Here is a 110465-nt window from a genome sequence, read left to right on the forward strand (position 1 = left end):
TTGGCGCGCGCGCGAGCAACGCGCGCGAGGGAAGCCCGCCCGCGGCCGGAGCAACGCGAAGGCCGCGGGCGGCTGAGGCTGGGGAGGTGTGAGGCCACGCGTGCCTCGACAGCCAATGTGGAGACTCACCGAGCAGCCAGTCGCGACGACCGAACGGACGAACCACGTCCTGGCGTCTCCGGCGCGCTACTGCACGCCGGAGGCTCGCGAGACGCGGTTTGTCTCGCGGCGGACTGAAAGGGCGAGGCCGGTCGCGCCGGAGGGGAGTCGCTGAGCAACCTCTATCGGCGCGGTCTGTGTCTCCGGCGTCGCCGTGAGCGCGGTGCGGAGCGAACGGCGGCTCGAAAATCTCCGATTTTCGGCGCGCCACTGCACGCCGGAGGGCAGCGAGACGCGGGTTGTCTCGCCGGTCGGAGAGCGCCGATATGTTGCTCAGCGGCCGCGAGCGGCCGAGGGCTTTCTGGGTTGGCAGCAAGCGCAGCAAGACGTTTGACCACACAAACACCAGCGTATCGCGGGCTGTCTGAGGTCTCCTACGCGTTCACGCCACACACGGAGAACCGCTTTTTCACACAAAGATCAACGTATCGCCAGTCGTCAGACGAACGAGCCGAGACCGGTCTGCTCCTGGCCGGTCTTGACCTCTTCCCACGAAGTGCCCAGCGCCTCGATGACGCGCTCGATGGGACCTTTCAGGGTCTTGTCGAGCATCTTCTCCCAGTCGACCGCGAACTCCTCGGGGATCTGGTCGGCGTACTCGAAGCAGATGACGTCCGGATCGCGCTTGAACTCGCCGTACAGCGGGTCCGTCTGGGGGTCGAGCCCGCGCTCGTTCTCCATCCGCTGCCAGAAGTCGGGGTGGACCTTCTCCAGGTAGAGCCGTTTCGGCTTCGAGCCGCGGTCGAAGTTCGTGCCGAGCAGGAGGTTGGCGTACTTCGCGCCGCGGACCTGCGCGGTGTCGGTGTCGTAGGCGTCGAGCCGCTTGCCGATGCCGCCGGGGATGCCCACCTTCTCCAAGTCCATGTTCCCGGTCAGGAAGTCGTCGATGACGTCCGAGAGGTAGGTCGTCACCTCCTCCAGATCGGCGTCGATGTCGTCGCCGGTGACGATGAGCTCGATGACGTGCTTTTGCACCTCCTTGGTGATCGGCGCGATGTCCGACCGCTTGTACTCGAAGCCCGTGATGTCGATGTCGTCGACGTCTTTCCCCTCCTTCCAGACGATGTGGCCCGCGTAGCGCTTCTTCTTGCCCGCCTGGAAGAAGCGGCGGTAGAGCTTCTCGAACTCGATCTGGAAGCGGTGGAACTCCGCGTTCAGCTCCTCGCGTGCGAACTCGTCGTACGACTCGTTGATGTGGTCCTCGATGGCGAACGACTGCTCGATGGCGTCCTCTTTGGACACGTCGGACCCGAGCTCCAGCATGATACTGTCAGTATCCCCATATGTAACTTCTTTGTCAATTTCTGCGGCCGCGTCCTCGGTGAAGTCGATCACCTCGCGGCCGGTCGCCGTGACGGCCGCCGCGCCCTCCTTGTCGTACAGCCGGAACCGGTCCCACCCCGTGACGCCGTACAGTGACTGCCCGACGAACTGGAACTTGCCGTCCCGGCCGGCAAGCAGGGTGTGATTGTCCTCGACGGTCACGCAGTATGCGCCGTCCTCAGCCGTGCTCGTCCCGCCTGAACGGTGCATCCGGAAGCTGTTTTTCGATTTTTCGGTGCAGTAGATGCGCCACGAACCACTGTCGTGGTTGACGCTCGCGGTCAGTCCCAGGTGCGCGCAGAGGCGCAGGACGTCGTCGCGAAGGCGTTCGCTGGACGTCGTGTACCGCCAGCTGTTCGGTTGTCGGTCACCGTCGCCAGCGATGAGCGTGTCGAGGAACAGCTGTTTCTGGTCCCGGCTCAGGCCGAACACCAGGTTCGGAACCCGTTTCTGAAAGCTGTCGCTCCCGCACGCGTCCACGAGCCAGTCACCAAGGAGCTTCGACGTGAACTGATAGCCTCGTTCGTCGACGTACGCGTCGAAGCCTATCCTGTCGAGGAGGTCACCGATGGCCGAGTGGTCGTCCCGCTCGCCACCATCGGCGACCGCGTCACCCGGAATCGCGTCCTGCGCGATGTTCACCTTCGTGGCGCTTCCCCGGAAGTTCTCGCCGAACTGCTTGTCCTCAGAGGTGTACACGGAACCTTCGGTGACGTACCACGCGAGTAGTTCGAGAAAGTCGTCCCCGTCGTAGAACCGAGGGATCCACTTCCGGCCGCGCTCGGCATGGACGTAGAAGTTCGAACAGTTGGTGTCCAGGTATTCCCGGTGTTCCTCGAATTCGTCGGCACTGAACACGTAGCCGGTGCCCTGTTCGCCCTGCTTCTGCATCTTGTCGGGGTAGTACCCGATCTCGGCGGCGAGCGTGTGGCCGTGGATGTCGTTATCGCACCAAACCTCGTAGTCACCGTCCATCAGTTCAGTGAGGTCGACGCGGTCGAGCGGGTCGCCGTCCGGACCGTCCCAGTCGTGCGGGAGTTCGTAGTGCGAGGCGTCGTTGAGATCACCGGCTTCCACGAACTGGAAGTCCTCCCAGGATGCACCGTTCTTGTCGTCCTTCCGGACGAGCATGCGATGGTTCGGGGTGACGCTGAAGTCGACTTTGCTCGTCTCGATGTCGACCATCTCACCGCGATACTCCGGGTACTCGTGGGTCTCGGTGACCGGTTTCACCTCCATCTCCATCGAGTCCGGATCCAGCGAGTACACGTCATCGCCGACCTCGAGATCGCGGATGTTCCTGACGCCCTCCGGCGTCAGCACGTCGGTGTCCGACGAGAAGCAGTTCATGATGACCTTCACGGCCGCCTGCTGGCGGTCGTACTGCTCGTACGCCTGACTGTCGGGGTCGTGCTCGTTGCGGAGCGCCTTCTTGTCCTCGCGCTCGCTGAGCAGTTCGTCGACCATCTCGCGCATGATGCCGTCCGGCTGCTTGCGGAAGTGGGTCCCGTTGGGGGCGACGTACGTCTCGCCGTCGAACGCCTCGGGGTCGACCTTCGTCTCCGGGCCGGCGTTGATCGTCACCATGCACATCGGGTAGAGGCTCTTCAAGTCCAGCACGGTGACGTTCTCCTTGACGCCGGTGATGGGGTCGAAGACGGCGCCCCCCTCGAACTCCTCGGACTCCTGTTGGCCCTTCGTGGGGAGCGCGAACTTGCCGAACGCCTTGTGGAGGACGTACACGTCGACGGTGTCGCCAGGGGTCGGCGCGTCCTCGATCTTGCAGCCGACGAACTTCCGCACCTCGTCCCAGAAGGCGATCACGTCCTGCTTGCGGTCGATCTCGACGCACAGCTCCACGTCGCGGAGGTTGTACTCCAGCAGGCGCTCGGGGTCCTGCTCCCAGAGGTCGCCGATGTCGCCGGCGTAGCGCTCCTTGCCCGCGCCGAGTTCCATCTCCGCGACCGCGTCGAGCCGGTACGACTCCAGCTCCGTGAACTGCGTGCGCTTGTAGGCGTACAGCAGGTCGAAGACGACGCGGCCCTTGATGTCGGGGCCGCCCCACCCGGAGCGCCACACCTCGCCGATACGGGAGAGGCGGTCGAGCGAGAGGTCGCGGTCGTGGTCCGGGCGTTTCGCGACCTCCTCCATCCGGTCGAGGAGGTAGGGGGCGTCGAAGTCCTCGAAGTTCCACCCCGTCAGGATGTCCGGGTCCGTCTCAACGAGGTAGTCGACGTAGTCGTCGAGCATCGCCGGTTCGTCGTCGAAGGTTCGGACCTCGAAGGTCACGTCGCTCACGAGCCCCTCGTAGCCCGGGAGTTCGTCGGGGGGTTCGACCGCGGCGTCGTCCGACTCGAACAGCCAGACGACGTACTCGTCGCGGTAGGAGTCGTGGCTGGTGAGACAGATGATCGGCTCCTCGCCGTCCTCGGGGAAGCCGTTGCGGTCGTCGACCTCGATGTCGAGGTTGTGGACGCGCATCTCCGCGTCGACCGCGGCCGGTTCGAGGTGGCCCTCGTGGACCTGCAGGCGGCCGTCGTCGAGGCGACGCTCCTCGATGCGGATCCCGCCGTTGATCCCGTTGTCGATCAGGAAGCGGTTCGGGAAGAGGATGTCCGCTTCGAAGGAGGTCTCGAAGTCGTCGCGGATGGTCCCCACGTCGCGGGGCGTCCGCGTCACGATCTTCGTGAGCGGTTCGCCGCGGATGCTCTCGTAGGGGTCGCCGTCGGGGTCCGCCTCGCGGGTACCGATCACCACGTCGTACGCCTCCTCGGGGTCACGGTCGAGGTCCTCCGTCGGGACGTAGAAGTACGGCTCTACGCCGAGGACGCGGATGTGCTCGGTCACGTCGTCGCCGTCCTCGACCGGCCGGCGGCCGAAGACGTGGACGACGGGGTACTCGCCGGCGCCGTGGCCCTCCACGGCGTAGTCGACCTGCGTGATCATCAGTTCGACCGTCCCGGTCGAGTCCGGGAACTTCGCCTCGTCGACGTCGACCACGTCGCTGACGCGCCCGCGGCCGTTGCCGGCGACGACGCGCGCCTCCTCGGTCACGTCGTCCGGGCGGTCGTCGGGGCCCTCCCCGCCGTCCGCGCCGTCCGAACCGAAGTCCGAGAGCCCGCTCTGAGTCATGGGCGCCCTTTGGCGCACCCGGCTAAAAAGGTCGGCCTTTCGCCCCCCGCGGCCGTCCCGAGGAGCGCCTGCGTGCTCCGTAGCGAATCGCCCGGGGGCGGTCGGCTCGCCCGATGGGAACTGGCCCGCTCGCGGCGACGGAAAGGCATTTACCTTGTGACACCATACCACGCGGCGTGACCTCGAACTCACACGCCGACGACGGGACGGTGGAGCGTGCGGACGACCGTGCGGCCGCGGGTGACGCGGAGGCCGTGGTGGAGGCGTACGAGGACGACGGGAGCGTGGTCCTCTTCGAGGCGGAGAACCCGCTCGCGTGGGTCGAGGCGACGCGAACGGTGGCGCTGCGCGACGCCGCCTGACCGGGGCAGCGCCGCGTCGGAATCTCAACGGGGTGGCTGTGACTGACACACCGGAACCCCTTTCCTGCCAGTTCCCCAACCGTGAGCCGTGTTTCCGGGAGACGACGGCGACGGGTCGGGCGACGCCTTCGAGGACGCGCTGGGCGGCTTCGACGAGGCGTCGCCCGAGGAGTCCGAGCTCGGCCCCGAGACGCCGAGCGTCACCGACTACGGGAACCGCTTTCCCGAGGCGAGCGACGAGGACCTCGCCGGGAGCCTCTCGGACCTCCACCCCGACACGGCCCGGACGTTCATCATCTGTGCCGTCCTCGCCAACGCGGCCGTCCTGCTCGTCAGCCTCGGCGCGATGCTCGCGTACTTCCGCGGGATGACGCAGCTCGGCGGCGGCATGATCGTGTTGGGACTGTTCGCGGCCCTCCGAACGTACATGCAGTACGCCAACTGGCGGGAGCGGTACGAGGAGCGGGAGGCCGCGGCCGACGCGGAGGCCGATGCCGCAAGGGCGGAGGCGAAGGGCGTGGAAGTGACGGCGGACGCGGACGCCGAGGAGACGGCGGACGCGGACGCCGCCGACGCGGCCCCCGCGAGCGATGACGAGAGCCCGGAACGCTAATCCGCCCCGACCGCCTTTTCGGACCTGATGCGAACCGTCCGCGACGCCGACGGCCGGCGCTACCTCCTCGTCAAGCGCTCGGACCAGTCGAGCCTCGTCCGCGACCCCGAGTCCGGTGCGGAGCGCTACCTCGAGAACGACCGGATCGAGCCGGTCGAGGGGGAGTCTCCGCTGGAGACGGCAGCGAGCGGCGTTCCCGACCCGGTCCGGCGCGTCGTGACCGCCGCCCACGACGACCGGTCCCTCGGCCTGCTGGTGGCCCTTTCCGACGACGGCCCGCGCCCGGTCGTAGGCCTACTCGACGCCTTCGACCTCTGCGAGTCGGACCTCCACGGCCTGCTCGCGGAGTTCCGCGCCGCCGGACTGGTCGAAGAAGCCGAGACGCCCGGCGGCCGCGGCTACGCCGCGACGGAGACGACCGAGCGCGCGGTCGCGCTGCTGCGTGACGACGGCGACCCGTAGGACTGCGTGACCTCACGCCGACTGCGGCCGCGGCCTCACTCCGACTGCAGCCGGCGTTTTACCTCGTCCGCGTACGCGTCCGCGAGCCGCGTCGGCTCGGGGAGCTTGTAGCCCGCACAGAGCCGTCCGACGAGGTCCCGCGTCGTCCCGGCGCTCACGCGGTGGCCCGGGCTGACGTAGAGGGGGTTCACGCGCCGGCTGTTGGGGTACTGTCTGGACTGATAGGCGTGCCCGATGACGGTGCCGTCGGGCGCCTCCACCGAGTCGTCGGCACGGATCGGCGTGGACCAGCCCTCCGGGCGCTCCTCGGTCGCGTCGTCCGGGTCGCCGCACAGTAGGCTCTTGGCGACGCCGACGCTGGGCAGGTCGAGCGCGACGCCGACGTGCGTGGCGATGCCGGCCTGTCGGAAGTGGATCCGTCCGGAGCCGTCGAACACCGCGAGGTCGGGGGACACGGAGAGCGTCCCGAGCGCGTCGAGGATCGGTCCGCCCTCGCGGAACGCCAACAGCCCGGGAACGTACGGGATCGACAGCGGCGAGACGGCGTGGGTTCGCTCGATCACCGCGCCGCCCTGTAGCGCCACCGCGGCGGAGACGACGGCGTCGTCCAGAAACGCCTGGTCGACGCCGACGACGACCGGCGCCTCGGGGTCGACGCCCGGCGCGTGCTCGGGGTCGACGGCCGCCGGGACGCCGGTCGTCAGGTCCGCGGCCGCCTCGACGCGGACCGCCTCGGGGTCGAACGGGAACTCGTCCGCGAACGTCGCCGCCTCGGCGATCTCGCGCTGGAGTGCCTCCATCTCCGCGCGGGACAGGTCCGGGTCGGGGACGAACTCGGGGCGCGCCAGATCGAGCGTCGACCGCGGTCGGGCGTCGGCGTCCGGGGCCCCGGTCATCGCCGCCTCCCCGGTCCGGTCGTCATCGCCGCCTCCCCGGACCGCCGGGGCCGCCGGGGCCGCCCGGACCGCGCGAGACGCGAGCCGTTCGCCCGCCGCCGCCCCGAACGGGCCCGGTCCCCTCGACGCGGTACCCGTACGCGAGGCCGACGACGAACCCGAGCAGGTGCGCGAGGTGGCCGATCCGGCCCATCCCGACCGCGGCGGCGATGTCCGGTTGGATCACGAACAGCAGCGACAGCGCCGCCAGCCCGTAGGTGAGCACCTTGATCTTCATCGGGATCACGAAGAACAGGAGCACCTCGAGGTTCGGCCGCAGAACGGTGACGACGCCGAGGATCGCGAACACGGCCCCGGAGGCGCCGAGCGCAGCCTGCGCATTGCCCATCGCGAGCGCGTAGGCGGTGCTGCCGACGCCCGCGATCACGCCGGCGACGAGGAAGAACGCCGCGAACCGCTTCGACCCGACGTACCGCTCCACGAGCGGGCCGAAGAAGAACAGCCCGATGCTGTTGGCGACGATGTGGAACAGCCAGCCGGGGTCGTGAGCGAACACCGACGTGACCCACGTCCAGACGTAGAGGGGGTTGGCCGTGGAGAGCATGAAGACGTCGCGGAAGGCGGCCTCGCCGAACAGTCCGAGCACCACCCACTCCAGCACGAACACGACCCACATGACCGCGAGGAAGAGGTAGGTGACGTTCCCGCGGAACGCCCGGAGGAGCCCGCCGGTCGAGGAGATCCCTCGAACGCCGCGTTTCACTCGGTCGGCGAAGCCGCGGACGCCGCCCGCCGGGCCGACACCGCGTCGGCCGCCGGCCCCGCTGGTTCCGGTGCCGCCGAGCCCGCCGAGAATACCGTCACCGCTCGACTCGCCCGACGAGCCGCCGGAGCGTCGCGCGGCGTCGGTGTCGCTCTCGAACACGCCCGAGGGGTCGTCCCAGTTCGCCAAGCCCGGGCAGTCGTGGTTCTCCGGGAGGCGGTGTTCGGAACAGAAGGACTGCCCGCACCGGTGACACTGGTACGGGAGGTTCTCGTACTCCCCGCACTCGTCGCACGTTGCCATCGCTCCCTCTTGTCGACCCCCGCCTAAAGCGGTTTGGCTCGCGAGGGGACACACCGTGCGGTCGGCGCTCGCGAACGGCTCGGTATCCGTCGGCGCCACGAACCGCCCGACAGACGGCCACCGGCGACCGCGGGTGCAGATAACCGCCGCCGTTGTGCGCCATCGAAGCGATTAAGCGCCGGACCGCCGAACCTCGGGATATGCAACACCTCATCATCCGTGGGGACCCCGGGATCCGCCGGGACGCGGTGATCGACTACGAGGGTGAGGAGCTGGTGTGTTTCTCCGTCACTCGGCAGGGCGACTGGCACGGCCCCGACGAGCCCCAGCTCTGGTGTACCGTCGGCACCGAGGACGAGCGCGAAACCTACGCCAAACGCGAGTACGTCTCCCACTGGCTCGACGTGGAGACGATCGACGCCGAGGCGGTCGACGTGATCAAGGCGTCGGGCGACCTCGCGGTCTGACCGGCCAGCCGCCGTCGCGGCCCCGCGGATTTCTGTGACCCGCCGCTCGCCGAGCGACGGAACCGTGTCGACGAGAGCGATCCCCGGTCACAGCAGCCCGTCGAGCTCGTCGTTGTCGAACGCGGCGCTCGGATCCTCCCGAGCGCGTTCTTCCTCGTCCGTCTCCTCCGCGGCCTGCCTGGCGCGCTCGAGGAACCGCTGGACGCGGTCCGACCGCTCGACGCCCGCCAGCAACACGATCGACGCGAGCCGGTCGGAGTCGAGCGGGAAGTCGCCGCCGCGGACCTCCATGCTCCCCGTCTCGTCTTCCAGCCAGCGGCGGGACTTCTCGACGCCCTTCCGCGGGATCCGGTCGGGGCCCCCCGCGACGGCCAGCAGCGCGGCGTCCGCGGTCGTCGCCTCGGGCAGGCTCAGACCGGTCATCACGGATTTCCTCGTCGTGCTGATGACGATGTTGAGGTTCTCCTCCGGGTCCTCGGCGGCCGGGGCGTCGGCGTAGCCCACGGCCGCGACGCCGCCCGCACGCAGGGTGTTTATCACTTCGCTGGCGTCGACCACGGACTCCCCGACGCCCTGCGTCGCCTCGCCCGCCGCGAGCAGGAGCCCCACGCGCTTCGCGAGCTTGCGGTTGAGCGCGTCGTACCCCTCGGTGACGCTCTCGCCGCTCGCGCGCCACGCGTCGTTGGCGAGCAGTATCGTCGCGTCGGCCTCCCGGAGCGTCGTCTTCAGCGAGCGCCCGGCGTTCACCTGATACAGCGCCCCCTCGTCGCGGCCGGGGAGGACGCCGAGCGCATAGATCGGCACGTCGTACACGCGCTGCAGCTCCCGGATCAGGACGGGCGCGCCGCCCGAACCCGTCCCGCCGCCGAGTCCGGCGACGACGAAGACGGCTTCCGCCTCGGAGGTGATGAGCGACGAGAGCGTGCCCAGCACCTCCCCGGCGTCGGCCTGCATCACCTCGGCGCCGAGCTCGTTGTCGCCGCCGACGCCGTGGCCGCTCACGCGGTCCTGTCCGATCAGCACCGTTTCCAGTGGGAGGGGGTCGAGGTCCGCCGCGGCGGTGTTGACGGCGACCGCGTCCACCACCGCGCCGAACCCCATCTCGGCGTCGAACTCGGCGAGGGCGGTCGCGATCTTCCCCCCGGCCTGGCCGACGCCGACGAGGACGGTCTTCATGAGGAGCACTGTCGCCGCGCCGACCATCAACGTTTCCCCGCCCCGGCCGGCGCCCCTACCGTCGACCATATCCCACCTCCATCCCCGACGCTTAAACCGGATACCGAGCCATCCGGCGCATGCACGACGGAGACGCCGACGCGGAGTCGACTCGCCCCGAGAGCATGTCGGAGCCGGCCGTCTCGTCCGAGGGCCCGGAACGGGATGCTCGCAGCGACACCACGGCTGCGGCGGCGCTCGCGGAGCGTGTCGCCGCCCTCGAACGCGCGGTCGCCGAACGGGAGTCGCCGCGGGCCCGAGGTACGGATTCGCCGGCCGAGACGGGCGATCCTCTCTCCGACGAGACCGTTACCCGACTCGAAGAGCTCGACGACCGCTTCGCAGCACTTCACGAACGCCTCGACGAACTGGATGCTGCGGTACAGGCGCTTCGAGGATACGCAGGCGGGGTTCGGGCAGTCAACGAGGAGGTGGAGCGACGGGCCGACCTCGCACTCGCGACCGCTCGGTCGGGAGTGTCCGGAGAGCCGGGAGAGGAGACACGCGGCGAACCCGCGGTCGATCCCCCCGAGGAGGAGGCAACCCGTGGACCGCGACCGACCGAGGACCGCCCCATCGACGCGGCGCTCCCGGACCAGCCGGCGGTCGCGGCCGCGGTCCCGGACACGGCTGAGGCGGACGCCGCCGACGGTCCGAGCGACGGCGGCGACCGGACCGACGGGCTCGCTCCGGGGGTCGTCGACCGACTGCGCGACGCCCTGTGATCCGCGCGGTCCTCGCGGCGGCGACGGCGGTCGCGCTGCTGGCCGCGGCGGGGCCGGCGCTGGCGGACGCGCGTGCCGAGACCACCGCGGACCGGATCGCGACCGCCGGCGAGCGGCTGGACCGGGCCGCGGCCGACCTCGCGGCGGACTCGGCCGCTGCCCGACCCGGCGAACCGGCGGCACGGCGGACGGTCCGCGTTAGTGTCCCGGCCGGGTTCGACGCCGCCCCGGTCGCGTTCGCCGGAATCGGCCCGCGGTCCGCGTTCCGTGGTTCGTCCGGCGGTTCGGCGGGATCCGGGGCGGACGCAGGGACGGGCTCCAGCCCGGGCTCCGACCCAGGCATCGCGACGCGGGCCGGCTCCGAGCGCGGCGTGCGACAGGACGACGCCGAGGGCGATCCGACGGCGCTCGGATACCGAATCCGCGAGCGGCCGACCCGGACGATTCCGATCCCGAGCGTGACGACGGCCGGCGGGAGTGTGGTCGAACTCGACCGGGGGACGACCCGGATTCGGCTTCGATACGTTCGCCTCGAAGGGAGACCCTCGGTCGTCCTGTCGCGACCTCATTCTTAAATCGGAAGCGGAGACCAACCGGCGCATGGATCTGATCGACCGCGTCCGAACCGGTGCTCTCGCCGTGCGCGACCGCGTTCGGGACGGTGACGCGGCCGCGTCCCGCTGCGAGTGCGAAGCGTCGTTCACGGAGCCGTCCGGAACCGCGGTCGCCGATCGGACGGTACTGACCGTCGACGCCGACGGCTGTCACGGCGCCGGTCGGCTGGCCGAGCGGCCTGCGTGCCGCCGTACGGTGATCGCGGCGCTGACGAACCGCGACGCGAACGCAGTCAGCGTGAGGTGTCGTGGCCTCGAGCGTCGATACGCCGGACGCGCCGCGGCCTTCCTGGTCGCGGCTGGCCGGTTCCGGGAACGCGTTCGGTTCCACGAGGACCGGCTGGCCGATCGCGCCGCGACCGACCCGCTGGGAGCGGCCACCGAGGCAGTCGGCCGCGCCGGCGCCCCCGCACGCGCGGTCGCCGAAACCGGTCTCGCTGCGATCGCCGAGGAAGCGGCCGGGTACGACGACCTTCTGCGCCCCTTCGTCGGGCCGACCGTCGGGACCGCGCGCGTCGCCGCGCGACTCCCGACCGGAGCGATGCTCCGCGACCGATGGGAGACCGGAACCGGCGCAACCGTCCGGATCTACGACGGCGACGGGCCCTTGCGAACGTATCATCTGACCCCGCCGTCGGCCGAGCTCGAAGACGACGCTCTCGCAACGCTCGCTGACGCGCGGGAGCGCTTGCTCGGGAACGGACACGCCGGGGAACGCGCGCCGGGTCGGGCCGTACGTGCCGTCGCGGACGCCGACGATCCGGTCGAGGAGATCGCGGACGTGCTGTGCAAGCACGCGCGCGGCTTCGGAGTCCTCTCCGACGTGTTCGCGGACGACCACGTCAGCGACGCCTTCCTCGCGCCCCCCGTCTCCGAGACGCCCCTCCGCGTGGTCGTCGACGGCGAGCGGCTGACCACGAACGTACGCGTGCCGCCTGCCGGCGCCGCGACGCTCGCCTCGCGGCTCCGACGCGCGAGCGGCGACGGCTTCTCGCGGGCGGCGCCGACCCTCGACGCGACGCTCGACACCGAGGGCGGCCCCGTCCGCGTGGCGGCGACGACCGACCCCGCGAGCGACGGGCTCGGGTTCGCGTTCCGGCGCGGCGGCGAGGACGCGTGGACGCTCCCCGGGCTGGTCGACGCCGGTACGTTGACGGCGCGAGCCGCCGGCCTGCTCTCGGTCGCGACGGAGCGCGGCGTGGCGGCGCTCGTGGCGGGGGGCCGCGGTGCCGGAAAAACGACGACGCTCGGCGCGCTGCTCTGGGAGCTCCCGTCGACCGAGCGCGTCGTGCTCGTCGAGGACACGCCGGAGCTCCCGGCCGCCTCGCTTCGCGGGGCCGACCGCGACGTCCAGCGACTCAACACCGACCCCGGAGCGGGCGCGGCGCCGACGCCGTCCGAAGCGGTCCGAACGGCACTCAGGCTCGGTGACGGAGCGCTCGTCGTCGGCGAAGTCCGGGGGGAGGAGGCGGCGGCGCTGTACGAGGCGATGCGGGTCGGCGCCGGCGGCGACGCCGTTCTCGGAACGATCCACGGCTCGTCGGGTCCCGAGGTGCGCGAGCGCGTCGTCGAGGATCTCGGCGTGGCGCCTTCCGCCTTCGCCAGCACGGACCTCCTGGTCACGCTCGCCGACCACGAAGTCACCGAGATAAGCGAGGTGTGCGGCGGTCGCGACGACACGGGGGCGGAAGGGGCCGGCTGCGTACGGTTCGAGCCGCTGTTCGAGCGGGGAACGGACGGGCTCGCGCCGACCGGCCGGATCGACCGCGGAGAGAGCCGCCTCGTCGCGGGGCTCGCGGCGTCGACGGAGCGCTACGCCGACGTGCTTCGTCGCGTCGACGCCAGGACGACCGCCCTGCGAACGCTCGTCGACGAGGACCGGACGCGCCCCCGCGACGTGGCCGCGGCCGTGGCCGACCGTGAGCGGGCGTGCGGGACCGGATCGTCAGTCGACACGGGGGCGACCGAATGAGCGACGGCGCGGACCGTCCCTGGACGGACGAGCCAAGCGAGGAACTCCGGCGAGCGCTCGCGTTCCGCGACCGGGACGAGGACGCGGAGGCGGTGCTGACCCGCGGCTACCGGCGCGGCGCCGTCGTCGGAGCGCTGTGCGGAGCGGCCGGCGTCGCGTTGTCGTCCCTCGGCGTGCTTCCCGGCGGGAGCGTCCGATCCGTCGCCGTCCCGGCGCTGCTCTCCGTCGCGGGCGCGCTCGCGGTCGTCCACGTCTCCCACCGTCTTCCCGTCTGGCTGGCGGGCGTGGCGCGGACCCGCGCCCTCGGTGCGGCGCCCGGACTGGTGGGACGTGCGGTGCTCCGAATGCGGATCGAACCGTCGCTGGAGCGGGCGGTCGCGTTCGCCGGCGGAGCGGACGGGGGACCGCTCGCCGCGAGCCTCCGCGGTCACGCCCGGCGAGCGCGGGGGCGCCCCGACGCCGGACTGTGTGCGTTCGCGAACGAGTGGACCCCGTGGTTCCCCGCGCTGGAGCGCGCCACGACGCTGTTGCGGGCGGCGGCGACCGCCCCGTCGGAGCGTCGCGACCGCTGTCTGGACCGCGCGCTCGACGCCGTGGTGGCCGGCGCGGACGACCGCATGGCGGCGTTCGTCGGCGACGTTCGTGGCCCGGTCTCGGGGATCTACGCGTTCGGCGTCCTGCTCCCCCTCGCACTCGTCGCGCTGCTGCCCGCTGCGAGCGCCGCCGGCGTCCCGGTCGGCGCCGCGACCATGGCAACCGTCTACGTCGTCCTGCTGCCGTCGGCCCTCTGTGCCGCCGGCGGCTGGCTCCTGCTTCGGCGTCCGGTGGCATTCCCGCCCCCGCGCGTTACCACAGACCATCCCGACGTCTCGGATCGGGATTTCGCCTCCCTCGGAGCGGGTGTGGTCGCCGGAATCGTGGGGGGCGTCGTCGCCGGGGCCGTCGTCGCCGAGTGGGCCGTTCCGGTCGCCGTGGTCGGCGCGGGGGTGGGGACGGCGCTGTTCGTCGCCGCGCGCCCCCGTCGGCGCGTACTGGAACGCGTTCGTGATCTGGAGGCCGGCCTCGCGGACGCGATGACCGTGGTCGGCGGACACGTCGCGGAGGGGGTCGCGGTCGAACGCGCGGTCGCTCGGGCGGGAGAGTCGGTCGCCGGACCGACGGGCGAGGCGTTCGCCGACGCGGCGGCGCGTGGGCGGACGCTCCGTATCGGGGTCCGGGAGTCATTCCTCGGCGAGGGCGGCCCGCTGGCCGCGGTCCCGAGCGCGCGAGCCCGCGGGGTCGCGGCGCTGCTCGCGCTCGCCGCCCGGGAGGGACGACCGGCCGGTGACGTGCTGCTCGAACTCGCCGATCAGCTCGATGACCTTCGCGGGCTCGAACGCGAGGCGACGAGGCGGCTCGCGACCGTCACGCGCACGCTCTCGAACACCGCGGCGCTGTTCGGACCGCTGGTCGGCGGCGCGACCGTCGCCCTCGCGGCCGGACTGGTCGGGGACACCGGCACGACCGTTCCGACACTTGGTGCCGAAACGGGCGGGCTCGAGGCTTCGGGTGTTCCCGGTTCGTCCGGAGCCACGGGAGCGAAAGCCGGGGAGGGGGGCGTACCGGGGGCCGAAAACGCGCTGTCCGTCGCCGTTCTCGGCCGCATCGTCGGCGCGTACGTCCTCCTGCTCTCGGTCGTTCTGACGACGATCGCCACCGTCCTGGAACGCGGTGCGAGCGCGACGCTCGTCGCGTACCGGGTCGGGATCGCGCTTCCGACCGCGACCGCGACGTATCTGGCTGCGTTCGTCGGGGCCGGGTTGCTGCTGTGACCGCCCGCACGTTTAAGCCACAGACCGAGCCCAACCCGGGCCATGTTCGAGGTCCCACTCGACGGACTGTACGCGTGGGTCGGCGTCGCCGCGCTCAGCGTCGCGGTACTGGGCGTGGCGTCCGCGCTTCCCAGCGCCCCGGCGCCCGACGCCGCCGGCGCCGCGGCGACGGTCGACGCCGTCGCGGGCGGCGACTACCCGGCCACCGGCGAGCACGGAATCGCGGCGGAGCGCATCCGGATCACTCCCGAGCGCATCGTCCTCGACGGCGAGGGTGGCACGGCGAGCGCCGGGTTTCGTCGGGGGGCGGTGACGCCGGTCCGGGGGAACGGCCGACTGGCGCGCGTCCTTCGCGGCGCCCCGCCCTCGGCCGTCTTCGATTCCTCGGGGGCGTTCGCGGCCGCGGCGCGGAACGCGCGCGAGACCGAACCGGAATGGCGCACGGCGTCCGATCGGCTCCGAATCCGGCGGGTTCACTGGGGGGACGTGCATGTCACGCTTGTCGGATAGGGGGTGGGCCGACCCCGTCGCGGCGCTCGTCGCGCTGGCGGCCGTCGGCGCCGGAATGGCGGTGTACGTTGGCGTTCTGCATGGAGTCGACGACGCGGGGAGCGGTGGTCGCCCCGCCGACATCCTCGACCGTGTTCACGACGCGACGGCCGACGGCGGAGTCGCGAGGCCCGCGAACCTGACGGTCCCCGACGGTGTGGTCGGGGAACACCGGGCGGTTCGTGCGCGTCTGTCGGCAGGGGAACGGCGATGGACCGCCGGCGATCCGCGACCACCGGAAGGAGGCGCACCGACGCACACCGCTCAGCGGTCGGTTCCGGTCCGGACCGCTCCGGGAGAGAACAGCCCCGGAACGCTCCGCGTGGTGGTGTGGACGTGACGAGCACCGTCCTCGACGTGACGGTCTTTCTGCTGTGTCTGTCGGCCGGCGTCGGCGTGCTCGCGAGCGGGGGAGCGGTCGACGGCGGGAACCGCGCCGCGTCCCCGGGCGCCGTGGCGGTCGCGGACGTGGTCGCCGGGACGACCGCGTCCGTCGAGTATCGGACCGCACCGCGTGGCGAGGCCACGTCCGACGCCGACGCGAGCGGCGAGAAGCGGTCCGCCACGCACCACGCAACGCTGGCCGAACTGATCGCCCGCGGTGCGATGATCGAGGCGGACGGGACGCGTGTGGGGGCGGGCGACTACCCGGAAGCGGTCCGGGAGGTCGTTCGAGAGGTCCTCCGCGACCTGCGTGGTGGCCGGATCCGGTTGAGTGCGTTCCGCTCCCCCGAGGGAACCGTCCGGTCCCCGTTCGTCGTCGGTGAGAAGCCGCCGCCGAACGTCGACGTTGACGTGGCCGTCGTCACCGCTCCGGGGGATCGGAGATCGAGAGAGCGTGACGCGAGCACCGACCGGACGGCGGTCGCCGCCGCGAGTCATGGGCGCGACGGTGACACAGCGGCTCGTGGCGGCATCGAGGCCCCCGGACGCGTCCGGATCGTCGTGGAGGTGTGGTGAGTTGCGCCGTCCGTCGACGGTCAGGATCGCCGCCGACGACCGGGGGCGCGTCCCGTTCGCGCTGATCGGCGTTCTGCTGCTCGTATCGAGCGTCGCGTACGCCGGCGCCCTCCAGCAGCAGGGGCGGGTCTCGGTCGACGACGGCGTGGAGCGCGCGGTGGAACGCGCGGCGACGGACGCGACGCCCGCGGTGCGCGCCGGCGTCGCCGACGCGGCCCGCGACGCCGCGGCGGAGCCGGTCACCGCGGTACCGGCCGCCGACGGAGCGAACGGGAGCGCCGTCCCGGCGGTCAGGCCGGGTTCCCCGTTCACCGACGCGTTGCGGATCCGGATCGCTATCGAGGTCTCTCGGTCCCTTCCCGCGACCGAACGGCGCGTCGGCGACGTCCGAGCCGTCAGCGAGGTTCCGGCCGTTCGGGACGAGGACGACCTCGTCGCGGCCCGCGAGCGCGTGTCGGTCTCGCCGGTCGCGAACGGGACCGCTCTCCGAGCGACGGTGCGGAACGTCACGACGACCGCGACCCGGAACGGCCGGACCGTCACGCGGCGGACGCGGAACGTGACCGTGGTCGTCCCCGTGCCAGTGTTCGCGGCCCACGAACGGACGGAACGGTTCGAGGAACGGCTGAACCGCGGAGCGCTCGAGGGGCCCGGACTCGGGCGGCAGCTCACGGCTCGGCTGTACCCCGTCACCTGGGCGCGCGGCTACGCACAGCACGGCGGCGCCCCGGTTCAGAACGTGCTCGCGAACCGGCACGTCGAGCTCTCGACGAACGCCGGCATCGTCCGCGTTCAGCGCAACGTCTTCGGAGGAACGGACCCCCGGGCGGAGGCCGGCGTTCGCCGCGCAACGGCGCGCACCGGGGTCGCGGACCTGCTCGCGCCGACGGAACTCGACGAGGAGGAGTGGAGCCGGACGGTCGTCGGTGAGTCGACGACCGGTTCGGAACGCGAGGTCGGGGACGGGACCGACGGCGACCGGGTCTCCGACAGGTTGGAGGGAGCGAACAGGACGCGCACCGTCGAAGTGGGCGCGGTCGCGGACGCGGCGCTCCTGTCGACCGTCTCGGAACGCGACGCGATCGCTCGGGACGCATATCGTGCGCGCGCGGTGCTCCGTGCCGACGCCACACTCCGGGCGGACACGACGACGAGCAACGGTCCGACGGCGGGCGAACCGCCCGCCGGAAACTGGACGCTGACGGACGTCGAGCGGGAGCGGACGGTCACTGTCGTCGAGGCGGGCGACGGCGCGGGGGCATCGATCGCCTCGAGCGACTTCGGCACCGCGCGCCGTGTCGTCAGAACGGTCGACGAGACGACACGGACGTGGACGAACGGGACGGCAACCCGGACCGGCCGGGAGGTCCGGACGCGGGAACACCGGGTCGATATCCGCGTCGAGGGAACGTACGCTCCGACTGCCGGAGCGCCGGAGCGTCCCACGGCCCCGACGTTCGAGCGGGGCGGGGCGCTCGACGGACCGAACCTGGCGGACGTACCCGCAACCGCGAGGGCGGACCTGTCGGCCGCGACCGACGACGAGCTCTCGCGGATCGCTCGCCGGGCCGTCGTCGACGGCGGGGTCGACCGCGAGACGGTGGTCGTCGGAGAGCGACCGGACCGGCTCGCGACGCACGTCGAGGCTGACCTCGCGGAGCTCCACCGCGAGGTCAGCAAGCTGTCGACGACCGTCTCGATGCGGGAGGTCGCCGCCGGCGAGGCCGACCCGTACGGGGGGCTGGCGGCGACCCTCCGGGAGCGGCGGGCGGAGCTCGTCGACGCTCCGGCGACGTACGACGGCGCCGCGGACCGCGCCCGCGTCGCTGCCCGCGCGGCGTACGTGGATGGGGTCATCGCCGCACTCGAGCGGCGTTCGACCGCGGACGACGAGGTGTCGGCTGCCGTCGCGGACGCCGCGGGCGACGGCGCGACCCTCGACACCGGTGCGCTCGGCGCGTACCTCGACGCGCGGGCCGCGGCCGAGCGCGGTGTCCGCCGGTCGATCGGCGACGGCGGACCCGGCGGAGGCGTCGGACTCGCTCCGCGCGGATCGCCCGGGTATCTCCCCCGGACCGCGGTCGACGGCGCCGCCGTCGAGGGCGTCGCCGCGGGCGCGCGGACGAGGCCGCTCGCGACGCGGAACCGGAACCTCGTCACGCTGCCGTACGCGGGCGCCGCGTCCGGTATCGTGGACCGTCTCCTCGGAGCGGACGAGACCGTTCCGCTGTCCTCCGCCGGCCGAGCGCTCGTCGGGACCGACCGGGCGCTCGCGGGCACCGAGAACGAAACGCTTCGCAACGAGCGGGACGGCCTCGCGGACTCGGTCGACAGGTCGACCGACGCCGTGGAAGCCGCGGCCGATCGCGTGCTGCGTCGGCAGACGGAGCTCTCGCGGTCCGAACGCGCGGAGAGCCTGCGGAGCGCTCGGCGGCAGTGGGGCTCGACCGGCGAGCTCGCCGTCGCGATGGGGACCGGCGACTACGCCGAGACGGTCGCCGCCGAGGCGGCGGCGCGGGGAAGTTTCGGCCCGGCGGATCAGGAAGTCCTGGCCGCGCGTCTGGGAAGGACCATCGTGGCGACTGCGAACGAGGGGCCAGCGACGGTGTCCGCCGCGGAGGTGAACCGGTCCGCGCCGGTGCTCCGAGCGGTCGCTCGGGACGAACTGGAGTCGAGGGTCGAGGCGGAGCTCCGACGCGGCGCGGACGCGGCCGCGGACCACTGGGCGCCGGAGGCGATCAGGGCGGTTCCCGCGGGCGCTCCGGTGCTCCCGACGCCGACGCACTGGTACGCCACGGTCAACGTCTGGACGGTGGAGGTCTCCGGCGCGTATCCGCGGTTCGCCGTGGCGGCGCCGCGGACCGGTCCGCCCGACGGGGAGTTCGAGTACGTCCGGGAGGCCGGGACCGCAACGGTCGAACTCGCGGGCGGGCCCGTGACGCTCGGTCGGACGGAGCAGGTGCGGTTCGAGACCGGGACGGTCGTCGTGGTCGCGGTCCCGCCCGGACCGCCGGGGGTCGGCGACGTGGACGGCACGCGCGACGAGACTTCCGCCGGGTGGCCGTGTCCCGAAACGACGCCGGATTCATTCGGCGGAACCGCACGCGAAGCGTCCTGTGTCCGGTGACCGCAGTCGTTTTCCCGGCCGCGCGCCGAGGGCGGGTATGTTCACCGACGTGCCCGCGGAGACCGACTCGGAGCCGGGACCGCTACTCGAGGGGTACGAGACGCTGGTGCTCGAGGCGGCCGCTGAGGCCGGGGTCGACGCGATCGTGGATGCGACGTCGCTCGACCGGTCGAGCGCCGAGATGCTGGTCGACGGCGAGGTCCCCGAAATCGCGGTCGAGGACGCCGCCGCCGTGATCGCGCTCGTCGACGACCGCGACGCGAACGCGCTGGTGTTCGAGCTCAGAGACGACCTGCTGATGGGGATGACGACGGCGGTGCTCGACGTCGACACCATCGCGGGCGCCATCGACGCCGACCTCACCGGACAGGAGGTCCAGCAGGCGCTGGAGGGACGCACGCGGATGACGCTGACGCAGTTGGCACAGATACAGAGCGTGATCGAGGGGCGGAAACCCTGATGCGCGTCGTCGTCGTCGGCTGCGGCTACGTCGGGATCGAGCTCGGTCGCCAGCTCCGCGATCCCGACGCCGTCGGCGATCCGGGGGGGACAGAACACCGGGTCTGTGGCGTCCGCCGGTCCGACGAGGGGCTGACGGCCGTCGAGGCGGCCGGGCTGGAACCGGTTCGGGCGGACGTCGCGGACCCGGCGTCGCTATCGGCGCTCCCGGACGCGGACGCGGTCGTGTTCGCGGCGAGTTCGGGCGGCCGCGGCGCGGACGCCGCGCGACGCGTGTACGTCGACGGGCTCGCCAACGTGATCGACGAGTACGCCGAGCGCGAGCGTCCGCCGGACCGGCTTATCTACACCTCGTCGACGGGCGTCTACGGCGATCACGACGGCGGCTGGGTCGACGAGACGACGCCGCTGGATCCGACGACCGAGAAGACCCGGGTGCTGACGGAGGCCGAGCGCGTGGCGCGCGGGCGGGCCGCCGACGCGGGCATCGACGGGACGGTCGTCCGCTTCGCCGGACTCTACGGCCCGGGCCGGTACCGGCTGGAGCGCTACCTCGACGGCCCCGTGACCGCGGGGTATCTGAACATGATCCACCGCGACGACGCCGCCGGAGCGGTCCGGTTTCTGCTCGAGAACGACCTCGCGCGCGACGACGCGGTGCTGGCCGTCGACGACGAACCGGTCGACAAGCACGCGTTCGCGGACTGGCTCGCGGACGCCTGCGGCGTCGAGCGCCCGGCGAAGCGATCGAAGTCGGAGCGGCTGTCCGCGGGGAACCTATCCGAGGCGGCGAAGCGGCGGATCCGCACGAGCAAGCGGTGCTCGAACGACCGGCTCCGCGAGCTCGGGTACGACTACCGATACCCGACGTTTCGTGAGGGATACCGCGACGCGGTCGACGCGTGCCGTGCCGAGCGTGGCGGTCCGTAGCCGGGGGGCGGCCGACGCGGCCGTGGCGGACATGTCCCGCGTGTGATGAGTGCCGGGAACTACTTGTGTCGGCGGTGGGTGCGAACGGACGATGTGGGTGCAAGGACGGACGGACGCCCTGCGAGCGGCCGAGGGGTTCGTCCGGGAGAACCCGGAGCTGGCGCTCGCGACAGCGCTCGCGGCGTTCGTCGTCGCGGCCAGCACGTACGCGTTCCTGCGACTGCGTCGCCCCGCGGGCGTCACGTTCCGGCGGCTGATCGAAGGTCGCGAGGAGGTCGCGGTCCTGATGCACCCGAACCCGGACCCCGACGCCATGGCGGCCGCGGTCGGCGTCGCCTCGCTGGCGGACCAGCTCGGCGTGGACGCGACCGTCCAGTACCCGGGCCAGATCCGCCATCAGGAGAACCGCGCGTTCCGGACCGTCCTCGACCTGGAGCTCGACCGGATCGACCACGTCAGCGACCTCGCGGCGGAGTCCGTCGTCCTCGTCGACCACAACGAGCCGCGCGGGTTCGCGGGCGCGGACGGCGTCCTCCCGCTCGCGGTCGTCGACCACCACCCCGGTGACGGCGCGGGCGAGGAGTTCACCGACGTGCGGACGGACTACGGTGCGACCGCCTCCATCGTCGCCGAGTACTTCGACGACATCGACGCCGAACCGGTACCGCCGGACATGCACGCCTCCGAGCGCGGCGGCGAGTACGTCCTCTCGACCGACGCCGCGACGGGCCTTCTGTACGGCATCCTCGCCGACACCAAACACCTCACCGTCGGCGCGAGCGAGGCCGACTTCGCGGCCGCCGGCTACGTCTACCCGGGCGTCGACCAGGACCGGCTCGACCGGATCGCCAACCCCGCGGTCGACGCCGAGGTGCTGGAGGTGAAAGCGCGCGCCATCGCCGGCCGGCAGGTACAGGGCTCGTTCGCCGTCGCGGACGTGGGCAGCGTCAACAACGTCGACGCCGTTCCGCAGGCGGCCGACGAGCTGATCCAGCTGGAGGGGGTCACCGCGGTGGTGGTGATCGGCGAGCGCGACGGGACGCTCCACCTCTCGGGACGGTCCCGTGACGACCGCGTCCACATGGGCAAGGCCATCGAGTCGGCGCTCGAGGAGGTCCCCAACGGCGACGGCGGCGGCCACGCCCGTATGGGGGGCGGCACGGTCACGCCGACGGTGGACCCGACCGGGGAGGAAGAGGAGCTTTCGATCGACCGTGACGAGCTGTGTGAGGCCCTGTTCCGGGCGATGACGGGCGACGTCTGACCGCGGAGACGCGCGGCGGGCTCGCCCAGCACCGGGGCTTCCCGCTCGCCGCTTTCCGGCGCGGCCTCACAGGAGTGCCAGCGCGGGGAAGGCCTGCGTCGCGGCGTCGTAGAGGAAGTAGACGCCGAAGCCGGCGAGCACGGCCGCCGAGCCGACCGCGACGAGGGGCGCGAGCCGCTCCATGCGACGCTCCGCGGCGACGAGCGCGGCCGGGAACCCCGTGACCCAGAGCCCGATCCCGGCGAAGAAACCGACGATCAGCGCCGGGGAGCCGGTCGTCACCACGAACGCGCCCGCGAGGTCGGCGCCGACGACCGGGAGCGGTTCAAGCACGTCCAGCGTCCCCGGCCGGAGCAGTCCGACGCCGACCGTGAGCCAGAACAGCACCTGATAGGGGTTCGTCAGCGCGAGGACGAACGCCTTGCGGAACCCCTTCCCCTCGGCCAGCATCGGGTCGTCGCCGGCCGTGGGTCTGAAGGAGGCGCGCGCCCCCCGGGCGGCGCCGTACGCGAAGTAGATCATCAGGACGCCGCCGACCGCGACCATCGCGGCCCGCAGCGTCGGCAGGCGCTCGACGAACGCGACGACGCCGAGGTACGCCAGCACGAAGAAGACGCCGTCGGCCGTCGCGGCGCCGAGGCCGGCGCGCGCGCCCGCGGTCCAGCCCCGCAACACGGCCTCCTCGGCGATGACGGCGTTCATCGGTCCGGGCGGCGCCGCGAGCGCGAGCCCGAAGACGACGCCGGCGGTCAGCGTGACCAACTCGTTCACGCTCCGGGGAACCCCTGCGACGGTGAAAAAGGCGACGGACGGGGCCAGCGACGCCGTTTTCGGATGTTCCGATCCGGCGCGTGATCACCGGATCGGCGCATCGATGAGGGAAGGTGGCCGCCGGTCCGGAGCGGCGGTGCGGCCGCGGCCGCACCGCCCTGGATGCCGCATCGCAGTCACGCGGTCGCCTCGACCGGCCGCACGCGGATGGACCGCGCGACGGACTCCGGGAGACTCTGATCGCCCGCGGGCGAGCGGACGGTCACCATCCCGAAGGGGGCGACATCGACGACCTCAAGCTCGTTGCCCGGCACGATGCCGGCGTCCGCGAGGTAGTCGAGCTCGTCCTCGTCGCGGTCGGAGACGCGGGCGACGACGACCGTTTCGCCCTCCTCGCAGGCGTGGAGCCGGACGGCGTCGTCCTCCTCGACCGGCTCCAGGTCGGCGCCCGGGATGGGGTCGCCGTGGGGGTCGACCTCCGGGTCGCCGAGCGTCTCCGCGACGCGACGCTCGAACTCCTCGGAGATGTGGTGTTCGAGTCGGTCGGCCTCCGCGTGGACCTCGCTCCAGTCGTAGTCGAGTCGCTCCGCGAGGAACGCCTCGATGAGCCGGTGGTGGCGGACCACCTCGAGCGCCACCGCCTCACCCTCGGGCGTCAGCTCGACGCCGGTGTACGGCTCGCGGTCGACCAGTTCCCGGTCCTCCAGCTTCCCGAGCATGTCGGTGACCGTCGGCGGGGTCTTCCCGAGGTAGTCGGCGACCGCGGAGGTGGAGACGGGCGGCCCCTCCTCGGTCTGGAGGACGTAGATGGCCTTCAGGTAGTCCTCCATCACGTCGCTCAGCATCGTCCGAGAGTAGCGGACTCCCGCGGAAATAGCTACCGGAGACGAGGGTGGGGAAGCCGAACCGGCAACGGCGTGTGGGTGGCCAATCCTTACGGCGTCGGCGCGGGAGGGTCGGCCATGAGCGATCCCGACGGCGGCTTCGGCGACAGCGACGATTCCGACGACGACGGCCCGAGCTATCCGGTTGCGCGCTACCTCGGCATCGACGCGGTCGAGTCCCCGACGTTCACCGCGGACGGGGACCTGCTGTATCTGGCCGATACGACCGGCTCGCCGGACGTGTGGCGGGCGAGCGACCCCGCGAGGCTCGGGGCGGACGGCGACGCGGCGACCACCGAGCGCCTGACCGGCACCGACGAGCGCGTCTCCTTCGTGGACGCGTCGCCGACGCGCCCGGAGGCGGTGTTCGGCATGGACCGCGGGAGCGACGAGCGCGACCAGCTGTTCCTGTACGACCTCGCGGCCGGAGAGATAACCGACCTCACCGACGACCCCGACTCGATCCACGCCTGGGGCGGCTGGGCGCCCGACGGCGACCGGTTCGCGTACGCCGCCAACCGCCGCCAGTCGGACACCTTCGACGTCCACGTCCAGCGCCGCGACGAGACCGCCGCCGACAGCGAGGTCGTTCACGAGGGGGAGGGTGGCTTCCTCTCGGTGGCCGCGTGGGGGCCGGAGGGGGACCGCCTGGCGCTGATCGACGCCCGCGCGTCCTTCGCGCAGGACCTGTTCGTCCTCGACCTGCCGAGCGGCGAGACGACGCAGGTGAACGCGGACGACGACGCCCGCTACGAGTCCCCGGCCTTCGGCGCCGACGGGGGGCTCTACGCCCTGACGAACCAGCCCGGCGACCACCTCGTCCTCGGGCGCTTCTCCGCCGCGGCGGTCGCGGGCGATGCGGACCGCGACGACCGCGCGGCCGCGCTATCCGAGGAGGGGTCGGGGGACCCGGCGTTCGACACGGTCGCCGCCCGCGAGGGCTGGAACGTCGACGGCTACGCCCTCGACCGCGACTCCGGCCGGGTCGCGTACACGGCCAACGTCGACGGCTACTCCGAGCTCGTGATCGGCGAACTGGAGGGGCCGACCGCCTTTTCGCCCCTCGCGACGCCCGACGTCGCCGCCGACTGCGCGGACCCGGGGGTCGTCTCCGCGCTCGCGTGGGACGGCGACGGCGAGCGGCTCGCCGCGGTCCACGCCGCCAGCGACCGGCCGTACCGCGCGGTCGTCGTTGACGCCGCTGCCGACCTGCTCGTGGACCTAGACGGCGAACCGGCCCCCGAGGTGGCCGCGCCCGCGGACCACGGGACGCTCGGCATCCCCCCAGAGGCCTTCCTCGCGCCCGAGATCGTGCGCTACGAGACCTTCGACGGTCGGGAGATCCCGGCCTACTGGACGCTCCCGCCGGGCGTCGAGAGGGGCGAGGCGGCCGAGGTGCCCGTCATCGTCGACATCCACGGCGGGCCGGAACACCAGCGCCGGCCGTGGTTCTACCCGACGAAGCAGTTCTTCCTCCGGCAGGGGTACGCGGTGCTGGAGCCGAACGTCCGGGGCTCCTCCGGCTACGGGAAGGCGTACACGCACCTCGACGACCGCGAGAGGCGCCTCGACTCGGTGGAGGACGTGAAGGAGGCCGTCGCGTGGCTCGCCGAGCGACCGGAGGTCGACGACGACCGGGTCGTGGCGTACGGGCGCTCCTACGGCGGCTTCATGGTGCTGTCGGCGATCACCGAGTACCCGGACCTGTGGGCGGCCGCGGTCGACTTCGTCGGCATCGCCGACTTCGAGACGTTCCTCGAGAACACCGGCGAGTGGCGGCGCTCGCACCGCGAGCAGGAGTACGGCGCGTTGGAGAACACGGAGCTGCTGGAGCGGATCAGCCCCATCCACCGCGTCGACCGCATCGACTGCCCGCTGTTCGTGCAACACGGCGCGAACGACCCGCGGGTCCCCGTCGGCGAGGCCGAACAGATCGCGGAGGCGGTCGCGGACCGCGGGATCCCCGTCGAGACGTGCGTCTTCGAGGACGAGGGCCACCACACCACCAGCCGCGAGAACCGGATCGAACAGTTCGAGCGCATCGCGGCGTTCCTCGACGAGCACGTCGGGAACGCCCGATAGCGTTCCACGGCCACATGTAGAGTCCCCTCGGCGTCGTGCCACCGTCACACGGACGCTTAAGTAGGATGCCGGCAACAACCGCCGTATGGACAGACCCACACCGCAACTCGGCACGCAGAACGACACGCTCGTCCCGCGGATCCTCGCGTTTCTGGTGGACAGCCTTATCGTCGGGATCGCGGCCACGGTGCTGGTCGTCGTCGTCGGCCTCGTGAGCGAGAGCCTCGCGGGCGTCGTCGGCGGGCTCGCCGGACTCGGCGCGCTCGCGTACTTCATCTACCTCGAGGGGACCTACGGGCAGACCCTCGGCAAGCGCGTCCTCGGGATCGTCGTCGTCACCGAGGACGGCGGGGACTGCGACCTGAAGGCGGCCGCGATCCGCAACCTGCTGCGGATCGTGGACGCGCTGCCGTTCCTGTACCTGATCGGCATCGTCCTGATCTTCGTCACCGACGACGGCCAGCGGCTCGGCGACATCTTGGGGAACACCGTCGTCGTGCGGACGCAGTAGGCCGTCGCCGTCCGCGCTCGGGGACGCGCCCGACTCAGCGCTCGGGGACGCGCCCGACCGTCACGTCGAACGGGACCACCTCGACGCGCTCGTACTCGCCCGCCTGCATCTCGCCGACCACGTCGCGGCCCATCGCCCGCCAGCGACGGCGGAGGTCGGCGTACTCCTCGGTCGACAGCGACGCCTCCAGTTCGCGGCGGTGGTCCGCCAGCCCCGCCCCGCTGGCCTTCCGCGCGGCCGCCTCCATCGCCACCGGGGAGTAGGGCGGTTCGACGCGCTTCTCGTGGTGATAGCGCCGGACCGACACGTCCTCGAGTCCCGCGGCCGCGAACTGTCGGCGGACGCGGTCGCCCAGCGCGACGTCGGTATCCACGCCGGCGAGGTACGCCTCGCGGGCCTCCCGCTCCAGTCGCTCCTCGGCGTCGACCGTCGAGGAGACCCCCACTTCGGCGTTGTTCGGCTCGACTGCGGCGACCAGTTCCGAGGAGACGCGGGCGAACTCCCGCACCGCCGCGCGCGGCTCCGGGAGGTTGATCAACAGCGCCTGACAGACCACGAGGTCGAAAGCGTCGTCCGGGAACGGGAGCCGGGCCGCGTCGCCCGCGAGGTAGGGGATCGAGTCCGACTCCCCCTCGGGGTCGGCCGCGCGCGCGGCCTCGAGGAGGTCCGTGTCGGCGTCGACGCCCATTACGGTCGCGTCCGCGGGCGCCTCGGCGGCGAGGACGCGCGTTAGCTCTCCGGTGCCGCACCCGACGTCGAGGACGCGCCGTCGGTCCGCAAGGTCGAGATCGGCGAGCGCCGCGCGCCCGTCCGCCCACATCCCCTCGCGGGTGCGTTCGAGGTAGTCGGCGCTGAACCGTCGCACGGTCGCGGCTTGTGCGGCGGGGCGAATAAGGGTCGCGGCTCGGTCAGGCGTCCGACTCCCGGTCGGGCTCCATCGCGGTTCGCCGCGCGTCGACGAGCAGCGCGACGGTGACGCCGGCACAGTAGCCCAGGAACGCGCGCAGAAGGCCAATGTACGCGACCGATCCCGCGAACGCGAACCCGAGCGTCACGCCGGGAGTACCGCCTGCGAGAACGTCGAGCACGCCCACGGCGGCGGTCAGAACCGCGACGGAGGCGCCCGGAACGACCCCGACCGAGAGACAGGCCGGGGCGCCGAATCGGGCGTAGCCGCCGCCGAGCGCGATCAGGCCGGGGGCGGCGAACAGCACCACCGACAGGAGGTCCTGTCGCAACAGCGTCGTGACCGGTGCGCCGGGCGAGACGGTCCCCGCGAACGCCGCGCCCACGAGCGCCGTCATCGTGATCGCCGCGTAGGTGGCGACGAGCGAGACGCTCTTGGAGGGTCTGTCGCCGAACAGTAGCGCCTCGGTGGTGACCACACGTGTCCCCACGGGCCGGGGGGACAAAAAGGAACGCCGCGGCGACGGGACTGCTTCGCCTCAGCGCCACTCGTACTTCGCGACGGCTCGGTCCGCCCGCGTGGAAATGCCGTGCGGGTTCCGCGCCGGACTTCGGTCTCGGCGTCGCGCCACGGCGCCGTCGGAGGCGCCGGTCGCGATCCCGGCCAACACGTCGCGACCGTTGCCGATCCAGCCGGACGGGGTCGCCCTGCCGCCGAACACGTCCCGAGCGACCGAGAGGGAGTCGCTCGCGGCGTGGCTGAGGGTGCGGCGCAGCACCGTCGGGCGGACGCCGTAGTTCTTCACGAGTCGGTAGGCGAGCGCGCGGTACTTCCATCCCCAGTCGCGGCCGTCGCGGCCGCCATCGACCGCGGTCGGGGCGGCGGGCTCGTGGGTGACGGCCAGGTCGGGGTCGAACGCGACCTCGTGGTCCATTCCTGCGAGGCGGTGGGCTGCGTCCCGCGAGCCGCCGGTTTCGAGGTACTCGTCGAACCCGTCGAGGTCGTCGAGGACGCCGCGACGGAAGGCGACGTTTCCGCCCTCGACGTACGTCACCTCGCGACCGGCGATGGTGCGGCGTTCGGGCCCCACGTCCGCGGTCTCGGAAGGCGCGTCCTCGCCGTCGCCGGCTTCGCGAACCGGTCCCGTCACCACGGCAGCGCGGTCGAGCCCCTCCCGGAGCGCGTCCAGCCACCCCGTCTCGACCCGGTGGTCGAAGTCGACGAGCGCGACCGCGTCGCCCCCGGCCACTTCGATGCCGGCGTTGCGGGCGACGTTGACCGACCGGTCCGAGAGTTCGACGAGCACGTCCACGTCCTCTCGGTCCCGGACCATCCCGGTGGTTCCGTCCGCGGAGGGGCCGTTGACGACGACCACCTCCGCGTCGGGGGCGACCCTCGAGAGCGCGTCGAGACAGTCGCCGAGCCGATCCCGACCGTTCAGAGTCGGGACCACCACCGAGAGCTTCATACCCGGGTCTCTTGCGCCGGACGGTTAAAAGGCCCCCGTGACAGCCGGGAAGCGGCCGTCGATCGGGCGAGGAGAACAGCGTTCGCTTCCGGTGTCGTCTGGGCGGGGGGATAGCGTCCCCTCCGGGCCTGGTCAGGACGGGGAGCAGTCGCCGGGGACAGCTACTTGGTCAGGTAGTAGACCTGCTTGCGAGCGTCCTTGAAGCTGTAGCGCGAGGCGACGAGCTCGGACTCCTCGAGGCGGTTCAGGGCGTAGCGGACCGTCCGGTCGGGCAGCAGCGATTCGTCGGCGAGTTGCCCCTGCGAGAGCGGCGAGTCGCTCTCAAGCACCTTCGCGACGAGTTTGGCGCTCGGGGGGAGTTCGCGAAGGCGCTCGCGGAACTCGCTCTCCGAAAGGGTCTCCTGGCTGTGAGCCTCTGCGGGACTAGTGCTCATACCCGCAGAAAGCGGATCGTGCGTGGTAAAGGTTAGCTACATATGGGGGATACCGATACGGACAATATAAGGTGATTATATCATACTTTACGATCCTGAACGATCGGGCGCGGCGCGACCGTCGACCGCCCCCGATCCGTCGGTCCCGGTCGGAGCCGGGACGGACGGCCGCGCCCGCAGTCGGTCGGCATCCAGTACGGTTTTGTCGTTCGGGCGTGGAACGATGTGAACGTGAAAGGACAGGAATGGTACCAGGCCGACGACGTCGCCAAGGAGTACGACGACGTCCGGTTCGGCGACGGCGGGCGGGTCATCGACCGCCGCGAGAAGGAGGCGGTGCTCTCCGCGGTCGGTCCCGTCGAGGGCAAGCGCGTACTCGAAGTAGCGTGCGGGACGGGACGATTCACGACGATGCTGGCGGACCAGGGCGCCGACATCGTCGGACTCGACATCTCGCGCGAGATGCTCGAACAGGGACGCCGCAAGGTGCAGGAGTCCGGCCTCTCCGACCGCGTGGAGTTCATGCGCGGCGACGCCTCACGGCTCCCGTTCCCGGACGACCACTTCGACTCGGTGGTCGCGATGCGCTTTTTCCACCTGATGGACGAGCCGGCGCCGTTTCTCCGCGAACTCCGGCGCGTCTCGAAGGATCAGGTCTTCTTCGACACGTTCAATCGGCGTAGTGCGAGGGTGCTGTACACGTGGCTGCTGCCGATGGGGTCGCGGCTCTACTCCGAGGACGACGTGGTCTCGATGCTGTCGGCCGCGGATCTCCGACTCGCCGGCGAGGCGCACGACTTCGTGCTCCCGTACGGCTTCTACCGCAACCTCCCCGGGTGGGTAGCGCGGGCGTTCCGCGCGGTCGACGAGACGGTCGGTCGCACGGTCCCCGGCGACTACGTCGCGTCGGTCTCCTACTGGGACGCGCGGGTTCCCGAGAAGCCGACCGACGCGGACGGCGATACGGCGACCGATGCGGACGACGACCGCGCGGACGCCGCCCCCGACACCGAGTAGCTCAGACTCCCTCCTCGACGATCTCGCCCACGGCGAAGTTCGACTTCACCTCCGTCACTTCGACCTTGACGCGCTCGCCGACCTCGCCGCCGGGGACGATGATCACGTAGCCCCGCTCGACGCGGGCGATACCGTCGCCCTGCTTGCCGATGTCCTCGATCTCGACGTAGCGCATCTCGCCGGGTTCGACCGGGGGCTGTGGGCCGCCGGCGTCGCCGGTCGCTGCACCCTCGTCGGCGCCGGAGCCGCCGGCGCCTCCCTCGCCGGTCCGGGAAATGAGCGCGACGCGGTAGGTCTCGCCGGGTTCGACCGACCCGGTCTCGACCTCGCGGCGGGGGACGTCGAGCACGTAGTCGTCCCCGTTCTCCCGCACTTCGGCGCTGAACAGACAGAGGAGTTCGTCCGAAATTTCCATATGTAGACTCCACCCGGAGGCTTGCGATGGACACTAATAGTTGTACCGCCGACGGGTTCGGCTACGCGTCCGGGTCGATCGGCGTCCCGTCGGCTCGTTTCTGGCCCTCCGAGTCGTGGACCACGACCGCGGCGTCGGCACCGGTGTCGGCATCGGCCTCGGCGCCGACCGCGACCGTCGGGTCGTAGTTGTCCCGCACCGCGATCGCCTCCTCGATCTCCCGGACGGCGCGCTCCTTCAGCGCCGTCGCCAACTCCTCGGCCTCTCCCCGGGAGATGTCGCGCCCGAGCCCCTCGCACTCGTGGGCGCGCACCATCCCCTCCGCGTCGACCGCCTCGCCCATCGGCTGGCTCGTCCCGCCGAGCGCGACGCTGAAGGGATAGGTCCGACAGATGAGGGGCCGGTCCTCGTGGACCGCGCACGCGCCGCCCCCGTCCGGGCCGCCCGCCTCGCGGTAGAAGGTGCAGTCCCCACAGGCGTCCGTCTGGATGGCCCACTCGAAGGTCTCGCCGGTCCGCTCGCCGTCCTCGTCCTCGGTCAGCCCGTACGGCATGGGGCGGGCCACGTCGCGCCAGTCGTAGGCCTCGGCGTCCGATTCGCTCGGGTCCGCGTCCCCGCGTTCCCCCGCCGCGGGCGTCTCGTTCGCGGCGTCGACCAGCGTCCGCACTTCGTCCGGGAACACCGTCGCGGTGTGGGGCTCGCGGTCGGCGTCGCTCGCGTCCGCGCGCTCGTCCGCCCCCGCAGTCTCGTCCGGGGCGTATCCCTTACAGCAGGCACCACAGCGCGTGCACTCGAAGCCGATGGCCTCGATGGCGTCCGCCAGCGCGTCGGGATCGAGCTCGCGCGCCCGGTCGAGTTCGTCCTCAAGCCGCTCCATGGACCCGTTTCGGGCGCCGGGCGGTTAACCGCGTCCATCGGCGGGCCGGCGGGGAGGGAACTCCGCGCCGTCCCCGTCCGCGGCCGGCCGACGAAGGAGCGAAGTGGGTCCGCCGCCTACCCGCGGGCGTGAAGGAGTACCAGCGGAAACAGCTCCTCGAACGGGTCAACCGGGAGGCGGCGACGGTCGGGGCGTCGATCCCCGACCGGATCGAGGTGCAGGGCGAGGAGGTCCCGCTCCAGGAGTTCGTCTTCGAGATCAAGCGCCGGGAGGCGGTGCCGGCGGGCGAGCGCGACCGCGTGGAGCGGGCCAAGCGGAACCTCCGCCGGGAGCGCATCGAGCGACTGGAGCGCATCGAGGAGAACGAGGTCTCCTTCGCAGAGGGCGAGCGGCTCGCCGACTCGATCATCGGCATCGACCGCGCGCTCGACGCGCTGGAGTCGCTCGGCCCCGCGGACCTCCAGAGCGAGGAGCAGCGACAGGAGGCCGCGGACAGGAAGCGCTGGATGCGGTTCCTGAGGAAGGCGCTCGGCCGCGACGACGGCGGTTCCGGCGGCGGGTCGCGGACGCGGTTCTGAGGCGGGGGCCGGCGCGCCCGCCGCCGGCCTCGACGTCGCCGCGAACGGCGGACTTTTGCCGGCGGCGCCCGCCCGCCCGGTATGGACGTCTACGGCCTGATCGGCAATCCGGTGGGGCACTCGCTGTCGCCGCCGCTCCACGAGGCGGGCTACGAGGAGCGCGGGCTGGACGCGCGCTACGTCACCTTCGAGCCGGCGCCCGCGGACCTGGAGACCGCGCTCACGGGCGCGGCCGCGCTCGGCGTTTCGGGATTGAACGTCACGATCCCCTTCAAGCAGGACGCGCTCGAGTTCGTCGAGGCGGACGCGCTCGCCGCGCGGATCGGCGCGGTGAACACCGTCGACTTCGCGCCGACCCACGAGTCGGGGTTCGACTCCGTGACGGACCCGGACGCGCCGGCGCCGCGGGGGTACAACACCGACGCCGCGGGCGTCACGCGGGCGCTTGCGTACCACGACGTGCCGCTCGCCGACGCGGACGCCGTGGTCGTCGGCGCCGGCGGCGCGGGACGGGCGGCCGCGTTCGCGCTCGCGGACGCGGGCGCAGAGGTGCACGTCGCCAACCGGACCGTCGAACGGGCCGAGGAACTCGCGGCCGACGTGCCGGCCGCCACCGGCGGCGGCCTCGACACGCTCGCGACAGAGGTGCCCGCCGCGGACGTGCTGGTCAACGCGACGAGCGTCGGGATGGAGGCCGACGAGACGCCCGTCCCCGCGGACTTACTCCACCCCGACCTCGCGGTGCTGGACGCGGTGTACGCGCCGATCGAGACGCGCCTGCTCCGGGACGCGGCCGACGCCGGCGCGACGACGGTCGACGGAGCGTGGATGCTCCTCTTTCAGGGAGTCGAGGCCTTCGAGATCTGGACCGGCGAGGAGGCGCCGGTCGAGGCGATGAACGAGGCGCTGCGAAACCGGCTCTGAGCCCGGACGTCGGGAACGGGCGCCGGACCCGCGGTCTCAGTCCGCCGCCTCGGCCGGGTCGACGACCTCGCCGTCGAGTTCGTCGACCCCCACGCGGTCACAGCGGTCGTAGAGCGGGCAGGCCTCCGGCCCGTCCAGACACGCCGGCTTGCGGGCCGAGCAGTACTCGCGGCCGAACTGGATCATCACGGTGTGGCCGAAGCCGCATTTCTCGGGCGGGATGGCGGCCTCGATGGCCTCCCGCACGCCCTCGTGGTCGGCGTCGGCGGGCGCGAGCCCCATCCGACGCGCGATGCGGTGGACGTGCGTGTCGACGGGAAAGACGCCGCCGCGGCCGCCCGCGAACAGGAGGACGCAGTCGGCGGTCTTCGGGCCGACGCCGTCGACCGACAGCAGGGTCTCGCGCACCTCGCCCGGGTCCTCCTCGCGGACGAACGCGTCGAAGGCGTCCTCCGAGCCGTAGGCGTCGAGGACCCACTCCGCGGCGCCCTGAATGGAGGCGGACTTCTGGTTGTAGAGCCCCGCCGAGGAGATGGTCTCCGCGAGTTCGTCGCGGTCGGCGTCCGCGAGCGCCCGCGCGAGGTCGCCGCCTGGCGCGGCCGCGGGTCCGCCCTCGCCGTAGCGGGCCATCAGCGAATCGTGGGCCGGCTGGCTCGCCACGTCGGAGGTGTTCTGCGAGAGGATGGTCCGTACCAGACACTCGAAGGCGTCCTGCCCGCCGTACGCCTTCTGCCAGTAGATCTCCCCGAGTTCGTCGACGACCGCCTCGGCGCGCGTCTCGGCCGCGCCGGGCGCGAACGTCGGGTCCTCGGCCGCGGCGTCGGTCCCGCCGCCGTCCGGGCCGCCGCTGATGTTCACGTCGGGTTCCTCGGGCATGGACGCGGGTAGGGACCGGACGCAAAAAGGTCGGTCGGCTCGGCGTCTGGCCCGGCGTCCGGCCCGGCGTCCGGATCGGTAGTCAGCGGTCGGCTCAGCGGTCGGCGTCCGGCTCGACCTCGAGTCGGAGCCGGCAGTCCGCGCCCGCGGCCAGCGCCGCCACGAGGTCGCGGTCGAGGTCCGCGGCCGCCTTCTCGGCCTCCACGAGGATCGTCCGCTCGTCGTCGGTGTAGTCGCTGGTGCGGCCGACCATCGAGCGGTCGTCGACGAGCGCGAGGCCGGGGTCGCCCCGGCCCGTAACCGTCGCCTCGTGGGTCCGGTCGTCGCCCTCGACGGTCAGCGTGGCGGTGACGGTGGCCTCGGGGCTCCGGCAGGCCTCCCTGAACGCCTGCGAGAAGTCGCGGGGGGCGCGGTCGGCGTCGACCGCGAGGATGCAGTCGCCCGCGGGCGTGAGCCAGTCGTCGGTGGTCACCTCGAAGGTGCTCGCGTGCTCGGCGGTGACGTTCTCGTGCCCGCGCGCGTGAACGGTCTCCACGAGGGGGGCGTCCGCGCCGTCCGCATCGTTCGCGTCGGCGTCGTCGGCTGCATCGTCCGCGCCGTCCGCACCGTTCGCGTCGTCGTCGCTCATGGTCGCCGGTGGGAACCGGCCGCCGATAGGGGTTGCCGTTCGCGGCCGCGTTTAAGTACCCCGGCGGCCGGGGGCGTGTGAACGGTTACCAGCCGAGACGCCGGAATTCGGGCGGTTCGGCGGTTTGGTAGCGCCTTTCACGCACGGATTCACCGAAGTATTTATATGTGGCAAGGAGGTATGTGCAGGTACCAGAACGCCTCCGGCGCTGGTGGAACCGCACGACGAATGATCGGGAGTTCTTATCCACGGTCCAACGCTCTGCGCCAGCGTCCGCCATATCCGGAGCGGAATGGAGAGATAGAAAAATGGTAACGAAAGAAGAAGTCATCGAGAAGTACGACGTGGAACCGCTCGAGGAATCGGACAACATCGACCTTTCTGACGACGAGCTGGAGAACGGCTCGAAGGGTCAGCTCATCAAGCGAGCCGGGCAGCTCCGCGACCGACGCAACGAGCTCAACCAGATGGCCTCCGAGCGCGCCTCCGAGCGCGACGACCTGAACGCGAAGACGCGCGAGAAGGTCGACGAGGCCCAGGAGCACCGCGAGAAGCGCGACGAGCTCAACGAGCAGGTCCAGGAGCACAAGGAGAGCCGCAACGAGCTCAACGCGGAGGCCAACGAGCTGTTCGATGAGGTCGAGGAGATGAAGTCGGACATGGAGCTCGGCTCCGGCAAGTCAATCGAGGAGCTCAAAGAGGAGATCGAGGAGCTGGAGTTCCGCCAGCAGACCGAGGTCCTCTCGGCCGAGGACGAGCGCGAGCTCATCGAGAAGATCGAAGACAAGCGCGAGAAGCTCGCCGAGAAGAAGGAGAAGGTCGAGGACACCGGCGAGCTGGAGGAGCTCGTCGAGGAGGCCGAGGAGGTCCGCTCCGAGGCGTCCCAGCACCACCAGAAGGTGACTGAGCTCGCGGACAAGGCCCAGGAGCACCACAACCAGATGATCGAGGCCTACCGCGAGGCCGACGACATCCGCGACGAGGCCGACGAAATGCACGAGCTCTTCGTGGAGGCGCAGGAAGCCGCCGACCGCCACCACGAGGACTTCGTCCGCGTCCAGAAGCGCCTCCGCGAACTCGACAAGAAGGAGGAGGAGGAGCGCAAGGACGAGCGCGCCGAGAAGCGCGAAGAGGAGAAGGAAGAGGCCGAGGAGATCTACCAGAAGTTCAAGGAAGGCGAGACCCTCGACACCGAGGACCTGATGAAGCTCCAGAAGACGGGGCTTCTCTAACCCGGCACGCGCCGGTCGCGTTCCCCCGGTTTTTCTCCCCGTTTCGTCGCGCCCCTGAGCGGCCGCGCCGCCGGTGACGTTTCGCGGACGTTCCCCGGCGGTGCGACCGCCGGTGGCTTTTAACCCGCCGACGCGCGTACGCCGAGACATGCAAGGATCCTCGGACGACGGCGGACGCAACGCGGTCGCCCTCCTCGGAACGCTCGTCGCGGCCGTGATCGCGGTCGCGATCGGCTGGGTGGCGTTCGTCGTCCTCCCGGACACGACCGCGGAGCTCGCCGGCGTCCTGTTGACGCTCGCGCTCGCGCTCGCTGCGGCGCGCGTCGGCGGCTCCCTCGTGGCGTCGTACCTCGACGGCTACAACGTGGCGAAGGTGGCCGTCGAGGGGCCGATCTCCCGCGACGGCGGCCGTCCCTCGCCGCTTTCGGCACCGATCGGGCCGTCCGCCGACGAGCTCGTCGAGCAGATCGAACGGGCGGACGCGGACCCGAACGCGGAGGCCCTGCTCGTCGAGCTCAACACGCCCGGCGGCGAGGTGCTGCCGAGCGACGACATCCGGCGCGCCGCCGCCGACTTCGACGGCCCGACGCTCGCGTACGCCACCGACGTCTGCGCCTCGGGCGGCTACTGGATCGCCGCGGGCTGCGACGAGCTGTGGGCCCACGAGACGAGCCTCGTCGGCTCCATCGGCGTGGTCGGCTCCCGGCCGAACGTTGCGGAGCTGGCCGACAAGCTCGGCGTCAGCTACGAGCAGTTCACCGCCGGGGAGTACAAGGACGCCGGCGTTCCGCTCAGGGAGATAGAGGAGGACGAACGCGCCTACCTGCAGGGGATCGTCGACGACCTCTACGAGAACTTCGTGGAGACGGTCGCCGAGGGCCGCGGGATGGACCCCGAGGCGGTCCGCGAGACGGAGGCCCGCGTCTTCCTCGGCGGCGAGGCCAGCGATCGCGGCCTCGTCGACGGCGTCGGCACCGAGACGGACGTGGAGGACCGGCTCGCCGAGGAGCTGGACGCCGAGCCCGCCGTCCGCGAGTTCGAGCCCCAGCGCGGGCTGACCGACCGCGTCAGCCTCGGCGCGCGCCGCGTCGCGTACGCGGCCGGCGCGGGCGTCGCGAGCGTCCTCGGCGACGAGGGGGGCGACGTGGACCTCCGGCTCAGGTAGGCGTCCCGGCGGCGGAGACCGCTCGGCGGGCCGAGCGGCGGAAACGCACGGCTCAGCGCAGGCCGTCGGCCCGCACGAGCGCGCCGCCCGACGCCCGCTCCTCGCAGTCGACGCCGATCCCGAACCGCTCCACGAGCGCCGCGCACGAGGCCAGATGGTCGGTCACGGTCGGCGCTGCGACGACGCCGCCCGCGAGCGCGACCGGCAGGACGAGCTGGTCCGCCAGGTGGCGGTCGACCGCTCCCGGCCCGTCGCGGAACCGCCGGAACCGGTCGACCGCCTCGCGGGCGGTCGCCTCGGCCGGCGTGCCCGGCTCGCCGAGCGCCGAGACGCCGGCCGTCGGTCGGGCCGCGGGCGTCGCCGCGTCCGGTGCCGCTTCCGCCTCGGCGCCGCCGTTCTCGGGCGCGTCGACACGGATCGTCACGACCGCGCCCGTGCTCGACGCCGGGCCGTAGCTCGCGACGCGCGCCGCGATCTCGTGACCGTCGTTTCTCAGCTCCTCGGCGGCCGTCGCCGCCAGCCGCTCGGCGGCGTCCGTCTCCGCGAGGTCCGCGCTCGCGGCGGCGAACACGCGGACGCCCCCGATCCGCTCCGGCCCGACCGGCTCACGGAGGTCGATCCGGTCGAGCGAGGAGGGGGCCAGCGTCAGCCGGGCGGCGCCGTCCCCGGCGGGGTAGAAGCCGCGACGCTCGGCCTCGACGCGCGCGAGGAGGCCGTGCCGAGCGAGCAGGGGGAGCTTCACGCGGCGCAGGTAATCGAGCGGCGGCGACCACGCGACGTCCGTCCCGCCGGTGGCGCGCAGGGTGATCGGGGTCTCCGCGGCGACCGCGAGCGGCAGGACCGTCTCGAACACCAGCGTCAGGCTCCCGGCGGTGTCGACGGCGACCGCGTACCCCCCGCCCGTCACCGCATCCGGCTCGAAGGTCACCGCGTCGTCGCCGACGGCGCCCCCCTCGACCTCGGCGTCCGCGACCGCGGCCGCGGCGCGCACGCACGCGGCGTGTTGGGCCTTGAGCCCCGGCGTCGGGCGATCGCCGCGAACGTCGGTCATCCGGAACGGCGTGTCCGTCAGCGCCGACAGCGCGAGGGCGGTCCGGAGCAGCTGACCGCCGCCGGCGCTGCCGTCGATCTCCAGCATGCCCTCCGCTGGCGGCCCGGCGGGCTTGTGTCTGTCGACGGCGTGTGGGTGGCTGACGCGCCTTCGCGACGTCTCGACGACCGGGAGCGTTTTCACGAGGGGTAGCGTGGTGTGTGACGTGACGACGCTGGTCATCTGCGTGGACCGGTCCGGCGCGATCGGTCGGAAGACGAGCGTGCCGATGCCCGTCGCCGGCTGGGAGGCGGTCCGCTCGCTGGTGACGGACGTGGGCCTCGCGGACCCGGAGGACGCCAGCGTCAACTGCATTCTCGAGGCGCTGCGGGTCGCTCGGGAACTCCGCGACGAGCGCGAGGAGTCGGCGGTCGCGGTCGTCTCCGCGGCCGGCGACTCCCGGGTGGGCGCGGACCGCTCGGTGGCCGCACAGATCGACGCGCTCGTGGAGCGGTACGAGCCGAGCTCCGCCATCGTGGTCGTGGACTCGGCGGACGACGAGCGCGTGATGCCCATCGTGGAGTCGCGGCTCCCGGTCGACGGCGTGGACCGCGTCGTCGTCCGGCAGGCCCGCGACCTGGAGTCGACCTACTACCTGCTGAAGCAGTTCCTCGGCGACGAGGAGCTTCGCTCGACGGTGCTGGTGCCGCTCGGCATCGCGCTCCTGCTTCTGCCCGCGCTCCTGCTCCGCTTCTCGGCGGCGGTGGCGCTGGCGGGCGTGGCCGGCCTGCTCGGCGCCGCGCTGCTGTACAAGGGGCTGGCGATCGACGAGTACGTCGCGGACGTGCCCGAGCGCGTCCGCGAGGCGCTGTACGCCGGGCAGGTCTCGGTCGTGACCTACGTCGTGGCGGCGGGGCTCTCGCTGGTCGGCGGCTTCTTCGGCGTGCTCGCCGCGGCGGAGGTCTCGGGCCAGCCGGAGCTGGTCGAGGCGATGCGGTTCGTCTACGCCGCGGTCCCGTGGCTCGCGGGCGCGGCGCTGACCGCGGCGCTCGGTCGCCTCCTCGACGAGGTGATCCGCGACGAGGGGATCCGCAGCCACGTGCTCAACCTGCCGTTCGTCGCGGTCGCGGTCGGGCTGGTCGTCCGCGGCTTCGCCGGTTACTTCCTCGAACAGGAGCAGGTGCTCGACCACTTCACGTTCGCGGGCGTGACGGTCGGCCCGGGCCAGCGGCTCGCCGCCTTCATCGTCGCCGGGATCGTCGTCTCGATCGTCGGCGTGAAGGTCGCCTCCGACGTGGGCGCCGACGCGCTGGAGGACGTGATCGAGCGCGACGGGGCGGACGGCCGGCGCGGCGAGGGACGATAAGGCGGTGGCCGACGAGGCGGCGCGGCGAGGGAGGGTACGCGGGTTGGACCGTCCTGATCCGTGTTCTGTCCTGAAAATGCGGCCGGCGGCTTTCTGTTCCAAGAATGTGACCGGCGGCTTTCTGTTCCAAGAATGTGACCGGCGGCTTTCTGTCCCAAAAATGCGGCCGGTAGCTCTCCAAACGCCCGCTCGCGCCCGCTACGCCTCGATGATCCCGTCCTCGTCCGCGGGCGGGACGACCAACTCGCCCTCGAGCGTCGTGGTCGCCTCGCCGCCGACGCGGACCTCGGTCCCGTCGACGCGGACGCGGACGTAGCCGGGTCGGTCGACGAAGTGGCCCTGCTCGAAGCGCATCTCCTCGGGGAACTCGTCGAAGGCGCCCGACTCGCGGAGGTACGCCCCGCAGGCGCCGCTGGCGGTCCCCGTCACCGGGTCCTCCGGGACGCCGGCCGCGGGCGCCCACATCCGGCCGTGAAGCGTCGAGTCGGACTCGAGCGCGTCGAAGGTGAACGCGTAGATCCCGGCCACGTCGTACTCCTCGGAGAGCTCCTCGACCGCGGCCATGTCGGGGTCGGCGTCGCCGAGGTGTTCGAGGAAGTTCACCGGGACGACGAGGAATGGAAGTCCCGTCGAGGCGTAGGCGGTGTCCAGATCCGCGCCCACGTCCGTCAGTGTGGCCGAGTCGATCCCCAGTGCGTCGCCGAGGCGGTCGTAGTCGACCTCGACCGGCCGGACCGTCGGCGCGTCCTGGGTCATCCAGACGACGCCCTCGTCGGTCACCTCGATGTCGAGCACGCCGACGTTCGTCTCCAGCGTGTGCGTGCCGGCGCCGACGACCCCGTCCGCGAACAGCTGCGCGTGGCTGGCGACCGTCGCGTGGCCGCAGAGGTCGACCTCCTGGGTCGGCGTGAAGTAGCGGATCCGGCGGTCGGCCTCGGCCGAGTCGGTGAGAAACGCCGTCTCGCTGGCGCCGAGCTCGGCGGCGATGGCCCCCATCCGGTCGTCGTCGAGTCCGGCTGCGTCGGGGACGACTCCGGCCGCGTTGCCCGCACACGACTCCGTCGTAAACGCGTCGACAAGTAGCGTCCGTCGCGTCTCCATACCGGCCGATAGCGGGCCGGCGACAAAAGGGTACGCAAGCAACGGGCGCGGACGGCGGCGGAAGCGGCGCGAAGAGGAGGGAACGGCGGAAGCGGCGCGAAGGGGGGAGAGCGGCGGAAGTGGCGCGGAGGGGGCACGGAGGGGACCGAGGAGAACCGGACGACCCGCGGCCGCCCTACGAGCGGACCCAGTTCACGTCACGGATCTCGAACCGCGCGCCCGTCTCGTCGCTGTGGCCGTCGACGAGTTCGACCGTCCAGCCGTGCGCTCCCGCGATCTGGTCGACGATGGCGAGCCCGAACCCCGTCCCGGTCTCGGAGGTGGTGTATCCGCGCTCGAAGACGTGCTCGCGGACGTCGTCGGGGATCCCCGGTCCGTCGTCGGCGACGTAGAAGCCGCTCTCGAGGCGCCCGACCGTGACGTGGACGTCCGGCCCGACGTGCTCGACCGCGTTGCGGAACAGGTTCTCGAACAGCGAGCGCACGCGGGAGGCGTCACACGCCGCGACGCCCAGATCCTCGACGGTCAGGCTCGCGCCGTCGGTGTCGACGGTCTCCCACGCCTCGCGGGCGACGGCGCCGATGTCGGTCGGCTCCGTCTCGACCACGCGCGTCCCGAGCCGGGCGAACGAGAGCGCGTCGTCGATCAGCTCGTTCATGCGCGTCAACGCGGTCGCGGCGGCGTCGAGGTCCGCGGCCTCGTCGCCCTCCCGCGCGAGGTCGACGTGCCCCTCGGCGACGTTGAGGGGGTTGCGCAGGTCGTGGGAGACGACGCTGGCGAACTCCTCCAGCCGGTCGCGCTCGCGTTCGAGCTCCGCCTGCGTCCGGCGGCGTTCCAGCTCGTAACTCACCCATCGGGCCATCAGGTCGACCAGCGTCACCTCCCAGCGGTCGAACGGCTCCTCGCGGGCGCCGCGGTCGTAGAAGCAGAAGGTGCCGAACACCTCGCCGTCGACGACCACCGGCGCGCCGACGTAACAGGAGATGCCGATCTGCGTGTAGCCCTCGCGCTCCGCGAGATCGGGTACTTCCCCCACGTCTTTCACCTGCAGCGATTGCTTGGTTGCGACCACGCGCTCGCAGTTGGTCGTCCCCACGTCCACGACGACGCCCTCCTCGAAGGCACCGGTATCGTCCTCGACGATGAGGCCGACGTAGTCCTCGCCGTCGACCCGTGAGAGCAGCCCCGACTCGGTGCCGATCACCTCCTTACCCAGCGTCAACAGGCTGCGGACCTTCGTCTCGAAGTCGGTGTCCTTCTCGGCGATCGTCTCGTAGAGCCGGCGCATCACCCCCTCGCGGTACTCCAGCTCCCGGCGCTCGGCGTGGCGCTCGGTCACGTCGCGGACGACCGCGGCGACCCCCCAGAACTCGCCGTCGTGGTACATCGGCGTCTTCCGAACCTCGACCGGGAGCGGACCGTCGGCGGCGTCGACGGTCAACTCGACGGTCGAGCCGTCGTGCGTCTCGCCCGCGGCGAGGCGGTCGATCGCCTCCCGGATCCGGCCGCGGTCGACGGGGCGAAGCAGCGTGGAGACGTCGCTGCCGACGATCGCGTCGCGGTCGCGGTCGAGTCGGTCGGCGACGTACTGGTTGACGAAGCGGATCTCCCCCGACGCGTCCACGACGAGGACGCCGTCGTGAACCGACTCGACGATGTGCTCGAACTGCTCGAGCCGTCGGCGGTCGCGGACCCGGTCCGACACGTCCCGGAAGTAGATGCTCGCGCCGGTCTCGTCGGGGTAGATCCGTGACTCGTACCACGCGTCCGCGGGCGGGTAGTACGTCTCCACCGTCTCCGCCTCCTTCCGCTCGATGGCCCGGTCGTAGGCGGCGAGGAACGCGTCGCTGGTCCTCTCGAACGCCTCACGCAGGTCGACGCCGACGATCTCCGCGGGCTCGAAGCCGGCCATCTCCGCGCCGTGGTCGTTGATGTAGGTGATCGTGTCGTCCGTGTCGACGGCCATGAACCCGTCCGTCATCCGGTCGAGGAGGGTTGCGCGCTCGTCGGCCGCGCGCCGCTGAGCGGTGATGTCGGTCGCGATGCCGTAGACCGCGTACGGCACCCCCTCGACGTCGAACAGCGGGACGCGGACGGTGACGAAGGTCCGCTGCTCCCCGTCGACGGTCACGTGCTCCTCGAACCGTGTCGGCTCGCCGGCCGCCACCGCCTCCCGGTCGTGGGCGGTCACCCACTCCGCGATCGGGTCGGAGTGGACCGTCTCGACCGTCTCGCCGACGATGGCGTCCTTTTCACGGCCGACGAACTCCGCGAAGGCGTCGTTGACCAGCAGGTAGCGGCCGTCGAGGTCCTTCATGAACACGAGGTTCGTCGTGTGCTCGAGGATCGTCTCCAGTCGGTCGGTCGACGCGCGGAGCCGGTCGATGCTCCGCTCGCGCCCGACGTGGGCGGCGACGACCGCGGTGACGGAGTCGAGCAGACGCTCCTCCTCGGGGAGAAACGGTTCGTCGCCCTCGTGCACGTCGCCGACGTACGCGACCGCGATCTCCACGCGCGGGGGGCCGGCGCTTCCTTCGTCGTCTTCCGAGCCGACCTCGCCCCCGCCGTCGTCCGAGCCGACCTCGCCCCCGCCGTCGTCCGAGCCGCCCTCTCCCCCGCCGCTCCCCAGGTCGACCCCACCCTCCACGGTCGCCGTGGCGGTGATCTCGTGGGGGGTCTCCGCGAAGTTCGGCGTCGCGAACGTCCGACCGTCGACGCGGATCCGCGCGGCCGTGTGCTCCGGATGGCGCCACCCCGCGGGAAGCGCGGTCGCCAGCTCCGAGAGGCGGTCGTCGAGCGGCCGGTCGGCGGCGAGGAGGGCGTTGGCGGCGTGGAGCGTGGCCAGTTCCTTCGAGCGCTCGCGGCGGGCCAGCTCGGCCCGGTAGCCGGCGACGGCGGTCCGGAGCCGCGCCGCGAGCGTCCCGAAGAGCTCCGCCTCGCCCTTCCGGAGGTAGTCGGTCGCCCCCTCGCGGACGGCCTCCGCGGCGACCGCCTCGCTCCCCGCCCCCGTCACCAGCAGGAACGGCAGTTCCGGATCGTCTTCTCGGACGGTCGCGAGCAGGTCGATACCGCCCCGGTCGGGGAGCTCGCCGGCCGCGACGACGGCGTCGTACGTACCGACGGCCAGCCGGCTGGTCGCGTCGTCCGCGGTGGCGACACGGTCGAGAGCCACCTCCGGCGCGAAGCGCTCGAGCGCCTCGCGGGCGTCCGCGGCGAAGTCGTCGTCCGGCTCGACGTGCAACACGCGAACCGGAAGGTCGGTCATACCCCACCATAGCAGGGGCCGGTATTTGGGCGTGCCGGCGGCTCCGGACTCCGCCCGCGTGAATCTCTACCTTTTTACCCCTTACCGCGGAATGGCCACCATGGGTCTGTTCGATCGGCTACGCGGGACAGACGATCCCCGAGTCGCGTTCCTCGGCATCGACGGGGTCCCCTACGACCTCGTCGCGGAGAACCCGGAGACGTTCCCGAACCTCACCGAGATCGCGGCGGCGGGCTCCGCCGGGGCCATCGACAGCATCGTCCCCCCCGAGTCGAGCGCGTGCTGGCCCGCGCTCACCACCGGCGCGAACCCGGGGGAGACCGGCGTCTACGGGTTTCAGGACCGGGAGACGGGGTCGTACGACACGTACGTTCCGATGGGCCGTGACGTACAGCGGGAGCGCGTCTGGGACCGAGTCACCGACGAGGGCCGGAACGCCTCCGTCTTCAACGTTCCCGTCACCTTCCCGCCACAGCGCAACGTCCAGCGCATGGTCTCGGGGTTCCTCTCCCCGGGCGTCGACAAGGCGGCCCACCCCGAGGAGCTGCGGGAGCGGCTCTCCGAGTCCGGCTACCGGATCGACGTGAACGCCAAGCTCGGCCACAGGGACGACAAGGCCGACTTCCTCGAGCACGCGCACACGACGCTCGACCGCCGACAGGAGGCGTTCCGCCACTACATCGAGGAGGACGACTGGGACCTCTTTTTCGGCGTCTACATGACGACGGACCGCGTCAATCACTTCCTCTGGGAGGACTACGCGACCGGCGGCCGCTACCGCGAGGAGTTCCTCGCCTTCTACAGCCGGCTCGACGAGTGCATCGGCGAGATCCGGGAGGAGCTCCCCTCGGACACGACGCTCGTCGTCGCGGCCGACCACGGCTTCACCACGCTCGACTACGAGGTCCACTGTAACGAGTGGCTCGAACGCGAGGGGTGGCTCTCCTACGCGGACGACGACCACGCCGAGTTGAGCGACATCGACGACGACACGCGGGCGTACGCGTTCGTCCCCGGCCGGTTCTACGTGAACCTGGAGGGCCGCGAGCCCCGCGGGTCGGTCCCCGAGTCGGAGTACGAGGACGTGCGCGCCGAGTTGCGCGCCGACCTGGAGGCGCTGGAGGGACCGAACGGGCGGCCGGTCGTCGACCGCGTCGTCGAGAAGGAGACCGCGTTCCGCGGCGACCACGACGCCATCGCACCGGATCTGGTCGCGATCCCCAACGACGGCTTCGACCTCAAGGCCGGCTTCAAGGGCTCCCACGACGCGGTGTTCGACGACACCGGTCCCAGAAACGGGATGCACACCTTCGACGACCCGGCGCTGTTCGTCGACGAACCGGGGATCCCGATCGACGACGCGGACCTGCTCGACGTGGCGCCCACCATCCTCGAACTGATGGACATCGACTTCGAGCGGACCGCCTTCGACGGCGCCAGCCTGCTCCCCTGACGGGGCGGCGACCTCCCGACCGTTTTAAGACCGCCGGCGCGGAGGTCCGGACATGGACCTCGACGCGCTCGACGGCGACGCGTTCCGCGCGGTCGCGGGCGTCGGCGCCGGCTACGGCCTGATCCTCGCCGCGATACTGGTGGTTCTGTTCCTCGTGCCGTACCTACTGTTCCTGACGCTGTAGGCGTCGAACGCGGGCGAGAAACGGAGCCGCACCGGTCGCCATCGGGGACGCGACCGTCAGGCCTCGTCCGGCCCGACCGTCAGCACGGGCACGTCCGCGCCGCGCTGGATCCGCGAGGGGAGCGTCTCCGGGTGAAGCAGGCGGTCGACACCCGTCCGGCGCGCGGAGCCGAGCACGATCAGGTCGCTGTCGTGGGCGGCCGCGAAGTCGAGCACCTCCTCGTGGGCGTGGCCGTAGCGGAACCGCGGCTCGACGTCGACGCCGACCGCGGCGCCGCGGTCCGCGGCCTCCTCGACGGCCGCCTCGCCGGCCGCCTCGCGCCGCTCGACCTCCACGTCCCAGCCGTGGACCATGTCCACGACGTAGAGCGCGTCGACCGCCGCGCCGTGGGTCGCCGCCAGCCGGACCGCCGTCTCCGCGGCCGCCCGGCCCGCCGCGCCCTCGTCCACGACGACCAGCACGCGGTCGAAGAGGCCTCCGACCGCGGGCGTCTCCGCCGCGGCGCCCGGGGCTCCGTCGGCGGCGTCGGCCCTCTCGCTCCCGGCGCCCGGCCCCGACCGGCCGCCGCGCTCGCTCGCCATCCCGTCCGTCCTCGCCTGCTGTGCGTTCGCCATCCTTTCTGTCTCCCCGCGCCCGTGACCGGGGCGCGTCTTGACTCATCGTCGGTCCTCCGGACTCATAAGTCTCTCCGACACGTACGACAATTATCATTATCTGTCCGGCGATACGCGTGACGTTCCCGATCGATCACGCACAGATGCGTGACGGACGGTGGGTTCTCGCCCGCCTCGGTGGACGTTTCGAAAGTCGCCATCCCGCGGTCGGTCGGGCCATCGTGCTCCGCGAACGCTTTCGGGGCTTCTGACTGGGCGGTGACGAGTTCGGTCCGATCGCGTGGGTGTCGTGTCCGTTACAAATCCTGCTGCTCGGACCGGCAACACTCAGAAATCCCCGCCCCGCACAGCGCCGCAACCGCACCGCCCCGCACAGCGCCGCAACCGCACCGCCCCGAACAGCACCGCAACCGCACCGCCCCGAACAGCACCGCAACCGCACCGCCCCGAACAGCACCGCCCCGCACAGCGCCGCAACCGCACCGCCCCGAACAGCACCGCAACCGCACCGCCCCGAACAGCACCGCCCCGCACAGCGCCGCAACCGCACCGCCCCGCACAGCCCCGCGACCGCTCAGCAGCCTCGCACCTCCCCAGCCTCGGCGGCGGCGCGGCCGCGAAACCACACCGCAGGCGGCCGCGCCGCCGCCTCCCTCGCACGCGTGCCTCGCGCGCGCCGACTGCACAGCACCGCATCGTATCCCCAAGAACCGCCACAGCACCGTCACGGCCCTCCGGTCTGACGGCGTCGGGCGGCGCGGGCGTTTCCGCTGCGGGGATATTCTGCCCGAACTTCCGTTAGAGTCAAACCGCCCCTGCGCGAATCCGGGTGTATGAGCGCGGAACAGGAAGGGCGGACGATCCGGTGTCTCGTCGCGAAGGTCGGCCTCGACGGCCACGACCGCGGCGCGCACGTCATCGCGCGGGCGTTCCGGGACGCCGGCTTCGAGGTCATCTACTCGGGGCTCCACCGGGCGCCGGACGAGATCGTGCAGGCGGCCGTGCAAGAGGACGTGGACGTGCTCGGGATCTCCATCCTCTCGGGCGCGCACAACACCCTCGTCCCGAAGGTCATCGAGGGGCTCAAGGAGTACGGCGCCTTCGAGGACACCCTCATCCTCGTCGGCGGGATCATCCCGGACGACGACGAGACGGAGCTGAAAGAGCTCGGCGTCGCGGAGGTGTTCGGCCCCGGGACGCCGATGGAGGAGACCATCGAGTTCGTCCGGGCGAACGTCCCGGAGCGGGACTGAGCATGGAGCGGGGAGACTCGGAGGTGGCGCGGTGAGTGCCGCGGAGGAGCGCGACCTCGTCGCGGAGCTGCTCGAGGGGCGCCACCGGGCGCTCGCGCGCGTCATCTCGAAGATCGAGGACCGCTCGCCCGGCTACCGGGAGATCGTCTCGGACCTCCACGCGCACACCGGCGACGCCGAGGTGATCGGCGTCACGGGTTCGCCCGGCGCCGGCAAGTCGACGCTCGTGGACAAGCTCGCGCGTCGCTACCGCGACGCCGGGCTGACGGTAGGGATCATCGCGGTGGACCCCTCCTCACCGTACACCGGCGGCGCGGTGCTGGGCGACCGCATCCGGATGGCCTCGAACGTCGGCGACATGGACGTGTTCTTCCGGTCGATGAGCGCCCGCGGCCAGCTCGGCGGCCTCTCGACGGCGACCGCGGACGCGGTGAAGGCCCTCGACGCGTTCGGCAAGGACCGGATCATCGTCGAGACGGTCGGCGCCGGCCAGAACGAGGTCGACGTGGTCAAGACCGCCGACACCGTCGCGGTGCTGGTCCAGCCCGGCTCCGGCGACGACGTGCAGATGCTGAAGGCGGGCATCCTCGAGATCGGCGACGTGTTCGTCGTTAACAAGGCCGACATGGACGGCGCGACGCGCACCGTCGCGGAACTGGAGGAGATGCTCCACATGCGCGAGAGCCCGACGAAGGGGCTGGACACGGGTCACCACGGCTTCGACGTCCCCGAACACCCGGACGCGGAGGACGGTGACGAGAGCGGCGAGTCCCCCGACGAGGAGGCGTGGGAGCCGACCGTGATCGAGACGGTGGCGACCGAGGGCGAGGGGGTCGACGACCTCATCGACGCGCTGGACGCTCACAGGGCGTACCTGGAGGAGTCGGGGCGGCTGGAAGCGAAAGCCCGCCAGCGCTACGCCACCGAGATCCGGGCGCTCGTCCGCAACGACGTCGGCGAACTCGCGGAGGCGGCCATCGCCGACCGCGGCGGGATCGACGCGCTCGCCGACCGCGTGCTGGCCCGCGAGACGGACCCCTACACCGTCGCCGACGAACTCGTCGCACCGATCGCGGAGTGCGTTCGCGAGCGGCGCGAGGACTGAGTCGGAGGGCGGACGCCGGAGGGTGACGCCCGCACTCGCCGCGGGGCGTGGACCGCGGGTATAAGTCGTCCGCGACACAACAGGTTTGCATGAAGCTCAGGACTCTCGCGAGCGCCGCCGCGGTCGGCGCGGGTGCCGTCGTCGGGCTGAACGGCCGCCTCCGCGCGGACGAGCCCCCCGAGCCGCCGTTGCCGGGCGACCGGGAGACGTTCCGATGGCGCGGGATGGATGTGGCCTACACCGAGGCGGGCGACCCCGACGACCCGACGCTGGTGCTGTTCCACGGCGTCAACGCCGCCGGCAGCGCGGGCGAGTGGCGCGAGGTGTTCGGCGACCTCACCGCCGACCACCACGTGGTCGCGCCCGACCTACCGGGATACGGCCGCTCGGACCGGCCGGCGCTGCGCTACTCCGCGGCGCTGTACGAGGACTTCGTTCGCGACTTCCTCGCCCGCTACGACGCGCCGCGCGTCGTCGCCTCCTCGCTGTCGGCCGCCTACGTCGTGGCGGGCGCGACGCCCGCGGGCGGGACCGACGACGCGGCCGCCGGCGTCCCGGTCTCCGGACTCCTGTTGGTCTGTCCCACGACGACCGCCGGTCCCTCGCCGCCGAAGCCGTGGCTCCGCGAACTGATCCGGTCGCCCGTCGCCGGCGAGGCGCTGTTCAACCTGATCACCTCCAAGCCCGCGATCCGGTACTTCAACGCCGACCACGCCTACGCGGACCCCGCAAACGCGACCGCGGAGTGGACCGACTTCGAGTGGCGGACGAGCCACGTCCCGGGCGCGCGCTACGCGGCCGCGTCGTTCGTCTCCGGCTACCTCAACTCCGAGGTCGACCTCGGCGCGGAGCTCGCCGAACTCGCGGCCGCCGGCGTTCCGACGACGATCGTCTGGGGGCGCGAGGCGGACGTGTCGCCGCTCTCGGATGGCCGCGACCTGGCGGAGGACTCGGACGCCCGGCTCGTCGTGTTCGACCGGGCGAAGCTCCTCCCGCACGTCGAGTTCCCGAACCAGTTCCTCGACGCGGCGCGCGAGGCGTTCGCGGAGGCGTAGTCCCCTCCCGTCGGCTCGGCCTCGGCCCCGTTCTCGATCAGTGCTCCGTGTCGCCCGCTTCGAGTGGCGACACCGCCGCCCGTTCGTCGGTCGTCACGCCGTAAGCCGCGTCGCCGACGGAGTCGGGGATCGAGGCGTCGGTTTCGGGCCCGTACCGCGACCGGAGCGACGCCAGCACCGCGTCGCGGACGCAGGCGCGCGCGGCGGCCCCCACGGCGGTCGCCGCGCCGGAGAAGGCGGCCGGGTCGCCGGCGGGGTCGCTGGCGACGACGACGGCGTCGGAGGTCGTGTCCGGAACGCCCGCCGCGGAAAGCAGCGTGGCGGCCTTGGCCGCGGCGGCGACCGCAACCAGGTTCGCGAGCGCGCCCGGTTCGAGGTCACGCGTCGTCCCGACGACGAGGTTCACCGTCCCGTCGTGGCGAGGGGCGGTGTCGGGGTCGCCCACGGAAGGGGGCGCTCGGGCGGAGACAGCGCCGTCGACCGGGAGCGCGGCGGGGTTCGAGAGCCCGGCGGTCGCGACGACCTCGACGGGTCCGATCCGGGCGCTACGGGCGTGCGTCTGGTCGACGCCGGTCAACAGCGCGGGCGCGTCGGGGCGCTCGGGAAAGCCGGCCGCGGCGACGCGCTCGTCGACGTACGCGGCGAGGTCCCGGCGCCCCCCGTCGTCCCAGCCCTCGGGAACGGTGACGTTGTGGACCGCGTCGGCGTCGCGGACGCCGCCGTCGAACCCCGTGGAGAGGACGCGGAAGCCGGGGCAGGCGAGCCGACAGACGCCGTCGCGGACGGTCGCGTCGAAGACGCCCGCGTCGTCCGCGCCCGTCGGGGAGTCGGCGCCCGCCACCTCACACCCCGAGCGCGTCGAGCAGGCGGTCGTTCTCGGCCGGGCGGCGGACGGCGGTCCTGACGTGGTTGTCGAGCGTCCGGAAGCTCCGGGCGTCCCGCAGCGCGATCCCCGCCTCGCGGGCCTCGTCGAGGACGTCGTCCACGCGGTCGTCCCCCACGTCGAACAGGAGGAACGGCGCGTCCGAGGGGAAGACCGAAAAGCGCGACTCGAGCCGCTCGCGCATGCGTTCGCGCTCCCGCTCGACGCGCTCGCGGGTCTCGAGGACGAACGCCTCGTCGTCGAGGCAGTGGACCGCGACGGCCGCGGCCGGCACCGACAGGCCCCAGGAGACGCGGGCGGTCTCCAGTCGGTCGCGGCAGTCGCCGGTCGCCACGAGGAACCCGGCCCGGAGCCCGGGGAGTCCGAAGACCTTCGTCAGCGAGCGGGCGACCACGACGCCCGGCTCCCCGGCGAGGCTCGCGCGGTCGGTGAAATCGAGGAACGCCTCGTCGAGCAAAAGCGTCGTGTTCGCCTCCCGGCACCGCTGCGCGAACGCCTGGAGCCGTCCCGTGGAGTGGGCCTCGCCGGTCGGGTTGTTCGGGTTGCAGACGACCGCGACCGCGTGGTCGCTCGGGTCGGCGTCGAGGACCGCGTCGTGGTCGACGAAACGCGGCGTCGCGCCCTGCAGCCGGACCTCGTGGGCGTACTCCGAGAACGAGGGGCGCGGGAGGAGGACACTGTCGCCGGGCGAGAGCATCACGGAGAACAGCAGCCGCATGCCGTCGAGCGCGCCGGCCGCGGGGATCACCTGCGGCCCCTCGCAGCCGACGTAGTCGGCCGCCGCCCCGCGGAACTCCCAGTAGTCGTCGGCCGGGTAGCGTCGGGAGGCGGAGAAGGCGGCGTCGTAGACGGGCGCGGTCCCTCGCGGCGACTCGGGGTTCGTGTTGGCGCTGAAGTCCAGCACGTGCGGGTCGTTCACCCCCCCGTGCGGGACCCGCCCGAGCGTGTCGAGGGCGTCGATGTCCATGCCCCCAGGCAGTCCGTCCGTGCGTACAAACCTTCCGCCCCGACAGAGACGTGCCGGTTCCGACCGAGATCCCGGAGCCGCGTCCAGCGATCGAGAGACGGGACCGCGATCCGCACCGGACGGAGGAACCGGGCTGCACTCACGGCGGGAGTCGCGCCGCATCCGCGAAAAGCGTTCGTCCGGCGTGCGGTTGCGGTGCTGTGCGGTGCAGTCGGCGCGCGCCGCGGCGACCGCGACGCGTGTCGCCGCGACCGCGCGAGGGAGGCCGCGGGCCCGGCGCGCTGCGGTGTGGTCCGCGCCGGGCCCGCGGCCGAGGCTGGGGAGGTGTGAGGCTGCTGTGCGGTTGCGGTCGCGGGGCGGTGGGTAGGACTGAAAGGGGCAGTCGGCTCGATCCGGCCCCGACGACGTAAGCACCGCAGCGGGCTGTGTCTCCAGCGCGCCACTGCACGCTGGAGGCTCGCGAGACGCGGTTTGTCTCGCCAAGCTGAGAGCGAGGAGCGCAGCGCGTGTCGCGGCCGGTCGAGCCGGCTGGGGCGTTCTGGGTGGTGCTGTCCAGAGCAGCAGGATCGACAACAGATACAGAAAAACCGTATGAGGGAGAGCCGGCTGGGGCTTTCTAGACGGGGCTGTCCAGTACAGCAGGATCAGCAACAGACACAGAAAACGCGCCGTATCAGTACACGCTCACGTCGTCGAACCGGCCCTCGTAGAAGACGCTGTCCGGGTGGGTCGGCTCGTCGCCCGAGAGGAACAGGCGGTCGACCTTCTCCCAGGTGTTCTCGTACCCGAGGTGGGCGAACTCCGCGAGCCCGCGCAGTCGGTGGGCCGCCCCCTCCCGGTGGACTGCCCGCCGGGGCGCGTCGGTGCGGAACGCGGCGACCACGTCCGCGGGCGTCGCGAGGTCGTCCTCGAAGGCGGTCCACGCCTCCCCGACGGTCCCGCGGAGGTGCGCGTACGAGGACGCGAAGCCGGGGAGCCCCACGTCCCGCGTGAGGTCCCGGGACCGGGCGTTCTGGTGCGGCAGCAGCTTCGCGTTGTACGTCTCCGCGGCGTCGATCCGGTCGGCGTGAGCCGCGATCTCCGGCCGGGTGAGCGAGACGTTCGCGAACTCGGGGTGGGGGACGAGCGTCGCGGCGTCCTGTCGGTCGAACTCCGCGAGCGCCGCCTCGAAGGTGATGAAGTCCGGCACCGGCTCCTCGAGCCCGATCGCGAGCAGGTGGCGGCGGGTCCGCCAGTCGCCGGTGAACACCTCGCGCCCCGGCACCACCAGCAGCTCGTCGTCCGTGAACCGCTCCGCGCGGGCACGGACCTCCGGGAGGCGGACGAAGTGGGGCGCGTACACGAGCGCGTCGATCCCGCGGGCCTTCGCGCGGGCGACGACGTGCTCGTCGAGCACCTTCACGTGGGCGTCGACGCGGGTCCCGGTGTGTGACACGGGCGGGTGTTCGGCGGATCCCCGGAAAGGCGTATCGCTCTCGGCCGAGTCGCGGCCGCCGGGACCCGGTTGCCCGCGGCCGATGGCGTGCGCGTCGGGTCGGCGGGGGCCCGCCGCGGCGCGACCGTGGGAAAACGGTTATACCCGTGTCGGGAGACCGGTTCATCATGCCCCGCTGGACGTGTGGGATCGGCGACTGTGACGCCGCCTTCGAGGACGTCGAGTCGGCGATCGTCCACCAGACGACCGAGCACCAGCGCCACGAGTGCAAGGTGTGCGGGACCATCGTGCCGGACGGCTACTTCGCGATCCGGCACGCGTTCGACGAGCACACCCGCGCGGAGTACGTTCGCGCGTACGACGCGGACGCCGCCGCCGTCCGCGAGCGCGAGCAGGTGAAAGAGGAGGTCGAGGCGGCCGCGGACCTACAGGCGGTCGTCGACCGCCTCAACGACGACGCGCTGTGACGGCGCCTACCGCTCGTCGCTGTCGAGTACCCGGATCTGGTCGCCGCGGACCGTGACCGGGATGGGGACGGTCGCCTCGTACAGCTCGACGGTGACCTGGTCTTTCCCCTCGTCGATGCGCTGGACGCGCGCCTTCTCGCCCTTGAACGGGCCGGCGATGAGCTCGACGATGTCGCCCTCGGCGATCCCCTCCACGTCCGGGGTCGGCGAGAGGAAGTGCTCGACCTCGGAGAACCCGCTCTCCGCGGGGCCGTCGGGGCCCTGAATGACGCCGCGGGCGTGGGGGATCTCGTCGAGGACGCGCGCGAACACGCTGCCGTCGGAGGCCTCGACCATCACGTAGCTGGTGAGCTGGTCGGGCGCCAGCACGGCGTGGATCTCCGGCATCTCCTTTTCCGCCAGCATGTCGGCGACGGTGCGCTCCTGGCTGGCGGTGGTCTTCACTGAGTAGATCGGCATCTCAGACGCCGACCCCCGGCAGGAGACTCATGATCGCGTAGATCAGAAACCCGAGGAAGCCGACCAGGAGGATGCCGGCGCCGGCGATCTTCGAGACCTGCAGGAACTCGTCGGAGCTCGGCGTGCTGGCCAGCTTCAGCACCCGAATGTAGCTGTTGAGGTCGTACGGAACGTCCATGTTGGTTCTCGGTTGGCGGTCGCCCTTTTTCTATATTGTGGTGTGCGGCCGCCCGGCGTCGCCAGTCTCGCGCGCCGTCTACAGCACGAACGGGCCGCGCTGCCGGATCGGCTCGCCGTGGGGACGCCCCGCGACCGCGACGAGGCGGAGCCCGTCCGCGCTCTCGACCGCGACCGGACCGCCCTCCGCGGGGCGCACGCGCACATCGCCGACCCCGAACGCCCGCCCGTCGACGGTTCCCTCACCCGCGACGCCGAACAGGAAGCCCGCCCAGTCGGCGGGCGGCTCCCAGGTCCACGCGTCGTCGACCCGCGCGTCGAGGTACTCCATCGGCGTGCGGAGCTCCAGCGGCGACCCCTCCCCGACGACCGTCGTGACGGTCGCCCCGTCGGTCTCCGCGGTCGGGAGCTCCGCGGCAGTCGCGTCCGCGTAGTCCGGTTCGGCCTCCTTCGCCTCGCGGGGGAGGTTCACCCACAGCTGGAGCCCGTTACAGCCCCCCTCGCCCGCGGGGAACTCCGAGTGCTCGATGCCGCGACCGGTCGTGATCCGCATCGCCTCGCCCGCCTGCGCGGTGTTTCTCACGCCGAGCGAGTCCTCGTGGTCCATCCCGCCCTCGATCATGTAGGAGACGATCTCGAACCCCTTGTGGGGGTGAGTGGGGAACCCCTCGTCCGGTTCGATGTAGAAGCGCTCGAACAGCACGAACGGGTCGAGGTTCGCGGGATAGCCGTCGCTCGGGAACGCGCGCGTGGAGGTGACGCCGGTCCCGTGCCGCACCGTGCCGCCCGGGAAGGGCCCCGCAGACCCCTCCGAACCGGAGCCGCTCTCGGACCCCGCCCCGCCGCTCGCCGTCGCCTCGCCGCTCGCCGCCGAGTCGTCGCTGGTCATGTTCCAGAGGAGGTCGCGGCCGCGGTTAACCGTCACGACCGCGGAACCAAATACCGTACTCCCTTCTGTCACGAATCGAGCGAAACCCGCGTATTCTCTCACATGAGTCGTTCGAGAGGCGCTTCCGAACGGCCAGAATTGCTACAAAAAAGCGCTTCCGGGAACGTTCATACTCGCGGCACCCGTTCCTCGAAACGCATCCAATGAGCGACTACGAACTCGATCCGCTGCCGTACGAGTACGACGCGCTGGAACCCCACATCTCCGAGCAGGTGCTCACGTGGCACCACGACACCCACCATCAGGGCTACGTCAACGGCTGGAACGCGGCCGAGGAGACGCTGGCGGAGAACCGCGCGGACGGCGACTTCTCCGACTCCGCGGGCGCGCTGCGGAACGTCACGCACAACGGCTCCGGCCACGTCCTCCACGACCTGTTCTGGCAGAACATGTCCCCCGAGGGCGGCGACGAGCCCGAGGGCGAACTCGCCGACCGCATCGCCGAGGACTTCGGCTCCTACGAGGCGTGGAAGGGCGAGTTCGAGGCGGCCGCGTCCGCCGCCGGCGGCTGGGCGCTCCTCGTCTACGACTCCTTCAGCAACCGGCTCCGGAACGTCGTCGTCGACAAGCACGACCAGGGCGCGCTGTGGGGCAGCCACCCGGTCCTGGCGCTGGACGTCTGGGAACACTCCTACTACCACGACTACGGCCCGGCCCGCGGCGAGTTCGTCGAGAACTTCTTCGAAGTCGTCGACTGGGACGAGCCCGCGGCCCGCTACGAGCAGGCCGTCGCGCAATTCGAGTAGGGCGCCGACCCTCGTCCGCTCCCCCGAGCACCTCGGCCCACATTCTCCCGTGGCGGCGCGGTCGGGCATCGCCGCGCCCCGTGGTCCCCGCTGACCGCCTCCAGGTTCCCTCGTTTCGACGGTCCCGGTCACGGCGCCGTTCGACCGAACCGGCAACAGACCGCGGAGCCGCGGCTGGCGGCTTCCCGTTCCGCAGTCGAAAAACCGCTCGCGGCCGCGTGCCGCCCCCGCGCGACTACTCGACGTAGTCGATGTCCTCGACGCTGCCCTCGGGGGAGCCGGACGCTCCGCCCGCGGCGCCCGCGGGCTGGGGCGCGTCGTTGTTGCCGTAGATCTGGGGCGACTCGACGCCCGTGACCACGATCATGGTGCGCATCTCGCCCTCGAGCTCCTCGTCGACGGAGGTCCCCCAGATGATGCGCGCGTCGGGGTCGATGCGGTCGTAGATCTCCTCGACGACGCCCTCCGCCTCCTCGATGGACATGTCCTGTCCGCCGGTGACGTTGACGAGCGCGGAGTTGGCGCCGGAGATGTCCACGTCCAGGAGCGGCGAGCGGAGCGCGGACTTCACGGAGTCCTGCGCCTTCGACTCGGAGTCGGACTCGCCGAGCCCGATCATCGCCACGCCGCCCTTCTCCATCACGGTGCGCACGTCGGCGAAGTCGAGGTTGACGAGCCCCGGCTTGGTGATCAGCTCGGTGATCCCCTTCACGGACCGCATCAGCACCTCGTCGGAGACCTTGAACGCCTGCCGGACGGGGAGCTTCCCGACCGCGTCGAGCAGGCGGTCGTTGGGGACGACGATGACCGTGTCGCTCACGTCGCGGAGGCGCTCAAGGCCGGCCTCGGCGTTGGTCCGCCGGACCTCCCCCTCCGCGGTGAAGGGCGTGGTGACGATGGAGATGGTGAGCGCGCCCGAGTCGCGGGCGGCCTTCGCGACGACGGGGGCGGAGCCGGTGCCGGTGCCGCCGCCGAGCCCCGCCGTGACGAACACCATGTCGGAGCCGGTAATGGCGTCGGAGATCTCCTCCTGGGACTCGATGGCGGCCTCCTCGCCCACCTGCGGGAGCGAGCCGGCGCCGCGGCCCTGCGTCTTCTGCTGGCCCATCAGGATCTTCGTGTCCGCCTCGATGTTGACGAGGTGCTGGACGTCGGTGTTGGCGGCCACGAGCTTCGCGCCGTGGATCCCCTCCTCCATCATGCGGTTGACGGTGTTGCCGCCCGCGCCGCCGCAGCCGACGACGGTGATGTTCGTCTGGAGGTCCTGTAACACGTCCTCCAGCTCGTCGTCGGTCATCATCCCGGTCTGGGGCGCGCTCCCGGCGCCCGTCCCGGCATCACCGCCCGTACTCCCGTCCCCGCCGCCGGCGCCGTCGAACTCCTCCGCGCCGGAGTCCTCGGCTTCGTCGATGGCGTCGTCAACGATAGAATCCATTATGGAGTCGTTTACTGGAGGGAGACTAATTATCTTTCCCCCTGCGTCGGACGGGAGTCTGACACCGTTTGCGGCCGGATCGGCGGACGAGCCCGGTCGACGCGCCGCGGTCAGCGCTCGAACTTGACCTCGCGCTCCCGCCGAACCTCCTCGGGCGGTATCTCTCGACCGTCGACGGACACCGCCTCGCCGCTCGCGAGGCGGCCGAACTTCGGCCCCTCGGGCACGCCGAGTTTCGCCGCCAGCGAGGGGTCGAACGCCTCCTCGCGGGCGACGACCGCGTCGGGCTCGACGGACACCGCGGCGTACGCGTCCCGGAGCACGTCCGCGAGGGCCGCGACGAGGGCGTCCCGGTCCGCGGGGTCGGCGAACGCCGCGTCCCCCGCGGCCCGAGTGCCGGCCTGCTCCGAGTCGAACGCGAGCGTGTGCGCCTCGACCGCGGCGCGAGCGGCGTCCGCGTCGACGCCCTGCGCGCGCTCCAGCAGGGCCGCGGGCAGCGACCGGACCACGAACCGGTCGCGGACCGCGGCGGGTTCGTCGCCCCGCTCGACCGGGACCGACCGCTCGCCGAACCGCAGGCCCTCGTCGACCGACCCGACCGCGTCCTCCAGCGCCGCGATCAGCGCGAGCGGGCGGTCGCCGACCTCGCGGACCCACGTCTCGCTCACGACGCGGTGGCCCAGGTCCTCGACGGTCGCGACCAGGTCCGGCCGGTCGCCGTCCACGACCGCCAGGTCCGCTCGGCTCCGCTCGAACGCGCGCTCGATCACGTCGGGGTTCGCCGCGGGCGCGCCGAGCTCCGCCAGCTGCCAGTCGACCCCGACGTGGCCGACCGCCCACGCGGTCTCCGCGACGATGCGCGTGAACCGCGGCGTGTAGTGGCCGCCGCCGAAGCCGACGACGTGTCTCGGGCGGCCGTCGGCGCCGACGAGGTCCGGCCCGGTCCCCTCGAGGTCCAGCACCGCCTCCGCGACCGCGCGGGCGCCGTCCGGGTCGTCCCACTGCGCGTCGCCGGAGCCGAGCTCCACGAACAGCGAGGGGACGGCGGTCTCGCTCGGGCCGTGGTGGGTCCCCTCGATGCCCACCTCGTACCCCTCGGGCGCGTGCCGCTCGAAGGCGTCAACCAGCCGTTTCTGGGCCGCGGGTGCGGCGCGGGCCAGCTCTCCGTCCCGGCCGCCGTACTCCGCGGGGCCGAAGTTGCCGGTGAAGTGGGCGGTCAGGAGCGCGCCCGTCTCGCCGGAGTGTCTGGAGACGAACGCCAGCAGGTCCGGTTCCTCGTCGGGACCGCCGAAGGCGGGCGTCGGGTCGGAGAGCTCGATGTGGAGCTCCGCGAACTCCCGGAGCTCGAAGCCCGGCCGGCGGTAGTAGGTGCCGCCGCCCGCCTCGTCCGGGCGGTCCTCGTCGACGCGCTCGTCCCACTCCGCGACCTCGAGCAGCTGCTCCCCGATGTGCGTCGAGGCCCTGTCGGCCCGGCTGACGACGATGGCGATCACTACAGGCGGTGGGCGCTCGGCGGCCGAATAGGCGTCGGTTCGGAGCGGTGGCGGCGTGGTTCGGAGCGGTGGCGGCGTCGGTTCGCGACGGCGGGACCGAGAGGAAAAACGGCGCCAGATCAGGGCAACAGCAGGTAGACGAACCCGAAATAGGCGGCGACCAGTACCGCGCCGTCGAGGCGCGTGACGCGCTTGCGCCACCACATGACGCCGACCGCCAGCGCGGTGAACGCGAGCAGCATCGGGAACTCGAAGGCGCGGACGCCGGGCGCGACCCCGACCGGCGTCACGACCGCGAGGATCCCGATGACCGCGAGGACGTTGTAGATGTTCGAGCCGACGACGTTGCCGACGCTGAAGGAGGCCTCGCCCCGGACCGCGGCGACGACGGAGGCCGCGAGCTCCGGCAGGGAGGTCCCCAGCGCCAGCACCGTCAGCCCGATGAACAGGTCCGAGAAGCCGAACGCCGCGAGCAGGCTCTCGCCGCCGGTGATGAGCCAGCGGGAGCCGACGAGCAGCGTGACGAGCCCCGCGAGGACGTACGCGACCTCGACGGCCCCGGCGTCGGGCATCCCCTCGCGCTCGACCTCCGAGATCTCCGACTGCGTCTGCTGGACGCGGCGGATCACCACGAACGTGAACCCCGCGAGCGCCGCGAGCAGGACGACACCGTCGACCGCGCCGAGCCGGCCGTCCCAGCCGAGCGCGACGAGCAGCACCGCCGCCAGCACCATGAACGGGACCTGTCGCTCGAAGACGGTCTCGGAGACGTCCAGCGGGCGGATCAGCGCGGAGACGCCGAGCACGAGGCCGATGTTGGCGACGTTCGACCCGACGATGGCGCCGAGGCCGATGTCGGTCGAGACGGTGATCGCGCCGACGATGGAGACGAACAGCTCCGGTGCGGTCGTCGCGAACGCGACGACGGTGACGCCGACCGTCGAGGCGCGCAGGCCGTACCCGAGCGCGAGGTCGGCGGCGCCTTTCACCAGCAGTTCGGCGCCGACGTAGAGGAGGACGACGCCCGCCGCGAGCAGCAGCAGTTCCGTCAGGAGGGGCGTTCCGAGTGGCACGTCAGGGGTGTACCCGAGGGGCCCGCAAAACGGCGTCGGTCCGCGTCGACGGCCCCCCGTCTCCGGATCCGGTTATAAGGAGCTGCCGCGCGAACCGCCGGACAGGATGAGCCGGAACGACGAGGTCGCCGACCTGCTGGAGGAGTTCGCGGACCTCCTCGACGCGACGGGCGTCGAGTACAAGCCGACGGCGTACCGCCGCGCCGCGGAGAACGTCCGCGACTACCCCGCGCCCATCGAGCAGTTGGCGGGCGAGGGCGAGGACGCGGTCGCGGAGATCGACCGCGTCGGCGACGCCATCGCCTCGAAGATCGTCGAGTACGTCGACACCGGCTCGATCGAGGAGCTGGAGGAACTCAGGTCGGAGCTCCCGGCCGACATGGCGGCGCTCACCGCGGTCGAGGGCGTCGGCCCGAAGACGGTCGGCACGCTCTACGAGGAGCTGGGTGTCACCACCCTCGACGAACTGGAGGCGGCCGCGGAGGCGGGCGAGATCCGCGAGATAAAGGGGTTCGGCGCGAAGACCGAACAGAACATCCTCGACAACGTCGACTTCGCCCGGCAGGCCCAGGAGCGCGAGCGCCTCGGCGACGCCCGCCCCGTCGCGGAGGCGGCGCTGTCGTTCCTCGCGGACGTGGAGCCGGTCGCGAAGGTGGAGGTGTGCGGCTCGATCCGGCGCTGGAAGGACACCATCGGCGACGTGGACGTGCTCGTCGGCACGGACGCGGGCGAGGCGGTCGTCGAGGCGTTCGCCGACTGGGACGAGGCCGACGCCGTCATCGAGGCCGGAACGAACAAGGCGAGCGTGCGCGCCTCGGGGATGCGCGTCGACCTCAGGACCGTCGTCGTCGACGAGTTCGGCGCCGCGCTCCAGTACTTCACCGGCTCCCGTGACCACAACATCAGGGTCCGGAACCGCGCCATCGACCGCGACCTGAAAGTGAACGAGTACGGGGTCTTCGACGTTTCCGACGTGGACGAGGACGCGGCGACCGGCGGGGGCGACGCGAACGACGCGGGAGGCGGGGGTGGCCAACGCGTCGGCGAGCGGGTGGCCGGCGAGACCGAAGCGGGCGTCTACGACGCGCTCGGTCTTCCGTGGATACCGCCCGAGCTCCGGGAGGACACCGGGGAGGTCGACGCGGCCGCTGAGGGACGCCTCCCGGACCCGATCGAGGAGGGGGACGTGCGCGGCGACCTGCACACGCACACGGAGTGGTCCGACGGCGGCTTCTCGGCCGCGGAGATGGTCGAGGCGGCCGCCGAGCGCGGCCACGACTTCCACGCCGTCACGGACCATGCCGAGGGACCGGGCGTGTTCGGCGACACCGGCCTCTCGGACGCGGAGATCCGCGACCAGGCCGACGAGGTGGCGCGGGTCCGCGAGGACGCCGACATCGACGTGTTCCACGGGATCGAGGCGAACATCGACGCCGACGGGGCGGTGACCACGAGCGACGACGTGCTGGCCGACCTCGACATCGTCGTCGCCTCCCCGCACGCCGCCCTCGACGAGGACGACGAGGGGGCCACGGACCGCCTGATCGGCGCGGTCGAACATCCCGAGGTCGACGTCCTCGGCCATCCGACCGGCCGACTCATCAACAGCCGGCCCGGGCTCACGGTGGACTTCGAGCGCCTCGGCGAGGCCGCCGCCCGCGAGGGGGTCGCCGTGGAAGTGAACGCCAACCCCGCCAGGCTCGACGCCAACGGCGACGCCGTCCGCGCGCTCGTCGAGGCGGGCGCGACGATCGCCGTGAACACCGACGCCCACTCCCCCCGGGAGTTCGACCACGTCCGGTTCGGGGTCCACACCGCACGCCGCGGCTGGGCCGAGCGCGCCGACGTGCTCAACGCGCGCTCCGCCGCCGAGGTGCGGGCGTTCCTCGAGGACTGATGGGGGAGGACTCGCTCCTCGAGGGCCCGTTCCTGCTCGACGCGATGTGCGGGACCCTCGCCACGTACCTGCGGATGTGCGGGTACGACGCCGCCTACGCACTCGACCGCGACGCGGAGGCCGACGACCGCCTGCTCAAACTCGCCGCCGCGGAGGACCGGACGCTCCTCACGCGCGACCGACAACTCGTCGAGCGGGCCGAGGCCCGCGGGCTCGACGCGGTCCTGCTGACGGAGCGCGACGTGCTCGACCAGCTCCGCGAGCTCCGGGCCGCGGGCGTCCCGGTCGACCTGCCCGAGACCCCGACGCGGTGCGGCCGGTGTAACGGCCGCCTGGAACGCGTCCCCGCCGACGCCGACCTTCCCGACTACGTGCCCGACGAGACCGCGGGCGCGGAAAGAGACGGTCGAGGCTCCGACGGAGAACCCCCCGGCGTCTGGCGATGCGTCGACTGCGGTCGGTGTTTCTGGCGCGGGAGTCACTGGGACGACGTGGCGGCGCGGCTGGCGGACCTGTAGCGAACGGGCGTCCGGCCGGCGCCGTTAGAAAGCCGCGCTCACTCGATCAGCTCGACGTCGTCATCGTCGTCGCCCCGGTCCATCGGCGAGGAGAGGTCGCGCTCGCTCTCGCCGCCGTCGCTCGCGCTGGGGGTGCCCGGCCCGGCGCCGCGCGAGCGCGTCCCGCGGCCGGTCCGGTCGGCGGGGTCGCGGTCGGAGGTGTGGCTGACCTCCGCGCCGTCGTCGTTCGCGGCCGCGCCGCCGCCGTCGGGGCCGTTCGTCTGCGTCTCCACCTCGCCGTCGGGCGTGCCGCCGAGGAACCCCATGCCGCCGAGGCCGCCGAGCTGGTCGCGCTCGACCTCGACGACCTTCGTCTCGCCCTTGTGGGTCACCTCCATCGTGACCGTGCCGCCGGGGTCGTTGCGCGTCTTGAAGTTCGCCACGCCGACGAACAGGCACCAGAACGAGGCCGCCATGCCGAGGAAGTAGACGCCCGCGGTCGGGAGCGTCAGGTCGACGGCGTCGACCGCGCAGGTGTTGCCGATCCACTGGCAGGGATACGCGTGCGCGAACAGCGCGACGCCGAGGGCCGACACCGCGGCGCCGACGACGGCGGCCGCCCGCGTCGAGCGGTCGGCCGGGAGGACGGTCAGCAGTCCCAGAAGGACCAGCGGGACGCCGACGCCGCCGAGGACGCCGCCGTAGAGCCGCGCGTCGCCCAGTGAGTAGCCCTCCATGCCGGCGACGATGTCCGTCCCGGCCGCGAGGATGCCCGCGACGACCATCAGCGCCCCCGCGACGAACAGCCCCACGCCGAGGTACAGCCGCCGGAGGCTCGCCGTCGACCGTCCCCGCTCGCCGTACGCCTCCGAGAGACTGGTCATGGGCGCACTTCGGCGCCCTCCGTGAAAACCTTACGTCAGACGTTCGCGTGACGCGGCGCCGAGAGCGCGTCGCCGCGCCGATCCCTCCGACCGCCTCGCGACCGCGCCGACCGCGCGGCTTCGAAAGTATTAGGCCCGCCGCGGCGGAACCCGCGGGCATGAGCGAGGACGAGGAGACCGAGGAGGAGCCGGCGGTCGAACTCGGCGAGGGCCCGGATGTGACGGGACAGCCGGTCGCGCGCGTCGCCGCCCGGCTGACGTGGCCGAAGCCGAAGAGCGAGGTCGTCGACCAGGAGGGCGACGCGACGATCCGCACGCCCGATGGGCCCCGCGACCTCGAGGCGGTGCTCGCGGAGTCCGAGGAGACCCTGTTCGACTCCCGACAGGCGTTCGTCGACGCGGTCGAGGCGGTCGTCGGCACCGGCCCGGTCGCCACCGAGTAGGACCCCCTCCGCCCTTTTGTCGGCCGCACCCCCACGACCGCACCGCTCCCGTTCGACTCGCAGAAGCAGCCCGACGAGTTCGGTGAGACCGAGGACCGAAAACGGCGCTCGGCGGAACGATTTCTGTCGCCGGGTCAGAAAGGCGATGTCTGTCGCCGGGTCAGAAAGACGATTTCTGTCGCCGGGTCAGAAAGACGATTTCTGTCGCCGGGTCAGACCGGTCGGAGGACGACCGCGCGCTCGTCGTCCTCGCCGTGGGTCTCCACGTCGACCTCGACCTCCAGTCCGAGGGGGATCTCCTCGTCCGCGGGCTCCACGTCGACGAGCACGCCCGTGATCCGGACCGGACCGAAGTCCGCGACCGCGGTGACGTACGGCGCCTCGCCCGCGAAGGAGGGCGGCGCGACGTGGACCACGGTGAACGTCTCGACGGCGCCCACGTCGGGGAGCGGTTCCTCCGAGAGGTCCGTCGAGCCGGAGTGCGGGCAGACGCGCCGCGGCGGGAGCGAGCCGTGTCCCCCCGGCGACTCGAGGTAGAAGCCCTCGCCGGCCGCGAGCGCGTCCAGCCACTCGTCGTAGCCGGTGTTGGTCACGCGGTCGCTCATTCAGCCACCTCCAGCACGTGGACGACGGCGCTGGCGACGGTGCCGCCGGCGTTGTGGGCCACGCCGACCTCGGCGTCCGCGACGTGCTCGCTGTTGGGGTGGTCGCCCCGGAGCAGGCGCGTCAGTTCCGCGATCTGCGAGCCGCCGGTCGCGCCGACCGGGTGACCCTTCGCCTTCAGGCCGCCCGAGAGGTTGACCGGCAGGTCGCCGTCCGCGGTCGTGACGCCCTCGCGGGCGGCGGCGATCCCCTCGCCCGGCTCGAAGAAGCCGAGCGACTCCGTGGCGAGTACCTCCGCGATGGTGAAGCAGTCGTGAACCTCCGCCACGTCCACGTCGTCCGGCCCGATGCCGGCGTCCGCGTAGGCCATCTCCGCGGCGTCGTCGGCGGCCGGCGTCCGGGCGAGGTGCGCGCGGTCCTGCAGGGCCATGTTGTCGGTGCCCTGTCCGGTGCCGCGGACGCGGACCGGCGCGTCGACGTCGTGCTCGGCCGCGTACTCCGCCGAGACGACCACGACCGCGCTCGCGCCGTCGGTGATCGGGCAGGCGTCGTACAGGCCGAGCGGCGTCGCCACGTCCGGCGCGTCCAGCGCCTGCTCGACGCTGATCTCCGTGCGGTACTGGGCGTACTCGTTCGGGACCGCGTTGGCGTGGTTCTTCACCGCGACGTTGGCGAGATCCGTCTTCGTCCCGCCGTACTCCGCGAAGTACGCCCGCGCCATCAGCGCGTACGCGCCGGGGAACGTCATCCCCGCGCGCACCTCGAAGAGGTCGTCAGAGGCGGTCGAGAGCCCCGCCGTCACGTCGTCGGTGTCGAGGTGACTCATCCGCTCCATGCCGCCGGCGAGCACCACGTCCGCCTGTCCGGCCCGGACCGTTCGCACGGCCTCCCGAACCGCCACGCCCGCGGAGGCGCACGCCTCCTCGTAGCGCGTCGCGGGACACCGGAGCCCGGCCGCCTCGGCCATCAGCGGTGCCTGATGGCCCTGGTTCTCGGTGATCGACCCCATGTAGTTGCCGTAGTTGAGCTGGTCGACGTCCTCGCGGGGAACGCCGGCGTCCTCGAACGCGCGGAGCGCCGCCTCCGCGAACAGGTCCCGACCGGTGCGCTCGGGGTGGCTCCCGAAGTGGGTGAGCCCGACCCCCGCGACGCGTGCATCTCCCATGAATAATCGTTCATCGTCGATCAGGTAAATGCCTGCCGGAACCGGGAGGAAGGACGTCCGTTCGCTACGAAAGTAGTAAAGTCGAGCGCCGTCTCAGGCGGTCGATAACGACGTTCGTCGAACACCGACGACGGTGCCTCAGCCGATGTACCGCAGTTCGTCCTCGGCGGGACCCGCCGGACCCTCCTGCATCTCCTGGATCTTGCCGACGACCTCCTCCATCTCCTCGGCGCGTTCCTCCAGCGACTCGAAGTCGACCTCGAAGGCGAGCAGCTCCTGGAGGACCTCGAGCACCGCGCGGGCGCTCTTGGGGTCGACGAGGTAGCCGCTCGTCTCGCCCATCAGACACGCCGCCTCGAAGCCGCGGCGCGCGCCGAGGCCGAGCACGAGCCCCGAGACGCCGACGATGCCGCCCGCGGGCTCGTCGGGACGGAACTCCACGCCGGCGTCGTCGAGCGCCTCGCGCATCGACTCGTCGCTCATCGCGCCGAGGACCGTGTACTCCTCGACCAGTTCGCCCGTGGGAACGCCGCCGAGCGCGTACGCGCGCTCCGCGTCGAACGACTCCGCCACGTCGAGGAACGCCGACGTGAGCTCGTAGTGGCCCCCGTTGGTGGCGGCCTGGTGGTCGCCGGTCAACACCAGCAGGTCCGCGCCCTCGGTCTCGACCGCGTGGAACTCCGCGCAGGTGAGCGAGGCGACGCCGTCGTCGTCGACGTTCACCTGCGGCGGGAACTCCGTGGCGTACACGCGTCGCACCAGCTCGGAGTCGAACTCCTCCAGCAGGTGCTCGGCCGCCAGCTTGCCGACGTGGCCCACGCCGGGGAGCCCCTCGATCAGTACTGGGTCCTCGAGGTCCGGGTCCGCGACGGTCTCGATGTCGATATCGTCCATACCCGATCCCGGGGCGGGCGACTAAAGAGGATGGCTATTCCGACGGTCGCTGCGGTTGCGGTCCCCGTCCGACGGCGGCGGCCCGGCGGACCGCCCCCGGCCCTCAGCGGTCGTCGGCCCGGCGACGGACCCGCCGTCGGTACTCGCCGTGGGGGTCCTCCGGCGAGAAGGGCGCAGGCGCGCTGTTCTCGGTCGCCGCGCCGCACTCCGGACACGTCTCGCCGAGCGTGTAGACGGGACGCTCGTGGGCGGCGCGCCAATCGGAACAGACCCGGATGTCGGACTTCACGAAAGAGAAAAGGGGTTACTCGTCCTCTTCGCGCCGCTCGCGGTGGAACTCGCCCTCGCCGCCGGCGGCCTCGATGGCCTCGACGGCGCGCTGGCCCGCCGCTTCGAGCTGGTCCTCGGCGGTCTTGTAGTCGGGCGCCTGTACCTTGAGGCGGTACTCCGGCGAACCGACGTACGCGACGGTGAGTTCGATCTCCTCGGGGACTTCGCCGTTCCCCTCGGCGGCCTCCAGTGCGTCTTTGATCGCGTCGACGCCGTCCGGCGCCGCACACGTCAGGTCGACGTAGCCGGTGACGTTGACGTAGGGGACGGAGACGTTCTCGCGGGCGGTCTCGACGATGGCCGCGGCGTCCGCGTCGTCGATGTCGATGTCCTCCAGCGCCTCGTCGCCGTGGATCGCCGCTGCCTCGAAGGCGTCGTACAGCGACTCGTACTCCACGAGGAGGGCGTTCGCGACCGCCTCGTAGCGGTCGTCGTCGACGTCCTCGCCGAGCGCGAGCAGCATCCAGTTGTCGGCCTTCCGCGCGTTCTTCCACTCCTGGATCTTCTCCTTGCGCTGGTGCTCGTTGACGTCCTTGATCGACAGGTCGACCTGCTGTGACGACTCGTCGACGTCGAGCACCTTCGCGACGACCGTCTGTCCCTCGCGGACGTGGTCGCGGACGTTCTTGATCCAGCCGGAGGCGACCTCGCTGATGTGACAGAGGCCGCGCTTGTCCTCGTACTCGTCGAGGTCGACGAACACGCCGAAGTCGGTGATCTCGTCGACCTCGCCGACCACGAGCTCTCCCGTCTCGGGCCAACCGCTATACTTCATGATGGATGGGGGAGGCGATTACCGTGCCTCAACGGTTTCGACGACCTCGGCCTCGATGTCGGCCTCGCCGCCCGTGGGGCTCGCGAGCGTCGTCCCGCAGACCGCACAGGAGACGGTCGAGGCGGCCTTGCCGAAGACTATCTGTTCGTTCTCGCAGTCGCCGCACGCGACGCGGTAGAAGTTGCCCGCCATGCTTACTCCTGGAACGTGAGCCGACCGGCGCGCCATCCCTCTCGCATGTGGGCCTTGCCGCAGTCGCCACAGCGGTACTTGAGGTGCGTCTTCTTGGTGGGCTTGTCGCCACCGGGCACCTTCGAGTACCCGCCCGCGTTGCCGATGGTCGCGAGCGCGCGACGCTGCTGTCGCGCGTCCCGCTTCATGCCGGTCGCGCGGCCGGAGCGGACCTTCTCCACCTCGTGTTCCTGGTGGGAGTCGCAGTGCGGACAGTACGTATTGAAGCGTCGTGGCATCTCCATGGATAATTACCTTGAGGGAGGGTTGGACACCGGCCGTTAAAACGCATTTGGTATCGCGTCGCCGCGCCGGGCGGACGTTCAAGGGGGATAACGCGGTCACTCGCCGCATCGCCTGAGTTGAACCCCCGCGGCGTCGAGGCGGTCGTGCGGCGCGCGCCCGGGACAGCCGTCGTCACGCGCCGCCTGTTCGCCACACCGTCCGTTCGACATCCGTCACCCGGTCGCGACCGCGGTCGACGGCGTCGTCGGTTCCGCACGCCGCCATCCGGTCAGTCGTCCGCGAGTCGGTCCAGGTCCCGCACGAACTCCCGGAGCGCCCCCCGGGTGACGTGGGGCATGCAGACGACGCGGAGCTCGTCGGCCGCGGTCCGGGAGACCCTCCAGCCAGCCTCCCGGAGCGCGTCGAAGGCGTCGTCCGGGACCGCGGCCGCGACCAGCGGCAGCTTCGGCTCGACGACGTCGTAGCCGCGGTCGGCCAGCGCCGCGGCCAGCCAGTCGGCGTTCGCCTGCGCCGTATCCACCGCCTTCCGGTAGCCGTCCGGCCAGAGCGCCTCCATCGCCGCCACGGCGCCCGCGACGCCGGCACCGCTCCTGGTCCCGGTGAGCGTCGCCTGCGAGGGCGTCTCCAGGTACGGGGTCTCGACCGCCAGCGCGTCCAGCGTCTCTCGCTCACGGGCGACCAGCCCGCCGGCCGGCACCACTCCCTGCCCGAACTTGTGGGGGTCGAGCGTCAGCGTGTCGACCGTCGCGTCCGCGAAGCTCCAGTCGCGGTCCGTGAACGGGAGCACGAACCCGCCCCACGCCGCGTCGACGTGCATGCGCGTCCCGGCCTCCTCGGCGATGGCGGCGAGCTCCGGGATCGGGTCGACGCGCCCGTACTCGGTGGTGCCGGCGACGCCGACCACGAGGGCCGTGTCGTCGTCGACCGCGGCCGCGACCGCCGCGGGGTCGGCCCGGTAGTCGTCGTCGACCGGAACGGTCCGGAGTTCGACCCCGAGCACCTCGGCCGCCTTGGTGAACGAGAAGTGCGCGCTCGTCGGCGCGACCACGTTCGGATCGGCGGTCGCCGCGAGGTTCCGCGCCGCCCGCACGGCCTGGACGTTGGCCTCCGTGCCACCGGAGGCGACGTACCCCGGTGCCGTCTCTGGGTCGGGGTGGTCGGTGACCGTCGCGAGCAACTCCACCGCCCGCTCCTCCAGTTCCGCGACCGTCCCGTAGGTCGCGGGATCGCCGGGGTTTGCGGACAGAAACCGCTGTGCCGCCTCGCGTGCAGCCGGATGCGGCTTCGTGCACATCGACGAGAGCACCCGGTCGAACGACTGCGGGGCGGCCTCCTGCATGGGCAAGGGTTGCCGGGAGGGCGATTTATCGGTTGCGTTCGCGGCCCGTCAGCGCACGGAGTCGAGCAGGAGCCGCTGCTCCTTCCGCTTGACCTCGTGTTGCACGTCGCGGACCGCGTCGATGTTCGCGGAGATCGAGGAGATCCCCTGCTCGACGAGGAAGTCGACCATCTCCGGCTTGGATCCGGCCTGTCCGCAGATGCTCGTGTCGACGTCCAGCTCGCGGCACGTCTCGATGGTCGTCTCGATCAGCGACAGCACCGCCGGGTGGAGCTCGTCGAACCGGTCGGCGACGTGCTCGTTGTTCCGGTCGACGGCCAGCGTGTACTGCGTGAGGTCGTTCGTGCCAAAGGAGGCGAAGTCGATCCCCGTCCCAGCTAGCTCGTCGATGGTGAGCGCGCTCGCCGGCGTCTCGACCATCACGCCCCACGTCCGCTTGTCGGGGTCGATCCCGGCCGCGCGCATGTGGTCGACCGCGGCCTCGACGTCCGCAGCGTCGTTGACCAGCGGGAACATGATCTCGACGTTGTCGTAGCCCATCTCGTATAAGCGCGCGAACGCGGCCAGCTCCTGGCGGAACGGCTCGGGCTTGTCGAGGCTGCGCCGGATCCCCCGCCACCCGAGCATGGGGTTGTGCTCGTTCGGCTCGTCCGCACCGCCCTCCAGCTCCCGGAACTCGTCGGTGGGCGCGTCGATCGTGCGGACGCGCACCGGCCGCGGATAGAACTCCTCGGCGACCCCGCGGATCCCGTCGATCAGCTCGTTCTGGTAGGCGCGCTCGCCGTGGGCGTCGATGAACTCCTCGGGCGTCTTCCCGAGCGTGAGGACCATGTGTTCGATCCGGAGGAGGCCGACGCCGTCCGCGCCGGTCGCGGCCGCGCGCTCGGCCGCTTCCGGGATGGAGACGTTCACCTTCACCTCCGTCGCCGTCATCGGCTTGACGGGAGTCTGCGGCCGGGCCTCCTCGACCGGCTCGAACTCCTCGGCGGACTCGGCCGCGTCCTCTTCTCCCTGTCGGACCGTCCCCTTGTCGCCGTCGATGGTGACCAGCTGACCGCTCTCCAGCTCGCGGGTCCCGGTGCCGGTCCCGACGACCGCGGGAACGCCGAGCTCGCGGGAGACGATGGCGGCGTGGCTGGTCATACCCCCCTCGTCGGTGATGATGCCGGACGCGCGCTTCATCGCGGGGACCATGTCCGGCATGGTCATCTCGGTGACGAGGATGTCCCCTTCCTGAACGCTATCGAGGTGGTCGAGCTTCGTCACGATCCGGACGGCGCCGGAGACGATCCCCGGGCTCGCACCGAGCCCTTGAATCAGCACGTCCGGCTCGTCGCCACCGTCCGCGTCGACGGCCCCGTAACTCCCGCTCTCGTCGGCCTCGTCGGCGTCCGGGATCGTCGTGATCGGCCGGGACTGGAGCATGAAGACCTCGTCGCCGACGATCGCCCACTCCACGTCCTGCGGCTCTCCGTAGTGCTCCTCGACGCGCTCGCCGAGGGCGACGAGACGCTCGATCTCCCCGTCGGAGAGGACGCGCTCCTCGCGGCGATCGGCCCCGACATCCTGCGTGACGGTCTCGCCCGTGTCCGGGTCCTTCACCATCTCGATCTTCTTGTCCGCGACGGTCACCTCGTCGAGCCGCTCGGCCTCGCAGTCGTAGACGTAGTTGTCCGGGGAGACGGAGCCGGAGACGACCGCCTCGCCGAGCCCCCACGCCGCCTCGATGATGATCCGGGGATCGCCGGAGGATGGGTGGCTGGTGAACATCACGCCCGACTTCTCGGCGTCGACCATGCGCTGAACGACGACCGCGATGTCCACCTCGTCGTGCGGGAATCCCTGCTGCTGGCGGTAGTAGATCGCTCGCTGGGTGAAAAGCGACGCCCAGCACTCCTTGACGCGGTCGATAAGTGCCTCCTCGCGGACGTTGAGGAACGTCTCCTGCTGGCCGGCGAAGGAGGCGTCGGGCAGGTCCTCCGCGGTCGCCGAGGAGCGCACGGCGACGAACGCCTGCTCGCCCTCCTCGCCCATGCCGCGATAGGCGTCGAGGATCCCCTCGCGAACGGGGGCCGGGAGTTCGGTGCCGAGGATCAGCTCGCGGGCCCGCTCCTCCGCCTCGCGCAGCGCCGCGGAGTCCTCGGGGTCCACGTCGACGGCCGCGAACAGTTCCTCGTCGATCTCCGCCTCCTCGATGAAGGTGCGGTACGTCCCCGCCGTCACGACGAACCCCGGCGGCACCGGGAGCCCTGCGCCGGTGAGTTCGCCGAGCGAAGCCGCCTTGCCGCCGACCGTCCCCAGGTCGTCGGCGTCCACGTCGTCCAGGGAGAGTACAGCCATTGCCTGTGGTGGGGAATCCGCGAGCCGACGTATGAAGCTTCCGACCCGGTTCCGGCCGTAGGAAAGCTCACTCGCCCGCGAGTAGCACTTTCGCCGATTCGCGATATCTGCCGCGACCGGTGGCGGTCGGCAGTCATCCCCCGGGGCATCACGTGGCCACGGCCGTCCGACTTATCCGGCTGCCGCTCCCGGTCCGCGACATGGACGTGGAGACTGCGCTCCGCGAGATCGACGAGGCGAACGCCAAACACGTCGGAGAGGAGGGGTACGAGCGGCTCCGGGAGGAGTACGAGCGAGGGCTCCGCGAGGTCGATGGGATCGCCGGCGGCGCGGCCGTCGAGGAGCTGTGCCGGCACCTCGCCGGCCACATCAGACACCACGGCGATCGGCCGCCGGTGCCGGTCGCGGACCTGTACGCCGCGGCCGCGGTCCGGGCGGTCGGCGGGGAGGTCCCCGCGGAGTCGTTCCTCGCGAACGCCTGATCGCTACGCGTCGTCGCGCCCCTCGTCGCGGCCGGCGTCGCGGTCGTCCTCCCCGAAGTTGGTCGGAACGACCGTCGGGTGGTTCATGCCGATCGTGGAGCGGTTGCGTGCGGCCATCGTGTTCGATCCTCACCGCCGGACGCCCTAATAATTACCCATGGGCATAAGTCATCGCCGGACGTGGCGGTTATGTTCACGGGTTATCCCCCGCAGCGGGGCGCTTCCGGCGTCGGTCGTTCGCGTTATCGGTCGTTCGCGTTATCGGTCGTTCGCGTTATCGGTCGTTCGCGTTATCGGTCGTTCGCGTATCGCGCAGAAAAAGTCGAGTGCGACGCGAAACGGCCGACTCGGTCGGTGTCCGACTACGCGAACTGCTCGTCGTAGAGGTCCTGCGCGTGCTCGATCGCGTCGTGGGCGGCCGCCTTGTCCTCCCATCCGAGCGTTTCGACCTCCTTGCCGGCCTCGAGGTTCTTGTAGGTCGCGAAGAACTCGTCGATCTCGTCGAGCGTCTGTTGCGGGATGTCCTCGAGGTCCTGGATGTGGTCGAAGCGGGGGTCCTCCTCGGGGACCGCGATGACCTTGTCGTCCTGCTCGCCGTCGTCGTCCATCTTCATCAGCGCGACCGGACGTGCCTCGATGACGCAGCCGGGGAAGGTGGCGTCCTCGACGAGCACCATCACGTCGAAGGGGTCCTCGTCGTCGTAGTACGACTGCGGGATGAAGCCGTAGTCGTAGGGGTAGTGGACGTTCGAGTGGAGGACGCGGTCGAGCACGACGCCGGGGATGTCCTTGTCGTACTCGTACTTGTTGCGCTCGCCCTTCAGACACTCCACGACGGCGTTGATCGTCTCCGGCGCGTCGGAGCCGGTCTCGAGGTCTTCCCAGAGGTTCGTCATGCGTCCGCCCGTCCGCCGAACACGGTCAAAGTCCTTTCGGGTACGCTCCGAGACCGGCCCGCCCGACCGCCGACGTACGCCGACGACGCGTTCGCCCAACCGCGGCGTTCGACGACGGATCGACGCCACACTCCCGAATATACCCACGATCTGCCAATACCGATTCTTCCGGAGTACAACCCGAGAATGCGCAGCGTGAAGCGGTCCGCTCCCACGTTCGGTCAGCGACCGTCGGCTGACAATATATAAAACTCGGTGGTCGTTGCGAAGCGTTAAATATCGGGATGACATGTTCTCAAGCATGTCAGAGGCACAATCTGTCAGCGGCGGTGCGGAGGTGTCGAGGGACCTTACGGCGTTCCAGCAGAACATCCTGGTCATCCTCTCCGAGGAGCCGATGTACGGGCTCGCGATCAAGCGCGAACTCGAGTCCTACTACGGCGACGAGGTGAACCACGGGCGGCTCTACCCGAACCTCGACGACCTCGTGGACCTCGGGTTAGTCGAGAAGAGCGAACTCGACAAGCGGACGAACCAGTACGAGCTGACCGAGGCGGGCGTCGAGGCGGTCGTCGGCCGGCTCGACTGGGTCCTCTCGAAGTTCGTGACCGAGGACGAGCGCGCGGAGACGGTCCGCGGTCTCGTCGACGACCAGCTGTAACGGCGACCGACCGCCCGCTTGGCACACGCCGGGCCTTCTTCGGTATCCGACCGCGGAGCGGCGGTGCCGTCCCGGCGCTCCCGGTCATCCCGGCGACCCACGAACGGCGATTCGGGCGGACTACTCCGAGAGCGCGTCGTCGACCAGCGTCAGCGACTCCTCGACGACCGCGCGCTGCTCCTCGTCCGGCCAGACGTTTCTGGGGTAGTACTCCTCGAGGAACTCCGCGCGCTCGTCGAGGGTGGCGCGGTCGAGCTCCTTCACGTAGTGGTTGGCCATGAACGCCCCGAACGCGCGGACGTTCGCGGCGTGGGCGGCGCCGTGTTCGCGCTCGATGCGGTCGGCGACCGCGTCGTTGTGGCTCGCCACCTCCTCGTAGCGCTCCGCGTCGCCGGGCCCGGACAGCGACACCTCGACGCCGCGGTCGGTGTCCTCGATGCGGTCGAACTGCACCGTCCCGTCCTCGACCCACTCCGCCGGGTAGAGGACGAGCGTGTCGTCCTCCTCGCGGATCCGCGGCTCGTAGTCGTGGGCGGCGACGAGCTCGTCACGGCGCTCGCGGTAGGCGGTCGCGGCGGCGTCGTCGACCGCGTCGCGGGCGAGCCGGGTCAGTCGCTCGGCCTCGGTGACCGCGTCGCGGGGGATGTCGGGGACGCGCTCGGCGTCGGGGTCGGCGGACTCCTCCGCGTCCGACGGCTCCCCCGCGTCGGCCGAGTCGGCGGCCGCTATCTCCCGCGCGCGCTCTTTCGCCCACTCGGGCGGTTCCTCCTCGTCCGGTCGGGGGTCACTGTCGCTCATCGAGGGCCTCGTTGGCCAACTCGTCGGCGCGCTCGTTTATGTCTCGCGGAACGTGCGCCAGCGACCAGCGGTCGAACGCGTCGAGCAGTTCGCGGACCCGCACGCGCTTCTCGCGGAGCGTCGGGTCGTTGGCGTTCCACTCCCCGCGGACCTGCTTGACGATCAGCTCCGAGTCGCCGCGCACGTCCACCTCCTCGAAGCCGTAGTCGCGGGCGGCCTCCAGCGCCCGGATCAGCGCCGCGTACTCGGCCTGGTTGTTCGTCGCGCGCCCGACGCGCTCGCCCCCCTCGGCGACGATCCCGTCGCTCGTGACCAGACACCAGCCGACCGCGGCCGGGCCGGGGTTCCCCCGGCTGGCGCCGTCGAAGTAGACGTGGGCGCGCCCGCCGCCCTCGGTTAAAAGGAGGGTGAGCCGCGTCGGGTCGCTCCCCTGCACGACCACCTTGTCGTCGTACGCGACCGCCGTCGCCCCGTCGCGCTCGGCCCGCCAGCGCTCGTGGTCGGTGTTGCCCGGCCGAACCTCGACGCCCGCGGTCGCCAGTCGCTCGCGCGCGGCGGCGGGATCGCACTCGATAGTCGGCATCCTGTGGGGCTCCGCGGCGACGAAACAAAGGCTCCCCGGTCGCGCCCAGTCCTGTTGTGACGCCGACACCCTCCGCAAACTTTTAAGTCAGCGCAGCGGATTACTATATAAATGCGATGACAGGGCCCACTCGCCAGCGGGAGTACGACCGGCAGCGCACGGGGCAGGAGGACGAAGAGGAAGACGTCGAGGACGGGGAGATCGACGTCGACGAACTCGATCCGGAGGAGCTGACGCGGACCGCGGACGGCGAGCTGATCCACGAGGAGACGGGGCTGATCGTGGAGGAGGAGCAGATCGACCCCGGCCCGGAGTGGCGGGCGTTCAACCACTCGGAGCGGCAGGAGAAGTCGCGCGTGGGCGCCCCCACCACGCAGACGATGCACGACAAGGGGCTGACGACGACGATCGACTGGAAGGACAAGGACGCCTACGGCCGCTCGATCTCCTCGAAGAAGCGGTCGCAGATGCATCGGCTGCGGAAGTGGCAGGAACGCATCCGGACGAAGGACGCGGGCGAGCGGAACCTCCAGTTCGCGCTCTCGGAGATCGACCGCATGGCGTCGGCGCTGGGCGTGCCGCGGTCGGTCCGCGAGGTCGCGTCGGTCATCTATCGACGCGCGCTCTCGGAGGACCTGATCCGCGGCCGCTCTATCGAGGGCGTCTCCACGGCCGCGCTCTACGCCGCCTGCCGCAAGGAGGGGATCCCCCGCTCGCTGGAGGAGATCTCCGACGTCTCGCGCGTCGAGCGCAAGGAGATCGGGCGCACCTACCGCTACATCTCCCAAGAGCTCGGGCTGGAGATGAAGCCGGTCGACCCGAAGAAGTACGTCCCCCGCTTCTCCTCGGAGCTGGAGCTCTCCGAGGAGGTCCAGGCGAAGGCCAACGAGATAATCGAGACGACCGCCGAGAAGGGCCTGCTCTCGGGCAAGTCCCCGACCGGCTACGCCGCGGCCGCGATCTACGCCGCCTCCCTGCTCTGTAACGAGAAGAAGACCCAGCGCGAGGTCGCCGACGTGGCGCAGGTGACCGAGGTCACCATCCGCAACCGGTACCAGGAACAGATCGAGGCGATGGGGATCCACAGCTAACGCCGGCCGCCCACGGGCAGCGTTCGGCGGAGCTACGCGCTCTCGACGATCCACTTCTCTGCATATTTCTTTACCGAAAGTGCGTCTAAAGCGCACGAACCTGCGTCACGTTCCGAGCGGTTTTTGTGACCGTCGCGCCTACCCGGGACATGACCAGAATCGTCGTGGTCGACAATCACGGCCAGTTCACCCACCTGGAGCGGCGCGCTCTCCGGGACATGGGCGTGGAGACCGAACTGATCGACAACGACACGCCGCCCGCGGAGGTCGACGCCGACGGCATCGTGCTCTCCGGCGGCCCCGACATCGACCGCATCGGCAACTCCGCCGACTACCTCGACCTCGACGTCCCCGTGTTCGGGATCTGCCTCGGCATGCAGATCATGGCCGTCGAGCGCGGCGGCCGCGTCGGCGAGGGCGACTACGGCGGCTACGCGGACGTGGACGTCGAGATAACGGAGCCCGACGACCCGCTCGTGGGGTCGCTCGCGCCCGAGACGCGGGTGTGGGCCTCCCACGCCGACGAGGTGACCGAGGTGCCGGAGGGGTTCACCCGGACCGCGCGCTCGGACGTCTGCGAGGTGGAGGCGATCGCGAACGTTGATGAGGACCTCTACGGCGTCCAGTGGCACCCCGAGGTGGCCCACACCGCCGAGGGCGAGGAAGTGTTCGAGAACTTCGTCGCGGTCTGCGAGGACGCGTAAGGCGACCGCATCGGCACAGCGGCGGATTTTTGAGTCGCCCCGGCCACCGTTCGACCGATGACCGCCTCCCAGGGCCGACTCGCCGCCCTGTCTCGATTCATCTTCGCCGCCCCCCGCTGGCACCGGAGCCTCGCGTTCGCGGTGCTTCTCTCCGGGCTCGCGGGCGTGGCGGTGTTCGACGCCGGCGCCACGATGGAAGCCGAGTTCCGCGTCCTGCTCGTGGGCCACGACGCGTGGCAGGGGCTCGTGTTCATCGGGTTCCCCACCGTCCTCGCGGCGCTCGGCACGACCCCGGTCGACCGGGCGATGGGGGGACGGCTCACGTTCAACCGCTCGGCGCTCCTGGCGCTGGCCTGCGAGGTCATCGTCGTCACGGCCCTCCTGAGCGCCGGCCTCGTCGCGTTCGTCTTCGGACTGGCTCACGGGCTCGTTCTCGACGTGCTCGTGGTCGCGCTCGCGTCGATCTTCGCGCTCCGGCTGTTCGTCATCCTCGGCATCTCGCGCGTCTCGGTCCCTCGCGCGTGTCTGTCGGCGGGGATCCAGCCCGGCGCCGCGGCGGTGCTCGCGTTCGTCTACAGCGGGACGATCCGGCTGCTCGTCGTGGGCGACGCGCCGCTGGAGGCGTACGTCGGCTGGCTCGCGCGCGGGGAGTCGGGGCCGCCGGCGCTGCAGGCGGTCACCGTCGACCACTTCCTGCTGTTGGTCGCACTGTCGTCGGTGTACGCGGCCGCGGTCTGGGCGTTTCTCGTCGGCATCGACCGACCGTGGCGGCGAAGCCTCGGCGTCTCCGTGCTGGACTTCGTCCGCGGCTTCGTCGGCCACGTCGCGGAGGGGTCCCGCGAGCTCGAGCAGTTCTTCGAGAAGCTCGGCGAGGAGGCGATCGTCCCCGTCTCCGTCGCGTCGTTCCGGCAGTTGCCGAGAGAGGGGGCGGCCGCGGCAGGCGGCGGGGACGGCGACAGTGACGGCGCCGGCGAGGAGGGCGCGGACGCCACGCCGGGTTCGGAGAAGGCGCGGGTCGTCCTCCCGATGGTCCACCCCGGCCCGATGGGGGAGGTCGGCGGCGGCAACCTCCCGCAGCGGATCGCGGAGCGCGCTGAGGGGCTCGCGTTCGCGCCCCACGCCACCGCCGGCCACGACTTCAACCTCGTCTCGGAGCGGGAGGTCGGCCGGATCCTCGACGCCGCCGACCGCGCGCTCGACCGGATGGAGTACGGCCGCGAGGCGAGCGTTCCCGTGACCGGCGAGGTCGGCACGGCGCACACGCTCGCCCAGCGGTTCGGAAACGGCGCGTTCGCCGCCGCCACGTTCGCGCCGGAGTCGGCCGACGACGTGGCGTTCGGCGTCGGCCAGTCCGCGGCCGCCGAGCTCCGCCGGAGCGGGGTCGAGGACGTGCTGTTGGCGGACGCGCACAACTGCCACGCCGGCCTCGACGCCGCGGAGGACGGCGACCTCGGCCACGTCACGCCCGGGTCGCCGCGGTCGTACGACCTCTACGGCGCCGCCGCGCTCGCGGGCGAAGCGCTGTCCGACGCCGCGAGCGGCCCGCTGGAGCTCGGGGTCGCCCACGATCCGACCGACTGGGAGCGCGAGGAGGGGATCGGCCCCCTCGGGCTCCGAGTCGCGGTGACGCGGGTCGACGGCCGGGAGGCCGCGTACGTGCTGGTCGACGGCAACAACATGGTCCCGGGCGTCCGCGAGCGGCTGCTCGACGCGGTGACGGCCGAGACCGGCGTGGACCACGCGGAGGTGCTGACCTCGGACACGCACGCGGTCAACGTCGGGCAGGCGGACAACCGGGTCGGCGACGCCGTCGACGAGGCGGCGCTCACGGACGCCGTCGTCGAGACGGCCGCGGCCGCGCACGCCGACCTGGAGCCGGTCGCGGTCGGGACCGCCACGGAGCGGGTGACCGTCACGGTGTTCGGCAACGACCGCACGGAGACGCTGGCCTCGCAGGCGAACGCGGCGCTGTCGCTCGGTGCGGCGCTACTGGCCGCCGTGGTGCTTTGCGCGCTGGCGGTGAGTCTGCTCCTGTTCCTGTTCGCCTGACTACCGGGCGTCGCCCGGTCCGAGCCGACACGCCCGCACCGTGCGCGCGCCGCAGCCCTCGCACTCGCGTCTGTAGACGACCCGCGTTCCGGTGGTGACCGCCTCCCAGCCGGGCGACTCGTCCCGATACCCGCACTCCGCACAGACGTACGGTTCGCTGTCGTAGCGGTCCCGGAGCCTGTCGAGCGCCGTCGTGCCGCGACCCAGTACTGACATGCGGTAACACTACACAAGGAGAGGACAAAAGCGTACCGCTGGGGGCTGTGTGTCGGAAACCGCGACCAGGACGCGCCTCGACCGCGGTCAGGCGTCGAAGAGCTCGTCGACGGCGTCGGTCGCCGCCTCGACGGCCTCCTGCGCGACCGCGTCGGGGTCGTGTTCCTCGTCCGGCGCGTTGAGGTAGACGTCCACGTCGAGGACGCCGTCCTCGAAGGTGACGGTCACGTCGAGGTCCGTCACCGCGGACTGGTCGTAGTGTTTGAAGACGACGCCCTCGGCGGCCGCCGCGGCGGTCGTGACGACCTCCTCGTCGGTCGGGTCGTCGCTCGGGTCACCGCCCGATGCGTCGGTCGGATCGTCGGTCGCCATCTACGCGCCCGCGCCCGGACCGCCCGGACCCATCGGGCCGCCGCCGGCGCCGCCCTGCAGCATCTCCTGCAGCTCCTCCTGGAGGCTCTCGAACTGCTCCTGCACGCGGTCCTCCTGCTTTGTGAGCTGCTCGACGCGGACCTCCAGCGAGTCGACCTTCTCCTCGAGGTCGTCGTAGGCCGAGTCGTAGTCCGTCTCGACGAGGATGTCGCCGACCTCGCGGTACATCGTGGCGTCCTCGTCGATGTCCTCGAGCGCGTTCAGCGCCGTCTTGGCGTCGTTGAGCGCGGTCTGGGACTGCTCTTTCTGCTGGGCGACCTCCTGAGCGGTCTCCTGCAGATCCTGTAGCTCCTCGATCTTCTCCTGCGCTTCGGGCGGCATGCTACCCTGCATGGTCGAACGGATGCGTCCCGGACTGAAAAACCCCCGACTTTGCGACTCGTCCCCCATACTGCCTGAGTCGGCCGAATTTGCGGGCCTGAGTCGGTCCGACAGCGGACGTCCGGGCGAGTTCACGCGGTCCCGGCTGCGTCACTCCTCGCCCCAGCCGTAGGCCTCGTGGACGCGGCGGCCGCGGTCGTTGGCGACCGGGCCGACCACCTCGGTTATCCCGTCCAGGACCTCGGCCGAGCGCACCGCGGGCTCGCCGCGACCGGTGAACGCGGCGACCTCGTCCGAGCCGACGCTGTAGACGACGCGGCCGAGCCCCGCGTAGCGGAGCCCGCCCGCACACATCGGGCACGGCTCGGTGCTGGTGTACATGACGGTCCGCGCGCGCTCGTCGGCCGTGAACGCGCGGACGGCCTCGGCCGCGAGGTCGAGTTCGGGGTGACCGCGGACGTCGTCGTCGGTGACGACGCGGTTCTTCGCCTCCGCGACGACCTCGTCGTCCCGGACGAGCACCGTGCCGAACGGCTCGTCGCCGCGGGCGGCGGCCGCCTCCGCCAGCTCGCAGGCGCGCTCGATGTGGCGCTCGTGGGCGAAGCGCTCGAACTCCGGTTCCGCCGCCGCGTCATCCGCCGCGTCGGCCGCCGTGTCCGACTCGGGGGCCTCGTCCGTGTCTCTCACGGGGGGACCACGCGCTCGCCCCCCTTTGCGGTTGCGGCGGCGGTGGCGGTGGCGACGGCGGTGGCGGTGGCGGCGGCGGTGGCGGTTGCGGCGGCGGCGGTGGCACTGGAGCCTGGGGACTGGCCCCTCGCCGGCCGCGACCGCTCTAAAAATCCTTATCAGCGCGGGGGCGCCATCTCCACGCGACATGAGCGACCTCCCGGACGACTTCAACTGCACGATCACCAACTGGGAGTACATCTACGGCCTCTGCCGGACGGTCTCCGACCAGGTGAAGCGTGCCGAGTTCGAGCCGGACGTGGTCGTCGCGCTCGCGCGTGGTGGCTGGTTCGCGGGGCGGTGCACCTGCGACTTCCTCGGGCTGGACGACCTGACGAGCCTGAAGATGGAACACTACGTGGGCGCCGCCGAGAAGAGCGACGAGCCCACCGTCCGCTACCCGATGCCGGAAGGGAGCGTCGAGGGGAAGGACGTGCTGATCATCGACGACATCGCGGACACCGGCGGCTCGATCCGCCGGGCCCAGGAGTACGTCGAGGAGCGCAACGCCGGGGAGGTCCGCACCGCGACGCTCCAACTGCTCCGGACCTCGGAGTTCGACCCCGACTTCGTCGGCGAGCGGCTGGAGGAGTGGGCGTGGATCGTCTACCCGTGGAACTTCATCGAGGACATGATCGACCTCATCGCGGGCGTCATGGAGCGAGCGGACGAGGAGACGTTCGACCGGGAGTCGGTCCGGCACTACCTCGCGGAGTACCACAGCGTCGACCGCATCGAGATGGAGATCGCCCAGCCCGACCGGCTGACGGAGGTGCTCGCGGAGATGGAGCGCCGCGAGGTCATCGAGTCGCGAGGCCCCGACCAGTGGGCGCTCGCGGAGTGACGCCGCCCGCGGAGCCCCGGCCGTGAGCGACCCCGCAGGGGACGGCGACGCTGGCGAGGCGCCCGAAGCCGACGACGATGCGGCCATCGACGCCCTGCTCGCCACCTACGACCTGAAGGACGAGCGGCGCACGGGCTGGCAGATCCGGGGGGTCGCGGAGCCCGAAACGGTCGCGGCCCACTCGTGGGGGGTCGCCTACCTCGTGCTCGCGCTCGGGGACCGGCTGGCGGCCGACCTCGCGCCCGACGAGCCGGTCGAGCCGCTCCTCGACGAGGCGCTTCGGCTCGCCGTCGTCCACGACGCGGCGGAGGCGGCGACCGGCGACGTGGCCACGCGCGCCGATCCGGCGGCCGCGTCGGCGACGCCCGACCCCGCGGAGAAGGAGGCCGCGGAGCGCGCCGCGATGGCCGACCTCGCGGGACCGCTTCCCGACCGCGTCCGGGCGGCGTGGGAGGCCTACGAGGCCCGCGAGACGCCGGCGGCGCGGCTGGTCAAGGAGTGCGACCTGATCGACCTGTGTCTGCAGGCGCTCGCGTACGAGCGCGCGGACCAGTACGACCCGGCGGCGGGCGAACCGGACGCGTTCGCGGCCTACGACGACCTCGACGAATTCTTCGCGACCGCGGAGCCGCGGCTCCGGACCGACGCCGGACGCACGCTCGTCGCCCGGATCCGGGAGCGCTACGAGGCGGCGAAGGGGGACTCGGACGCCGGTGCCGACGGCGACGGGGCGACCGACGCCGGGGGCGAGAAGGACCCGGGTGACCGCTCGTGAACGCGCTCCTCGGGGTGTTCGCGTCCGCGGTCCTCCCCGTGGTCGCCATCGCCGCGGCCGGGTTCCTGTTGGGGCGCGTCAGGGACGTCGAGCCGGGGCCGCTCAACACCGTGACGGTGTACGTGCTCGCGCCCGCGCTGGTGTTCCACAGCCTCGCCACGTCGACGCTCGCGGCGGGAACGCTGGCGCGGGTGGCGGTCGGCGTCGTCGCGTTCACGCTCGCGATGGCGGCCGTCGCCGAGGGGGTCGGTCGGATCCGGGGGACCGAGGAGCCGCTCTTGAGCGCGCTGCTGCTCGTCGCCGTCTTCTCGAACTCGGGCAACCTCGGCATCCCGGTCTCGGACTTCGCGTTCGGCGAGACGGGGCGCAGCACCGCGGTGCTGTTCCTCTCGGTGCAGGCGGTGCTGATGTACACCGTGGGCGTGTACGTCGCCTCCCGGTCGGGCGGCGCGTCGGGACTCGACGGCCTCAAGCGCGTCGTCCGGCTCCCGCTGGTGTACGCGGTCGCGGGCGCGCTGCTCGCCCGCGGAGCCGGCGTGGTCCCGCCCGCTGAAGCCGCCTCGATGGAGGCCGTCGGGCTGGTCGGCGACTCCGCCATCCCGGTGATGCTGATCGTCCTCGGGCTCCAGCTCGCGCGGACCGACTACGCGGCCGCGGTCTCGAAGGCCGGGGTCGGATCCGCGCTCAAGCTCCTCGTCGCGCCCGCGGTCGGGCTGGCGGTCGCACATCTCGTCGGCTTCTCCGACCCCACGGTGGCGCGCGTGTTCGTGCTGGAGACCGCGATGCCCGCGGCGATCACGCCCGTCATCCTCGTCGCGGAGTTCGCGGGGAACCGGGACCTCGGCGGGATCTCGGTCCCGGAGTACGTCTCGACGGTCGTGCTGGTGACGACGCTCCTCTCGATCCCGCTTCTGACGGTGCTGATCGTCGCCCTGCAGTCGGGCGTCCTCATCTGAAGGGCGGTCGGCCGCGACTGCGGAACGGGCCGTCCCCTACCACGCCTCGCCGGAGGCCAGGTCCACGTCCGCGTCGAGCTTCGAGGAGGGGCAGATGTCGGCCAGCACGCAGTCGCCGCAGTCCGGGTTCCGGGCGGTACAGACCGCGCGCCCGTGGTCGATCAGGAGGTGCGTGTACTGCTGCCAGTGCGCCTCGGGCACGATCTCGAGCAGTTCCTGCTCGATCGCCTCGGGGCGCTCTGCTTCCGCGATCCCGAGCCGGCGCGAGATGCGCTGGACGTGCGTGTCGACCACGATCCCCTCGACGACGTCGTGGCCGTGCTGGAGGACGACGTTGGCGGTCTTGCGGCCGACGCCCATCAGGTCGGTCAGCTCGTCCATCGTGTCCGGCACCTCGCCGTCGTGCTCCTCGGCGATGTCCCGGCAGGCCGACCGGATGTACTTCGCCTTGTTGTTGTAGTAGGTGATCGAGTCGATGTCCGCGGCGAGTTCCTCCTGGTCGGCCTCGGCGTAGTCCTCGGGCGTCTCGTACTTCTCGAACAGGTCCGCACACACCGCGTTCACGCGCTCGTCGGTGCACTGCGCCGAGAGGATCACGGCGATGAGCAGCTCCAGCCGGTTCGAGTAGTTGAGCGAGATGGTCGAGTCGGGGTACTCCTCGTAGAGCCGGTCGATGACCTCCTCGGCCTGCTCTTTCGGCGTCTCCAGCGGCGTTCCCATACCGGCACCTTCGCGCGGCGGATGTTGAACGGTTCGGAGTCGGCGGCCGGCACGTTCACCTCGGTTGCGCTCACAGAACGAGTGTGACCGACCGTTCGTCGCCCGCGATTCCCATCTACCGCCGCCGCCCGCGCGAGTTCTACGCGCTGTGGATCCTCGCGACGACCACGTACGGCGTCGGCGACATCGTCACCACGGTCGCGCTGGTGTGGTTCGTCCCGGCGCTCGTCGAGGGCAATCCCCTCGTCGCGTTCGCCATCGAGCGCGTGGGACTCGCCGGGCTGGTCGCCGTCAAACTCGTCGGCTTCGGGGTCATGGTGTGGATCAGCGTCGTCGGCGGCCGCGAGGACGACGCGCTGGTCTACTACTTCGGACCGGGGCTGTTGACCCTGTTCGGGCTCGCCGTCACCGCGAACAACCTGCGGCTGCTGTTCGCAGTTTGACGACCGAGCGGCACAGTCGCGGGGAGCTACGTCGCGAGCTCCTCGCTGTCGACGCGATACACCGTTACGGTCTCCGTTTCGTACGCCACCTCGATGCCCGCGAACCGGTCGAAGGAGACGTCGCCGTAGCGGTCGCGCTCGGTCGGCCCGACCCAGACGTAGTCGACCCCGTACTCCCGGAGAGCGGCCACGCGCTCGGCGTCCGAACCGGCGTACGCCCGGTCGACGGCGGCGACCCGTTCGGTGTAGGCCTCGCGGCCGCGGTAGCCCACCTCGTGTGACCACCCCGCGACGGTGGGGATCCCCGTCAGGCTCGAGGCGGGGTTGGCGCGCCAGGTGTAGATGCCCGGCTCACCGGGGTTCGCGGCGAGTCCCTCGGGGGAGTAGCTCGCCCCGGGCGCCTCCAGCAGGGTATCCCGGTGGGTCGCCTCCTCGTCGAGCCAGTCGATGGCGGCCGCCTCGGACGGATGCTCCGCCTCGACGAACGCGGTCGCGTCCAGCGTCCCGGCGTCGTGGACCGCGGCGTGCTGCCCGAGCGCCATCGGGGCGTAGGGAGCGGTCGCGAGCAGCAGCAGCGCGACGAGCGCGCGGGCGAGGGTGCGGTCCGTCGGCAGCCGCGCCCGGATGTCGCCGAGCGCGTCAGCGGTCCGCTCCGCGGCGGCGCTCCCGCGGCGGGTCGCGGCGTCGACGGCGCTGGTCGTGACCCGGAAACCGGTCGCCCACAGCTCCGCGAGCACGACCCCGGCCGCGGTCGCCCACAGCGCCCACACCTGCGCGTACACCTTGAACACGGTGTTCATCCGGCCGGGGCCCGCCTCCTCGACGACGAAGACGACCTCGACGAGCCCGATGAGTCCCGCGCCGCCGACGATCAGCGCCGTCTCGAAGCCGACGCCGCGGTCCAGCCGGAACGCGGCCCACCCGAGCGCGAGCAGCGGGACGACGACCGCGAACGCCGGGAGCCCCGCCGCCAGCGACGCGACCGCGACCGCGGCGGCCCCCGCGAGGACGAGGAGGACCTCACGCAACGCCCCGTCGGCGATCCGGCCCACCAGGTACGCCCCGAACGCCGCCAGAAAGGCTCCGTGGACGAGGAGCAGGGGCGTGAGCGCCGACCGCATCTCGGCCGCGAGCAGCGCCGGCTCCTGCCCGCTGCTGGCGCCGAGCAGGAACGGCGCCCCGAGCACGCCCGCCCCGACGGCCGCGACGCCGGTCGCGAGGAGGGCGCCGCCGGTACGTGCGACCTCCGTCGCCGCGAGCCCCTCGCCGAGGGCGCCCCGCAGTCGTGCGGCGAGCGCCTCGCCGCGGGGCAACAGTGACAGCGGCGCCGCGGGCGCGAACGTCAGCGTCAGCCAGAGCAGGCCGAGCGTCGTCGCCACGTCCCAGGTGTGGACCACGACCTGCAGTCCGCCGAGGACGGGGACGGCGCCGAACGCGAGCAGGCGCCGCCGCCGGAGGCGCTCCGCCGGCGTCTCCCAGTAGGCGTACGCCAGCGCCGCGGCCAGAAGCAGGAACGGCGCGCCCATCATGTGCGCGTGGAGGTCGCCGTTGAGGAAGCCGAAGAAGGGGAACTCGTTTATCGTCCCCGGGATCACCCGGCTGGCGGTCCAGTAGTGGAACCCCTCGACCCCCGCCAACAGGTCGTCCGGGGAGACGCGCGTCCCGCGCGTGAGGCGGTGGGCCACGGGTTCGGCCAGCGCGTTCGGGAGGGCGGCGACCGCGAGCCTGGCCGCCGACACGAGGTTTCCGGCCACGGCGACCAGGAACGCGCCCGCGAACCCGGCCCGGAGCCCGTGGTCCGCGGCGTCGTCGCCGTCGACACCCCGACCGCGCGCGCGACCGGCGGCGACCGCCCGGGCGAGCTCGAACGCCGCCGCCGCCAGCGTCGCGTAGAACCCGGCGAGCGCGAGGTTGTACGCGTACGAGGGTGGCGTCCCCGCCAGCCGGGTCAGGAGGGCGGCCGCGAGGTGGCCGCCGTAGTAGTAGTTCACCGTCTCGCCGGCGAACCACACGTCGTAGGGGGGCAGCGACTCCGCGCGCAGGAGGCTCCGCAACAGCCCGTAGTCGAGGAACTTCTCTCCCCCGGCTGCGGTCACCGCAGGGTCGGCGCTCCGGACCGCCACGAGTAGCAGGAACGCGGCCGCGAACACCGCCGCGGGCGCGGTCAGGTCCCGGCGCCGCGGGCGCGACCGGTCGTCGGCGAGCCGGTCGCCCGCGAGGCGAACCTCCCCGCGACGGAGCGCGGCGCGGTCGAGTCCGACCAGCGCCGAGACCGCGACGAGGCCGGCCAGCGCGACCCACAGCGTGTGTCGGCCGTAGCTGACGCGGCCGGTCCAGTAGCCGACGACGGTGAGCGTCGCGAGCGCGACCGCGGGCGCGAGCCCGGCGCCGTATCCCGGGAATCGGGGGAACAGCCGGGCACAGAGGGGGAACGCCAGCGCCGAGAGGGCCGCGAACGCGAGGAGCCACCAGCCGACGAGGAGGTACTCCATGTCCGCCCCAGACACGCCGCGGGGCATACCTCTTCGGGTTCCGGGTCGCCTCGCTCCCCGGTCTCGCGTGGAGTCAAACGCCTTTTATCCGGTCCCGAGGTACGCCCACGCATGTCGTCCAGTCTCGGGATCGTGGTCCCCGCGTTCCGGCCGGACGCCGAGCGCCTCGGGCGGTACGTCCGGGCGCTCGACGAGCGGCTGGCCCCCGAGACGATCCGGATCGAACTCGACGACCCGGAGCCGGGGGTCGTCGACGCGCTCGCGGCCCTACCGGCGACGGTCCACGCGGTCGACCGCCGTCGCGGGAAGGGCGCGGCGGTGACGGCCGGCTTCGAGGCGCTCGCGACGGACGCGTACGTCTTCGTGGACGCCGACGGCGCCACGCCCGCGGACGCGGTCGCCGAGGTCGTCGCCCCGGTGCTGTCCGGGAGCGCGGACGTGGCGGCGGGCTCGCGGCGGCACCCCGACGCGACGGTCTCGGACCACCAGACGGTGTTCCGCCGGCTGCTCGGCGACGGCTTCGCGTGGCTGGCCCGGCGCCTGCTCGACGCGACGCTGTACGACTACCAGTGTGGCGCGAAGGCGATCACGGCCGACGCGTGGGCCGGCGTCCGCGACCACCTCTACGAGCCGGGGTTCGCGTGGGACATCGAGTTCCTCGCGGTCGCGGCCGCGCTCGACTACCGCATCGCGGAGGTGCCCGTGGCGTGGGAGGACAAGCCCGGGTCGACGGTCTCCCCCGTCCGCGACACGCTGGACATGGCGCGCGGGCTGTTCGTCGCCAGACACCGCGCCCGACTCATCCGCGAGGACCGGCTCCACCGCCTGCTCGACCGCGGCGACGGCGCGGCGCTCGTCGCGAGCGAGAGGTCCACCGACGGCGACGGGACCGGCGGTGACCCCCGATGAGCGGCGGGTCGGAGGACGCGGAGGCCGACGGGACCGTCGCGACGCTGGCGTCGGGGACGCGGTTCGGCCAGTTCGTCTCCGTCGGCGTGGTCGGCTTCGGCTTCGACATCGTCACCTCGACCGCGCTGGAGGCGCTCGGCGTCTTCCCGGAACTGGCCGCGTTCGTCGGGATCGAGGTCGCGGTCGTCGTGATGTTCCTGCTCAACGACCGCGTGACGTTCGCGGAGGAGGGGCTCGCCGGAGTCGGGCCGACACTGCGCCGGCTGGCGAAGTCGAACCTCGTCCGCGCGGGCGGGATCGCGGTCCAACTGCTCGTGTTCACGGCGCTGTATCGGGGGATCGCCCTGCCGGTGAGCGTCTCCGGGATCGACCTCTGGTTCGTCGCCTCGCGGGCGGGAGGCGTCGGCGTCGGCATGCTCGTCAACTACGTCGCGGAGAGCCTGCTCACGTGGCGCGTGACCGCGGACCGCTGAGGTGAGACGGCGGCGCCGATCGCGGCCCTCGATCCCCGGCAGAAACTGGCATACGGCAGGGGGATCGGAACCCTTAACCGTGAAACCCGTGTTTGCCATGATAGCGGGATGGGATAGCCAGGAGATTCCGCCGGGCTCATAACCCGGAGATCGGTAGTTCAAATCTACCTCCCGCTACTTCTCCTGACGACGCTACGACCCACAGTCGGCGGGCCGTCCGCCGGCGAATACCATTCCTTATCAGTATGGGCGCCCTTCGTTTTGCCATGAGCGACGAGTCAAGCGGGCGGCGGGACCTCCGCATGCCCAACGACGACCAGGTGTTCGCGGTCGTGACCAACATGCTCGGTCACAGCCGCGTGCGCCTGCGCTGTGCCGACGGCAAGGAGCGAATGGGGCGGATCCCCGGCCGCATGAAGTACCGGAACTGGATCAACGAGGGCGACGTGGTCCTGGCCGAGCCGTGGTCCTGGCAGGACGAGAAGGCCGACATCGAGTGGCGCTACGACAGCTCCGCGGCGGACCAGCTCCGCCGCGAGGGCCACATCGAATAGCCGGAATCGACCGACCGCAACCCACGCTTCTCGCGTTTCCGATCTTCTGGAGCTCCAGCGATAGCGTTTCGAATCGTGAGATGGGTTGAACGAGAGCGATACTGGGTCTACTACGTGCGTTGTTCTATTTTTCTGTCAGAAGATGGTGTTTCTGTGTCTGTTGCAGGTCCTGCTGCTCTAGACAGCAACGTCTAGAAAGCCCCAGCCGGCTCGACCGGCCGCGAGACGCCCTGCGCTCCTCGCTCTCAGCTTGGCGAGACAAACCGCGTCTCGCTAGCCTCCAGCGTGCAGTGGCGCGCTGGAGACACAGCCCGCTGCGGTGCTTGAGGCCTCGGGGCCGGATCGAGCCGGCTGCCCCTTTCAGCCCCACCCACCGCACCGCCCCGCAACCGCCCCGCAGGCCTCGCACCTCCCCAGCCTCGGCGGCGGCGCGGCCGCGAACCACACCGTAATGCGGCCGCGCCACCGCCTCCCTCGCGCGGTCGCGGCGACACGCTCCGCGGTCGCCGCGGCGCGCGCCGACCGCACAGCACCGCACCGCCGCGAGTTTCAGAAATGTGGGAGTTCTAGTTCGGCCTGTAACACTCAGTATCGCAGATGATCGGAAAATCGCCGGGCGCGTAAATCGGGCCTACGGGAGTCGGAGCGGCGAGAGCCCATGATCCACGCCTATTTATGTGTCGCATACGGATCCTCACGTAACCGAAAGGGTGCCGTCCCCGAGCGGACCTCCACGACGGACGGGGCGGCCCTCCGCGGACGCGACCGTTGCGCGGACCGGCCGACCGTTCCAGAGGGACTCCGGGACGGCCCCTGATCGGAGGACACTATGGAAATCGAGATCGCGACAATCGGCGGTTACGAGGAAGTCGGACGGCAGATGACGGCAGTGCGCGCGGACGACGACGTGGTCGTCTTCGACATGGGGCTGAACCTGAGCAAGGTCCTGATCCACGACGACGTGGAGACGGAGAACATGCACAGCCTCGACCTGATCGACATGGGCGCCATCCCGGACGACCGGCTCATGCAGGAGCTCGGCGGCGAGGTCCAGGCCATCGTCCCCACGCACGGCCACCTCGACCACATCGGCGCCATCCCGAAGCTCGCGCACCGCTACGACGCGCCCGTCGTCGCCACGCCGTTCACCATCGAACTGATCAAGGACTCGCTGGAGTGGGAGCGCAAGTTCACGCTGGACAACGACCTGGTGAAGATGCGCGCCGGCGGCACGATGCCCATCGGCGACTCCGGGAACCTGGAGATGGAGTTCGTCAACGTCACCCACTCCACCATCGAGGCGATCAACCCCGTCCTCCACACGCCGGAGGGCGCGGTCGTCTACGGGCTCGACAAGCGCCTGGACCACACGCCGACGCTCGGCGACCCCATCGACATGGACCGGTTCGCGGAGATCGGCAGCGAGGGCGACGGCGTCCTCTGTTACATCGAGGACTGCACGAACGCGAACCGCAAGGGCCGCACCCCCAGCGAGAAGGTCGCGCGCTCGGAGCTCCGCGACGCGCTGATGAGCATGCAGGACTACGACGGCGGCATCGTCGCCACGACGTTCGCGTCCCACGTCGCGCGGGTCACGTCGCTCATCGAGTTCGCACAGGAGATCGGTCGCGAACCCGTGCTTCTGGGCCGCTCGATGGAGAAGTACTCCGGGACGGCGGAGCGGCTCGGCGTCCCCTTCCCCGACGACCTGGGGATGTACGGCCACCGCAAGTCCGTCGACCGCGCGTTCAAGCGGATCATGAACGAGGGTAAGGAGAACTACCTCCCGATCGTCACCGGTCACCAGGGCGAGCCGCGCGCGATGCTCACCCGGATGGGCCGCGGCGAGACCCCCTACGAACTGGAGGACGGCGACAAGGTCGTCTTCTCGGCGGGCATCATTCCGGAGCCGACCAACGAGGGGCAGCGCTACCAGGCGGAGTCGCTCCTCCGGATGCAGGGCGCCCGCATCTACGACGACATCCACGTCTCCGGTCACCTGAGCCAGGAGGGTCACTACGAGATGCTCCAGACGCTCCAGCCGGAACAGATCATCCCCGCCCACCAGAACCTCAAGGGCCTCTCGGGCTACGTCGACCTCGCCAAGAGCCAGGGGTACAAGCAGGGGCGTGACCTCCACGTCTCCGCGAACGGCAACATCGTCCAGATCACGGAGTAACGCCGGTCACGCCCGGCGAGCCGAGACCGTTCGACCGCTCGACGACCGGTCCCGGTTCGGCAACCGTTTTCTCGCCGCCGCACCAACGACCAGCGAATGCCGGACCTCACGGACACGCCCGGGATCCACCACGTCACCGGGATCGCGGGCGCGGCCGCCGACAACGCCGCCTTCTACGCGGGGACGCTGGGACTCCGCTTTCTGACGCGCACGGTCAACTTCGAGGACATGCTGGCGTACCACCTCTACTACGGCGCGCCGGACGGTCGCCCGGGGAGCGTTCTCACGTTCTTCCCGTACGGTGAGGCCGCGGACCCCGGCCGCGTCGGGAAGCCGCAACCGGCGGCGACCGCGCTCGCGGTCCCCGAGGGCTCGCTCGACTACTGGGCGGACCGCCTCCGCGACCGCGGGGTCGCGGTCGAGGGGCCGACCGACCGCTTCGACGAACGCGCGCTCCGGTTCGCGGACCCGGACGGCACCCGCCTCGAACTGGTCACGACGGGGAGTTCGGTGCCGCCCGAGACCGAGGGGCCGGTGCCGGAAGCGCACGGGATCCGCGGGATCTCGGGCGTCTCCCTACTGTCGGTGAATCCCTACGCCACCGCGGGCGCGCTGGAGACGCTCGGCTTCGAGCGCGTCGGGCAGGAGGGCGACCGCGTGCGGTACCGAGCGACGGGGGAGGCGCGTCGAGCGGTCGGCACCGACGGCGCGAACGGCGAGACGACCGCCCCCGCCCGGATCGTCGACGTGCTCGACAGAAGCGCCGACTTCGGTCGCGAGGGGCCGGGAACCTACCACCACCTCGCGGTGCGAGCGCCCGACGTCGAGGAACTGTACGCGTGGCACGACCTGTTTCGCGAGCGCGAGTACGACGTCTCGCGCGTCAAGGACAGACACTTCTTCCACTCGCTGTACGTCCGCGAACCCGGCGGGATCCTGATCGAGATCGCCACGGACCCGACCCCCGGCGAGGGCGTCGCACGCGGCCCGCGCGGGGACGAGGGGCTCTACCTGCCCCCGCGGTTCGCCGAGGACCGCGACCTGATCGAGGACCAGTTGCCGCCCATCGACCTTCCCGCGGAAGTCCACCGACCGTGACGGGAAACGGCTCCGCTCCGGACGATGGAGAACGGGTTCTCGGAGAGACCGATCCGCACGGCGAGGAGCCCCTGTTGACCGCCGGCGCGCCCGCCGCCGCCGCCGAGGTCGCGGTCGTCCTGCTCCACGGACGCGGCGCGACCGCACAGGGGATCATCAACCTGTTCGACCCCGCCTACCGCCACGGGGTGGCGTTCCTCGCGCCGGCGGCGGAGCGAAGCCGGTGGTACCCGGCGGCGTTCGACGCGCCGCGGGCGGCGAACGAACCGCACCTCACGAGCGCAGTCGGTCGCGTCCGGGACGCGGTCGAGACGGCGGCGGTCGCCGGGGTCCCTCCGGAGCGCACCGTCGTCGTCGGCTTCTCGCAGGGCGCCTGCGTGGCCGCGGAGTTCGCGGCGCGGGACCCCCGGGAGTACGGCGGCGTCTTCGTCCTCGCCGGCGCGCTTCCGGGGAGCAGCGCGGAGGAACGCCGCGTCGACGGGTCGCTCTCCGGTACGCCGACCTTCCTGGGGTGTAGCGACGACGACCCGCACGTCCCCGTCGACCGCGTGCGCGAGACGGCGGCGACGTTCGAGGCGGCGGGCGCGGCCGTTACCGTCGACGTGGCGGCGGGGGAGGGTCACGCGGTCACGGAGGCGTCGTTCGACGCGCTCTCGGCGCGGCTGTCGGCGCTCCTCGACGCGGACTGACGATCCCGAAGGGGCCGGCGTTCACACCGGCGCCGAAAACCCGTCGCCCGATCCGTGCGAGTCAAAGGGGCGGATCGTCTCGGACGGATATGGAGGTTCTCGCCCGGCTGCTGGCCCTGCTGGTCCTGCTGCTCGTCGGCACCGGGCTCCGGGTCGGCGGCGTCCTCGACGCGACGCGGACCGCGCGCCTGAACGCGGTCGCCTACTACGTCGCGCTGCCGGCGCTGATCTTCGTCGCGACCTACGACCAGTCGGTGCTGGCGGTGGTGACGCCCGCCCTGCTCGCCGGCGTCGTCCTCGTGCTGCTGGGGACGGCAGCGGTCGCGTGGGCGGTGAACCGGCACCGCGCGTCGCCGGCGCGTCGGAGCGTCGCGGTCGTGCAGTCGTACCACTCGAACCTCGGCTACCTCGGGGTGCCGCTGATCGCCGCGACGTTCGACGCGGAGGTGACCGCGGTCGCGAGCGTGATCCTCGGGATCGGCGCGCTCGTCCAGGTGCCGTTGACGGTCACGCTGCTGTCGGTGGTCAACGGGTCCGACGCGAACGTTCTCGGCGAACTCGCCGGCCTCGCGCGCAACCCGGTCCTGATCGCGCTCGTGGCCGGGATCGCGGTCGGCACGGCGGACCTCGCGGTCCCGGCCGCCGCCGCGACCGGCCTCGACTGGCTCGGGTCGCTGGCGCTGCCGCTGGCGCTGTTGTGCGTCGGCGCCTCGCTCGACGTGGACGCCCCCGAGATCGACCTCGGCGCGACCGGGTCGGTCGTGGCCATCAAGACCCTGGTGATGCCCGCCATCGCGGTGGCCGTCTTCGCGGGGTTCGGCGTCGACGCGGCCACCTTCACCGCCGCGGTGCTCATGCTCGGGATGCCGACCGCGGTGTCGACGTACGTCTTCGCGACCGAACTCGGCGGCGACGCGGAGTTCGCCTCGCTCAACGTGTTCGTCACCACCCTCGCGTCGGTCGCGTCGCTGTTCGTCCTGATCGAACTCGTGGGGTGACTGCCACCCCCGCAGTCGCCGAGTCGCTCGACGAACCGAGCACCGTCTCCGACGCGCAGGGTAACGTCCCGGTCACCTCGCCACTTACACTCGCGGGGTTCGATCGGTCGAACATGACCACCGCCGACCACGGGACTGGGCCGACGAACGAGGTCCCGGCCGCGTTCGAGCGCGTCCGCGAGCACGCGTTCCACCCCGTCGACGAGGACAGTTTCACGGTCGACCGCGACCTCGGGGAGCACGGCATCGCGGCCCTCGACGACGGGGACTGGCGCGTCAGGCTGCTGGCGGTCCGCGACCTCGTCCGCGCCGGCACCGACGCGGCGGGGGCGATCGCCGCGGGACTCAAGGCCGACGACGTGCAGGTGCGCACCGTCGCCGCGACGGCGCTCGGCGTCCTGCGCGCGGCGGAGGCGGTACCGGCGCTCGAAGAAGTGGTCCGTGAGGACCCCGACCCGCTGGCGCGCTCCGCGGCGGTCGTCGCGCTCGGCCGGATCGGCGCGGAGGAGTCCCTCGGCCTGCTCCGAGACCGGGGGAAGAACGACGACTCGAGGGACGTGCGCCACCAGGCCGAACTCGCCGTCGACCGGATCGCGAAGGGCGCGGTCGCCGAGGACGAGTTGGCCGAGGCCTTCCGCGCGCTGGACCCCGACGCCTTCGGCCGGCTCTCGGCGGGTGACGAGGCGCCCGAGTTCTCGCTTCCGACCGTCGGCGGCGAGGAGTGGCGGCTCTCGGAGCACGTCGGCGACGGCTGGACCGTCCTGATCTGGGTGTTCGCGGACTGGTGTCCGGTCTGTCACCGCGAGTTCGACGAGCTGATCGAGTTGCGCGAGGCGTTCGCGGACGCGGACGTCTCCGTCGCGACCGTCGAGTGCCACGAGCGCTACCGCGGCAGCGTGATGGTCGGCCGCGAACTGGAGCCCGAGTACTGGTTCGCCGACGAGCCGTTCGTCGAGGCGTACGCCGACGAGGTGTGGTGGCCGCACCTGCTCGACCGGGCGGGCGCGGTGGGGGCGCGGTACGGCGTCGACCCGATGGCCTTCGCGGTCCACGCGGAGTACATCAACCGTCCCGCGACCGTCGTGGTCGACCCGAGCGGGACCGTCCGCTTCGCGTACTACGGCACCTTCTGGGGCGACCGCCCCTCCGTCGCGGAGACGCTGGAGATGGTCCGGGACGAGGAGTTCTCGTTCGAGCACGAGGAACGCCGGAAGCCCCCCGGCGAGGAGACCGAGCCGCGATGAGCGACGACGGCCTGCTGGGGTCGCTCACGTTCGTCGGCCTGGTGAGCCTCTGCTGTCTGGGGCTCGGCGGGATCGTCGGCGGGGCGGCCGTCGGCGGCGGAACCGCCTCGGTCAGCGCCTTCTCGACCGGCGCGACCGGCGTCCGCGGCGCGCTCGTCACCGGGGTCGTGACGGCGCTCGCGCTCCTGCTCGTCGCCGGCGCGGTCAGACTGCGGTCCTGACGGCGGGTCCGGCGTCGTCCGCCTATCCCGTCGCCGACGCGGCAACGCCTCCTCAGTCCTCCTGCGGCTCGGTCAGGTGTTCGAGTCCCCAGTCGCGCATCGCCACGATCACCGGCTCCAGCGAGCGGCCGCGCTCCGTCAGCGAGTACTCGACCCGGAACGGCTTCTCGCTCACGACGGCGCGGTCCACGAAGCCGTTCTCCTCCAGGTCGTCGAGCACGTCCGACTGGACCTTTCCGGAGATGCCGTCGACCTCCTCCTTGAGCGCGTTGAACCCGAGCGGGCCGTTCTCCAGCAGGCGATGAATGACGACCGGATGCCACTTCTTGCCGATGAGGGTGGCGGTCGTGGTGATCGGGCACCAGTCCTCGCCCGCACACCAGACCGCCATCTCGGCGTCCGTGTCGGCCATACCGGCCCTTCGCGTGCCACCGATTTATAGTTACTTCGCACAACCGGGTTACAGGCGGTAACCGCAACGGTGCGCGGGGATCGATGGGGAGATCCGGATCACTCCTCGTCAGTCACCTTCCCGTCCGCACGGTCGCGCTCGCGGGCCGCCGGGTCGCGGTCGGTCGGGTCGCCGTGGCCGCCGCCGCCCGGCGTGCGGACGGTGACGACCGCGCCGGCGGGCACGTCGCGCGTCGTCTTGGCGGGGACCGGCTCGCCGTCGATCAGGTTCTCGCCGACGGCGCCGTCCGCGCCGCCCGCGAGTCCGGGCGGACCGACGCGCCGGCGCTCGGTCAGGAGGGAGACGGACGCGGGGACCTCGACGCGGACCGCGCGCTCGATGCCGAGGCCGCCGCGGTGCGCGCCGTCGCCGCCGGAGTCGGACCGGAGCGCGTAGCGCTCGACGCGGAGCGGGTACTCCGCCTCCAGGGCCTCGACCGGCGTGTTGAGCGTGTTGGTCATGCCGACCTGCACGCCGTCCATCCCGTCCGCCGCGGGGCGGCCGCCGAACCCGCCGCCGATGGTCTCGTAGTAGCCGAACGAGTCCGCGCCCCGTGCGCCGATGATGAGGTTGTTCATCGTCCCCTGTCCGGCCGCCGGGACGCGGTCGGGCGCGGCCTCGGCGAACGCCGACAGCACCACGTCCGTGACGCGCTGGCTCGTCTCCACGTTTCCGCCGACGACCGCGGCCGGCGGGTCGGGGTTCAGCAGGCTCTCCTCGGGGACGGACACCTCGACGGGGTCGTAACACCCCTCGTTGGGCGGGATCTCCGGGTCGGTCACGCAGCGCACGACGAAGTAGACCGCGCTCGTCGCGACCGCGAGCGGCGCGTTCACGTTGCCGGGCACCTGGTCGGCGGTGCCCGAGAAGTCGACCGCGATCCGGTCGCCGTCGACGGTCACCGCGGCGCGAACCGGGATCTCGTCGTCGGTGACGCCGTCGCCCTCCAGCACGTCCGCGGCCTCATACGTCCCGTCCGGGAGGGCGGCGATCGCGTCGGTCATGCGTTCCCGGGAGTAGTCGATCACGGCGTCGAAGGCGGCCGCGACGGTCGCGCGGCCGTGGTCGGCCACGAGGTCCGCGAGGCGCTCGTCCGCGCGGTCGTTGGCGGCGATCTGCGCCCGGAGGTCCGCGCGGCGCTCGTCGGCGTTCCTGACGTTCGCCAGCAGGATGCCCATCACGTCCGGATTTATCTCGCCGTCGACGACCAGCGGTACCGGCGGGAGCCGAAGCCCCTCCTCGTACACCTCGCGCGCGCCGGCGGGCATGCTCCCGGGCGTGGACCCGCCCACGTCCGCGTGGTGGGCGCGCGAGACGGCGTAGCCGAGGACTTCGCCCTCGACGGTCACCGGCGAGACCATCGTCACGTCGGGGAGGTGCGTCCCCCCCGCGAAGGGGTCGTTGAGCACGTACACGTCCTCGGGACCGGGATCCTCCGCGAGGACGGCCTCGACCGCGGCCGGCATCGCCCCGAGGTGGACGGGGATGTGCTCCGCCTGCGCGACCATGCGGCCGTCGGCGTCGAACAGCGCCGTCGAGCAGTCGCGCCGCTCCTTGATGTTCGGGGAGTAGGCGCCGCGGATCAGGGTCCCGCCCATCTCCTCGGCGACGCCCTCCAGCTGGTTCCGGAGGATCTCCAGCTCGACCGGGTCGAGCGCGGTCCGTTCAGACATCGCCGGCACCTCCGGCGGCGTCCGTCTCGGCACCGGAGCCGTCGCCGTCGCTCGCCATGTGGAGCGTCCCGTCGGGGAGCACCGTCCCGGTCCAGCCGGGCGGCACGACGACCGTCGTCTCCGCCTGCTCCAGGACGGCCGGCCCCTCGACCGCGCCGTCGACCGGCAGCGCGTCACGGTCGTAGACCGGCGTTTCGTGGCCCTCCTCGGGTTCCGGATCGTCTTCCTCGGCCACCGACGCCGCGTCCCCTCCCGACGCCGCGAAGTGGGCGGTTCTGGTCCCGGTCCGCGCGACCGCGACGGACTCCCCGCCGACGTAGCCGGGGTCGACGGGCGTCGTCTCGCCCGCGGCGGTGGCCCGGAGGTTCACCAGCTCCACGGGGTCGTCCATCCGGTACCCGTACGTCGCCTCGTGGGACGCCTCGAACCGCTCCGCGGTCGTCGCCGGGTCGAACGCCGGCCCCTCGACGGGGACGGTCAGCTCGAAGCTCTGGCCCGCGTACCGGCAGTCGGCCGCGAACTCGACCGGCGGGTCGCCGACCGCGCGGTCGCGCACGTCCGCCGCCAGATCCGCCAGCACGTCCGCGACAGCGTCGGGGTCGACGGACGACAGCGCCTCGCGGCGCGTCCGCACGGCGTCGTGTTTCTCGCCGGCCGCGAGCAGCCCCGACGCCGAGAGCACGCCGCCCGCGTAGGGGACGAGCACGTCGGTCATCCCGAGGTCCGCGGCGAGCGCGGCGGCGTGCATCGGACCGGCGCCGCCGAACGCCGCCAGCGCGAAGCCCCGGGGGTCGTGGCCCCGTTCGACGGTGACGCTCCTGATCGCGCGCGCCATGTTCGCGTTCGCGACCCGATAGATCCCGCGGGCGGCCGCGAGCGGGCCGTCCAGGTCCGCCTCCCGCGCGAGCCGGGCGCAGGCGTCGCGGGCGGCGGTCACGTCGAGCGCCAGTTCGCCGCCGAGCGCGGACCCCGCGCCGATGTAGCCGAGGACGACGTTCGCGTCGGTGACCGTCGGCTCCGTGCCGCCCTTCCCGTAACAGGCGGGACCGGGGTCCGCGCCGGCCGATCGGGGGCCGACGCGGAGCGCCCCGCCGCCGTCGACCCACGCGACGGAGCCGCCGCCGGCGCCGACCGTCTCCACGTCGACCATCGGCACGCCGACCGGTCGGCCGTTTATCTCCGCCTCCGTGGTGCGCTCCGCCTCGCCGTCGCGGACGAGGCTCACGTCGCTGGAGGTGCCGCCCATGTCGAAGGTGACGAGGTCGTCGAACGGGACCCCGAGCGCGCCCGCGCCGACGACGCCCGCCGCGGGGCCCGACATCGCGGTCGTCACCGCGCGCTCGCGGACCGCGTCCGCGCTCGCGATGCCGCCGTTCGCCTGCATGATCCGCGGTTCGGGGACGCCCGCCGCCGCGGCGCGCTCCGTGAGGTTCCCCACGTAGCGGTCGATGGCGGGCGCGACGTACGCGTCGACGACGGTCGTCGAGGTGCGCTCGTACTCGCGGAACTCCCCGAGCACCTCGTGGGAGACCGACACCGGCACGTCCAGTTCCTCGCGGAGCACCCGCGCGACCGTCGCCTCGTTGTCGGGGTGAGCGTACGCGTGCAGCAGCGAGACGGCGACGGCCTCCACGTCCTCGTCCGCGTCCGCGATGGCGGCCGCGACCGCCCGAGCGTCCGCGGGAGCGGCCGGGATTTCGACCCCCTCAGTCGTCGCGCGTTCCGGGAGTTCGAAGCGTCGCCGCCGCGGGACCAGGGGATCGGGCTTCTCGGCGTCGAGGTCGTACAGCGCGGGGCGGTCCTGCCGACCGATCTCCAGCACGTCGCGGAAGCCCGCCGTCGTGACGAGCGCGGTCGTCGCGCCGTCCTCCTCCAGCAGCGCGTTGACGGAGACGGTCATCGCGTGGGTGAACGACCCGATCGCGGCCGGGGGCACCTCGGCCTCGTCGCAGGCCTTCTCGATGCCGGCCATCACGCCGACGCTCTGGTCGTCCGTGGTGGGGACCTTCGCGGTCGTGAGTCGCCCGTCGTGGACGAGCGCCACGTCGGTGAACGTGCCGCCGACGTCGACGCCGACCCGAGTGTCGGTCACGGCGCCGCCTCCGGTTCCTGACTCATCGCTCGTGGCTCCGCGGTCGAGGGAGGAAAACCTGTCCCACGCGGTCGAACCGACCGCGAGGTCGCGGGGCGTCGAACAGCGTCGAGGAACGCACGAGTGGACAGAAGAGCCGACCGTCGCCGGCCTCCCGGGGCCGGCACCGCATGGCAGCAGCCTGGAGTTGCAGGTAGGGTGACGCGCCGCGGCGAGCACCGTCCGAGCGCGTCGAAGTCGCGGTCGCGATGGGTCCCGCGGACCCGGCCCGAGCGACCGCTCGCGTCATGTGCCTGGAAAGGCGGGTCGGAGCGAACGCCGCGGACCAGCGTCCGCGGGCTCGCGCGTGTTGTGCGGTCGTTGCGTTATCACCTCGTTTTGTCGATCGGTTGTTGTCTCGTGATCCGTTCTCGTTCCGTCTTCGACCTTGCGCACCCGAATGATTGGACGTTTCGTATTTGAAGCTTGTCCTTAAACATCCACAAGGGATGGCCGATCATTAGGAAAGATACCGTGGCCGTTGGCGGTATCGGGTGCGACACGTCAAGAAACGTGTCCGTCGGGTGCGGTGGGGTTTCGGGATTGAGCAGCGCGGTCCGGGAGGCCGGCGGCCAGCGGCGATTGGCCAGCGGCCAGCGGCGCTCCGCACTCGCGACACGGCCCGCCGCGGCCGCCTGTGCACGGACGGCGTCCAGGTGGACAACCCTTAGTAGCGCGGGGCGGCCAGCAACGGTATGCACGTAGTGGTCATCGGCGCGTACGGGAGCGCCGGCGCCGCGGTCGCGGAGGGGTTGTACCCGCACGTCGGGAAGCGCGTCGAACAGCTGACGCTGATCGACGACGGCGACCCGGGCGGCGGGCTCTGCATCCTCGAGGGGTGTATGCCCTCGAAAGAGCTCCTCTCGGCGGCCTCGCACCGCTATCAGGGGCGCGCTGACGGCCGGCTCACGGGCGAGCCGCACGAACTCGACCTGGAGCAAGTGGTCGAGGAGAAGAACGACCGCACGCGGGGGTGGGCCGGCCACCGCCGCGACTCGATCCACTCGATGGCCGAGGACGACGACGTGGAGTTCATCCACGAGCCGGCGACGTTCGTCGACGACCGCACGGTCGAGGTGGACGACCGCGTCATCGAGGCCGACTACGTCGTGATCGCGACCGGCTCGGTGCCGAACGTCCCGGAGGTCCCCGGCCTGGACGCGGTCGACTACTACACGAGCAAGGACGTGCTCCACGCGACCGACCTGCCCGACTCCGGCGTGGTGATGGGCTTCGGCTACGTCGGGCTGGAGCTGGTCCCGTACCTCGCGGAGAACGGCGTCGACCTCACCGTGGTCGAACACGACGAGCGCCCCATCGACGAGGCCGACCCCGAGTTCGGCGACGCCCTGCTGGACATCTACGCCGAGGAGTTCGGGGTCGACGTGGTCACCGAGGCCTACGAGGAGCGCGTCGAGGCGACCGAGGAGGGGGTCCGCCTCCACCTCACCGACGTGAGCGGCGACCCCGAGCGCGGCGACCCGGACCCGGTCGACGCCGAGGCGCTGTTCTGCTTCACCGGCCGCGAACCGAACCTCGACCGGCTGGGCCTGGAGAACACCGCGTTCGAGCCCGCGGAGGGCTGGATCGACGCGACGATGCGCCCGCCGAACGCAGAGCGCACCTTCGTCGTCGGCGACGCAAACGGCCGCGAGCCGATCCTCCACGTCGCCAAGGAGCAGGGCTACCTCACCGCCGAGAACGTCCTCAGCCACGACCGCGGCGACCCCATCAAGCCCTACGGGAACGTCCACCACCACGTCATCTTCTCGGGCACCGGCGTCTACCCCTTCGCGCGCGTCGGCCACACGCCCCGCTCCGCGGTCGAGGCGGGCCACTCCGTCGTCACCGCGACCCGGCAGGCCTCCGACGACGGCGTCTTCAAGTCGAAGGACGTGCCCCACGGCCTCGCGCGCATGGTCGTCGACGCCGAGGACGGCACCGTCCTCGGCTGGCAGGGCCTCCATTACCACGCGGACGTGATGGCCAAGACCCTCCAGATGGCCGTCGAGATGGAGCTCGACGTGCGCGAGATCCCCGACCGCGCCTATCACCCGACGACCCCCGAGATCCTCGACGGCCTGATCCGGGAGTGCGCGGCCGGCGTCGCGGACGAATAGGGCGAATACGGGGTTGAGGCGCAAGACCGAGATCGGTTCCCAGGGGTTGGCCGTTCGGTGTGCGGTTTTTCTGTCTCAGTTGCTGATCCTGCTGTTGGGGACGGCAACACCCAGAAAGCCCCAGTCGACTCTCTGTGCGATGTTTGTGTGACTGCTGTTGATCCTGCTGCTGGGGACGGCAACGCCCAGAAAGCCCCAGCCGACACTCTCAGCTACGTGTGCGGTTTTTCTGTCTCAATTGCTGATCCTGCGGCTCCGGACAGCAACACCCAGAAAGCCCCAGTCGGCTCGACCCGCCGGGTTCCGGCAGACGGTCCGGGCTGCCTGCGGTGGCGGGCTGCCGGGCTGCGACTGCCGTCGTCCCGCTCGTTCCTCGCGGGACCCTCGCTGCGCTCCTCGCTCTCCGCAACGCCCGCTGCGGTGCTTGAGGCGCCGGGACCGGATCGAGTCAGCTGCCCCTTTCAGCCCCACCCAGCACCGCAAAGCACCGCAGCCTCACGCCTCCCCAGCCTCGGCGGTGGCGCGGCCGCGAAACCGCAACGCACAGCAGGCGGCCGCGCCGCCGCCTCCCTCGCGCACGTTCCTCGCGCGCGCCGACCGCATCAGCACCGCGACAGCACCGCCACCACAACAGCACCGCGGCACCGACACAGCATGCAGAAAAGCGGTCGGCTAATCCTCCGGAAGGTCCACCCGAAGACGTCTCAAAAAGGCCCGAGTCGTCAGTCCGCGGCGGTCGGCTCGCTACCGTCGTCGGCGTCGGTCGCGTCATCGGCCGCGTCGGGGGCCGCGATCGCCCCGCTCGTCTCCAGCGCCTCCAGCAGCAGTTCGGCCACGTCGACGACCTCGATCTGGTCCTCGAAGTCGCCGGTCTTGCGGCCGTCCTCGAACATCGTCGTGCACATCGGGCAGGCGACGACGAACTTCTCGACGGCGGCGCCCGCCTCGGTGTCCTCGACCGCCTCGCGGAGGCGCTCCTCGCTCGGCTTCACCTCCTCGTCGTGCTCGGTCCAGAGCCCGCCCCCGCCGCCGCCGCAGCAGAAGGAGTCGGCGCGCGAGCGCGGCATCTCGTAGAGGTCCGCGCCCGTCGCCCGGATCAGCTCGCGGGGCGCCTCGTACTCGTCGTTGTACCGCCCGAGGTGACAGGGGTCGTGGTAGGTGACGGTGTAGTCGAGCTCGTCGCCCGAGAGGCCGAGCCGGTTCTCCGCGACGAGGTCCTCGACCACCTGCGTCCAGTGGGAGACTTCGATCGCGCCGTCCGCGTTCCAGTCATCCTCGTACTCGAAGGGCATCATGGGGTCGTCCGCGAACTCCGCGAAGTCGAGCTCCGGGTACTCGTTTTTGATCGTGTTGTACGAGTGCGGGTCCGTGCAGACGATCTCGTCGAACTCGCACTCCTCGAACGTCTCGACGTGGTGGCCGGCGAGTTCGAGGTAGAGGAACTCCTCGCCGATCCGGCGCACGTCGTTGCCGTCGTACTTCTCGTCGTCGTAGAGGATGCCGTACTCCACGTCCGCGGCCTCGAACAGCCGCGCGAGCGCGCGGGCCACCTTCTTGTTCCGGTCGTCGTAGCTCGGGTAGTCGCCGACGTACCAGAGGTACTCCACCTCCGTCTCGCGGGCGTCGGTCACGTCGAACTCGAGGTCGTCGGCCCAGTCGCCGCGGGCGCCGGGCGCCTCGCCGAAGGTGTTGCCCTTCTGCATCACGTCCTGGAACACGTCCTGCAGGTTGCTGTCGACCGCGCCCTCGTCGACGAGCTGGCGGTTGAGCCGCGTGATCGTGGTGAGGTGTTCGATCTCGACCGGGCAGGCGTCCATGCAGGCCATACAGGACATACACGACTCCATCGACTCCGCGGCGATGACGCCCCCCTCCTCGGCGACGATGGGGACCGACTCGTCGCCGGCGACGCCGCCCGCGACCGGCCAGTCGGCGTCCGCGTCCGTCGCGGCGCCCTCGCCGCCCGCCGCGGCCGCCGCGCCGCCGTCGGTCGCGACCGCGCCGCCCGCGCCCGAGACGGGGTCCTCGTCCACGGACTCGCGGTACGCCTTCAGGTCCAGGATCACGTCGCGGGGGTCGAGGTTCCGCCCGGCCGCCTTGGCAGGACAGACCGACGAGCACCGGCCGCACTTGGTGCAGGCGTCCTGATCGAGTAGCTCCTTCCAGGTGAAGTCCTCGAGCGACTCGGCGTTGGTGTGGTCTAAGTCCGCGGGGACGTTCGGGAGCCGCGCGCCCGCGTCCTCGTCGCGCGCGACCACGTTCGCGAACGAGGAGATCATGTGGAACGGCTTCGCGTAGGGGACCCACGCCACGAACCCGAGCGCGAGCAGCGCGTGGGACCACCAGACCGCGGGGTAGACCGCCTCGGCGCCCGCGGCGGTCAGTCCGGCCGCCGAGAGCGCGTTCGCCATCGAGAGGCCGACGAAGCTCACCGTCTCGGTGGCGCGGGCCGGTTGACCCAGGATCCCGACCGCCTCCGCGAGGAAGCCGCCGACGCCCAGCAGGAACAGCGTCCAGACGAAGGCGTCGTCCTCCAGCGAGGTGTGTTTCCCCCACAGCCGGCCGTCGCGCTCGCGGTAGCGCCGGGCCAGCGCCATGCCGACGCCGACGACGAACAGGAGGCCGAACGCGTCGACCGTGAACTGGTAGGCGAGGTAGAAGGCGCCGACGAAGAAGGAGTCGCCCGTCAGCGGCCCGTAGACGTCCATGTCGACGAAGAGGATCGTCGTCGCCATCAGCAGGGTCAGAAAGCCCCAGAGGACGAACGTGTGCATCACGCCCGCGTAGGCGTCGCGGTCGAACTGCTTCTCGTTCGTGGCGACGACCTTCGTCGCGGTCAGCACTCGGTTCGGGAGGTCAGCGAGGCGTCCGGGGTCCTCGCGGCCGTCCGCGTAGCGCCGGAACCGCGCGTAGACGCCGTACAGAAACACCAGGCTCGCCAGCGCCGCGAGGTAGTAGAAGACGGCCTTCCCCGTCGGACCGACGGTCCAGAACGTCTCCCGCGTCGCTCCCTGCAGAACTGTCATACTCGATCACCTGCTTACTGACGGGTTAAATCTTGTCACAAACGGCCAGTCACGCGCGGAGAAACGGGACGACGGCGGCGACCAGCAGCGCCGCCGCCAGCGCGACGGCGGTGAGGTCCCGCCGCCGGAACCGCAGTCGCGGCAGCGTCGGGTTCCACGCCAGACACCGCGCGTTGAGCGCGAGCGCGAGCCGGTCCGCGCGCGCGAACGCCCGCCGCAGGCCCGCGGTCGCCACGATGCGCATCCGGTCGCGGACCGGGAGCGCCCCGCCGCCGCGCGCCCGCATCCCCTCGCGGGCCGCGACCAGGTCCCGCTGGAGCAGGGGCAGGAACCGGAACACGAGGCCGACGCCGATCCCGAGGAACTGGCCCGTCTTCCCGGGCACGGTCCGCTGGACCGCGGCGCGCGAGTCCCGGACGGGCGTCGACCGGACGTACGCGCCCGCCACCAGCAGTATCAGCAGAACGCGGTAGCTCGCGAGCCCCGCCCGGAACGCGCGGTCGAGTTCGAACCACGGCGCGCCGAGCGTCGCGCCCGCGATCAGCGGCGCCGTCAGCAGGAACGGCGCGGCCCACCGGTACCCCCACGCGACCTCGCGCACGCTCCCGCCCGCGGCGCGCACGCAGGCGACCGCCAGCGCCGACAGGACCGCGAGCCCCCGCGGCGTCGTGTGCGCGTACGCGGCCGCGGCGAAGGCGGCCTGCACCAGCAGTTTCCCCCGGGGGTCGAGCCGGTGCGCGAGCGAGTCGCCCGGGACGAACGCGAACATCAGGGGACCAGTCCCGAGGGGTCGGCATCCGGGCGCCAACCGTCAGGCACGCGAACGCCGAGAGTCTCGTCCGCATCGAGTGCAGCGACCGCCGACTCGGGGTCCCCGTCGACCGCTATCTCCCCGTCCGCGAGGACGACCGCGCGGTCCGCCAGCGCCAGCACGTCGCGGAGGTCGTGAGTGACGACGACGATTCCGGTTCCCGCGGCGTGGAGGTCGCGGAGCCGGTCCAGCACCGCGCGCCGCGAGGGGTCGTCGAGGCCCGTGAAGGGCTCGTCGAGGACGAGGTGTTCCGGCTCCATCGCCAGCGCGCCGGCGATCGCCAGTCGCTCGCGCTCGCCGCCGGAGAGCGCGTCGACGCGCTCGTCCTCCCGGCCCGCCAGCCCGACGGCCGACAGCGCCTCGCGCGCCCGGCGGTCGACCTCCGCGTGCGGCAAGCCGAGGTTCTCGGGACCGAAGGCGACGTCCGCCCCCACGGTCGCCGCGACGATCTGGTCACGCGGGTCCTGAAACACCATTCCCACAGCGGTCCGGGCGCCGACGAGGTCCTCCGCGACCGGGGTCCCGTCGATCCGCACCTCCCCGGAGTCGGGTTCCGTCAGGCCGTTGAACGTCCTGACGAGCGAGGTCTTCCCCGACCCGTTCGGGCCCGCGAGCACGAGGAACTCGCCGTCGTCGACGGTCAGGCTCACGTCGTCGACCGCCACGGTGTCGCCGCGTCGAACGGTCACGCTTCCGGCCGCGATCACGATTAGGCGGCCGTGACGGCGTCCGAGCGCACGATCCCGACCGCGGCGGCGATCTTGATCCCCTCGGCGGGGACGAAGACGACCGCGCCCTGCAGGACCGCCTCCGCCAGCGTGAACTCGGGGATCACGTAGTAGAGGCCGAGGACGCCCATCGCGTAGATCAGGACCGTCCCGGCGACCATCGCGCCGACGAGCGTGGGCAAGCCGACCGCGCCGGGGCCGCGGAGGTCACGAAGCTCCGTCCCGCGGTGGACGACCGCGCCGATCAGGGCGGCTGCGAGGGGGTACGACCAGAGATAGCCCGCGGTCGATCCCACGAGCGCGCCGAATCCCGCACCGCCGCTGGCGAACACCGGCGCGCCGAGCGCGCCCGCGAACAGGTACAGCGCCAGCGCGACCCCGCCCCACACGGGGCCGAGCATGATTCCGGCGAGGAACACGCCGAGCACCTGCAGCGTCACCGGCGCGGGCGAGACCGGGTTCGGGAACGATACGTACGCGAACGCGCCCACGAGCGCCGCGAACAGCGCCGCGCGGGCGAGGTTAGCCGCCGCCTCGTCGCCGACGAGGTCGACGGACTCGGTCTGCGTCTCCATGTCCCCCGCTCCTCGTAAACTCACTTGAGAACTTTGGTTTACGAGAGCGGCACGCGATCGGCGAGCTATCGCTTCGCCCAGAATCCGGTCAGCAGCCTTTTGTGGCCCGGAAGCCGACAAGTACGCATGGACGAGAAGACGGAGGAGCTCCGCGACATCTTCGTCGACGCGACGGGGTCGGAGACGGTGACCGAGCGACAGGAGGAGTCGCCGGGGTCGCTGGCCGACCGCGACGAGGCCTCCGTCGAGGAACGCCTCGCGGAGGTGGTGGCGGCGATGCGCGACCGCGACGCGTTCGCCACTGACCTCGACGACGCCGCGCTCCGCCGCGTCGCCCGCGGCCACTTCGCCGGCGAGTCCGACGCCGAGATCGCGGCCGCGGTCGACGCGACGGCCGACGACGTGTTCGAGGCGCGGATGGACCTCCACCTCGTGAGCGAGGCCGACCGCGACGCCCCCCTCGACCTGGATGCCCTCCGCCGACTCGACGCCGAGGGAGTCCCGGTCGAGGAGCGCGCAGACAGGCTCGACGCCGACCGCGAGACGGTGCGGCGCTACTCCGCCGTGGTCGCGGCCGACCGGGCGGCCACGCGCGCGAACGAGCGCTTCCGCGACGCGTTCCGCGAACTGCTGACCGACGACGACCTCTCCGAAGCGCACGCCCGCGACGCCCGCGAGGACGGCCTCCGCGAAGCCACCGAGGACATCGAGACCGACGTGTCGCTGTGAGGGCGGTCGCGTCCACCCCCGATTTTCCGTGACCGCGACGCACCCCGATCCCTTTCACCGAGAGCGCGGCAGCCCCCCCGTGATCGCGTTCACAGACCTCGGCCGGGCCGCATTCTGTCCCAGACAGCTCTACTACGTCCGCCGGGACGCCGCGGACGCCGGACGCGCCGGGGGCGACCGGAGCGACGCCGACGAGGATCCCCGGCGCCCGCCGCCGGAGGCCCGCGAGCGGATGGCCCTCGCCTTCCGGTACCCCGACCTCCGAACCGCCGCGGACGACCGCCTGCGGACCCTTCCGATCGCCGTCGACCCGGGGACCTACCGGCGGAATCTCGACGCGCTCGCCGACCGGGACCCGTGGGACCGGCTCGTCGACCCGGCCCGCGAGCGGGCGTTCCTGTCGGGGAGGGACTGCCACGGGATCGCACACAAAGTGCTCCGACCGGCCGACGAGCCGTCGGCCGACCGGGAGTCGCGCGACGAGCCGCCGGTTCCGACCGTCGTCTCGCCCGGCGATCCGCCCGAGTCGGGGGTCTACGAGCCGCAGGCGGTGCGGGCCGTCGCGGTCGCGAAGGCGCTCGCGTGGGAGCGTGAGCGCGAGGTCCCCCGCGCCTTCGTCGAGTACCCCGGTCACGCGGTCGTCCGTGAGGTCCGGCTCACGACGCGCAAGAAGGCCGCCTATCGGCGGGCACTCCGTGCGGCGCGGAGCATCGACGGGCCACCGCCCCGGCTTCGCGGGGACCCGAAGTGCGACGCCTGCGACTACCGCGCGGAGTGCGGCACGCGGACGCGGTCGCTCGCGTCGCTGCTGGGACTGTGAGCGCGGGGGAGCGGCGGAGCGCCCGAGGTCAGGGGAGCAGGACGCCGTAGTAGGGGCTGACGAACCCCTCGATCAGGCCCGCGACGAGCAGCACTACACCGACGCCGACGAGCACCCGAAACGCGCGCTCGAAGGCGTCCGCCAGGTCCGCCCGGGCCGCGCCGCCGCGCCACGTCCGCCAGCCCGCGCGCCCGAGCCACACGCCGACCGCACCGGAGACGACCAGGGCGGGGATCTCGAGAACGCCGTGCGGGGCCACGAACGTCGCCAGCGCGACCGGGTCCGTCTCCAACCGCGTGAGCACCGCGAGCAGGAAGCCGTTGAACGCCAGCGAGACGAGCGACGGGACCGCCAGCGCGACGCCCGCGAAACCGGTGCCGAGCGCAACCGTCCAGTTGTTGGCGAAGAACTCTACCGCCGCGACGGGCGGGACGTGCCCCTCCAACCGCGCCGCGATGGAGGCGTCCACGACCCCCACGAGCGGCTCCGCGAACGCCCATCCCGCCGCGAAGCCGCCGACGAGCGCGCCGGTCGCGAGGAGGTGAGCGCCGGGCGTCGCGCGGACGAACGCCCGCAGTTCGCGGAGCCCGTCGAGCACGCCCGCTCGGAACTGGTCGACCGGCGATCGGTCGGGCGCGCTCATCGGGTCCACGCTCCCGCGCCACCCGCCGACGAGCCCGACCTTCACGAGGTGGAGGATCGGCGGAACAACCAAAAGCGTGATCAGGCCGACGCCGCTGGGACTGCCGGTGGCGGTCAACGCGCCGGCGGTCGAGGAGACCGCCAGCACCGTCCCGAACGCCAGCGCGTAGTAGCCGGCGGCCTCGAGGGGATTCGCGCGCAGGAATCCGAGAGCGGCGCGCAGGCTTCCGACGACGCCAGCGTCGTCGACGACCAGTAGCACCGGCGCGAACGCGAAGACCGCGCGAACCGCGAGGGCGAACCCCAGCCACAGAAAGCCGGCGCCGAGGCCGACGAGCGCCGCCGCGATCGGGGAGGCGACCGCGAGGGCCGCGACCAGTCCCGCGACGACCGCGAGCGAGCCGACGGCGAGGAAGAACTCCAACAGCAGCAGTCCGAGCATGGCGACCCAGTGACCGCGGATGCCGGCGATCCCCGCCGTTCCGGCCCGTTCATCGCCGAGGTGTCCGACACAGGCGGCGTACTGGCCCGCGGTCGCGCCCGCGTTCAACACGACCGCCACCGCGACCGTCGCGAGGACGGTGCTGCCGAGCAGTGCCAGCGAGACGGGGTCGAGAACCTCGGCCAGCAGGGCCCCCACCTCCCCGCTCCACTGCTCGAACGCCGTCGGCTCCGCCTCCGGGTCCGGCATCGACCCGTCGAGACCGGCCAGCCCGTCGCGGAGCGTCGCGAGACGGCCGGTCGACTCCAGATAGAAGTAGACGGCCACGAGGCCGGTGAACGAGACGACGCGAGCGATCGCGGGGACCGCGGCCCCCAGCACGTAGAAGGGGAGGAGGTCGGCGGGACGGCGTCGGAGGGCGGCGACCGTCGTGGAGACGGCGGTCGAGAGGTCCATGCCGACCGATCGTCGGACCGACACTTAAACGTCGGCGTCGGTCCGGTCGGAGGTCCCGTCTCCGGTCTCGGAGGGCTCCCCGTCCTCGCCGCCCGCCCCCGCTTCCGTGCCGCGTTCGGCCATCATGTCCGCGGCTCGGGGAGCCCAGTCGGTGTACGCGAAGCCGGCGGCGACGACCGCGGCCATCCAGACGTACGCCAGGAGGACGCCGACGTAGGTCCCCGACGGACCGAGTCCGAGCGTCTCGCCGAGCAGCCACGAGAGGCCGAGAAAGAGGCCGAACATCCCGGTGACGCGTGCCAGAAGCGGGATCCGCGTCTCGCTGGCCCCCTGCAGCGACCCCGATAGCGCCGAGAAACAGACCAGCGCGGCCGCGGAGAGCCCGTAGACGCGCGCGAAGTCCACCGCGTACTCCAGCGTCGCGGGGTCGTCGCCCCCGAACAGTTCGACGACGGTCGGGTGGGTGACGACCGGCTCGGCGGCGAGCGCCAGTCCGACGCCGATGACGCCGACCGTGGCGACGCCGAGGCCGGCGACCGCCCAGCCGTTGAACCGCGCGCCCTCGGGGTCGCCCTCGCCGAGCGCCTGGCCGACGAGGACGGAGGCGGCGACGTTGTAGCCGCGCGAGAAGGGCCCGGTCACCTGCTGGTAGACGCGCCGGCCGAGTTGGAAGCCCGCGTTGACCGCTTCGCCGAAGCCGAGCAGGAGGGCGTTGAACGGGAACTCCGCGATCTCGGAGCCGAACCCCTCGATGGTTCGCGGTGCCGACACCCGGACCAGCTGTTTGGCGAGCGTCGGGTCCCGCGGCCGGGCGAAGTTTGCGGGCGTCCACGTGCCCGCGATGGCGGCGACCAGCAGCCCCGCGGTGAGCACGTTCGCGCCGGCGGTGGCGAGGCCGACGCCGAACACGCCGAGGTTCGGCGCGCCGAACAGCCCGAGGCCGAGCACCGCGGAGCCGACGATGTTGACGGAGTTCGCCGCGACGTTGACGTACATCGGCGTGCGGGTGTCGCCGGTCCCCTGGAGCGCGCGGGCACCCACGAGCGCGACGTGTCTGGCAGGGGCGGTCGCGAAGACGACCGCGAGGTACGTCGAGCCGAGTCGGACCACCTCGGGGGGCGTCTCGCGGCCGACGATGGTCCCGAACACGTCGATGGCCGCCTCGCCGTACAGCAGGCCGAACGCGACGAAGGGGAGTCCGGCGAGCGCGCCGATCAGGATGGCCTGCGTCACCGCCTCGTCGCGGTTCTCCGTCGCGCCCGCGCCGGTGTCCTGCGA

At 71.8% G+C, this 110465-nt stretch carries 108 protein-coding genes, 1 tRNA gene and 1 pseudogene (1 of these 110 running past the window's edge); 55 read left to right on the plus strand and 55 right to left on the minus strand.

The genetic code is table 11. The features are described 5' to 3' along the window. Positions 1 to 597 precede the first annotated feature (597 nt). On the minus strand, positions 598 to 4614 hold the full coding sequence (locus ACQE3L_RS03545) for a DNA polymerase domain-containing protein (protein ID WP_426962417.1): 4017 nt from the start codon (positions 4612 to 4614) through the stop codon (positions 598 to 600). 113 nt (positions 4615 to 4727) lie between these two features. On the opposite strand from ACQE3L_RS03545, the gene ACQE3L_RS03550 reads away from it, so the two are divergent. The 3 genes from ACQE3L_RS03550 (at position 4728) to ACQE3L_RS03560 (ending at position 6051) form a co-directional block, all read left to right on the plus strand. Continuing rightward, positions 4728 to 4976, plus strand: a complete 249-nt coding sequence (locus ACQE3L_RS03550; protein WP_426962418.1) for a DUF7331 family protein — start codon at positions 4728 to 4730, stop codon at positions 4974 to 4976. An 88-nt stretch (positions 4977 to 5064) separates the two neighbouring features. After that, positions 5065 to 5589: a DUF7322 domain-containing protein gene (locus tag ACQE3L_RS03555; protein ID WP_426962419.1), complete on the plus strand. Its 525-nt coding sequence runs from the start codon at positions 5065 to 5067 to the stop codon at positions 5587 to 5589. Positions 5590 to 5616: 27 nt separating this feature from the next. After that, on the plus strand, positions 5617 to 6051 hold the full coding sequence (locus tag ACQE3L_RS03560; RefSeq protein WP_426962420.1) for a DUF7346 family protein: 435 nt from the start codon (positions 5617 to 5619) through the stop codon (positions 6049 to 6051). Positions 6052 to 6086: 35 nt separating this feature from the next. Here ACQE3L_RS03560 and ACQE3L_RS03565 read toward each other — a convergent pair whose 3' ends face one another. Then, the gene (locus tag ACQE3L_RS03565) at positions 6087 to 6947 is read right to left on the minus strand and encodes an endonuclease V (protein ID WP_426962421.1); all 861 of its coding nucleotides are present in this window, start codon (positions 6945 to 6947) and stop codon (positions 6087 to 6089) included. A 22-nt stretch (positions 6948 to 6969) separates the two neighbouring features. After that, positions 6970 to 8013: a rhomboid family intramembrane serine protease gene (locus ACQE3L_RS03570; RefSeq protein WP_426962422.1), complete on the minus strand. Its 1044-nt coding sequence runs from the start codon at positions 8011 to 8013 to the stop codon at positions 6970 to 6972. Positions 8014 to 8213: 200 nt separating this feature from the next. On the opposite strand from ACQE3L_RS03570, the gene ACQE3L_RS03575 reads away from it, so the two are divergent. Then, complete coding sequence (locus tag ACQE3L_RS03575) at positions 8214 to 8480, plus strand: HAH_0734 family protein (RefSeq protein WP_426962423.1); 267 nt, start codon at positions 8214 to 8216, stop codon at positions 8478 to 8480. Positions 8481 to 8567: 87 nt separating this feature from the next. Here ACQE3L_RS03575 and ACQE3L_RS03580 read toward each other — a convergent pair whose 3' ends face one another. After that, positions 8568 to 9656 carry a tubulin/FtsZ family protein gene (locus ACQE3L_RS03580; protein ID WP_426962424.1) on the minus strand — a complete coding sequence of 363 codons (1089 nt, stop codon included), beginning with the start codon at positions 9654 to 9656 and terminating at the stop codon, positions 8568 to 8570. A 119-nt stretch (positions 9657 to 9775) separates the two neighbouring features. Here ACQE3L_RS03580 and ACQE3L_RS03585 point away from each other — a divergent pair, with 119 nt between their 5' ends. The 11 genes from ACQE3L_RS03585 to ACQE3L_RS03635 all read left to right on the plus strand — a co-directional run bounded on the left by ACQE3L_RS03585 (position 9776) and on the right by ACQE3L_RS03635 (position 22106). After that, positions 9776 to 10420, plus strand: a complete 645-nt coding sequence (locus ACQE3L_RS03585) for a DUF7310 family coiled-coil domain-containing protein (protein ID WP_426962425.1) — start codon at positions 9776 to 9778, stop codon at positions 10418 to 10420. Then, the gene (locus ACQE3L_RS03590; protein ID WP_426962426.1) at positions 10417 to 10995 is read left to right on the plus strand and encodes a DUF7311 family protein; all 579 of its coding nucleotides are present in this window, start codon (positions 10417 to 10419) and stop codon (positions 10993 to 10995) included. Before ACQE3L_RS03585 ends, ACQE3L_RS03590 begins: the two co-directional genes overlap by 4 nt. Before the next feature lie 25 nt (positions 10996 to 11020). Next, positions 11021 to 13006 carry an ATPase, T2SS/T4P/T4SS family gene (locus ACQE3L_RS03595; protein ID WP_426962427.1) on the plus strand — a complete coding sequence of 662 codons (1986 nt, stop codon included), beginning with the start codon at positions 11021 to 11023 and terminating at the stop codon, positions 13004 to 13006. Beyond that, positions 13003 to 14817, plus strand: coding sequence for a type II secretion system protein (locus ACQE3L_RS03600; protein ID WP_426962428.1), 1815 nt, complete (start codon positions 13003 to 13005; stop codon positions 14815 to 14817). The genes ACQE3L_RS03595 and ACQE3L_RS03600 overlap by 4 nt, the downstream gene beginning before the upstream one ends. Positions 14818 to 14859: 42 nt before the next feature. Beyond that, positions 14860 to 15327 (plus strand): DUF7283 family protein, encoded by a 468-nt coding sequence (locus tag ACQE3L_RS03605; RefSeq protein ID WP_426962429.1) that lies wholly within the window; start codon positions 14860 to 14862, stop codon positions 15325 to 15327. Beyond that, entirely contained in the window at positions 15308 to 15706 is a 399-nt protein-coding gene (locus ACQE3L_RS03610) for a DUF7285 family protein (RefSeq protein WP_426962430.1), read from the plus strand. Before ACQE3L_RS03605 ends, ACQE3L_RS03610 begins: the two co-directional genes overlap by 20 nt. Next, on the plus strand, positions 15703 to 16326 hold the full coding sequence (locus ACQE3L_RS03615; protein ID WP_426962431.1) for a DUF7284 family protein: 624 nt from the start codon (positions 15703 to 15705) through the stop codon (positions 16324 to 16326). The genes ACQE3L_RS03610 and ACQE3L_RS03615 overlap by 4 nt, the downstream gene beginning before the upstream one ends. A gap of 1 nt (position 16327) precedes the next feature. After that, complete coding sequence (locus tag ACQE3L_RS03620; protein WP_426962432.1) at positions 16328 to 19453, plus strand: DUF7286 family protein; 3126 nt, start codon at positions 16328 to 16330, stop codon at positions 19451 to 19453. Positions 19454 to 19490: 37 nt separating this feature from the next. After that, complete coding sequence (locus ACQE3L_RS03625) at positions 19491 to 19913, plus strand: DUF5791 family protein (RefSeq protein WP_426962433.1); 423 nt, start codon at positions 19491 to 19493, stop codon at positions 19911 to 19913. Then, positions 19913 to 20842, plus strand: a complete 930-nt coding sequence (locus ACQE3L_RS03630) for an NAD-dependent epimerase/dehydratase family protein (protein WP_426962434.1) — start codon at positions 19913 to 19915, stop codon at positions 20840 to 20842. Before ACQE3L_RS03625 ends, ACQE3L_RS03630 begins: the two co-directional genes overlap by 1 nt. Before the next feature lie 91 nt (positions 20843 to 20933). Then, a complete protein-coding gene (locus ACQE3L_RS03635; protein ID WP_426962435.1) occupies positions 20934 to 22106 on the plus strand; it encodes a DHH family phosphoesterase in 1173 nt (390 codons plus the stop codon). A 66-nt stretch (positions 22107 to 22172) separates the two neighbouring features. Here ACQE3L_RS03635 and ACQE3L_RS03640 read toward each other — a convergent pair whose 3' ends face one another. Both ACQE3L_RS03640 and ACQE3L_RS03645 read right to left on the minus strand, forming a co-directional pair. Further along, complete coding sequence (locus ACQE3L_RS03640; RefSeq protein WP_426962436.1) at positions 22173 to 22877, minus strand: LysE family translocator; 705 nt, start codon at positions 22875 to 22877, stop codon at positions 22173 to 22175. 176 nt (positions 22878 to 23053) lie between these two features. Next, positions 23054 to 23722: a metal-dependent transcriptional regulator gene (locus ACQE3L_RS03645; RefSeq protein WP_426962437.1), complete on the minus strand. Its 669-nt coding sequence runs from the start codon at positions 23720 to 23722 to the stop codon at positions 23054 to 23056. Between the two features lie 117 nt (positions 23723 to 23839). On the opposite strand from ACQE3L_RS03645, the gene ACQE3L_RS03650 reads away from it, so the two are divergent. Continuing rightward, positions 23840 to 25843 carry a S9 family peptidase gene (locus ACQE3L_RS03650; protein ID WP_426962438.1) on the plus strand — a complete coding sequence of 668 codons (2004 nt, stop codon included), beginning with the start codon at positions 23840 to 23842 and terminating at the stop codon, positions 25841 to 25843. 85 nt (positions 25844 to 25928) lie between these two features. Next, entirely contained in the window at positions 25929 to 26354 is a 426-nt protein-coding gene (locus tag ACQE3L_RS03655) for an RDD family protein (RefSeq protein ID WP_426962439.1), read from the plus strand. A 34-nt stretch (positions 26355 to 26388) separates the two neighbouring features. Here the strand turns inward: ACQE3L_RS03655 and ACQE3L_RS03660 are convergent, their stop codons facing one another. The 4 genes from ACQE3L_RS03660 to ACQE3L_RS03675 form a co-directional block, all read right to left on the minus strand. Then, on the minus strand, positions 26389 to 27219 hold the full coding sequence (locus ACQE3L_RS03660; RefSeq protein ID WP_426962440.1) for a class I SAM-dependent methyltransferase: 831 nt from the start codon (positions 27217 to 27219) through the stop codon (positions 26389 to 26391). Positions 27220 to 27262: 43 nt separating this feature from the next. Beyond that, the gene (locus ACQE3L_RS03665) at positions 27263 to 27739 is read right to left on the minus strand and encodes a hypothetical protein (protein ID WP_426962441.1); all 477 of its coding nucleotides are present in this window, start codon (positions 27737 to 27739) and stop codon (positions 27263 to 27265) included. A 60-nt stretch (positions 27740 to 27799) separates the two neighbouring features. After that, a complete protein-coding gene (locus tag ACQE3L_RS03670) occupies positions 27800 to 28729 on the minus strand; it encodes a glycosyltransferase family 2 protein (protein WP_426962442.1) in 930 nt (309 codons plus the stop codon). A 161-nt stretch (positions 28730 to 28890) separates the two neighbouring features. Then, positions 28891 to 29163: a helix-turn-helix domain-containing protein gene (locus ACQE3L_RS03675; protein ID WP_058367206.1), complete on the minus strand. Its 273-nt coding sequence runs from the start codon at positions 29161 to 29163 to the stop codon at positions 28891 to 28893. A 231-nt stretch (positions 29164 to 29394) separates the two neighbouring features. Between ACQE3L_RS03675 and ACQE3L_RS03680 the strand changes: the two genes are divergently transcribed. After that, the gene (locus ACQE3L_RS03680; protein WP_426962443.1) at positions 29395 to 30180 is read left to right on the plus strand and encodes a class I SAM-dependent methyltransferase; all 786 of its coding nucleotides are present in this window, start codon (positions 29395 to 29397) and stop codon (positions 30178 to 30180) included. Between the two features lies 1 nt (position 30181). On the opposite strand, the gene ACQE3L_RS03685 is transcribed toward ACQE3L_RS03680, so the two are convergent. After that, on the minus strand, positions 30182 to 30595 hold the full coding sequence (locus ACQE3L_RS03685; RefSeq protein ID WP_426962444.1) for a TRAM domain-containing protein: 414 nt from the start codon (positions 30593 to 30595) through the stop codon (positions 30182 to 30184). A gap of 61 nt (positions 30596 to 30656) precedes the next feature. Further along, on the minus strand, positions 30657 to 31472 hold the full coding sequence (locus ACQE3L_RS03690; RefSeq protein WP_426962445.1) for a YkgJ family cysteine cluster protein: 816 nt from the start codon (positions 31470 to 31472) through the stop codon (positions 30657 to 30659). Positions 31473 to 31600: 128 nt separating this feature from the next. Between ACQE3L_RS03690 and ACQE3L_RS03695 the strand changes: the two genes are divergently transcribed. Both ACQE3L_RS03695 and aroE read left to right on the plus strand, forming a co-directional pair. Then, positions 31601 to 32050 carry a DUF5788 family protein gene (locus ACQE3L_RS03695; RefSeq protein WP_426962446.1) on the plus strand — a complete coding sequence of 150 codons (450 nt, stop codon included), beginning with the start codon at positions 31601 to 31603 and terminating at the stop codon, positions 32048 to 32050. A gap of 81 nt (positions 32051 to 32131) precedes the next feature. After that, the gene (gene aroE, locus ACQE3L_RS03700; RefSeq protein ID WP_426962447.1) at positions 32132 to 32974 is read left to right on the plus strand and encodes a shikimate dehydrogenase; all 843 of its coding nucleotides are present in this window, start codon (positions 32132 to 32134) and stop codon (positions 32972 to 32974) included. 36 nt (positions 32975 to 33010) lie between these two features. Here aroE and ACQE3L_RS03705 read toward each other — a convergent pair whose 3' ends face one another. Further along, positions 33011 to 33850: an endonuclease III domain-containing protein gene (locus ACQE3L_RS03705; RefSeq protein WP_426962448.1), complete on the minus strand. Its 840-nt coding sequence runs from the start codon at positions 33848 to 33850 to the stop codon at positions 33011 to 33013. A gap of 94 nt (positions 33851 to 33944) precedes the next feature. Further along, entirely contained in the window at positions 33945 to 34478 is a 534-nt protein-coding gene (locus ACQE3L_RS03710) for a DUF371 domain-containing protein (RefSeq protein ID WP_426962449.1), read from the minus strand. Positions 34479 to 34786: 308 nt separating this feature from the next. Between ACQE3L_RS03710 and ACQE3L_RS03715 the strand changes: the two genes are divergently transcribed. Both ACQE3L_RS03715 and sppA read left to right on the plus strand, forming a co-directional pair. Continuing rightward, entirely contained in the window at positions 34787 to 35710 is a 924-nt protein-coding gene (locus tag ACQE3L_RS03715; protein ID WP_426962450.1) for a coiled-coil protein, read from the plus strand. Positions 35711 to 35858: 148 nt separating this feature from the next. Continuing rightward, positions 35859 to 36875 (plus strand): signal peptide peptidase SppA, encoded by a 1017-nt coding sequence (sppA, locus tag ACQE3L_RS03720; RefSeq protein WP_426962451.1) that lies wholly within the window; start codon positions 35859 to 35861, stop codon positions 36873 to 36875. Between the two features lie 52 nt (positions 36876 to 36927). Here the strand turns inward: sppA and rtcA are convergent, their stop codons facing one another. Next, on the minus strand, positions 36928 to 38148 hold the full coding sequence (gene rtcA / locus ACQE3L_RS03725; RefSeq protein WP_426962452.1) for an RNA 3'-terminal phosphate cyclase: 1221 nt from the start codon (positions 38146 to 38148) through the stop codon (positions 36928 to 36930). On the opposite strand from rtcA, the gene ACQE3L_RS03730 reads away from it, so the two are divergent. Continuing rightward, positions 38132 to 39271 (plus strand): DUF373 family protein, encoded by a 1140-nt coding sequence (locus tag ACQE3L_RS03730; RefSeq protein WP_426962453.1) that lies wholly within the window; start codon positions 38132 to 38134, stop codon positions 39269 to 39271. The genes rtcA and ACQE3L_RS03730 overlap by 17 nt on opposite strands. Before the next feature lie 198 nt (positions 39272 to 39469). Here the strand turns inward: ACQE3L_RS03730 and ACQE3L_RS03735 are convergent, their stop codons facing one another. Then, positions 39470 to 40372 carry a PhzF family phenazine biosynthesis protein gene (locus ACQE3L_RS03735; protein ID WP_426962454.1) on the minus strand — a complete coding sequence of 301 codons (903 nt, stop codon included), beginning with the start codon at positions 40370 to 40372 and terminating at the stop codon, positions 39470 to 39472. Positions 40373 to 40547: 175 nt separating this feature from the next. Further along, entirely contained in the window at positions 40548 to 43637 is a 3090-nt protein-coding gene (locus ACQE3L_RS03740; protein WP_426962455.1) for a PAS domain-containing protein, read from the minus strand. A 100-nt stretch (positions 43638 to 43737) separates the two neighbouring features. Between ACQE3L_RS03740 and ACQE3L_RS03745 the strand changes: the two genes are divergently transcribed. Together ACQE3L_RS03745 and ACQE3L_RS03750 are read left to right on the plus strand one after the other, a co-directional pair. Then, complete coding sequence (locus ACQE3L_RS03745) at positions 43738 to 45090, plus strand: alkaline phosphatase family protein (RefSeq protein ID WP_426962456.1); 1353 nt, start codon at positions 43738 to 43740, stop codon at positions 45088 to 45090. A 52-nt stretch (positions 45091 to 45142) separates the two neighbouring features. Beyond that, a complete protein-coding gene (locus tag ACQE3L_RS03750) occupies positions 45143 to 45274 on the plus strand; it encodes a hypothetical protein (RefSeq protein WP_426962457.1) in 132 nt (43 codons plus the stop codon). A gap of 56 nt (positions 45275 to 45330) precedes the next feature. Here the strand turns inward: ACQE3L_RS03750 and ACQE3L_RS03755 are convergent, their stop codons facing one another. Continuing rightward, the gene (locus ACQE3L_RS03755) at positions 45331 to 45888 is read right to left on the minus strand and encodes a universal stress protein (RefSeq protein WP_426962458.1); all 558 of its coding nucleotides are present in this window, start codon (positions 45886 to 45888) and stop codon (positions 45331 to 45333) included. An 833-nt stretch (positions 45889 to 46721) separates the two neighbouring features. Between ACQE3L_RS03755 and ACQE3L_RS03760 the strand changes: the two genes are divergently transcribed. The 3 genes from ACQE3L_RS03760 (at position 46722) to ACQE3L_RS03770 (ending at position 49301) form a co-directional block, all read left to right on the plus strand. Beyond that, positions 46722 to 47141, plus strand: coding sequence for a cobalamin B12-binding domain-containing protein (locus ACQE3L_RS03760; RefSeq protein ID WP_426962459.1), 420 nt, complete (start codon positions 46722 to 46724; stop codon positions 47139 to 47141). Positions 47142 to 47172: 31 nt separating this feature from the next. Further along, positions 47173 to 48246 (plus strand): methylmalonyl Co-A mutase-associated GTPase MeaB, encoded by a 1074-nt coding sequence (gene meaB, locus ACQE3L_RS03765; RefSeq protein WP_426962460.1) that lies wholly within the window; start codon positions 47173 to 47175, stop codon positions 48244 to 48246. An 89-nt stretch (positions 48247 to 48335) separates the two neighbouring features. Further along, positions 48336 to 49301 carry an alpha/beta fold hydrolase gene (locus ACQE3L_RS03770; protein ID WP_426962461.1) on the plus strand — a complete coding sequence of 322 codons (966 nt, stop codon included), beginning with the start codon at positions 48336 to 48338 and terminating at the stop codon, positions 49299 to 49301. Positions 49302 to 49338: 37 nt separating this feature from the next. Here ACQE3L_RS03770 and ACQE3L_RS03775 read toward each other — a convergent pair whose 3' ends face one another. The 3 genes from ACQE3L_RS03775 to ACQE3L_RS03785 all read right to left on the minus strand — a co-directional run bounded on the left by ACQE3L_RS03775 (position 49339) and on the right by ACQE3L_RS03785 (position 52586). After that, complete coding sequence (locus ACQE3L_RS03775) at positions 49339 to 50142, minus strand: adenosylcobinamide amidohydrolase (protein WP_426962462.1); 804 nt, start codon at positions 50140 to 50142, stop codon at positions 49339 to 49341. Between the two features lies 1 nt (position 50143). Further along, positions 50144 to 51151 carry an aminotransferase class I/II-fold pyridoxal phosphate-dependent enzyme gene (locus tag ACQE3L_RS03780; protein ID WP_426962463.1) on the minus strand — a complete coding sequence of 336 codons (1008 nt, stop codon included), beginning with the start codon at positions 51149 to 51151 and terminating at the stop codon, positions 50144 to 50146. 673 nt (positions 51152 to 51824) lie between these two features. Then, positions 51825 to 52586: a PHP-associated domain-containing protein gene (locus tag ACQE3L_RS03785; RefSeq protein ID WP_426962464.1), complete on the minus strand. Its 762-nt coding sequence runs from the start codon at positions 52584 to 52586 to the stop codon at positions 51825 to 51827. A 167-nt stretch (positions 52587 to 52753) separates the two neighbouring features. On the opposite strand from ACQE3L_RS03785, the gene ACQE3L_RS03790 reads away from it, so the two are divergent. Next, the gene (locus tag ACQE3L_RS03790; protein ID WP_058367195.1) at positions 52754 to 53053 is read left to right on the plus strand and encodes a DUF7565 family protein; all 300 of its coding nucleotides are present in this window, start codon (positions 52754 to 52756) and stop codon (positions 53051 to 53053) included. 6 nt (positions 53054 to 53059) lie between these two features. Here ACQE3L_RS03790 and ACQE3L_RS03795 read toward each other — a convergent pair whose 3' ends face one another. The 3 genes from ACQE3L_RS03795 to ACQE3L_RS03805 all read right to left on the minus strand — a co-directional run bounded on the left by ACQE3L_RS03795 (position 53060) and on the right by ACQE3L_RS03805 (position 54578). After that, entirely contained in the window at positions 53060 to 53512 is a 453-nt protein-coding gene (locus tag ACQE3L_RS03795) for a transcription elongation factor Spt5 (protein ID WP_058367194.1), read from the minus strand. A 1-nt stretch (position 53513) separates the two neighbouring features. Beyond that, positions 53514 to 53690 carry a protein translocase SEC61 complex subunit gamma gene (locus ACQE3L_RS03800; RefSeq protein WP_058367193.1) on the minus strand — a complete coding sequence of 59 codons (177 nt, stop codon included), beginning with the start codon at positions 53688 to 53690 and terminating at the stop codon, positions 53514 to 53516. Positions 53691 to 53768: 78 nt separating this feature from the next. Then, positions 53769 to 54578, minus strand: a complete 810-nt coding sequence (locus ACQE3L_RS03805) for a pirin family protein (protein WP_426962465.1) — start codon at positions 54576 to 54578, stop codon at positions 53769 to 53771. A gap of 203 nt (positions 54579 to 54781) precedes the next feature. Here ACQE3L_RS03805 and sod point away from each other — a divergent pair, with 203 nt between their 5' ends. Further along, positions 54782 to 55384 carry a superoxide dismutase gene (gene sod, locus ACQE3L_RS03810; RefSeq protein ID WP_426962466.1) on the plus strand — a complete coding sequence of 201 codons (603 nt, stop codon included), beginning with the start codon at positions 54782 to 54784 and terminating at the stop codon, positions 55382 to 55384. Between the two features lie 235 nt (positions 55385 to 55619). On the opposite strand, the gene ftsZ is transcribed toward sod, so the two are convergent. From ftsZ to ACQE3L_RS03825, 3 genes are all read right to left on the minus strand, one after another. Continuing rightward, positions 55620 to 56819 carry a cell division protein FtsZ gene (gene ftsZ / locus ACQE3L_RS03815; RefSeq protein WP_426962467.1) on the minus strand — a complete coding sequence of 400 codons (1200 nt, stop codon included), beginning with the start codon at positions 56817 to 56819 and terminating at the stop codon, positions 55620 to 55622. 110 nt (positions 56820 to 56929) lie between these two features. Beyond that, positions 56930 to 58312 (minus strand): D-aminoacyl-tRNA deacylase, encoded by a 1383-nt coding sequence (locus ACQE3L_RS03820; protein WP_426962468.1) that lies wholly within the window; start codon positions 58310 to 58312, stop codon positions 56930 to 56932. Between the two features lie 119 nt (positions 58313 to 58431). Beyond that, entirely contained in the window at positions 58432 to 59385 is a 954-nt protein-coding gene (locus ACQE3L_RS03825) for a calcium/sodium antiporter (protein ID WP_426962469.1), read from the minus strand. A 106-nt stretch (positions 59386 to 59491) separates the two neighbouring features. On the opposite strand from ACQE3L_RS03825, the gene ACQE3L_RS03830 reads away from it, so the two are divergent. Continuing rightward, entirely contained in the window at positions 59492 to 61282 is a 1791-nt protein-coding gene (locus ACQE3L_RS03830) for a DNA polymerase/3'-5' exonuclease PolX (protein WP_426962470.1), read from the plus strand. Next, complete coding sequence (locus ACQE3L_RS03835) at positions 61282 to 61800, plus strand: Mut7-C RNAse domain-containing protein (RefSeq protein WP_426962471.1); 519 nt, start codon at positions 61282 to 61284, stop codon at positions 61798 to 61800. The genes ACQE3L_RS03830 and ACQE3L_RS03835 overlap by 1 nt, the downstream gene beginning before the upstream one ends. Before the next feature lie 77 nt (positions 61801 to 61877). Here the strand turns inward: ACQE3L_RS03835 and ACQE3L_RS03840 are convergent. Next, positions 61878 to 62663: pseudogene (locus ACQE3L_RS03840) on the minus strand (cell division protein CdpA domain-containing protein); the annotation flags it as partial. Positions 62664 to 62821: 158 nt separating this feature from the next. Between ACQE3L_RS03840 and ACQE3L_RS03845 the strand changes: the two are divergent. After that, positions 62822 to 63106 carry a DUF5789 family protein gene (locus ACQE3L_RS03845; RefSeq protein WP_426962472.1) on the plus strand — a complete coding sequence of 95 codons (285 nt, stop codon included), beginning with the start codon at positions 62822 to 62824 and terminating at the stop codon, positions 63104 to 63106. A 212-nt stretch (positions 63107 to 63318) separates the two neighbouring features. On the opposite strand, the gene ACQE3L_RS03850 is transcribed toward ACQE3L_RS03845, so the two are convergent. From ACQE3L_RS03850 to ppsA, 9 genes are all read right to left on the minus strand, one after another. After that, positions 63319 to 63711, minus strand: a complete 393-nt coding sequence (locus tag ACQE3L_RS03850) for a Zn-ribbon domain-containing OB-fold protein (protein ID WP_426962473.1) — start codon at positions 63709 to 63711, stop codon at positions 63319 to 63321. Continuing rightward, complete coding sequence (locus ACQE3L_RS03855) at positions 63708 to 64874, minus strand: thiolase domain-containing protein (RefSeq protein WP_426962474.1); 1167 nt, start codon at positions 64872 to 64874, stop codon at positions 63708 to 63710. Before ACQE3L_RS03855 ends, ACQE3L_RS03850 begins: the two co-directional genes overlap by 4 nt. 138 nt (positions 64875 to 65012) lie before the next feature. Further along, positions 65013 to 65768 carry a proteasome assembly chaperone family protein gene (locus tag ACQE3L_RS03860; RefSeq protein WP_426962475.1) on the minus strand — a complete coding sequence of 252 codons (756 nt, stop codon included), beginning with the start codon at positions 65766 to 65768 and terminating at the stop codon, positions 65013 to 65015. Positions 65769 to 65871: 103 nt separating this feature from the next. Further along, positions 65872 to 66057 carry an RNA-protein complex protein Nop10 gene (locus ACQE3L_RS03865; RefSeq protein WP_426962476.1) on the minus strand — a complete coding sequence of 62 codons (186 nt, stop codon included), beginning with the start codon at positions 66055 to 66057 and terminating at the stop codon, positions 65872 to 65874. A 15-nt stretch (positions 66058 to 66072) separates the two neighbouring features. Next, on the minus strand, positions 66073 to 66873 hold the full coding sequence (locus ACQE3L_RS03870) for a translation initiation factor IF-2 subunit alpha (protein WP_426962477.1): 801 nt from the start codon (positions 66871 to 66873) through the stop codon (positions 66073 to 66075). Between the two features lie 18 nt (positions 66874 to 66891). Continuing rightward, positions 66892 to 67065: a 30S ribosomal protein S27e gene (locus ACQE3L_RS03875; protein ID WP_426962478.1), complete on the minus strand. Its 174-nt coding sequence runs from the start codon at positions 67063 to 67065 to the stop codon at positions 66892 to 66894. 2 nt (positions 67066 to 67067) lie between these two features. Then, on the minus strand, positions 67068 to 67349 hold the full coding sequence (locus ACQE3L_RS03880; RefSeq protein ID WP_004050353.1) for a 50S ribosomal protein L44e: 282 nt from the start codon (positions 67347 to 67349) through the stop codon (positions 67068 to 67070). 269 nt (positions 67350 to 67618) lie between these two features. Beyond that, on the minus strand, positions 67619 to 68689 hold the full coding sequence (gene mfnA / locus ACQE3L_RS03885) for a tyrosine decarboxylase MfnA (protein ID WP_426962479.1): 1071 nt from the start codon (positions 68687 to 68689) through the stop codon (positions 67619 to 67621). 48 nt (positions 68690 to 68737) lie between these two features. After that, a complete protein-coding gene (ppsA, locus tag ACQE3L_RS03890; protein ID WP_426962480.1) occupies positions 68738 to 71029 on the minus strand; it encodes a phosphoenolpyruvate synthase in 2292 nt (763 codons plus the stop codon). A 200-nt stretch (positions 71030 to 71229) separates the two neighbouring features. Between ppsA and ACQE3L_RS03895 the strand changes: the two genes are divergently transcribed. Further along, on the plus strand, positions 71230 to 71511 hold the full coding sequence (locus tag ACQE3L_RS03895) for a hypothetical protein (protein WP_426962481.1): 282 nt from the start codon (positions 71230 to 71232) through the stop codon (positions 71509 to 71511). Positions 71512 to 71873: 362 nt separating this feature from the next. Here ACQE3L_RS03895 and ACQE3L_RS03900 read toward each other — a convergent pair whose 3' ends face one another. After that, a complete protein-coding gene (locus tag ACQE3L_RS03900) occupies positions 71874 to 72407 on the minus strand; it encodes an inorganic diphosphatase (RefSeq protein WP_426962482.1) in 534 nt (177 codons plus the stop codon). Positions 72408 to 72708: 301 nt separating this feature from the next. Here ACQE3L_RS03900 and ACQE3L_RS03905 point away from each other — a divergent pair, with 301 nt between their 5' ends. Further along, on the plus strand, positions 72709 to 73068 hold the full coding sequence (locus ACQE3L_RS03905) for a PadR family transcriptional regulator (RefSeq protein WP_426962483.1): 360 nt from the start codon (positions 72709 to 72711) through the stop codon (positions 73066 to 73068). A gap of 120 nt (positions 73069 to 73188) precedes the next feature. Here ACQE3L_RS03905 and ACQE3L_RS03910 read toward each other — a convergent pair whose 3' ends face one another. Continuing rightward, positions 73189 to 73866 (minus strand): DUF7108 domain-containing protein, encoded by a 678-nt coding sequence (locus tag ACQE3L_RS03910; protein ID WP_426962484.1) that lies wholly within the window; start codon positions 73864 to 73866, stop codon positions 73189 to 73191. Next, on the minus strand, positions 73853 to 74449 hold the full coding sequence (rnhA, locus tag ACQE3L_RS03915; protein ID WP_426962485.1) for a ribonuclease HI: 597 nt from the start codon (positions 74447 to 74449) through the stop codon (positions 73853 to 73855). The genes ACQE3L_RS03910 and rnhA overlap by 14 nt, the downstream gene beginning before the upstream one ends. A 116-nt stretch (positions 74450 to 74565) precedes the next feature. Between rnhA and ACQE3L_RS03920 the strand changes: the two genes are divergently transcribed. The 3 genes from ACQE3L_RS03920 to ACQE3L_RS03930 all read left to right on the plus strand — a co-directional run bounded on the left by ACQE3L_RS03920 (position 74566) and on the right by ACQE3L_RS03930 (position 78293). Continuing rightward, entirely contained in the window at positions 74566 to 75540 is a 975-nt protein-coding gene (locus ACQE3L_RS03920) for a transcription initiation factor IIB (RefSeq protein WP_426962486.1), read from the plus strand. 149 nt (positions 75541 to 75689) lie between these two features. Next, a complete protein-coding gene (locus ACQE3L_RS03925) occupies positions 75690 to 76244 on the plus strand; it encodes a GMP synthase subunit A (RefSeq protein ID WP_426962487.1) in 555 nt (184 codons plus the stop codon). Positions 76245 to 76301: 57 nt separating this feature from the next. After that, positions 76302 to 78293, plus strand: a complete 1992-nt coding sequence (locus ACQE3L_RS03930; RefSeq protein WP_426962488.1) for a DUF2070 family protein — start codon at positions 76302 to 76304, stop codon at positions 78291 to 78293. Here ACQE3L_RS03930 and ACQE3L_RS03935 read toward each other — a convergent pair whose 3' ends face one another. The 4 genes from ACQE3L_RS03935 to ACQE3L_RS03950 form a co-directional block, all read right to left on the minus strand. Further along, entirely contained in the window at positions 78294 to 78509 is a 216-nt protein-coding gene (locus ACQE3L_RS03935) for an HVO_0649 family zinc finger protein (RefSeq protein WP_426962489.1), read from the minus strand. 87 nt (positions 78510 to 78596) lie between these two features. After that, positions 78597 to 78881: a DUF3194 domain-containing protein gene (locus ACQE3L_RS03940; RefSeq protein ID WP_426962490.1), complete on the minus strand. Its 285-nt coding sequence runs from the start codon at positions 78879 to 78881 to the stop codon at positions 78597 to 78599. Continuing rightward, positions 78882 to 79274 (minus strand): prefoldin subunit beta, encoded by a 393-nt coding sequence (locus ACQE3L_RS03945; RefSeq protein WP_426962491.1) that lies wholly within the window; start codon positions 79272 to 79274, stop codon positions 78882 to 78884. 138 nt (positions 79275 to 79412) lie between these two features. Beyond that, on the minus strand, positions 79413 to 79847 hold the full coding sequence (locus ACQE3L_RS03950) for a nucleoside deaminase (protein WP_426962782.1): 435 nt from the start codon (positions 79845 to 79847) through the stop codon (positions 79413 to 79415). 289 nt (positions 79848 to 80136) lie between these two features. Between ACQE3L_RS03950 and ACQE3L_RS03955 the strand changes: the two genes are divergently transcribed. From ACQE3L_RS03955 to ACQE3L_RS03965, 3 genes are read left to right on the plus strand one after another with little or no spacing between them, the layout of a single operon-like run. After that, positions 80137 to 80832, plus strand: a complete 696-nt coding sequence (locus ACQE3L_RS03955; protein ID WP_426962492.1) for a phosphoribosyltransferase — start codon at positions 80137 to 80139, stop codon at positions 80830 to 80832. 22 nt (positions 80833 to 80854) lie between these two features. After that, the gene (locus ACQE3L_RS03960) at positions 80855 to 81607 is read left to right on the plus strand and encodes an HD domain-containing protein (RefSeq protein ID WP_426962493.1); all 753 of its coding nucleotides are present in this window, start codon (positions 80855 to 80857) and stop codon (positions 81605 to 81607) included. Further along, complete coding sequence (locus ACQE3L_RS03965; protein ID WP_426962494.1) at positions 81604 to 82563, plus strand: AEC family transporter; 960 nt, start codon at positions 81604 to 81606, stop codon at positions 82561 to 82563. The genes ACQE3L_RS03960 and ACQE3L_RS03965 overlap by 4 nt, the downstream gene beginning before the upstream one ends. 36 nt (positions 82564 to 82599) lie before the next feature. On the opposite strand, the gene nth is transcribed toward ACQE3L_RS03965, so the two are convergent. Further along, positions 82600 to 83283: an endonuclease III gene (gene nth, locus ACQE3L_RS03970; protein ID WP_426962495.1), complete on the minus strand. Its 684-nt coding sequence runs from the start codon at positions 83281 to 83283 to the stop codon at positions 82600 to 82602. Positions 83284 to 83366: 83 nt separating this feature from the next. On the opposite strand from nth, the gene ACQE3L_RS03975 reads away from it, so the two are divergent. Next, complete coding sequence (locus tag ACQE3L_RS03975) at positions 83367 to 83726, plus strand: DUF5658 family protein (protein WP_426962496.1); 360 nt, start codon at positions 83367 to 83369, stop codon at positions 83724 to 83726. Positions 83727 to 83752: 26 nt separating this feature from the next. Here the strand turns inward: ACQE3L_RS03975 and ACQE3L_RS03980 are convergent, their stop codons facing one another. Then, a complete protein-coding gene (locus tag ACQE3L_RS03980; RefSeq protein ID WP_426962497.1) occupies positions 83753 to 86218 on the minus strand; it encodes a DUF2298 domain-containing protein in 2466 nt (821 codons plus the stop codon). Between the two features lie 111 nt (positions 86219 to 86329). Between ACQE3L_RS03980 and ACQE3L_RS03985 the strand changes: the two genes are divergently transcribed. The 10 genes from ACQE3L_RS03985 to ACQE3L_RS04030 all read left to right on the plus strand — a co-directional run bounded on the left by ACQE3L_RS03985 (position 86330) and on the right by ACQE3L_RS04030 (position 94583). After that, complete coding sequence (locus ACQE3L_RS03985) at positions 86330 to 87127, plus strand: glycosyltransferase (RefSeq protein ID WP_426962498.1); 798 nt, start codon at positions 86330 to 86332, stop codon at positions 87125 to 87127. Then, positions 87124 to 87600 carry a GtrA family protein gene (locus ACQE3L_RS03990; protein ID WP_426962499.1) on the plus strand — a complete coding sequence of 159 codons (477 nt, stop codon included), beginning with the start codon at positions 87124 to 87126 and terminating at the stop codon, positions 87598 to 87600. Before ACQE3L_RS03985 ends, ACQE3L_RS03990 begins: the two co-directional genes overlap by 4 nt. A 102-nt stretch (positions 87601 to 87702) precedes the next feature. Further along, positions 87703 to 87777 (plus strand) — tRNA-Met (locus ACQE3L_RS03995). A gap of 89 nt (positions 87778 to 87866) precedes the next feature. Then, on the plus strand, positions 87867 to 88154 hold the full coding sequence (gene eif1A, locus ACQE3L_RS04000) for a translation initiation factor eIF-1A (RefSeq protein WP_426962500.1): 288 nt from the start codon (positions 87867 to 87869) through the stop codon (positions 88152 to 88154). Between the two features lie 829 nt (positions 88155 to 88983). Next, positions 88984 to 90333 (plus strand): RNase J family beta-CASP ribonuclease, encoded by a 1350-nt coding sequence (locus ACQE3L_RS04005; RefSeq protein ID WP_426962501.1) that lies wholly within the window; start codon positions 88984 to 88986, stop codon positions 90331 to 90333. Between the two features lie 96 nt (positions 90334 to 90429). Then, positions 90430 to 91431, plus strand: a complete 1002-nt coding sequence (locus ACQE3L_RS04010) for a VOC family protein (RefSeq protein WP_426962502.1) — start codon at positions 90430 to 90432, stop codon at positions 91429 to 91431. Beyond that, positions 91428 to 92120, plus strand: coding sequence for an alpha/beta hydrolase (locus ACQE3L_RS04015; RefSeq protein WP_426962503.1), 693 nt, complete (start codon positions 91428 to 91430; stop codon positions 92118 to 92120). The genes ACQE3L_RS04010 and ACQE3L_RS04015 overlap by 4 nt, the downstream gene beginning before the upstream one ends. An 89-nt stretch (positions 92121 to 92209) precedes the next feature. Beyond that, the gene (locus ACQE3L_RS04020; RefSeq protein ID WP_426962504.1) at positions 92210 to 93118 is read left to right on the plus strand and encodes an AEC family transporter; all 909 of its coding nucleotides are present in this window, start codon (positions 92210 to 92212) and stop codon (positions 93116 to 93118) included. A gap of 113 nt (positions 93119 to 93231) precedes the next feature. Continuing rightward, on the plus strand, positions 93232 to 94362 hold the full coding sequence (locus tag ACQE3L_RS04025) for a redoxin domain-containing protein (protein WP_426962505.1): 1131 nt from the start codon (positions 93232 to 93234) through the stop codon (positions 94360 to 94362). Beyond that, positions 94359 to 94583, plus strand: coding sequence for a hypothetical protein (locus ACQE3L_RS04030; protein WP_426962506.1), 225 nt, complete (start codon positions 94359 to 94361; stop codon positions 94581 to 94583). Before ACQE3L_RS04025 ends, ACQE3L_RS04030 begins: the two co-directional genes overlap by 4 nt. A 52-nt stretch (positions 94584 to 94635) precedes the next feature. Here ACQE3L_RS04030 and ACQE3L_RS04035 read toward each other — a convergent pair whose 3' ends face one another. From ACQE3L_RS04035 to ACQE3L_RS04045, 3 genes are all read right to left on the minus strand, one after another. Continuing rightward, a complete protein-coding gene (locus ACQE3L_RS04035; RefSeq protein WP_426962507.1) occupies positions 94636 to 94995 on the minus strand; it encodes a winged helix-turn-helix transcriptional regulator in 360 nt (119 codons plus the stop codon). Positions 94996 to 95093: 98 nt separating this feature from the next. Then, positions 95094 to 96707 (minus strand): hydantoinase B/oxoprolinase family protein, encoded by a 1614-nt coding sequence (locus tag ACQE3L_RS04040; protein ID WP_426962508.1) that lies wholly within the window; start codon positions 96705 to 96707, stop codon positions 95094 to 95096. Further along, complete coding sequence (locus ACQE3L_RS04045; RefSeq protein ID WP_426962509.1) at positions 96700 to 98799, minus strand: hydantoinase/oxoprolinase family protein; 2100 nt, start codon at positions 98797 to 98799, stop codon at positions 96700 to 96702. The genes ACQE3L_RS04040 and ACQE3L_RS04045 overlap by 8 nt, the downstream gene beginning before the upstream one ends. A 734-nt stretch (positions 98800 to 99533) precedes the next feature. On the opposite strand from ACQE3L_RS04045, the gene ACQE3L_RS04050 reads away from it, so the two are divergent. Next, entirely contained in the window at positions 99534 to 100958 is a 1425-nt protein-coding gene (locus ACQE3L_RS04050) for a dihydrolipoyl dehydrogenase family protein (RefSeq protein ID WP_426962510.1), read from the plus strand. 722 nt (positions 100959 to 101680) lie between these two features. On the opposite strand, the gene ACQE3L_RS04055 is transcribed toward ACQE3L_RS04050, so the two are convergent. Genes ACQE3L_RS04055 through ACQE3L_RS04070 form a run of 4 tightly spaced genes read right to left on the minus strand, consistent with a single transcriptional unit; the run spans position 101681 to position 106098 of the window. Then, a complete protein-coding gene (locus ACQE3L_RS04055; protein WP_426962511.1) occupies positions 101681 to 103984 on the minus strand; it encodes a (Fe-S)-binding protein in 2304 nt (767 codons plus the stop codon). Between the two features lie 49 nt (positions 103985 to 104033). After that, a complete protein-coding gene (locus ACQE3L_RS04060; protein WP_426962783.1) occupies positions 104034 to 104756 on the minus strand; it encodes an energy-coupling factor transporter transmembrane component T family protein in 723 nt (240 codons plus the stop codon). Continuing rightward, on the minus strand, positions 104753 to 105484 hold the full coding sequence (locus ACQE3L_RS04065; RefSeq protein ID WP_426962512.1) for an energy-coupling factor ABC transporter ATP-binding protein: 732 nt from the start codon (positions 105482 to 105484) through the stop codon (positions 104753 to 104755). The genes ACQE3L_RS04060 and ACQE3L_RS04065 overlap by 4 nt, the downstream gene beginning before the upstream one ends. 20 nt (positions 105485 to 105504) lie before the next feature. Then, positions 105505 to 106098: a biotin transporter BioY gene (locus tag ACQE3L_RS04070; protein ID WP_426962513.1), complete on the minus strand. Its 594-nt coding sequence runs from the start codon at positions 106096 to 106098 to the stop codon at positions 105505 to 105507. Positions 106099 to 106224: 126 nt separating this feature from the next. Here ACQE3L_RS04070 and ACQE3L_RS04075 point away from each other — a divergent pair, with 126 nt between their 5' ends. Together ACQE3L_RS04075 and ACQE3L_RS04080 are read left to right on the plus strand one after the other, a co-directional pair. Then, positions 106225 to 106827 carry a conditioned medium-induced protein 4 gene (locus ACQE3L_RS04075; protein WP_426962514.1) on the plus strand — a complete coding sequence of 201 codons (603 nt, stop codon included), beginning with the start codon at positions 106225 to 106227 and terminating at the stop codon, positions 106825 to 106827. Positions 106828 to 106906: 79 nt separating this feature from the next. Beyond that, positions 106907 to 107647, plus strand: coding sequence for a hypothetical protein (locus ACQE3L_RS04080; RefSeq protein WP_426962515.1), 741 nt, complete (start codon positions 106907 to 106909; stop codon positions 107645 to 107647). Positions 107648 to 107675: 28 nt separating this feature from the next. Here ACQE3L_RS04080 and ACQE3L_RS04085 read toward each other — a convergent pair whose 3' ends face one another. Beyond that, positions 107676 to 109187 (minus strand): stage II sporulation protein M, encoded by a 1512-nt coding sequence (locus tag ACQE3L_RS04085; RefSeq protein ID WP_426962516.1) that lies wholly within the window; start codon positions 109185 to 109187, stop codon positions 107676 to 107678. 24 nt (positions 109188 to 109211) lie between these two features. Next, positions 109212 to 110465, minus strand: partial view of an MATE family efflux transporter gene (locus ACQE3L_RS04090; protein WP_426962517.1) — the 3' portion only. Its footprint extends 222 nt past the window's final position; 1254 of the gene's 1476 nt are visible here — the last part of the coding sequence; the start codon falls outside the window, past its right edge; the stop codon is at positions 109212 to 109214.

The sequence above is a fragment of the Haloparvum alkalitolerans genome, from assembly GCF_050122995.1.
Lineage (GTDB): Archaea > Halobacteriota > Halobacteria > Halobacteriales > Haloferacaceae > Haloparvum > Haloparvum alkalitolerans.

Excerpts from the sequence above, each read along its gene's own strand:
- ACQE3L_RS03545 (WP_426962417.1), bottom strand. The coding sequence starts at position 4,614 with ATGACTCAGAGCGGGCTCTCGGACTTCGGTTCGGACGGCGCGGACGGC.
- ACQE3L_RS03550 (WP_426962418.1), top strand. The coding sequence starts at position 4,728 with ATGGGAACTGGCCCGCTCGCGGCGACGGAAAGGCATTTACCTTGTGAC.
- ACQE3L_RS03560 (WP_426962420.1), top strand. The coding sequence starts at position 5,617 with ATGCGAACCGTCCGCGACGCCGACGGCCGGCGCTACCTCCTCGTCAAG.
- ACQE3L_RS03565 (WP_426962421.1), bottom strand. The coding sequence starts at position 6,947 with ATGACCGGGGCCCCGGACGCCGACGCCCGACCGCGGTCGACGCTCGAT.
- ACQE3L_RS03570 (WP_426962422.1), bottom strand. The coding sequence starts at position 8,013 with ATGGCAACGTGCGACGAGTGCGGGGAGTACGAGAACCTCCCGTACCAG.
- ACQE3L_RS03575 (WP_426962423.1), top strand. The coding sequence starts at position 8,214 with ATGCAACACCTCATCATCCGTGGGGACCCCGGGATCCGCCGGGACGCG.
- ACQE3L_RS03580 (WP_426962424.1), bottom strand. The coding sequence starts at position 9,656 with ATGAAGACCGTCCTCGTCGGCGTCGGCCAGGCCGGGGGGAAGATCGCG.
- ACQE3L_RS03585 (WP_426962425.1), top strand. The coding sequence starts at position 9,776 with ATGCACGACGGAGACGCCGACGCGGAGTCGACTCGCCCCGAGAGCATG.
- ACQE3L_RS03595 (WP_426962427.1), top strand. The coding sequence starts at position 11,021 with ATGGATCTGATCGACCGCGTCCGAACCGGTGCTCTCGCCGTGCGCGAC.
- ACQE3L_RS03600 (WP_426962428.1), top strand. The coding sequence starts at position 13,003 with ATGAGCGACGGCGCGGACCGTCCCTGGACGGACGAGCCAAGCGAGGAA.
- ACQE3L_RS03605 (WP_426962429.1), top strand. The coding sequence starts at position 14,860 with ATGTTCGAGGTCCCACTCGACGGACTGTACGCGTGGGTCGGCGTCGCC.
- ACQE3L_RS03610 (WP_426962430.1), top strand. The coding sequence starts at position 15,308 with ATGTCACGCTTGTCGGATAGGGGGTGGGCCGACCCCGTCGCGGCGCTC.
- ACQE3L_RS03625 (WP_426962433.1), top strand. The coding sequence starts at position 19,491 with ATGTTCACCGACGTGCCCGCGGAGACCGACTCGGAGCCGGGACCGCTA.
- ACQE3L_RS03630 (WP_426962434.1), top strand. The coding sequence starts at position 19,913 with ATGCGCGTCGTCGTCGTCGGCTGCGGCTACGTCGGGATCGAGCTCGGT.
- ACQE3L_RS03635 (WP_426962435.1), top strand. The coding sequence starts at position 20,934 with ATGTGGGTGCAAGGACGGACGGACGCCCTGCGAGCGGCCGAGGGGTTC.
- ACQE3L_RS03645 (WP_426962437.1), bottom strand. The coding sequence starts at position 23,722 with ATGCTGAGCGACGTGATGGAGGACTACCTGAAGGCCATCTACGTCCTC.
- ACQE3L_RS03650 (WP_426962438.1), top strand. The coding sequence starts at position 23,840 with ATGAGCGATCCCGACGGCGGCTTCGGCGACAGCGACGATTCCGACGAC.
- ACQE3L_RS03655 (WP_426962439.1), top strand. The coding sequence starts at position 25,929 with ATGGACAGACCCACACCGCAACTCGGCACGCAGAACGACACGCTCGTC.
- ACQE3L_RS03670 (WP_426962442.1), bottom strand. The coding sequence starts at position 28,729 with ATGAAGCTCTCGGTGGTGGTCCCGACTCTGAACGGTCGGGATCGGCTC.
- ACQE3L_RS03675 (WP_058367206.1), bottom strand. The coding sequence starts at position 29,163 with ATGAGCACTAGTCCCGCAGAGGCTCACAGCCAGGAGACCCTTTCGGAG.
- ACQE3L_RS03685 (WP_426962444.1), bottom strand. The coding sequence starts at position 30,595 with ATGGAAATTTCGGACGAACTCCTCTGTCTGTTCAGCGCCGAAGTGCGG.
- ACQE3L_RS03690 (WP_426962445.1), bottom strand. The coding sequence starts at position 31,472 with ATGGAGCGGCTTGAGGACGAACTCGACCGGGCGCGCGAGCTCGATCCC.
- aroE (WP_426962447.1), top strand. The coding sequence starts at position 32,132 with ATGGACGTCTACGGCCTGATCGGCAATCCGGTGGGGCACTCGCTGTCG.
- ACQE3L_RS03705 (WP_426962448.1), bottom strand. The coding sequence starts at position 33,850 with ATGCCCGAGGAACCCGACGTGAACATCAGCGGCGGCCCGGACGGCGGC.
- ACQE3L_RS03710 (WP_426962449.1), bottom strand. The coding sequence starts at position 34,478 with ATGAGCGACGACGACGCGAACGGTGCGGACGGCGCGGACGATGCAGCC.
- ACQE3L_RS03715 (WP_426962450.1), top strand. The coding sequence starts at position 34,787 with ATGGTAACGAAAGAAGAAGTCATCGAGAAGTACGACGTGGAACCGCTC.
- sppA (WP_426962451.1), top strand. The coding sequence starts at position 35,859 with ATGCAAGGATCCTCGGACGACGGCGGACGCAACGCGGTCGCCCTCCTC.
- rtcA (WP_426962452.1), bottom strand. The coding sequence starts at position 38,148 with ATGACCAGCGTCGTCACGTCACACACCACGCTACCCCTCGTGAAAACG.
- ACQE3L_RS03735 (WP_426962454.1), bottom strand. The coding sequence starts at position 40,372 with ATGGAGACGCGACGGACGCTACTTGTCGACGCGTTTACGACGGAGTCG.
- ACQE3L_RS03740 (WP_426962455.1), bottom strand. The coding sequence starts at position 43,637 with ATGACCGACCTTCCGGTTCGCGTGTTGCACGTCGAGCCGGACGACGAC.
- ACQE3L_RS03745 (WP_426962456.1), top strand. The coding sequence starts at position 43,738 with ATGGGTCTGTTCGATCGGCTACGCGGGACAGACGATCCCCGAGTCGCG.
- ACQE3L_RS03750 (WP_426962457.1), top strand. The coding sequence starts at position 45,143 with ATGGACCTCGACGCGCTCGACGGCGACGCGTTCCGCGCGGTCGCGGGC.
- ACQE3L_RS03755 (WP_426962458.1), bottom strand. The coding sequence starts at position 45,888 with ATGGCGAACGCACAGCAGGCGAGGACGGACGGGATGGCGAGCGAGCGC.
- ACQE3L_RS03760 (WP_426962459.1), top strand. The coding sequence starts at position 46,722 with ATGAGCGCGGAACAGGAAGGGCGGACGATCCGGTGTCTCGTCGCGAAG.
- ACQE3L_RS03770 (WP_426962461.1), top strand. The coding sequence starts at position 48,336 with ATGAAGCTCAGGACTCTCGCGAGCGCCGCCGCGGTCGGCGCGGGTGCC.
- ACQE3L_RS03780 (WP_426962463.1), bottom strand. The coding sequence starts at position 51,151 with ATGGACATCGACGCCCTCGACACGCTCGGGCGGGTCCCGCACGGGGGG.
- ACQE3L_RS03790 (WP_058367195.1), top strand. The coding sequence starts at position 52,754 with ATGCCCCGCTGGACGTGTGGGATCGGCGACTGTGACGCCGCCTTCGAG.
- ACQE3L_RS03795 (WP_058367194.1), bottom strand. The coding sequence starts at position 53,512 with ATGCCGATCTACTCAGTGAAGACCACCGCCAGCCAGGAGCGCACCGTC.
- ACQE3L_RS03800 (WP_058367193.1), bottom strand. The coding sequence starts at position 53,690 with ATGGACGTTCCGTACGACCTCAACAGCTACATTCGGGTGCTGAAGCTG.
- ACQE3L_RS03805 (WP_426962465.1), bottom strand. The coding sequence starts at position 54,578 with ATGACCAGCGACGACTCGGCGGCGAGCGGCGAGGCGACGGCGAGCGGC.
- sod (WP_426962466.1), top strand. The coding sequence starts at position 54,782 with ATGAGCGACTACGAACTCGATCCGCTGCCGTACGAGTACGACGCGCTG.
- ftsZ (WP_426962467.1), bottom strand. The coding sequence starts at position 56,819 with ATGGATTCTATCGTTGACGACGCCATCGACGAAGCCGAGGACTCCGGC.
- ACQE3L_RS03830 (WP_426962470.1), top strand. The coding sequence starts at position 59,492 with ATGAGCCGGAACGACGAGGTCGCCGACCTGCTGGAGGAGTTCGCGGAC.
- ACQE3L_RS03835 (WP_426962471.1), top strand. The coding sequence starts at position 61,282 with ATGGGGGAGGACTCGCTCCTCGAGGGCCCGTTCCTGCTCGACGCGATG.
- ACQE3L_RS03845 (WP_426962472.1), top strand. The coding sequence starts at position 62,822 with ATGAGCGAGGACGAGGAGACCGAGGAGGAGCCGGCGGTCGAACTCGGC.
- ACQE3L_RS03850 (WP_426962473.1), bottom strand. The coding sequence starts at position 63,711 with ATGAGCGACCGCGTGACCAACACCGGCTACGACGAGTGGCTGGACGCG.
- ACQE3L_RS03855 (WP_426962474.1), bottom strand. The coding sequence starts at position 64,874 with ATGGGAGATGCACGCGTCGCGGGGGTCGGGCTCACCCACTTCGGGAGC.
- ACQE3L_RS03860 (WP_426962475.1), bottom strand. The coding sequence starts at position 65,768 with ATGGACGATATCGACATCGAGACCGTCGCGGACCCGGACCTCGAGGAC.
- ACQE3L_RS03870 (WP_426962477.1), bottom strand. The coding sequence starts at position 66,873 with ATGAAGTATAGCGGTTGGCCCGAGACGGGAGAGCTCGTGGTCGGCGAG.
- ACQE3L_RS03875 (WP_426962478.1), bottom strand. The coding sequence starts at position 67,065 with ATGGCGGGCAACTTCTACCGCGTCGCGTGCGGCGACTGCGAGAACGAA.
- ACQE3L_RS03880 (WP_004050353.1), bottom strand. The coding sequence starts at position 67,349 with ATGGAGATGCCACGACGCTTCAATACGTACTGTCCGCACTGCGACTCC.
- mfnA (WP_426962479.1), bottom strand. The coding sequence starts at position 68,689 with ATGCAGGAGGCCGCCCCGCAGTCGTTCGACCGGGTGCTCTCGTCGATG.
- ppsA (WP_426962480.1), bottom strand. The coding sequence starts at position 71,029 with ATGGCTGTACTCTCCCTGGACGACGTGGACGCCGACGACCTGGGGACG.
- ACQE3L_RS03895 (WP_426962481.1), top strand. The coding sequence starts at position 71,230 with ATGGACGTGGAGACTGCGCTCCGCGAGATCGACGAGGCGAACGCCAAA.
- ACQE3L_RS03900 (WP_426962482.1), bottom strand. The coding sequence starts at position 72,407 with ATGACGAACCTCTGGGAAGACCTCGAGACCGGCTCCGACGCGCCGGAG.
- ACQE3L_RS03905 (WP_426962483.1), top strand. The coding sequence starts at position 72,709 with ATGTCAGAGGCACAATCTGTCAGCGGCGGTGCGGAGGTGTCGAGGGAC.
- ACQE3L_RS03910 (WP_426962484.1), bottom strand. The coding sequence starts at position 73,866 with ATGAGCGACAGTGACCCCCGACCGGACGAGGAGGAACCGCCCGAGTGG.
- rnhA (WP_426962485.1), bottom strand. The coding sequence starts at position 74,449 with ATGCCGACTATCGAGTGCGATCCCGCCGCCGCGCGCGAGCGACTGGCG.
- ACQE3L_RS03920 (WP_426962486.1), top strand. The coding sequence starts at position 74,566 with ATGACAGGGCCCACTCGCCAGCGGGAGTACGACCGGCAGCGCACGGGG.
- ACQE3L_RS03925 (WP_426962487.1), top strand. The coding sequence starts at position 75,690 with ATGACCAGAATCGTCGTGGTCGACAATCACGGCCAGTTCACCCACCTG.
- ACQE3L_RS03930 (WP_426962488.1), top strand. The coding sequence starts at position 76,302 with ATGACCGCCTCCCAGGGCCGACTCGCCGCCCTGTCTCGATTCATCTTC.
- ACQE3L_RS03935 (WP_426962489.1), bottom strand. The coding sequence starts at position 78,509 with ATGTCAGTACTGGGTCGCGGCACGACGGCGCTCGACAGGCTCCGGGAC.
- ACQE3L_RS03940 (WP_426962490.1), bottom strand. The coding sequence starts at position 78,881 with ATGGCGACCGACGATCCGACCGACGCATCGGGCGGTGACCCGAGCGAC.
- ACQE3L_RS03945 (WP_426962491.1), bottom strand. The coding sequence starts at position 79,274 with ATGCAGGGTAGCATGCCGCCCGAAGCGCAGGAGAAGATCGAGGAGCTA.
- ACQE3L_RS03955 (WP_426962492.1), top strand. The coding sequence starts at position 80,137 with ATGAGCGACCTCCCGGACGACTTCAACTGCACGATCACCAACTGGGAG.
- nth (WP_426962495.1), bottom strand. The coding sequence starts at position 83,283 with ATGGGAACGCCGCTGGAGACGCCGAAAGAGCAGGCCGAGGAGGTCATC.
- ACQE3L_RS03980 (WP_426962497.1), bottom strand. The coding sequence starts at position 86,218 with ATGGAGTACCTCCTCGTCGGCTGGTGGCTCCTCGCGTTCGCGGCCCTC.
- ACQE3L_RS03985 (WP_426962498.1), top strand. The coding sequence starts at position 86,330 with ATGTCGTCCAGTCTCGGGATCGTGGTCCCCGCGTTCCGGCCGGACGCC.
- ACQE3L_RS03990 (WP_426962499.1), top strand. The coding sequence starts at position 87,124 with ATGAGCGGCGGGTCGGAGGACGCGGAGGCCGACGGGACCGTCGCGACG.
- eif1A (WP_426962500.1), top strand. The coding sequence starts at position 87,867 with ATGAGCGACGAGTCAAGCGGGCGGCGGGACCTCCGCATGCCCAACGAC.
- ACQE3L_RS04005 (WP_426962501.1), top strand. The coding sequence starts at position 88,984 with ATGGAAATCGAGATCGCGACAATCGGCGGTTACGAGGAAGTCGGACGG.
- ACQE3L_RS04010 (WP_426962502.1), top strand. The coding sequence starts at position 90,430 with ATGCCGGACCTCACGGACACGCCCGGGATCCACCACGTCACCGGGATC.
- ACQE3L_RS04020 (WP_426962504.1), top strand. The coding sequence starts at position 92,210 with ATGGAGGTTCTCGCCCGGCTGCTGGCCCTGCTGGTCCTGCTGCTCGTC.
- ACQE3L_RS04025 (WP_426962505.1), top strand. The coding sequence starts at position 93,232 with ATGACCACCGCCGACCACGGGACTGGGCCGACGAACGAGGTCCCGGCC.
- ACQE3L_RS04030 (WP_426962506.1), top strand. The coding sequence starts at position 94,359 with ATGAGCGACGACGGCCTGCTGGGGTCGCTCACGTTCGTCGGCCTGGTG.
- ACQE3L_RS04035 (WP_426962507.1), bottom strand. The coding sequence starts at position 94,995 with ATGGCCGACACGGACGCCGAGATGGCGGTCTGGTGTGCGGGCGAGGAC.
- ACQE3L_RS04040 (WP_426962508.1), bottom strand. The coding sequence starts at position 96,707 with ATGTCTGAACGGACCGCGCTCGACCCGGTCGAGCTGGAGATCCTCCGG.
- ACQE3L_RS04050 (WP_426962510.1), top strand. The coding sequence starts at position 99,534 with ATGCACGTAGTGGTCATCGGCGCGTACGGGAGCGCCGGCGCCGCGGTC.
- ACQE3L_RS04055 (WP_426962511.1), bottom strand. The coding sequence starts at position 103,984 with ATGACAGTTCTGCAGGGAGCGACGCGGGAGACGTTCTGGACCGTCGGT.
- ACQE3L_RS04070 (WP_426962513.1), bottom strand. The coding sequence starts at position 106,098 with ATGGAGACGCAGACCGAGTCCGTCGACCTCGTCGGCGACGAGGCGGCG.
- ACQE3L_RS04075 (WP_426962514.1), top strand. The coding sequence starts at position 106,225 with ATGGACGAGAAGACGGAGGAGCTCCGCGACATCTTCGTCGACGCGACG.
- ACQE3L_RS04085 (WP_426962516.1), bottom strand. The coding sequence starts at position 109,187 with ATGGACCTCTCGACCGCCGTCTCCACGACGGTCGCCGCCCTCCGACGC.